107 protein-coding genes and 4 tRNA genes (1 of these 111 cut by a window edge) are annotated in these 115,343 nt (G+C 50.3%); 41 read left to right on the forward strand and 70 right to left on the reverse strand.

Features of this window, described 5'->3' with window-relative positions:
• From ACQY6Y_RS00790 to ACQY6Y_RS00815, 6 genes are all read right to left on the reverse strand, one after another.
• Positions 1 to 107, reverse strand: partial view of a UDP-glucose--hexose-1-phosphate uridylyltransferase gene (locus tag ACQY6Y_RS00790; protein ID WP_428378407.1) — the start only. 1,465 nt of this gene lie to the left of the window's left edge; 107 of the gene's 1,572 nt are visible here — the first part of the coding sequence; its start codon is at positions 105 to 107; its stop codon lies beyond the left edge, outside the window.
• Between the two features lie 99 nt (positions 108 to 206).
• Positions 207 to 2,399 (reverse strand): alpha-galactosidase, encoded by a 2,193-nt coding sequence (locus ACQY6Y_RS00795; protein WP_428378408.1) that lies wholly within the window; start codon positions 2,397 to 2,399, stop codon positions 207 to 209.
• A gap of 129 nt (positions 2,400 to 2,528) precedes the next feature.
• Complete coding sequence (locus ACQY6Y_RS00800; protein WP_428378409.1) at positions 2,529 to 3,377, reverse strand: carbohydrate ABC transporter permease; 849 nt, start codon at positions 3,375 to 3,377, stop codon at positions 2,529 to 2,531.
• On the reverse strand, positions 3,377 to 4,246 hold the full coding sequence (locus ACQY6Y_RS00805) for a carbohydrate ABC transporter permease (RefSeq protein WP_428378410.1): 870 nt from the start codon (positions 4,244 to 4,246) through the stop codon (positions 3,377 to 3,379). The genes ACQY6Y_RS00800 and ACQY6Y_RS00805 overlap by 1 nt, the downstream gene beginning before the upstream one ends.
• A gap of 12 nt (positions 4,247 to 4,258) precedes the next feature.
• Complete coding sequence (locus tag ACQY6Y_RS00810) at positions 4,259 to 5,578, reverse strand: ABC transporter substrate-binding protein (protein ID WP_428378411.1); 1,320 nt, start codon at positions 5,576 to 5,578, stop codon at positions 4,259 to 4,261.
• A gap of 21 nt (positions 5,579 to 5,599) precedes the next feature.
• The gene (locus tag ACQY6Y_RS00815; protein ID WP_428378412.1) at positions 5,600 to 6,709 is read right to left on the reverse strand and encodes an ABC transporter ATP-binding protein; all 1,110 of its coding nucleotides are present in this window, start codon (positions 6,707 to 6,709) and stop codon (positions 5,600 to 5,602) included.
• Positions 6,710 to 7,129: 420 nt separating this feature from the next.
• Between ACQY6Y_RS00815 and ACQY6Y_RS00820 the strand changes: the two genes are divergently transcribed.
• Complete coding sequence (locus tag ACQY6Y_RS00820; protein WP_428378413.1) at positions 7,130 to 7,984, forward strand: AraC family transcriptional regulator; 855 nt, start codon at positions 7,130 to 7,132, stop codon at positions 7,982 to 7,984.
• A gap of 22 nt (positions 7,985 to 8,006) precedes the next feature.
• On the opposite strand, the gene ACQY6Y_RS00825 is transcribed toward ACQY6Y_RS00820, so the two are convergent.
• From ACQY6Y_RS00825 to gdhA, 3 genes are all read right to left on the reverse strand, one after another.
• On the reverse strand, positions 8,007 to 9,905 hold the full coding sequence (locus tag ACQY6Y_RS00825) for an alpha-amylase family protein (RefSeq protein ID WP_428378414.1): 1,899 nt from the start codon (positions 9,903 to 9,905) through the stop codon (positions 8,007 to 8,009).
• A 175-nt stretch (positions 9,906 to 10,080) separates the two neighbouring features.
• Positions 10,081 to 10,341 (reverse strand): hypothetical protein, encoded by a 261-nt coding sequence (locus tag ACQY6Y_RS00830; protein ID WP_428378415.1) that lies wholly within the window; start codon positions 10,339 to 10,341, stop codon positions 10,081 to 10,083.
• A 195-nt stretch (positions 10,342 to 10,536) separates the two neighbouring features.
• The gene (gene gdhA / locus ACQY6Y_RS00835; RefSeq protein ID WP_428378416.1) at positions 10,537 to 11,892 is read right to left on the reverse strand and encodes an NADP-specific glutamate dehydrogenase; all 1,356 of its coding nucleotides are present in this window, start codon (positions 11,890 to 11,892) and stop codon (positions 10,537 to 10,539) included.
• A gap of 200 nt (positions 11,893 to 12,092) precedes the next feature.
• Between gdhA and ACQY6Y_RS00840 the strand changes: the two genes are divergently transcribed.
• Positions 12,093 to 12,169 (forward strand) — tRNA-Pro (locus ACQY6Y_RS00840).
• Positions 12,170 to 12,175: 6 nt separating this feature from the next.
• Positions 12,176 to 12,249 (forward strand) — tRNA-Gly (locus ACQY6Y_RS00845).
• A gap of 355 nt (positions 12,250 to 12,604) precedes the next feature.
• Here ACQY6Y_RS00845 and ACQY6Y_RS00850 read toward each other — a convergent pair.
• A complete protein-coding gene (locus tag ACQY6Y_RS00850) occupies positions 12,605 to 13,711 on the reverse strand; it encodes an IS110 family transposase (protein ID WP_417147477.1) in 1,107 nt (368 codons plus the stop codon).
• A gap of 169 nt (positions 13,712 to 13,880) precedes the next feature.
• Here ACQY6Y_RS00850 and ACQY6Y_RS00855 point away from each other — a divergent pair, with 169 nt between their 5' ends.
• The gene (locus ACQY6Y_RS00855) at positions 13,881 to 14,804 is read left to right on the forward strand and encodes a diacylglycerol/lipid kinase family protein (RefSeq protein ID WP_428378417.1); all 924 of its coding nucleotides are present in this window, start codon (positions 13,881 to 13,883) and stop codon (positions 14,802 to 14,804) included.
• Positions 14,805 to 14,879: 75 nt separating this feature from the next.
• Here ACQY6Y_RS00855 and ptsP read toward each other — a convergent pair whose 3' ends face one another.
• The 19 genes from ptsP to ACQY6Y_RS00950 form a co-directional block, all read right to left on the reverse strand.
• The gene (ptsP, locus tag ACQY6Y_RS00860) at positions 14,880 to 16,583 is read right to left on the reverse strand and encodes a phosphoenolpyruvate--protein phosphotransferase (RefSeq protein ID WP_428379929.1); all 1,704 of its coding nucleotides are present in this window, start codon (positions 16,581 to 16,583) and stop codon (positions 14,880 to 14,882) included.
• Positions 16,584 to 16,721: 138 nt separating this feature from the next.
• The gene (locus ACQY6Y_RS00865) at positions 16,722 to 17,711 is read right to left on the reverse strand and encodes a 1-phosphofructokinase family hexose kinase (RefSeq protein ID WP_428378418.1); all 990 of its coding nucleotides are present in this window, start codon (positions 17,709 to 17,711) and stop codon (positions 16,722 to 16,724) included.
• A 113-nt stretch (positions 17,712 to 17,824) separates the two neighbouring features.
• Positions 17,825 to 18,280 carry a PTS sugar transporter subunit IIA gene (locus ACQY6Y_RS00870; RefSeq protein WP_428378419.1) on the reverse strand — a complete coding sequence of 152 codons (456 nt, stop codon included), beginning with the start codon at positions 18,278 to 18,280 and terminating at the stop codon, positions 17,825 to 17,827.
• A gap of 274 nt (positions 18,281 to 18,554) precedes the next feature.
• Positions 18,555 to 18,631 (reverse strand) — tRNA-Arg (locus ACQY6Y_RS00875).
• 33 nt (positions 18,632 to 18,664) lie between these two features.
• Positions 18,665 to 19,636 carry a type I phosphomannose isomerase catalytic subunit gene (locus ACQY6Y_RS00880; RefSeq protein WP_428378420.1) on the reverse strand — a complete coding sequence of 324 codons (972 nt, stop codon included), beginning with the start codon at positions 19,634 to 19,636 and terminating at the stop codon, positions 18,665 to 18,667.
• Positions 19,637 to 19,640: 4 nt separating this feature from the next.
• Positions 19,641 to 20,261, reverse strand: coding sequence for an NUDIX domain-containing protein (locus ACQY6Y_RS00885; RefSeq protein ID WP_428378421.1), 621 nt, complete (start codon positions 20,259 to 20,261; stop codon positions 19,641 to 19,643).
• Positions 20,262 to 20,268: 7 nt separating this feature from the next.
• Positions 20,269 to 21,060 (reverse strand): HAD family hydrolase, encoded by a 792-nt coding sequence (locus tag ACQY6Y_RS00890; protein WP_428378422.1) that lies wholly within the window; start codon positions 21,058 to 21,060, stop codon positions 20,269 to 20,271.
• A 96-nt stretch (positions 21,061 to 21,156) separates the two neighbouring features.
• Positions 21,157 to 22,170, reverse strand: a complete 1,014-nt coding sequence (locus ACQY6Y_RS00895; protein ID WP_428378423.1) for a DNA/RNA non-specific endonuclease — start codon at positions 22,168 to 22,170, stop codon at positions 21,157 to 21,159.
• A gap of 99 nt (positions 22,171 to 22,269) precedes the next feature.
• Entirely contained in the window at positions 22,270 to 22,473 is a 204-nt protein-coding gene (locus ACQY6Y_RS00900; RefSeq protein WP_154434155.1) for a cold-shock protein, read from the reverse strand.
• A gap of 266 nt (positions 22,474 to 22,739) precedes the next feature.
• Positions 22,740 to 24,410, reverse strand: coding sequence for a formate--tetrahydrofolate ligase (locus tag ACQY6Y_RS00905; protein WP_428378424.1), 1,671 nt, complete (start codon positions 24,408 to 24,410; stop codon positions 22,740 to 22,742).
• 43 nt (positions 24,411 to 24,453) lie between these two features.
• On the reverse strand, positions 24,454 to 24,858 hold the full coding sequence (locus ACQY6Y_RS00910) for a hypothetical protein (RefSeq protein WP_428378425.1): 405 nt from the start codon (positions 24,856 to 24,858) through the stop codon (positions 24,454 to 24,456).
• Positions 24,859 to 24,877: 19 nt separating this feature from the next.
• Positions 24,878 to 25,933, reverse strand: a complete 1,056-nt coding sequence (gene ruvB, locus ACQY6Y_RS00915; RefSeq protein WP_428378426.1) for a Holliday junction branch migration DNA helicase RuvB — start codon at positions 25,931 to 25,933, stop codon at positions 24,878 to 24,880.
• Positions 25,933 to 26,565, reverse strand: coding sequence for a Holliday junction branch migration protein RuvA (gene ruvA, locus ACQY6Y_RS00920; protein WP_428378427.1), 633 nt, complete (start codon positions 26,563 to 26,565; stop codon positions 25,933 to 25,935). Before ruvA ends, ruvB begins: the two co-directional genes overlap by 1 nt.
• Positions 26,562 to 27,068 (reverse strand): crossover junction endodeoxyribonuclease RuvC, encoded by a 507-nt coding sequence (gene ruvC / locus ACQY6Y_RS00925; RefSeq protein ID WP_428379930.1) that lies wholly within the window; start codon positions 27,066 to 27,068, stop codon positions 26,562 to 26,564. The genes ruvA and ruvC overlap by 4 nt, the downstream gene beginning before the upstream one ends.
• Positions 27,069 to 27,130: 62 nt before the next feature.
• On the reverse strand, positions 27,131 to 28,969 hold the full coding sequence (locus ACQY6Y_RS00930) for a nitrilase-related carbon-nitrogen hydrolase (RefSeq protein ID WP_428378428.1): 1,839 nt from the start codon (positions 28,967 to 28,969) through the stop codon (positions 27,131 to 27,133).
• A 24-nt stretch (positions 28,970 to 28,993) separates the two neighbouring features.
• Positions 28,994 to 32,890 (reverse strand): DNA polymerase III subunit alpha, encoded by a 3,897-nt coding sequence (dnaE, locus tag ACQY6Y_RS00935; RefSeq protein WP_428378429.1) that lies wholly within the window; start codon positions 32,888 to 32,890, stop codon positions 28,994 to 28,996.
• Positions 32,891 to 32,964: 74 nt separating this feature from the next.
• A complete protein-coding gene (locus ACQY6Y_RS00940; protein WP_428378430.1) occupies positions 32,965 to 36,450 on the reverse strand; it encodes a UvrD-helicase domain-containing protein in 3,486 nt (1,161 codons plus the stop codon).
• Entirely contained in the window at positions 36,450 to 39,719 is a 3,270-nt protein-coding gene (locus ACQY6Y_RS00945; RefSeq protein ID WP_428378431.1) for a PD-(D/E)XK nuclease family protein, read from the reverse strand. The genes ACQY6Y_RS00940 and ACQY6Y_RS00945 overlap by 1 nt, the downstream gene beginning before the upstream one ends.
• 84 nt (positions 39,720 to 39,803) lie before the next feature.
• Positions 39,804 to 40,115 (reverse strand): YerC/YecD family TrpR-related protein, encoded by a 312-nt coding sequence (locus ACQY6Y_RS00950; protein ID WP_428378432.1) that lies wholly within the window; start codon positions 40,113 to 40,115, stop codon positions 39,804 to 39,806.
• Positions 40,116 to 40,265: 150 nt separating this feature from the next.
• On the opposite strand from ACQY6Y_RS00950, the gene ACQY6Y_RS00955 reads away from it, so the two are divergent.
• Complete coding sequence (locus ACQY6Y_RS00955; RefSeq protein WP_428378433.1) at positions 40,266 to 40,637, forward strand: phage holin family protein; 372 nt, start codon at positions 40,266 to 40,268, stop codon at positions 40,635 to 40,637.
• 30 nt (positions 40,638 to 40,667) lie between these two features.
• Here ACQY6Y_RS00955 and asnS read toward each other — a convergent pair whose 3' ends face one another.
• Positions 40,668 to 42,071 (reverse strand): asparagine--tRNA ligase, encoded by a 1,404-nt coding sequence (asnS, locus tag ACQY6Y_RS00960; protein ID WP_428378434.1) that lies wholly within the window; start codon positions 42,069 to 42,071, stop codon positions 40,668 to 40,670.
• 56 nt (positions 42,072 to 42,127) lie between these two features.
• Entirely contained in the window at positions 42,128 to 42,763 is a 636-nt protein-coding gene (locus ACQY6Y_RS00965) for a histidine phosphatase family protein (protein WP_428378435.1), read from the reverse strand.
• Between the two features lie 268 nt (positions 42,764 to 43,031).
• Here ACQY6Y_RS00965 and ACQY6Y_RS00970 point away from each other — a divergent pair, with 268 nt between their 5' ends.
• Entirely contained in the window at positions 43,032 to 43,400 is a 369-nt protein-coding gene (locus tag ACQY6Y_RS00970) for a DUF1508 domain-containing protein (protein WP_428378436.1), read from the forward strand.
• Between the two features lie 108 nt (positions 43,401 to 43,508).
• Here ACQY6Y_RS00970 and ACQY6Y_RS00975 read toward each other — a convergent pair whose 3' ends face one another.
• Genes ACQY6Y_RS00975 through ACQY6Y_RS01000 form a run of 6 tightly spaced genes read right to left on the reverse strand, consistent with a single transcriptional unit; the run spans position 43,509 to position 49,216 of the window.
• Entirely contained in the window at positions 43,509 to 43,892 is a 384-nt protein-coding gene (locus ACQY6Y_RS00975; protein WP_428378437.1) for a Rid family detoxifying hydrolase, read from the reverse strand.
• A gap of 24 nt (positions 43,893 to 43,916) precedes the next feature.
• Positions 43,917 to 45,428 carry an Asp-tRNA(Asn)/Glu-tRNA(Gln) amidotransferase subunit GatB gene (gene gatB / locus ACQY6Y_RS00980; RefSeq protein WP_428378438.1) on the reverse strand — a complete coding sequence of 504 codons (1,512 nt, stop codon included), beginning with the start codon at positions 45,426 to 45,428 and terminating at the stop codon, positions 43,917 to 43,919.
• The gene (gene gatA, locus ACQY6Y_RS00985) at positions 45,425 to 46,918 is read right to left on the reverse strand and encodes an Asp-tRNA(Asn)/Glu-tRNA(Gln) amidotransferase subunit GatA (RefSeq protein WP_428378439.1); all 1,494 of its coding nucleotides are present in this window, start codon (positions 46,916 to 46,918) and stop codon (positions 45,425 to 45,427) included. Before gatA ends, gatB begins: the two co-directional genes overlap by 4 nt.
• Entirely contained in the window at positions 46,918 to 47,235 is a 318-nt protein-coding gene (gene gatC, locus ACQY6Y_RS00990) for an Asp-tRNA(Asn)/Glu-tRNA(Gln) amidotransferase subunit GatC (RefSeq protein WP_428378440.1), read from the reverse strand. The genes gatA and gatC overlap by 1 nt, the downstream gene beginning before the upstream one ends.
• Positions 47,236 to 47,287: 52 nt before the next feature.
• The gene (locus ACQY6Y_RS00995) at positions 47,288 to 48,499 is read right to left on the reverse strand and encodes a sensor histidine kinase (protein WP_428378441.1); all 1,212 of its coding nucleotides are present in this window, start codon (positions 48,497 to 48,499) and stop codon (positions 47,288 to 47,290) included.
• A 12-nt stretch (positions 48,500 to 48,511) separates the two neighbouring features.
• Positions 48,512 to 49,216, reverse strand: coding sequence for a response regulator transcription factor (locus ACQY6Y_RS01000; RefSeq protein ID WP_428378442.1), 705 nt, complete (start codon positions 49,214 to 49,216; stop codon positions 48,512 to 48,514).
• A 166-nt stretch (positions 49,217 to 49,382) separates the two neighbouring features.
• On the opposite strand from ACQY6Y_RS01000, the gene ACQY6Y_RS01005 reads away from it, so the two are divergent.
• Complete coding sequence (locus ACQY6Y_RS01005) at positions 49,383 to 50,099, forward strand: M15 family metallopeptidase (protein ID WP_428378443.1); 717 nt, start codon at positions 49,383 to 49,385, stop codon at positions 50,097 to 50,099.
• Positions 50,100 to 50,241: 142 nt separating this feature from the next.
• Here the strand turns inward: ACQY6Y_RS01005 and ACQY6Y_RS01010 are convergent, their stop codons facing one another.
• The gene (locus tag ACQY6Y_RS01010) at positions 50,242 to 50,544 is read right to left on the reverse strand and encodes a Txe/YoeB family addiction module toxin (RefSeq protein ID WP_428378444.1); all 303 of its coding nucleotides are present in this window, start codon (positions 50,542 to 50,544) and stop codon (positions 50,242 to 50,244) included.
• Complete coding sequence (locus tag ACQY6Y_RS01015; protein WP_428378445.1) at positions 50,538 to 50,789, reverse strand: type II toxin-antitoxin system Phd/YefM family antitoxin; 252 nt, start codon at positions 50,787 to 50,789, stop codon at positions 50,538 to 50,540. The genes ACQY6Y_RS01010 and ACQY6Y_RS01015 overlap by 7 nt, the downstream gene beginning before the upstream one ends.
• A gap of 498 nt (positions 50,790 to 51,287) precedes the next feature.
• Here ACQY6Y_RS01015 and ACQY6Y_RS01020 point away from each other — a divergent pair, with 498 nt between their 5' ends.
• A complete protein-coding gene (locus ACQY6Y_RS01020; RefSeq protein WP_428378446.1) occupies positions 51,288 to 51,491 on the forward strand; it encodes a type II toxin-antitoxin system Phd/YefM family antitoxin in 204 nt (67 codons plus the stop codon).
• Positions 51,488 to 51,868: a type II toxin-antitoxin system death-on-curing family toxin gene (locus ACQY6Y_RS01025; protein WP_428378447.1), complete on the forward strand. Its 381-nt coding sequence runs from the start codon at positions 51,488 to 51,490 to the stop codon at positions 51,866 to 51,868. The genes ACQY6Y_RS01020 and ACQY6Y_RS01025 overlap by 4 nt, the downstream gene beginning before the upstream one ends.
• 87 nt (positions 51,869 to 51,955) lie before the next feature.
• Here ACQY6Y_RS01025 and ACQY6Y_RS01030 read toward each other — a convergent pair whose 3' ends face one another.
• The gene (locus ACQY6Y_RS01030; RefSeq protein WP_428378448.1) at positions 51,956 to 52,297 is read right to left on the reverse strand and encodes an HIRAN domain-containing protein; all 342 of its coding nucleotides are present in this window, start codon (positions 52,295 to 52,297) and stop codon (positions 51,956 to 51,958) included.
• A 310-nt stretch (positions 52,298 to 52,607) separates the two neighbouring features.
• Here ACQY6Y_RS01030 and ACQY6Y_RS01035 point away from each other — a divergent pair, with 310 nt between their 5' ends.
• The 7 genes from ACQY6Y_RS01035 (at position 52,608) to amrS (ending at position 59,074) form a co-directional block, all read left to right on the forward strand.
• The gene (locus ACQY6Y_RS01035; RefSeq protein WP_428378449.1) at positions 52,608 to 52,943 is read left to right on the forward strand and encodes a nucleotide pyrophosphohydrolase; all 336 of its coding nucleotides are present in this window, start codon (positions 52,608 to 52,610) and stop codon (positions 52,941 to 52,943) included.
• A gap of 1 nt (position 52,944) precedes the next feature.
• Complete coding sequence (locus ACQY6Y_RS01040) at positions 52,945 to 54,729, forward strand: DNA/RNA helicase domain-containing protein (RefSeq protein WP_428378450.1); 1,785 nt, start codon at positions 52,945 to 52,947, stop codon at positions 54,727 to 54,729.
• Positions 54,730 to 54,835: 106 nt separating this feature from the next.
• A complete protein-coding gene (locus ACQY6Y_RS01045) occupies positions 54,836 to 55,228 on the forward strand; it encodes a DUF6508 domain-containing protein (RefSeq protein WP_428379931.1) in 393 nt (130 codons plus the stop codon).
• Positions 55,229 to 55,284: 56 nt separating this feature from the next.
• Positions 55,285 to 55,671 (forward strand): hypothetical protein, encoded by a 387-nt coding sequence (locus ACQY6Y_RS01050; RefSeq protein ID WP_428378451.1) that lies wholly within the window; start codon positions 55,285 to 55,287, stop codon positions 55,669 to 55,671.
• 257 nt (positions 55,672 to 55,928) lie between these two features.
• Positions 55,929 to 56,603, forward strand: coding sequence for a DUF3800 domain-containing protein (locus ACQY6Y_RS01055; protein ID WP_428378452.1), 675 nt, complete (start codon positions 55,929 to 55,931; stop codon positions 56,601 to 56,603).
• A 99-nt stretch (positions 56,604 to 56,702) separates the two neighbouring features.
• On the forward strand, positions 56,703 to 58,175 hold the full coding sequence (gene amrA, locus ACQY6Y_RS01060; protein WP_428378453.1) for an AmmeMemoRadiSam system protein A: 1,473 nt from the start codon (positions 56,703 to 56,705) through the stop codon (positions 58,173 to 58,175).
• Complete coding sequence (gene amrS / locus ACQY6Y_RS01065) at positions 58,172 to 59,074, forward strand: AmmeMemoRadiSam system radical SAM enzyme (protein WP_428378455.1); 903 nt, start codon at positions 58,172 to 58,174, stop codon at positions 59,072 to 59,074. The genes amrA and amrS overlap by 4 nt, the downstream gene beginning before the upstream one ends.
• 56 nt (positions 59,075 to 59,130) lie before the next feature.
• On the opposite strand, the gene ACQY6Y_RS01070 is transcribed toward amrS, so the two are convergent.
• Positions 59,131 to 60,726, reverse strand: a complete 1,596-nt coding sequence (locus tag ACQY6Y_RS01070; RefSeq protein ID WP_428378456.1) for a hypothetical protein — start codon at positions 60,724 to 60,726, stop codon at positions 59,131 to 59,133.
• Positions 60,727 to 60,970: 244 nt separating this feature from the next.
• Between ACQY6Y_RS01070 and ACQY6Y_RS01075 the strand changes: the two genes are divergently transcribed.
• Both ACQY6Y_RS01075 and ACQY6Y_RS01080 read left to right on the forward strand, forming a co-directional pair.
• A complete protein-coding gene (locus ACQY6Y_RS01075; protein WP_428378457.1) occupies positions 60,971 to 62,329 on the forward strand; it encodes an alpha/beta hydrolase in 1,359 nt (452 codons plus the stop codon).
• Positions 62,330 to 62,428: 99 nt separating this feature from the next.
• Entirely contained in the window at positions 62,429 to 63,259 is an 831-nt protein-coding gene (locus ACQY6Y_RS01080; protein ID WP_428378458.1) for a Cof-type HAD-IIB family hydrolase, read from the forward strand.
• On the opposite strand, the gene ACQY6Y_RS01085 is transcribed toward ACQY6Y_RS01080, so the two are convergent.
• Positions 63,225 to 63,572, reverse strand: a complete 348-nt coding sequence (locus tag ACQY6Y_RS01085) for a hypothetical protein (RefSeq protein WP_428378459.1) — start codon at positions 63,570 to 63,572, stop codon at positions 63,225 to 63,227. The genes ACQY6Y_RS01080 and ACQY6Y_RS01085 overlap by 35 nt on opposite strands.
• Positions 63,573 to 63,695: 123 nt before the next feature.
• Here ACQY6Y_RS01085 and ACQY6Y_RS01090 point away from each other — a divergent pair, with 123 nt between their 5' ends.
• The 8 genes from ACQY6Y_RS01090 (at position 63,696) to ACQY6Y_RS01125 (ending at position 70,771) form a co-directional block, all read left to right on the forward strand.
• A complete protein-coding gene (locus ACQY6Y_RS01090) occupies positions 63,696 to 64,985 on the forward strand; it encodes a DNA repair protein (protein WP_428378460.1) in 1,290 nt (429 codons plus the stop codon).
• A complete protein-coding gene (locus ACQY6Y_RS01095) occupies positions 64,978 to 65,238 on the forward strand; it encodes a hypothetical protein (RefSeq protein ID WP_428378461.1) in 261 nt (86 codons plus the stop codon). Before ACQY6Y_RS01090 ends, ACQY6Y_RS01095 begins: the two co-directional genes overlap by 8 nt.
• A 139-nt stretch (positions 65,239 to 65,377) precedes the next feature.
• The gene (gene sufC / locus ACQY6Y_RS01100; protein ID WP_428378462.1) at positions 65,378 to 66,160 is read left to right on the forward strand and encodes a Fe-S cluster assembly ATPase SufC; all 783 of its coding nucleotides are present in this window, start codon (positions 65,378 to 65,380) and stop codon (positions 66,158 to 66,160) included.
• Positions 66,161 to 67,564 carry a Fe-S cluster assembly protein SufB gene (gene sufB, locus ACQY6Y_RS01105; RefSeq protein WP_428378463.1) on the forward strand — a complete coding sequence of 468 codons (1,404 nt, stop codon included), beginning with the start codon at positions 66,161 to 66,163 and terminating at the stop codon, positions 67,562 to 67,564. It begins immediately after the preceding gene.
• Positions 67,564 to 68,625, forward strand: coding sequence for a SufB/SufD family protein (locus tag ACQY6Y_RS01110; RefSeq protein WP_428378464.1), 1,062 nt, complete (start codon positions 67,564 to 67,566; stop codon positions 68,623 to 68,625). The genes sufB and ACQY6Y_RS01110 overlap by 1 nt, the downstream gene beginning before the upstream one ends.
• A 14-nt stretch (positions 68,626 to 68,639) precedes the next feature.
• Positions 68,640 to 69,881, forward strand: coding sequence for an aminotransferase class V-fold PLP-dependent enzyme (locus tag ACQY6Y_RS01115; protein ID WP_428378465.1), 1,242 nt, complete (start codon positions 68,640 to 68,642; stop codon positions 69,879 to 69,881).
• Positions 69,874 to 70,332 (forward strand): Fe-S cluster assembly sulfur transfer protein SufU, encoded by a 459-nt coding sequence (gene sufU, locus ACQY6Y_RS01120; protein WP_428378466.1) that lies wholly within the window; start codon positions 69,874 to 69,876, stop codon positions 70,330 to 70,332. Before ACQY6Y_RS01115 ends, sufU begins: the two co-directional genes overlap by 8 nt.
• A 13-nt stretch (positions 70,333 to 70,345) precedes the next feature.
• Complete coding sequence (locus tag ACQY6Y_RS01125; RefSeq protein WP_428379932.1) at positions 70,346 to 70,771, forward strand: RrF2 family transcriptional regulator; 426 nt, start codon at positions 70,346 to 70,348, stop codon at positions 70,769 to 70,771.
• 181 nt (positions 70,772 to 70,952) lie between these two features.
• On the opposite strand, the gene ACQY6Y_RS01130 is transcribed toward ACQY6Y_RS01125, so the two are convergent.
• Together ACQY6Y_RS01130 and fba are read right to left on the reverse strand one after the other, a co-directional pair.
• Positions 70,953 to 72,113 (reverse strand): coiled-coil domain-containing protein, encoded by a 1,161-nt coding sequence (locus tag ACQY6Y_RS01130; protein ID WP_428378467.1) that lies wholly within the window; start codon positions 72,111 to 72,113, stop codon positions 70,953 to 70,955.
• Between the two features lie 305 nt (positions 72,114 to 72,418).
• Entirely contained in the window at positions 72,419 to 73,291 is an 873-nt protein-coding gene (fba, locus tag ACQY6Y_RS01135; protein ID WP_428378468.1) for a class II fructose-1,6-bisphosphate aldolase, read from the reverse strand.
• A gap of 218 nt (positions 73,292 to 73,509) precedes the next feature.
• Here fba and ACQY6Y_RS01140 point away from each other — a divergent pair, with 218 nt between their 5' ends.
• Genes ACQY6Y_RS01140 through ACQY6Y_RS01150 form a run of 3 tightly spaced genes read left to right on the forward strand, consistent with a single transcriptional unit; the run spans position 73,510 to position 78,380 of the window.
• Entirely contained in the window at positions 73,510 to 77,328 is a 3,819-nt protein-coding gene (locus ACQY6Y_RS01140) for a phosphoribosylformylglycinamidine synthase (RefSeq protein ID WP_428378469.1), read from the forward strand.
• 52 nt (positions 77,329 to 77,380) lie between these two features.
• On the forward strand, positions 77,381 to 77,929 hold the full coding sequence (locus tag ACQY6Y_RS01145) for a nitroreductase family protein (protein WP_428378470.1): 549 nt from the start codon (positions 77,381 to 77,383) through the stop codon (positions 77,927 to 77,929).
• A 1-nt stretch (position 77,930) separates the two neighbouring features.
• On the forward strand, positions 77,931 to 78,380 hold the full coding sequence (locus ACQY6Y_RS01150; protein WP_428378471.1) for a 6-pyruvoyl trahydropterin synthase family protein: 450 nt from the start codon (positions 77,931 to 77,933) through the stop codon (positions 78,378 to 78,380).
• Positions 78,381 to 78,418: 38 nt separating this feature from the next.
• Here the strand turns inward: ACQY6Y_RS01150 and ACQY6Y_RS01155 are convergent, their stop codons facing one another.
• Positions 78,419 to 79,033 (reverse strand): flavin reductase family protein, encoded by a 615-nt coding sequence (locus ACQY6Y_RS01155; RefSeq protein ID WP_428378472.1) that lies wholly within the window; start codon positions 79,031 to 79,033, stop codon positions 78,419 to 78,421.
• 187 nt (positions 79,034 to 79,220) lie between these two features.
• Here ACQY6Y_RS01155 and ACQY6Y_RS01160 point away from each other — a divergent pair, with 187 nt between their 5' ends.
• Together ACQY6Y_RS01160 and ACQY6Y_RS01165 are read left to right on the forward strand one after the other, a co-directional pair.
• On the forward strand, positions 79,221 to 79,766 hold the full coding sequence (locus ACQY6Y_RS01160; RefSeq protein ID WP_428378473.1) for a hypothetical protein: 546 nt from the start codon (positions 79,221 to 79,223) through the stop codon (positions 79,764 to 79,766).
• An 80-nt stretch (positions 79,767 to 79,846) separates the two neighbouring features.
• Positions 79,847 to 80,455 (forward strand): hypothetical protein, encoded by a 609-nt coding sequence (locus tag ACQY6Y_RS01165; RefSeq protein ID WP_428378474.1) that lies wholly within the window; start codon positions 79,847 to 79,849, stop codon positions 80,453 to 80,455.
• 111 nt (positions 80,456 to 80,566) lie between these two features.
• On the opposite strand, the gene ACQY6Y_RS01170 is transcribed toward ACQY6Y_RS01165, so the two are convergent.
• Positions 80,567 to 81,625, reverse strand: coding sequence for a branched-chain amino acid aminotransferase (locus ACQY6Y_RS01170; RefSeq protein WP_428378475.1), 1,059 nt, complete (start codon positions 81,623 to 81,625; stop codon positions 80,567 to 80,569).
• A gap of 152 nt (positions 81,626 to 81,777) precedes the next feature.
• Here ACQY6Y_RS01170 and ACQY6Y_RS01175 point away from each other — a divergent pair, with 152 nt between their 5' ends.
• Together ACQY6Y_RS01175 and ACQY6Y_RS01180 are read left to right on the forward strand one after the other, a co-directional pair.
• Entirely contained in the window at positions 81,778 to 82,833 is a 1,056-nt protein-coding gene (locus tag ACQY6Y_RS01175) for a threonine aldolase family protein (protein WP_428378476.1), read from the forward strand.
• Positions 82,823 to 83,839, forward strand: coding sequence for a DMT family transporter (locus tag ACQY6Y_RS01180; RefSeq protein ID WP_428378477.1), 1,017 nt, complete (start codon positions 82,823 to 82,825; stop codon positions 83,837 to 83,839). The genes ACQY6Y_RS01175 and ACQY6Y_RS01180 overlap by 11 nt, the downstream gene beginning before the upstream one ends.
• On the opposite strand, the gene ACQY6Y_RS01185 is transcribed toward ACQY6Y_RS01180, so the two are convergent.
• The 20 genes from ACQY6Y_RS01185 to ACQY6Y_RS01280 all read right to left on the reverse strand — a co-directional run bounded on the left by ACQY6Y_RS01185 (position 83,815) and on the right by ACQY6Y_RS01280 (position 103,931).
• Entirely contained in the window at positions 83,815 to 84,459 is a 645-nt protein-coding gene (locus ACQY6Y_RS01185; RefSeq protein ID WP_428378478.1) for an HAD family hydrolase, read from the reverse strand. The genes ACQY6Y_RS01180 and ACQY6Y_RS01185 overlap by 25 nt on opposite strands.
• A gap of 140 nt (positions 84,460 to 84,599) precedes the next feature.
• On the reverse strand, positions 84,600 to 85,220 hold the full coding sequence (locus ACQY6Y_RS01190; RefSeq protein ID WP_428378479.1) for a DUF47 domain-containing protein: 621 nt from the start codon (positions 85,218 to 85,220) through the stop codon (positions 84,600 to 84,602).
• Positions 85,221 to 85,300: 80 nt separating this feature from the next.
• The gene (locus ACQY6Y_RS01195; RefSeq protein WP_428378480.1) at positions 85,301 to 86,350 is read right to left on the reverse strand and encodes an anion permease; all 1,050 of its coding nucleotides are present in this window, start codon (positions 86,348 to 86,350) and stop codon (positions 85,301 to 85,303) included.
• 199 nt (positions 86,351 to 86,549) lie between these two features.
• On the reverse strand, positions 86,550 to 87,740 hold the full coding sequence (locus ACQY6Y_RS01200; protein ID WP_428378481.1) for a helix-turn-helix domain-containing protein: 1,191 nt from the start codon (positions 87,738 to 87,740) through the stop codon (positions 86,550 to 86,552).
• 179 nt (positions 87,741 to 87,919) lie between these two features.
• Positions 87,920 to 87,995, reverse strand: a tRNA-Thr gene (locus ACQY6Y_RS01205).
• 120 nt (positions 87,996 to 88,115) lie between these two features.
• Positions 88,116 to 89,327, reverse strand: coding sequence for a purine-nucleoside phosphorylase (locus ACQY6Y_RS01210; RefSeq protein WP_428378482.1), 1,212 nt, complete (start codon positions 89,325 to 89,327; stop codon positions 88,116 to 88,118).
• 17 nt (positions 89,328 to 89,344) lie between these two features.
• Entirely contained in the window at positions 89,345 to 90,529 is a 1,185-nt protein-coding gene (locus tag ACQY6Y_RS01215; RefSeq protein WP_428378483.1) for a hypothetical protein, read from the reverse strand.
• Positions 90,530 to 90,656: 127 nt separating this feature from the next.
• Entirely contained in the window at positions 90,657 to 91,241 is a 585-nt protein-coding gene (locus tag ACQY6Y_RS01220; RefSeq protein WP_428378484.1) for a hypothetical protein, read from the reverse strand.
• A 21-nt stretch (positions 91,242 to 91,262) separates the two neighbouring features.
• Positions 91,263 to 92,039: an NYN domain-containing protein gene (locus ACQY6Y_RS01225; protein WP_428378485.1), complete on the reverse strand. Its 777-nt coding sequence runs from the start codon at positions 92,037 to 92,039 to the stop codon at positions 91,263 to 91,265.
• Positions 92,036 to 93,127 (reverse strand): NAD(P)-dependent oxidoreductase, encoded by a 1,092-nt coding sequence (locus ACQY6Y_RS01230; protein WP_428378486.1) that lies wholly within the window; start codon positions 93,125 to 93,127, stop codon positions 92,036 to 92,038. Before ACQY6Y_RS01230 ends, ACQY6Y_RS01225 begins: the two co-directional genes overlap by 4 nt.
• 33 nt (positions 93,128 to 93,160) lie before the next feature.
• Positions 93,161 to 94,108 carry a DegV family protein gene (locus ACQY6Y_RS01235; protein ID WP_428379933.1) on the reverse strand — a complete coding sequence of 316 codons (948 nt, stop codon included), beginning with the start codon at positions 94,106 to 94,108 and terminating at the stop codon, positions 93,161 to 93,163.
• Positions 94,109 to 94,226: 118 nt separating this feature from the next.
• Entirely contained in the window at positions 94,227 to 94,811 is a 585-nt protein-coding gene (gene hpf, locus ACQY6Y_RS01240) for a ribosome hibernation-promoting factor, HPF/YfiA family (protein ID WP_428378487.1), read from the reverse strand.
• Positions 94,812 to 94,974: 163 nt separating this feature from the next.
• A complete protein-coding gene (locus tag ACQY6Y_RS01245; RefSeq protein WP_428378488.1) occupies positions 94,975 to 95,982 on the reverse strand; it encodes a substrate-binding periplasmic protein in 1,008 nt (335 codons plus the stop codon).
• Between the two features lie 367 nt (positions 95,983 to 96,349).
• Positions 96,350 to 97,075, reverse strand: a complete 726-nt coding sequence (locus ACQY6Y_RS01250) for a ComF family protein (RefSeq protein WP_428378489.1) — start codon at positions 97,073 to 97,075, stop codon at positions 96,350 to 96,352.
• 53 nt (positions 97,076 to 97,128) lie between these two features.
• Complete coding sequence (locus ACQY6Y_RS01255; RefSeq protein ID WP_428378490.1) at positions 97,129 to 98,283, reverse strand: CPBP family intramembrane glutamic endopeptidase; 1,155 nt, start codon at positions 98,281 to 98,283, stop codon at positions 97,129 to 97,131.
• A gap of 9 nt (positions 98,284 to 98,292) precedes the next feature.
• Positions 98,293 to 99,339: a TatD family hydrolase gene (locus ACQY6Y_RS01260; protein WP_428378491.1), complete on the reverse strand. Its 1,047-nt coding sequence runs from the start codon at positions 99,337 to 99,339 to the stop codon at positions 98,293 to 98,295.
• The gene (gene rsmA, locus ACQY6Y_RS01265) at positions 99,340 to 100,200 is read right to left on the reverse strand and encodes a 16S rRNA (adenine(1518)-N(6)/adenine(1519)-N(6))-dimethyltransferase RsmA (RefSeq protein ID WP_428378492.1); all 861 of its coding nucleotides are present in this window, start codon (positions 100,198 to 100,200) and stop codon (positions 99,340 to 99,342) included.
• A gap of 4 nt (positions 100,201 to 100,204) precedes the next feature.
• Positions 100,205 to 101,815, reverse strand: a complete 1,611-nt coding sequence (gene metG / locus ACQY6Y_RS01270) for a methionine--tRNA ligase (RefSeq protein WP_428378493.1) — start codon at positions 101,813 to 101,815, stop codon at positions 100,205 to 100,207.
• Between the two features lie 100 nt (positions 101,816 to 101,915).
• Positions 101,916 to 102,791: a 16S rRNA (cytidine(1402)-2'-O)-methyltransferase gene (gene rsmI / locus ACQY6Y_RS01275; protein ID WP_428378494.1), complete on the reverse strand. Its 876-nt coding sequence runs from the start codon at positions 102,789 to 102,791 to the stop codon at positions 101,916 to 101,918.
• Between the two features lie 81 nt (positions 102,792 to 102,872).
• A complete protein-coding gene (locus ACQY6Y_RS01280; RefSeq protein WP_428378495.1) occupies positions 102,873 to 103,931 on the reverse strand; it encodes a glycoside hydrolase family 5 protein in 1,059 nt (352 codons plus the stop codon).
• A gap of 403 nt (positions 103,932 to 104,334) precedes the next feature.
• Between ACQY6Y_RS01280 and ACQY6Y_RS01285 the strand changes: the two genes are divergently transcribed.
• From ACQY6Y_RS01285 to ACQY6Y_RS01300, 4 genes are all read left to right on the forward strand, one after another.
• Positions 104,335 to 104,733, forward strand: coding sequence for a hypothetical protein (locus tag ACQY6Y_RS01285; protein ID WP_428378496.1), 399 nt, complete (start codon positions 104,335 to 104,337; stop codon positions 104,731 to 104,733).
• A 151-nt stretch (positions 104,734 to 104,884) separates the two neighbouring features.
• Positions 104,885 to 105,712 carry an amino acid ABC transporter substrate-binding protein gene (locus tag ACQY6Y_RS01290; protein WP_428378497.1) on the forward strand — a complete coding sequence of 276 codons (828 nt, stop codon included), beginning with the start codon at positions 104,885 to 104,887 and terminating at the stop codon, positions 105,710 to 105,712.
• Between the two features lie 69 nt (positions 105,713 to 105,781).
• Complete coding sequence (locus tag ACQY6Y_RS01295) at positions 105,782 to 106,435, forward strand: amino acid ABC transporter permease (protein WP_428378498.1); 654 nt, start codon at positions 105,782 to 105,784, stop codon at positions 106,433 to 106,435.
• A 14-nt stretch (positions 106,436 to 106,449) separates the two neighbouring features.
• Positions 106,450 to 107,238, forward strand: a complete 789-nt coding sequence (locus ACQY6Y_RS01300) for an amino acid ABC transporter ATP-binding protein (protein ID WP_428378499.1) — start codon at positions 106,450 to 106,452, stop codon at positions 107,236 to 107,238.
• A gap of 119 nt (positions 107,239 to 107,357) precedes the next feature.
• On the opposite strand, the gene ACQY6Y_RS01305 is transcribed toward ACQY6Y_RS01300, so the two are convergent.
• Positions 107,358 to 108,383, reverse strand: coding sequence for a hypothetical protein (locus tag ACQY6Y_RS01305; RefSeq protein ID WP_428378500.1), 1,026 nt, complete (start codon positions 108,381 to 108,383; stop codon positions 107,358 to 107,360).
• 177 nt (positions 108,384 to 108,560) lie between these two features.
• On the opposite strand from ACQY6Y_RS01305, the gene ACQY6Y_RS01310 reads away from it, so the two are divergent.
• Both ACQY6Y_RS01310 and ACQY6Y_RS01315 read left to right on the forward strand, forming a co-directional pair.
• Positions 108,561 to 109,061 carry a VanZ family protein gene (locus ACQY6Y_RS01310; RefSeq protein ID WP_428378501.1) on the forward strand — a complete coding sequence of 167 codons (501 nt, stop codon included), beginning with the start codon at positions 108,561 to 108,563 and terminating at the stop codon, positions 109,059 to 109,061.
• Entirely contained in the window at positions 109,054 to 109,590 is a 537-nt protein-coding gene (locus ACQY6Y_RS01315) for a cysteine hydrolase family protein (protein WP_428378503.1), read from the forward strand. The genes ACQY6Y_RS01310 and ACQY6Y_RS01315 overlap by 8 nt, the downstream gene beginning before the upstream one ends.
• A gap of 20 nt (positions 109,591 to 109,610) precedes the next feature.
• On the opposite strand, the gene ACQY6Y_RS01320 is transcribed toward ACQY6Y_RS01315, so the two are convergent.
• From ACQY6Y_RS01320 to ACQY6Y_RS01330, 3 genes are read right to left on the reverse strand one after another with little or no spacing between them, the layout of a single operon-like run.
• Positions 109,611 to 110,342 carry a TVP38/TMEM64 family protein gene (locus ACQY6Y_RS01320; protein WP_428378504.1) on the reverse strand — a complete coding sequence of 244 codons (732 nt, stop codon included), beginning with the start codon at positions 110,340 to 110,342 and terminating at the stop codon, positions 109,611 to 109,613.
• A gap of 48 nt (positions 110,343 to 110,390) precedes the next feature.
• Complete coding sequence (gene trhA, locus ACQY6Y_RS01325) at positions 110,391 to 111,074, reverse strand: PAQR family membrane homeostasis protein TrhA (RefSeq protein ID WP_428378505.1); 684 nt, start codon at positions 111,072 to 111,074, stop codon at positions 110,391 to 110,393.
• 29 nt (positions 111,075 to 111,103) lie between these two features.
• Positions 111,104 to 111,640 (reverse strand): pyridoxamine 5'-phosphate oxidase family protein, encoded by a 537-nt coding sequence (locus ACQY6Y_RS01330; RefSeq protein ID WP_428378506.1) that lies wholly within the window; start codon positions 111,638 to 111,640, stop codon positions 111,104 to 111,106.
• Between the two features lie 183 nt (positions 111,641 to 111,823).
• Here ACQY6Y_RS01330 and ACQY6Y_RS01335 point away from each other — a divergent pair, with 183 nt between their 5' ends.
• Together ACQY6Y_RS01335 and ACQY6Y_RS01340 are read left to right on the forward strand one after the other, a co-directional pair.
• Positions 111,824 to 113,554, forward strand: coding sequence for an ABC transporter ATP-binding protein (locus tag ACQY6Y_RS01335; RefSeq protein WP_428378507.1), 1,731 nt, complete (start codon positions 111,824 to 111,826; stop codon positions 113,552 to 113,554).
• Entirely contained in the window at positions 113,551 to 115,323 is a 1,773-nt protein-coding gene (locus tag ACQY6Y_RS01340) for an ABC transporter ATP-binding protein (protein ID WP_428378508.1), read from the forward strand. The genes ACQY6Y_RS01335 and ACQY6Y_RS01340 overlap by 4 nt, the downstream gene beginning before the upstream one ends.
• Positions 115,324 to 115,343: the final 20 nt, after the last annotated feature.

The raw sequence follows: 115,343 nt of genomic DNA on the forward strand, positions 1-115,343 counted from the left end.
TTTGAAGCAAACACTATATCTTCTTCGCCAATGAGTTGGCGATCGAGAGCATAGGCAACGAGAGCTGCTACACCATCCTCAGCATTGCGAAACCATGAAGCGTTCATCGCATCTCCGTCCTGCTGCTATAAAGCAACATGCTGTGCGCTTGTTTGAGTTCAACCAGGATCCACAGCAGGTTATATCAGCTGATTTTTTGCAGACCTTTATCCCTCTACTCGCTCGAAACGATAGAGATAGGATGCATACATTTCTGTATTAACCGGCAATGGCATTCCCATATCCATAAGGGCATTTGCGGGATACACCACTCCTGTGGTGAGCTCGCGATAGTTAGCCCCTGGAGTTAAACCGCGCAATGTTACGTAATTTGCTTGGGCATACCCTTCAACCTTAAGGACAACTGCCGTCATAATTGCCTCAGAACCATCCTCTAACACGTTCTCCCAGGCACACACATCATCATCCATAGGCGAAGAAAGTCGATAGAGCTCTCCTTCGCAAACTATGTTCTCTATTTCGTGATAAAGGCTGATCTGACGGCGAATATGATCGAAAGCACGACCAGGCAGCTCATTTAAATCTAGTTCGTATCCAAAACTACCGCCTGCCATGGCCACATGTCCGCGCGTCGTTAAGGGTACCGTACGATTATTTATCTCATTTGGACATGCAGATACATGTGCACCCATAACTGAAAGTGGGAACCCAAATGATGATCCATATTGAATTGTGAGGCGATTATCTGCGTCGGTATTATCGCTCGTCCAGATTTGAGGGGTGTAATACATCATGCCCGCATCATAACGGCCACCTCCGGCAGAGCACCCCTCAAACAGCACTTTGGGATAGCGCTTTATCAGACGTTCAAGCAGGTCATAGACACCAATCATATAGTCGTAGAGCACTTTGCCCTGATCAGTTGTTGTACGGGAATACGCATCGGTAATACAACGGTTGTAGTCCCACTTAACGTACTCAATATGCGCCTGATCAAGTATGCCGCAGAGTTGCTCAAACAAATTATCTCGCACGTCAGCTCGCGATAGATCAAGAACAAGCTGATCACGCCCAAGAGTAGGAGCTTTTCCAGGAAGTGCGAGGACCCAATCGGGATGAGCACGATACAAATCGCTGTCCTCGCTGATCATTTCAGGCTCTACCCAAATACCAAACTTAAGACCAAGATCATTTATCTGATCTGCAAGTTCCGCGAGTGATCTGCCGAGTTTTTTCTCATTAACACGCCAGTCGCCGAGCGAGCAAATATCGTTATCGCGCTCTGCAAACCAGCCATCGTCCATCACAAACAGCTCTATACCAAGATCAGCTGCTGTTTTGGCAAGATCCAGCAAGGAGTCGCCATTGAAATTAAAGTGCATTGCCTCCCAGCTATTTACAAGCACGGGACGGCGGCGATCGCGCCAATATCCCCGGCACACGCGCTTCCTGATGCATCGATGCATAATGTTAGATATACGCCCGATGCCCTCATGTGAATAGGCCATGATGACTTCTGGAGCAACCAAACGCTCGCCGGGATTGAGAGGATATGAGAAGCGGTCATCAGAAAGGCCCATCTGTACACGAACCTGGTTGTACTGATCGCGCTCCACCTCAGCTTCAAAACCACCGCTATAAACATAGTTCATTGCCCAAGCGCGCCCATTGAATTCAGTTGCAGCATGATCGCAAACAATCATAAATGGACTGTATTGATTCGATGACATGCCACGACGACTGCCCACTGAGAATGAACCATGTCCAATACGATGACGATCTGGCCTACGCTCCATTGCGTGTCTGCCATTAAATGTCATGACATCAAGATCGCCGTGAACAAAATCGAGACAAGCACTCTGTAAACGCTCAACGGTTACAGAAGCATTGCCCGCATTAGTAACAATGAGCGCACGTGTAATCACATCAAAATGTGGCAACACACCATAGAGCAGCTCAACCTCAAGCCCAAGTCGCTCGTCACGTAATTGAACAGAGAGAGACTGAGCCTCATCATCTTCCTCGCTGTAAACAGCTGGAAGTCCCGGAAGTGAGAACATGCCGTTTGAAATGGTATGACCTACATAGCGTAAGTCACAGCCAAATGCACCCTCAGCATCGCGCACAACAAGCAAAGGACTGCGCATATCGCCGCTCCCCTGGAAGGGGAATTCTTGAGGCAATACATCAAGCGAATAGGTGCGGTCATGCACATCATAAGGGCAACCACACATACCGCTGCGGTCTGCATACGTTACAAGATATGACATATCACCTGACGTACGAGCACCATAATAGAGATGTATCAGGTAACCGTAAGGATCAACCTTCATTTGATATGTCGTTGTATCGGTAGTAAGCGTGATGAGTTTCGTTGCGGAATTAAAATCAATCGGCATGAATCCAGGGCCTTTCCAAAGATAATTCAACAGCTAATGCCTTATAGAGAGGTGCTCCAATCGTGCCTCAGTGACTCGATTGGAGCGCAACTCAATATAAAGTTCCCCTCAGCACTGCTACAGTATTTGCTACTTCACAGCACCGTTGGTAACACCACCGATAATCTGCTTCTGAGCAAAGATGTAGAAGATAATCATCGGAAGCATAGCGAGCAGATAAGAAGCAAATGCAAGTGGATAGTCGGTACCAAATGCTGTCTGGAAGCTCATCTGTGCAAGCGGGAGCGTATATACACCCGAGCCGCCCATGATTACCAGCGGGGTCATAACATCATTCCATACAGCGAGTCCCGTAATGACTGCAACAGTAGCATGCATGGGCTTCATGATAGGAAAGATAATCTTCCAGAATGTTGTCCATGTAGAGGCGCCGTCCACACGGGCTGCTTCCTCAAGGGCAATGGGGATGTTCCTGAGATAACCCGTGTAAAGCATGATGTTCATAGGCATGTAGAACACGATATACAGAATCATGACACCCAGCATATTATCCAGATGAAGGATGGCTGTCTGCTTAACAAGCGGCATCATAAGAATTGCAAACGGAACATACATACCAGCGATAATGAAGAGATACGACCACTTAAAAGGTTTACGGTCCATATTGCGCCCAATAGCATAGGCGGCAAGAGAGTGCAGAAGAATCGAAACCACTACCGCAACGACCGTAATAAGCAGCGAGTTCAAAAATGAGCTGAAGAACTGCGTTTCCTTTATTGCCTCAAGAAAGTTTGCAAAATCCCAGTGAGCGGGCAGTGTAAAAATTTCGAGACCTGTTGGCATAGTCTCTGACACGGAAATACGTGCCGTCATATAAAGCGGAAAAACAATTACTACAATCGCGAGGAGAATCAGAGCGATGGTAATGGGCCAGTTAACCCGCTCTTTGACCTTAGCACCATATGCATCTTTAGCCATTAGAGCTGCTCCTCTCTACTGCTCAAGAAGTTCGTCTGAATGATGGAGATAACTGCAATAAGAATGAAGAAAATGACCGCGTTAGCGCACTGGAAGCCAAACTGTCCACCTGCAAGACCATTGTTATAGATAAGGAAAGAAATAGACTCTGTAGACTGAGACGGGCCACCAGATGTCATAGCAATGATCTGATCGAACACCATGAGCATGTCCTTCATCACTAACACCATATTTGTTGTGACGGCAGGCATAATAAGCGGCAACGTAATGTAGCGGAACTTGTTCCATCCGGTTGCACCATCAAGGCTGCCGGCCTCATAGACATCCTCAGGCACTGAAGAAAGACCCGTAATATAAATAATGGTCGTTTGAGCACAGCCCTGCCAAATCAATACAACTACGATTGCAATCCAAGCCAAACTCGGCGAAGCCAAGATTGATTCGGTTCCGGTAATTGCTGGGATAATCCATGTGAAGAGATAGCTGAAAACATAACCAACTACCAAGGCACCCAGAATCTTTGGAACGAAAAACATTCCGCGAAGAGCACTCTTAAACTTGATTTTGCTCGAAAGCGCAATAGCAAGCATAAGAGAAAACACATTCGTCAGAATTGTTGCAACAACTGCAACCTTAAAGGTGAAAAGGTAAGAATTGCCTACACGCGCATCACTGAAAAGATCGATGTAATTCTGAAGCCCTACTATTTCGTATGAACCAAAGCCCTTTGAGTTGGTAAAGCTGTAGAAAAAGCCTGTAAGCAGTGGAAATGTATTAAATGCGATAAATAGAATAAGCACCGGGATGAGGATGGCATAAAACGTTTTCATGCGTCCTGAGCCCACCTTGCTCTTACTAAGATTTGCCATAGCACTCCCCCCTTACTGCTGACTCTCGTACTCTTGTACTTTACGAATAACTTGGCGGTTATAACGCGTCCAATCCGAATCAAACTTCGATAGGAAGCGATCGATAATTTCGTCTTCAGATCCTTCGTTGTCCTGAAGCATTGTCTGAAGCTGAGCATCGACTGCCATAGCACTCTGATAGGAATGGTCCAGATAGTCGAGCACTCGGCCTTCATCCAAAAAGTCCTTGATGCCATCGAAGAGCGGATCAAGTTCGAAATCGCCCTCAATGCAGGGAATAGCACGCTGATCAGAAATATAGGTCTGCATATTATCCGGCTCAGAAAGGTAGCTTAGAACCTCATAAACCGCGTCTTTGTGCTTGCATGTCTCAGCAACGCACCACTGCAAGTCAACACCAGATACCACAATGCGATCATCTGGATTGTCGGCAGACGGCATTGCAAACATACCTACATTAATATCGGGATTTCCGGTAAGAATCTGTGGTACCGCAAAACTGCCGCAGGGGTACATAGCCGACTTGCCATTTGCAAACGATGTGCATGCATCGTTATAACTGGCTGCAAAAGGACCAGGCTCACCCGGAAGACACGTCTGGCTGTATTGAAGCAACTGACGCATGCGACGTGCAGGAGCACCATAATACTCAGCAAACGTTGCCTTACCAGCATTTACTTGGCGTGCAAGATCTGGTGGCACCATGTTTACGGTAATGGAATTCCATGGAGAGAGAATTGTCCAGGTATCCAGATAGCCCAGATAGAACGGAGCAACTTCTCCTTCAGCCTTTATCTGTTCACAGAGGCTGATCAATTCATCCCAGGTTACAGGGATCTGCCAGCCCTTTTCATTGAACATGTCGACGTTATAGAGGACACCAGCTGCATTAGCAACATATGGCACACCGTAGATGCCATCCATGGGAATGTAGGTCACACTCTTGAGAATATTGATGTAGGCCTCTTTAACGTCTGCCATTCCTGGATAATCAGACACATTTGCCAGGATATTTGAATCAACAAAACTGGCGTAGTCGGCATCTCCACCAATACCGATAACATCGGGATAATTCTCACGCACAAAGCGTGTTTTCATAATAGTGACAGCGTCTGCTGGACTATTAATTGTTAGCACAATGTCATCATGCGAAGCGTTAAAGTCAGCCATGATCTGATCGAAAATGGCTTTTGCCTCCTGCTTATAGCTCACAATCTCAACTTCGGTCTTGCCATCCGATCTCTCACTTGCACAGCCAGAGAACATGAGCGTTGCTGCACCAGCAGCAGTGAGCCCCAGGAGTGAACGCCGCGTAATGGGCTTATTCAGCATAACTTGGGTCTCCTTTCGGGCTTAATGAACAATGGCGAGCTCGGTCTCTTTATCGAATACATGAAGCTTGTTCACATCAAAAGCGACCTTAATCCGGCTGCCTGTACGAACAGGATTTGTTGCAGAGAGGTGCGCGGAGATAACGCCGCCGTCAACCTCGCCATAAATCATTGCCTCTGAACCGAGAAGCTCATAAACAGTTACAGACGCCTCAATCGACTCAGACAAAAACTTTTGCTCGGAATATTCGTGCTCTTCAACAACGTCTTCAGGACGGATTCCGGCAACAACAACTTTGCCAATATATGGCCTTAATGCAGCAGCCTTTGACTCAGGTACCGTAATGGTGTTTGAACCAAAGGTGAGCGTAATCTTTCCGGCGCGCTCGCCTACAGTGGCATCGACAAAGTTCATCTGAGGAGAACCAATAAAGCCTGCCACAAAAAGATTGCAAGGCTCGTTGTAGAGCTTCGAAGGTGTGTCCACCTGCTGCATGACGCCATCTTTCATAACAACGATACGAGTACCAAGCGTCATAGCTTCAGTTTGGTCGTGCGTTACATAAATAATGGTGGCGCCCAAACGATCGTGCAGTTTCGAGATCTCGGCACGCATCTGTACACGAAGCTTTGCATCAAGGTTTGAAAGTGGCTCATCCATGAGAAAGACTTTGGGGTTACGAGCAATTGCACGACCCATAGCTACACGTTGACGCTGACCACCTGAAAGCGCGGAGGGCTTACGGTCCAAGAGCTTTTCAAGGTCAAGAATTCGAGCAGTCTCATGCACAACCCTGTCAATTTCCTTGGAGTCGGCCTTGCGCAGACGCAGCGGAAACGCCATATTCTCATAGACAGTCATATGGGGGTACAGTGCATAATTCTGGAAGACCATAGCGATGTCGCGGTCCTTTGGCTCGACATCGTTCACAACCTTCCCGTCAATCTTGAGCGTGCCGGAAGTAATATCTTCAAGTCCGGCAATCATGCGCAGCGTTGTTGACTTACCGCAACCCGACGGTCCAACAAAAATAATGAATTCCTTGTCGGCAATTTCGAGGTTAAAATCCTTCACCCCCTCGTAGCCATTGGGATATTTCTTGCTCACATGTTCGAGCGTGAGTTCTGCCATCGAGCTTCCCCTTCCACGCAGGTATCAACAAGCTTTGTAGGCGCGACAAACAAAAGCATAACGTCTTGCATTGTAGAGTTATCATTTTTCTACTTTATCTTGCTTTTAGGTATATTTCCTATCTTTATTTACGTTTACACAGGTAGATGACTTATATTTTTAAAATTATTCTTAACTGTTTCGATAAACGGTTCATTTTTTAACGTAAATGGAATGTAAGAAGTAACTATAGGGTATCAATTCTTTTATGTCGTTTACCTCTATATTTATCGATAAAACTGAAAACCCTGTCAGCTTCACTCGTCTGAAATACTTTTATACCTTTATTATATCTATATACCTAATTTTTATATCTTTTTATATATTTTGTAGCATTTTGATATATAATTCTGTTGTCCAAAGAGAGAAGAAAGGATTGCTATGAGACCGCATGAGATTGAATACTCTGTATTTAGTGGAAGCTCATTTACCGACCTCATGCCCTATCAATATGGACGTGAGGTATGCAGGCCGTCGTATATGTATGGCCCCGCACGACGGTCTCACTACCTTTTTCATTACATCATTGAAGGCGAAGGCACCCTCACCTCAACGCTTGATGATGGAAAGCAGGTAAGTTTTCCCGTTCACGCCAATGAGGGTTTTCTTATTTTCCCAGGTCAGGTTACTACATACTCAGCAAGCTCACTCAATCCTTGGGAATACATTTGGGTTGAATTCGACGGAACGCATGTGCGTCGAGCACTTGAGCGCGTTGGACTTACAAAGTCATATCCAATTTACCGCTCGCAAGATCAGGCGCTTCGTGACCAGATGTATCAGACCATGCAGACTTTGCTCGACCGTCGTTCAGACTCAGACTTCTATTTGGTGGGAACAACCTATTATTTTTTCGATGCGCTTATTCGTTCAGCAGAGCCACATCGAGTCGATCATGCCAACCTTAGAAATAGTTTTTATATTGATACCGCTCTCACCTTTGTAGAAAACAATTACCAGCACGATATCTCAGTTGAAGATATTGCCCGTAGCTGCGGAATTAACCGCAGCTACTTTGGCAAGCTTTTCAAAGACGTTATGGGCATATCTCCTCAACAATATCTCATTCAATATCGTATGGAAAAAGCCTGTGACCTGCTCAAGCTTTCAGGCCTTTCCATTCATGAAGTTGGGGAAGCAGTAGGCTATCCGAACCAGTTACATTTCTCACGTGCATTTAAGAATGCCATGGGCATGTCTCCACGAACCTGGAGAAGTGAACATGTTACGCATTAATACAAAATCCAACACTGTATGCCTACATGATCCACCACGCAAAATCCCAGCTATCCAGTGAGAACGATGCAAACTTGCTTGTCTTCCCGTCGATAAGATTGGTGTAGGAGGCTTCCTGTGGCATCCACACCTTACGAGTCTCGTCAGAGAAGTTAAAGACTGCATAGAGCGTCTTTTTTCCGGCGTGTCGGGTAATCCATAGAATGGCGGGATCGCTATAGTCCACTATCGCAACGTCCGCATCTGCATCAAACACATCGTTTGAACGGCGAATTTCTTCAAGCTTTTGAATAGCCGTAAAAACGTGGTGCTGCACGGTATTTTTCTTATCAATATTCTTAACTAATTTCCAGTTAAAGGGGCTGCGATGAATATAACGTGAGTCGTCAGCCTTCTCGGGGTCATCCTTATACGTGTAATCGTTAACCTGGGCAACCTCGTCACCACTATAAATAATTGGCAAGCCGGATTGCGTAAGCAAGTAGGCATGAAGCATGATGTCTTTTCGAATAGCCGCCTGCATTGCTGCTTCGTTATTTTCAAAACCTGCAGCCTCGATACCGCACATAGAGGCAGTAGTACCGCAAAAACGTGCATCACCCGTTACAGGATCGGCGTTATACAGTTCTCCGCGACTCACACTGCCTTCGGTAAAGCCCTGAAAATAGTCATTGAGATAGCTTTTATGCGCCACTTCCTGCATTCCCCAATGAGAGAGTGTGGCGTAATCGAGTCCCCAGCCAATATCATCATGACACCGCAGATAATTGAGGAAGGTGTATTCACGAGGCAGTGAACATACTGTTTCCAGTTGGCTGCGTAAGAGACGCGTATCTCGGCATGCCACAGAACTCCAGGTTGTAGCCATAGTGGTTACGTTGTAGAGCATATGACACTCGGGCTTCTCAACGGTACCGAAGTAAGGCACTACCTCAACAGGAGCCATCACGACCTCGCCCAACAGTGCGATGCCAGGGCATACAACCTCTCCTATCATGCGCATCATGCGCACGATTGAATGCACCTGAGGGAGATTGCGACAGTTTGTTCCAAACTGCTTCCAAATGTAAGGCACCGCATCAAGACGGAAAATGTCTATACCCTGATTGGCTAAGTACAAAAAGTTGTACATCATCTCATTAAAAACGCGTGGATTTCGGTAGTTAAGATCCCACTGATACGGATAGAACTGCGTCATTACACACTGACGTAACTCAGGCAGATAGGTAAAATGCCCCGGAGCGGTTGTAGGAAAGACCTGTGGTACATCACGATAGTAACGATCAATAAGAGCTTGGTCATTCGTAAAGAAATAACGGCTCATGTATTCACCCTCACCTCTGCGAGCACGCTGTGCCCATTCATGCTCGTCTGAGGTGTGGTTCATAACAAAGTCCATACAAAGGCTTATGCCACGGCTATGGCACTTCTCAGCGAGATGTGAAAGATCGTCCATGGTGCCAAATTCAGGCTTTACACGTCGAAAATCTGAGACGGCATAACCACCATCTGAACGGCTCTTATCTTCTGGGGTGTCCAAGAAAGGCATAAGGTGGATGTAATTTACTCCGATTCGCTCTAAATAGCCTAGATGCCCCTCTATACCACGCAGAGTGCCAGCAAAGTTATCCACATACATTTGCATGCCAAGAAGATCGCTGTTGCGATACCATGCACGGCCTTCTCGCTCAGCATCAAGTTTGCGCAAAGCTTGTGGTCGTGCATCATAAAAGTATTTCATCTGATCTGTAAGCTCAGCAAACATTGAGCTGTTATCGTAAAGCTCCATGTAGAGCCAGCGCAGCTCATCATGATGGCGAGCAAGGCGGCTTGCAAAAAGCGCATCATCGCGCGCAGAAGACTTCTTTAGGGAAGCATGAGAGTTATGGGCTTGACCGGAAGATTGAGTATTCGACAGCATGTGTGCTCCTCATAGATACAAAACATAAGAACAGTGCAGAGAAACTCATCCTCTCTCTCCACCGCTCATAGAGAACATCATGCATATGTCTGTCGCTTGCTAAATTCTAACTATACGCATACACGCTGTCGAGATTTTTCCACAGCGCAACATAAAAGCAACTCGTAGCCTAAGGCTAGGCGATAAAAAACAGAATGATATTGCTTACAAGAGAGAGTACCGGAGCAAGCAAACAGAGAAAGATGCCGGTACCTGAACACACCATGCCAATTATGCATGTCGTATCACGACGATAGTCTGCTCGCTTCTCACGCCAGGCAAGAATAAAACCTATAGCGCCAATACCTGCACCAACAATCTGCAGCACAATAAATGGGCAGAACGCCACGAGAATCGAAATAGCTCCCAGCACAATCGATACGATATCGCGACGCATATAATCTCCCATCAATACAACACAGTTAGCCACTATCAGTGGCCGTTGGTACAAATTACTACAAAAGCATGGACGGTATTGGACGAGTTCTTTCTCTCTTCCGTGCATAGTATCGCTTGCACGAAAAAAGCTCAACGAAACGTCAACACCATCCATGCTTCTTCTTGTTTGAACTACTTCAAACGAAAAGGTTCTTTAGCACACACCCTGAGCCATCATGGCATCAGCAACCTTCAGGAAGCCAGCAATATTGGCACCCATTACGAAGTTGCCCTCATGGCCATACTCGCGTGCCGTGTTGTCCACATTGTGGAACATGCTGCGCATAAGGCTCTCAAGCTTGCCATCAACCTCTTCAAACGTCCAGGAAAGATGCTCGGCATTCTGGCTCATCTCAAGACCGGATACAAGCACACCGCCGGCATTTGCTGCCTTACCAGGCATGAAGGCAACACCATGCTCCATAAGGTAAGTGGTTGCATCAGGCGTAGTGGGCATGTTAGCGCCCTCGCCCACAACCTTGCAGCCATTTGCCACAAGCGCCTTAGCATCCTCAAGCAGAAGGGTATTCTCACGTGCACAGGGCAGTGCAACATCACAAGGAAGCTGCCATACACCGCGGCCGTCACCCTCATGCCACACAGCCTGCGGACGCTCATCGACATACATTGCAAGGCTTACACCTTGATCGTGTCCAGAGCGCTTCTTGTTGTAGATATGCTCAAGAACCTGATAGTCGATGCCCTCAGGATCCTCAACCCAGCCCTTAGTATCCGAGCATGCAATGGTCTTGCCACCAAGCTGAGCAACTTTCTGAATTGCATAGATAGCAACGTTGCCGGAGCCGTGAACAACAGCAGTCTTACCCTCGAAAGAAGTGCCAGAGCTCTTGAGGTACTCATCTACGAAGTAGACAAGGCCATAACCAGTTGCCTCGGTACGCGCAAGGGAACCACCATAGGTAAGGCCCTTACCGGTAAGAACGCCAGACCATTCATTGCGCAGACGCTTGTACTGGCCAAACATATAGCCAATCTCACGTCCTCCTACGCCAAGATCGCCTGCGGGTACGTCAGTATTGGGACCAATATGACGACAAAGCTCTGTCATAAACGACTGGCAGAATGCCATAATCTCGCGGTTGGACTTGCCCTTAGGATCGAAGTCAGAGCCTCCCTTGCCGCCACCCATTGGCAGTGTGGTAAGTGCATTCTTGAAGATCTGCTCAAAACCAAGGAACTTAAGCATGCCTACCGTAACGGTAGGATTGAAACGAAGGCCACCTTTGTAGGGACCAAGTGCCGAGTTGTACTCAACACGATAAGCACGGTTAACCTGGACCTTGCCCTCATCATCTACCCAAGGAACACGGAACATAATAATGCGCTCCGGCTCAACAATGCGCTCGAGAAGGCTTGCCTCCTCAAACTCAGGATGAGCATCAAGGGCAGGCTGGATCGTTTCAAGAACTTCTTGTGCGGCCTGGATAAACTCTGGCTGATCGGCATAACGCGTCTCAAGCTCAGCAAAAACACGCTCAGAGTAAGTCATATTCGCTCCAATCCACAGTAATAGCCACTTTTCAAAAAGTACCTCTATGAGGATACTCATTCGAAAAGAGCTTGAAAGGATGTGGCTTACTCAGCGTAACCTTATAGAACCAGTCACGAAACATATTGTACATAGTAAGGTGAAGATATTATTTTAACTTGTTAAAATCGTCATTCTCGCCTATACTTTTCCACTGCGATCGGGGCGTGGCGCAGCTTGGTAGCGCATCTGCTTTGGGAGCAGAGGGTCGCTGGTTCGAATCCAGTCGCCCCGACCATCGCATGCGGGTGTGGTTCAATGGTAGAACCTCAGCCTTCCAAGCTGATGACGCGGGTTCGATTCCCGTCACCCGCTCCATGAAAAGTCAGCCCGGTGGTATAGCCTCCGGGCTTTTTTAATATGAGCTGAACATTGTCAAGAGGCAAAACCGGCCCGCCCCCTCCGGAGCTATCGGAGGCGGCGGGCCTACCTATCTTCGCCCGGGACCGGCGCTACCTGAGGGCGTGTCTGTTCGACGCACGTCTGGCATTCTAATATCCGCGCATGGCCTCCTCGGCTGCGCATTTCGTTGCTACGGCTGGGGGCCTCGACCGAAGTCTGTTGGCGGGCGTGGCGGTGCCCCGCTGCCCATAAAAAAAGACTCGAGTGGCCTCCCAACGGCCTCGAACGGCAGCGGTCCTCGGGGTCGGAACCTGTCTTTCCCGGCGGGGTGCTACGCCACGGCCATCCTCGCTATAGCCCACACCCAGCACGCCATCTCCCGCGCCGTGGCGCAGTTGGCGACGACGGGCTTCTTCCCGGCCGCGGACATCGCCTCCCGGCGGTCTTGGAGCCTCCTGTTGCACTTCGCCGCGTGGCGCCTCACCGCCGGCGCGACCTCCTGGTCGGATGCGAGCGGCTTAGCCTCCCGCGACGACATCGGTACGTGCCAGGCCGCCTCGACGAGCGCCGAGCGCACGTGGGCGTTGCCCGCGCGCGTGATCCCTCCCCTCGACAACGTCTCGCCGCTCGAGTGCTCCGAGGGCGTGAGGCCGCACCACGACGCGAACTCGGGCGCCGTGCGGAACCTCGAGAAGTCGCCGGCCTCGCAGGCGAGCAGGAAGGCGGTGGCGACGTCGACGCCCTTCACGCACCTGAGGGCGTCGACGGCTGGCTTCCACCCCGGGCGTCCCGCGGACTCGGCGACCCTCCTCGCCAGCGCATCTCGCGCCTCCTGGCAGCGCCTCACGCAGTCGCGGTAGTGCTCGTAGGCTGCGGCGTCGTCTGCCTCGGCGAACTCGATCGCGTCGGCCCACCTCCAGTAGGCGCGCGTCCAGTTCCCCTTGCGCGCGCCGGTCGGCGTGGTCTCGTCGAAGACGTGCCCGTGGCGCAGCAGGAACTTGGACATCCGCTGCTTGGCGCGCTGGAGGTCGTCGCGGGCGTCGGCAAGGGCACGCGAAAGGTCGCGGGCGGCCTCGGTGCTCTCGTCGGGTACCCAGACCTCCACGACGTTACGAGTGGCGAGCAGGCGGGCCAGGAACTCGGCGTCGCGTCGGTCGGTCTTCCTGCCGCGGTCCGCGGCAGGCCGCTGCATCTTTGAGACAGCGCCGACGACGCAGTCCAGCCCGAGCGCGCGCAGCGTCCGGCACAGGTGGAAGCCGGTAACCCCAGACTCGTAGACCGCCCTGGGCTCCTCGAAGCTGAGTGCCCACTCGGCGATCGCTGCCGGGTCGTAGCCGAACGACGCGCGCTCGCACTCGCCGCTCATGGGATTTAGGGCGAAGGCCTTGATGCTGCGGGCGTGAACGTCGAGGCCGATAGCTGTGACATAATTGGACATGGTGCCCTCCTCCGTCGCATGTGGCGCGCGGCCACGGTTGGTGGTACGACCATTGTCGCCCGACCCACGGAACTGCGACAGGGGGAGGGCCCAATGTTCAGCTCATATCGTCTGTATGCAGTGAGAACATTAACATCGTATTGCTCTCCACGATCTGAAGAGGCTTATTGTGCTTCCTGAGCTTGGACGAATTCTTCTCATTGCCAACCCCGTTGCTCACAGTGGCCACGGTTTGGAAGGCGCGCAGCAGATGGAAGAACTGTTAAAACGCAATCTTCCCAATTCGCGTTTTACTGTTGTCCTTACACAAGCGCCTGGTGATGCCACAGCTCTCGCCGCAACTGCTACTGAGTTTGATACTGTTCTTGCACTTGGTGGAGATGGCGTTATTCATGAAGTAGTAAACGGATTGATGACGCTGCCAGCTGATCTGCGTCCACAGTTGGGCATTATTCCTCTTGGATCAGGAAATGATTACGCGCGTACGCTCAGCATGAGTAAGAACAATGTTGAGAAGGCGTTTTACCAACTGAAGAACGGATGCGTTCGCAATGTGGATGTTGGAAAGGTCAACGACAGCTACTTTATGCAGACGCTTTCATTTGGCCTGGATGCCGCAATAGCTTTGGATACAACTGAGCGGCGCGCTCGTAACTCTTCTCAAAAGGGAGAAGCGCTCTTTTTTACCTCAGGCCTCAAGATTCTTTCACACGCAGGAAAAAGTCTCACAAGCATTGCTCGATTTGATGATATGCCGCCACAACGTCTTGAGACGCTCATTTTTACTGTTCAACTAGGGCCAACCTATGGCGGCGGTTTTCGCATTTGTCCTGAGGCGGACATAACTGATGGCTACTTCGATGTATGCAGAAATGTAACTCGCCCGGCGCTGCCTCATATCCTTATGCTTTTCTTGCTTGCGCGCGCAGGACTTCATACTCATTCGAAAGTGCTTGAGTTTATGCGCGTGCGCACGATCTGTCTCGACTTTGATGAGGTTCCACCCTGCCAAGCCGATGGAGAAGAGCTGGTCAACACGCACTTTGAGATATCACTTATCCCGGATGCTTTACGCGTCATCTCAGCTCAGTAAATCGCTACAAAAAAGAGGCGCCGAAAAAATCGGTGCCTCTTAAAGCTCTTATAAAAAGCAGTGAAGCTTGCTGTCTTATCGAGCAGCAGCCTGAAGAGCAGCTTTTACTTCTGCTGCAGTCTTGAGGCTCATAACCTTCTCGGTAAGAGCATCTGCCTCTTCCTTGGTCCACTCGGAAATGATACGACGTGTGCGCAGGATAGAAGGTGCGGACACGGAGAACTCACCCAGACCGAAGGAGATAAGAACCGGAATGAGCAGAGGATCGGCAGCTGCTTCGCCGCACATGCCCACCATAATGCCGGCCTTATTGCCCTCAGTAATGATGCGCTTCAGCGAACGCAGGACTGCTGGCTGATATACCTCATAGAGGTAGCCAACGCGATCGTTGCCACGGTCGGCGCACATGGTGTAACCAATAAGGTCGTTGGTGCCAATGGAGAAGAAGTCGCACTCAGCAGCAAGATCGTCTGCAATCAGAGAAGCTGCAGGGGTCTCGATCATCGTACCAACTTCAATGTTCTCGTTATAAGCAACACCGCGAGCATCGAGGTCTGCCTTGCACTCTTCAACAAGCTCCTTAACCTGACGAATCTCATCAAGGTTGGTGACAAGAGGAACCATGATCTTAATGTCGCCGAAGGCGGAAGCACGAAGCAGTGCGGTCAGCTGTACCTTGTACTGCTCGGGGTTATTCAGGCAGTAGCGCACGGCACGATAACCCATGAAGGGGTTCTCTTCCTTCTGGAGGTTGAGATACGGGATCTCCTTATCGCCACCCACGTCGAGCGTACGAATGATAACCGGCTTATCCTTCATGCGAAGAGCGACCTTCTGATAAGCAGAGAACTGCTCATCCTCAGACGGAAGCTCCTTAGCATCCATGAAGAGGAACTCGGAGCGAAACAGGCCTACGCCCTCGCAGTCGTGCTCAGCAGCAACATTGGCATCATCGGGGTTACCAATGTTTGCAACCAGAAGCACCTGGTCGCCATCGGCGGTAACAGTGGGCTTGCCACGATAAGCCTCGAGAGCTGCCTTCTCCTCAGCATACTGTCGAGCCTGCGCACGATAGGTCTGAAGTTCGTCATCGGTTGGACGCACAACAACTTTACCGTTGGCGCCATCAACAACCACCATATCGCCTGTCTTAACAAGCGTGGTGACATCAGCAACAGACAGAACAGCAGGAATCTCGAGTGCACGAGCGATAATGGCGGAGTGAGAAGTACGACCACCTGTCTCGGTAACGATACCGGCAACATTGTCCTTGTCGATATCTGCTGTCATAGAAGGTGTCAGCTCGTGCACAACAACGATTGAGTTCTCAGGCAGCGTTGAAAGATCCACAACTTCCTTGCCGAGAAGATCGGCCAGAAGACCCGTCTTAACATCGGCAACGTCTGCAGCGCGCTCACGGAAGATCTCATCTTCCATGTTGGCAAACATGGTGTAGTAGGTGTCATAAGCCTCGGAAACGGCCTGCTCAGCGCACATACCAGCGTCAATTGAGGAGTTGACCATATCCTTGATGCCATCGTCCTCGGCAAACTCAATGTGAGCGGTCATGATCTCTGCGGATTCCTCACCCACAGTTACCTTCATACGCTCAATTTGAGCATTGGTCTGCTCAACAAACTTCTCAACCGCTGCGGCATAACGTGCCTTCTCAGCTTCCGCATCTTCCGGTTTGTGAGGAGTAAAGGAGAGATCAGGCTCTACCGCTACGCGGGCAACACCAATCCCGATGCCATCCGATGCGTTAACTCCTTCTAACATGAATCCTCCAATCATGGGGTCGCCCCTCCCGGGGCGGTGGGCCAACCGCGAGGCGGCCCGCTGCCTGAACGCACTTGCGTTTTGGTTTATGAAGATATATTAACGTGCTACCACTCGAATAGTACGGAAGGGACAGTATTACTCGGTAGGAGTTTTTTCAATACGGGTCTGCTTCGCGCGCTCGAGGGCTTCTGCAATCTCATCTGCATGCTTATCAAGCACTTTGCCAAGAGCAAGATAGAGCCTGTCAATAGTCTCACGCTTTGCCAAAGCCTTCGATGCTGCTGTTGCCGAACCACATGCGGAAGCAAAGTTAAGGGCCGTCTCATAATCATGGCCGCTATCCACCATAGCAAGGAAGCCAGCCACCATAGAATCGCCTGCACCCGTTGCATTTACCAAACGGCACGGCGGGCAAAGGGTAATATGCTCCTCGCCATTTTCGTCGAGCAAAGCCGAACCATGTTTGCCGCAAGACACGATGACATTAGCTGCCCCGCGCTCGTGAAGAATACGAGCATAGGGTAAGCACTCTTCAGGTGTCTCCGGATTCTCATTAAAGAGACGACCAACCTCATGGTTGTTTGGCTTAATCAAAAACGGCTTGGCAGGAAGTGCGCGAAGAAGCAGGGTACCGGGAGCATCTACAACAAAGCGAATACCGCGATTAGCAAGACGGTTCATGATCATGTCATAGGTGGTATCTGGCAGACTTGCTGGAATGGAACCCGTGAGCACAATTGTGTCGCCTTCGCCAATGAAGTTCATGCGCTCAAGCAACTCTTCGAGCTTGCGCTGCGGAATTTTGGGACCCATGCCATTAACAATGGACATAACAATGCCGTTAAGCTTCACATTGATGCGCGTATTGCCCTTATCAAGCATGACAAAGTTTGCGCTAACGCCGCGTTCCTGAAGCGTTTTGATGAGGTACTCACCGGTAAAACCACCGCAGATGCCAAGAGCAGTGTTAGCAACACCGAGCTCGTTCAGGATGCCCGCAATGTTGAGACCATTGCCGCCGACATAGATTTCTTCACTTGAAGAACGATTGGTGAAACCCATATCGAGCGTTAGAGGATGCATCACGTAATCGATAGCTGGGTTGAGCGTGACGGTATAAATCAACGCAGTCTCCTTCCATTGCGCTGTGGCGCTTATCCCAGTATGACGCGAACAATCATATATTCCGTCAACGACTCGCAAAGAACGAGCTATGGGAGAGAAAAATATGGTAACGCCTAGGCGTCCAAACCCGCACTTACAATCTTAGCAACATCGTCGACATCTTGAGCCTCTAACATCTCAGTTCGGAAGCTTTCTCGAACAATCATTGTTGCAACCTGAGCCAACAACTGAAGATGCGTTTGTGGATCGCTTGCTGGAGCAAGCAATGCAATAGCAACTCGAATAGGAGCACCATCTTGCGTGCCCTCCCAATCGAGGTCTGAGGCAAATTTTACGACAATAACGTTGCCGGAAGTAATGTCATCAGACTTGGCATGAGGGATAGCAAAGCCACCAATCATGCCAGTAGAGCCAGCATTCTCACGCTCTTTAAAAGAGGTTAAAACAGCCTGCTCATCGCTAGCAATTCCTAATTCAACGGCCTTTGAGGCAATGAAGGCAAGTGCTTCATCACGTGTGGTGGCAGGACAATCCAAAAAGACGTGGGATCTGTCGATGAAATCGCTCATTCTCTTTGCTTCCCTTCTTATTCACTCACTGTGTATGAGTGCTCTTTACACAGTAGTTTAAATTCGTGCACATAGTAGCATCATCAAGCAAATTACTAATGACAAAGTGAACTTTTATAACGAACAAAGGGCCGAGGTTCTACCTTAAGGTTCCTAGATAAATGTGACTTGAAAGCTTTCAAATTATGGTAACACCCTACAAAGACATCAGATGATTTGTTTTACATTATTAAATGAAAAAACGGATGCCACAAGGCATCCGTTTTGATAGACCTGGTGCGCTCGGAGGGACTCGAACCCTCAACCGGCGGATTAGAAGTCCGATACTCTATCCATTTGAGTTACGAGCGCGCACGGAGAAGATTCTAACACGTAGCTCACAACTTACATAGAAACAGGCAAATGCGAGCAAATGATTGTCGTGTCTCCATCTAAATCCAAGGGCCCAAAATGCGCAGGAACGATGAAATGATCGCCTTTACGCACGGGATGACCTGCAGCAGAACCCGATCCGGAAATAACGCTTACACATTCGAAAGGCCATGGTTCGTTGCGCCTGAGCGCACCATTCACCACAACCCTATCGACGGCATAGCACTCATTCTCCACGAGATGTGTGACACCATCTTTCTCTTCCTGTGTCACTTCACCCGAGGATGGAGCAGATGCGTCATAGTCGATAACATCCAGGCTCTTTTCGAGATGAAGCTCTCGTTTAGTACCATCATCTTGCACACGATCATAATCATAGACACGATACGTAATATCGCTTGATTGCTGAGTTTCCAAAATAAGTGTTCCCGCCTTAATGGCATGCACGGTACCGGGATTAATTTGGAAAAAGTCACCAGCATGAATGGGAATTTCGTTGAGCAGCTCAGACCAAGCGCCCTTATTTACAGACGCTTCAAACTCTTCACGAGAGCGAGCTTTTTGTCCAACAACAATGGTTGCCCCCTCTTCAGCAGCAAGTACATACCAGCATTCCGATTTTCCCAGCGATCCGTTCTCATGCTCTTTTGCATAGGCATCGTCTGGATGTACTTGAATGGAGAGATCCCCATCTGCATCAATGATCTTTATTAAGAGAGGAAAACGATCTCCGGGAGCACCTTCAAATAACTGTGGCTCATGCTCCCAAAGCTCTGAAAGATGTTTGCCTTTATATGCGCCTTCACGCACAACACAGTCGCCTGCAGGATGTGCAGAAATTGCCCAACACTCACCAACAGCTCCGTCGGGTATAGCATAGCCAAACTCTTTTTCGAGACGGCGGCCACCCCAGATCTTGTTATGAAACACGGGGTCCAAAAAGATTAAATCGTTTGTAGGATTGGAAGCTTGTAGTTCAGTCATACAATCACTTACTCCTCTCTGCTTCCAATGCAGCACTCAGTATGCCAAGAATTGTTTTCGAGTCCTGTATGACTCCAGCATGGATAGCTGCAAGGGCATCAGCAATGCTTACCCACACCACATCAACAAATTCCTCATCATCAAGATGGGCTTCACCTTCGACTACATCGTAGGCACGAAAAATGCGCGTCAGTTCATCAGAGCAGCCTATGACACCACGCGAAAGTATGACCGGTTCAATACGCCGGGCGATAAGACCGGTTTCCTCGCGTAATTCCCGTTGTGCACAAAGGACAGGATCCTCATCGGGGTCTAATTTACCTGCCGGAAGCTCTAAGGTCATACGGTCTACAGCAACGCGCCACTGGCGCACGAGACAAATCTTTTCATTGCGAACTACTACGACACAACACCCGCCACGATGACGCATAACTTCGCGCGAGGCATGTGTTCCATCGGGAAGCTCTACCTCAATCTGATCGACACCGAAAATCTTGCCTTGCCACACCCTGGATGATCCGCAGAGCTTCTCAACAAGAGAGGGGTCATCTGTGAGCAGTTTCTCTATACGCTCAACAGCAGCTTTATCAGAACTTGCATCATGCATACGCTCTATGAGATTCATTTCACTCCTAAAGCTGTGCAAGAACGCTCATAACGCCATATTCTTCATTTGAAGGACATTCGCGATTGGCGACAGCTTTTACCTCAGGAATGGCATTTGCCATAGCAACACCACAACCAGCCGCCTCAATCATCTCAATATCGTTCATATGATCGCCAAAAGCCATGGTCTCTTCCATAGGAATGCCCAGCTCTTTCGCCAACATAGCAAGACCCGTTGCCTTGCTCGCTCCATCAAGAGCAAAGTCGCAGGTATGAGCCGCTGTTAAGACTGGGCGAACACGCGGAGAAATATGTGCTACTTGCTCGGTGCTCTCCCATGGAGCAGGGTTCACGCAAGTGACCTTAACGATTGGAGCATCTCCCCAGGTATGAATATGCTTTGTCGGCATATCCATGCGCTCCCAGCTGGAGTAATACGTGCGCAGAAGTGCATCCTGTGCTGCTGTACCCTCATATCCCATCACAAAATTTGTTTCTGGAGAGGTAAAGTCAACCATTACATCAGGGATTGCACTACAAGCATCAAGGATTGCAAAGAGAATCTCGTCATCAAACGTTGTCCTGTGCAACATGCGATCGCCTAAGTACACCTCATGAGCATTACATCCGATAAAGCCAAGACTATCGGCAACAGGTGCAAACAGCTCACGAAGCTCGCTTACAAAGCGCCCCGATGCGGGAGCACAGACAATACCTTTCTCGGTGAGCCTACGAGCTTCATAAAAGAAGCCAGGCGGCAGCTGCTTATCGTTGGTAAAGAGTGTATTGTCGAGGTCGAAGGCAACAAGCTTGTACACAGAACGCCTCCTTGTCGTAGTAAAAACTAAACTTCAATCCTGTGATAAGAGTAGCCGTTCGAATGCTACTTGAAAGACTGCCTATTGATTTTTTAATTAAGGTTTACATCTCCCGCAGGGCTTATAGCCTTCGTCGATAAGGGCTTGGCGAGAACCCTCGTATGCTTCTTTGTTATTGTCAGCAATATCTTCTACCGACGGACATGTCGGATTATGGAAACGCATGGTGTTGGTGTTAAGCACATAGCTTTCTGTATCGTCCTCTACATCAGCAGCTTCTGAAGTCGCAGAGCTTTCATTGTTCGAGACTGTCGTCTCTGCATCAAAAGCAGCAGTCTCATCGCCTTCCGCATTGTCTCCAGTTGCATAGTCGATGCCAACGCCTGGCTCTACGTTGTAGCAAAACACATTAAACGAGATGCCCGCACCATCATCCTCAAGCGAATAAGCTTCGATTTGCACGCCTCTACATACAAGCTCATCACCCTCAAAAATGGGGGTAGCGCGATACAAAACATGATTTCCAGTTTGGTCTACATAGGAAGCAACTTCATCTTCATAGGGCAACATACCCTCAACATTCATCGAACGCGTTCCTGTAACAAGATTGCGCTCGTTGGCATTCTCTCCAGAGAGCTGCCAACCCACCAGATGGCATCGGTTATAGAGATATGAACCATCAACAAAATTATATTTTGAGGTCTGCCAACCCGAGGGTTTAATCATCCCAATGCTGCCGCGTTCCTCCCCTTCTTGAGGCATTGTTTCAGGCCCAACGCAAACCGTCACCGAACCACAGCGACCTAAATCATCGAGCTCAGAAAATGATTCAAATCCTTCATTATCACGAGCGTAGGAGAGCTCTTCATCAGAAAAGGAAGGCTTATCATCGTCTACCTCAACAGATGGCTGTCCAGTATAGGCAGGAACTTCCTCTGAGAGCAGCTGTGAAGAGGTGACATGTGATGATGATGCAGGTGTATCGCATGCAGTAAGCGTAAAGGTGGGCACTAAAGCCACAAGAAGCGCTAATACAAATATTGCATAACGTAGTGATTGAAAATGATGCGACATATGACGAGAGGTAACACGTTTAGACGTATGTGACATAGAGCCTCCTGTCCTCAATCGTGGAAGGCATCGTATCACAGTCATAAAAAAGGAGGACCCAAAAGGGCCCTCCTTCGTCCACGAAAAGTAGTGTTGAAGCTAGATCTTGCGGACGTTGGAAGCCTGGAGCTTGCCGTTCTGGCCGGTGGTGATATCAAACTCTACGGCCTGGCCCTCATCCAGAGTCTTGAAGCCGTCCATCTGAATCTCGGAGTAGTGGACGAACAGGTCGTCACCATCCTCGCGGGAGATGAACCCGTAGCCCTTATCCGGATTGAACCACTTTACAGTACCCTGAGCCATGACGTGCCTTTCTTTCTTTGTCCCACAGGACAAAATGAACCAATGCGCATACGCGCGATGCCGTGACCGCAGCGCAGTCACGCGCTCTAGTCTACCCCATGCTCAGGCGTCCATGTTCGAGAAATCCTGACAGTAAAGGAATGGCGCGCTTACCGAAAAGACGGTTGCGCGCCAAAGAAAATGACTACATCTTGTGCGCATAGAGCTTAAACACTCATGAAATTTGGCAAATATTCGCAGGTAAATACCGTATTTATGCATATACCTTAGAACAGGCCAGTAATGCGTCCTTGATCATCAACATCAATGTTTTCGGCAGCAGGATGGCGTGGCAATCCAGGCATGGTCATAATTGCACCTGTTAGGGCAACTACAAATCCCGCGCCTGCAGCAACATGCACATCGCGAACGGTAATGCGGAAATCTTCAGGCGCTCCCAGACGCTTTTGATCGTCGGTAAACGAATACTGAGTCTTAGCAATACAAACTGGTAGAGCCCCAAATCCATCTTGCTCTAGCTGGCGCATCTGACGTTGGGCGGCAGGAGTAAAGTCAACGCCTTCCGCATGGTAAACGCGCTGAGCCACAATTTCGATAGCCTCTTTAATTGGGGTATCCGTTGGATAAGAACATGAGAAATGCGCTGGCGTTGTATTGAGCAGACGAACAATTTCGTCAGCGAGTTCAAGACCACCCTCGCCACCTTTTGCCCATACCTCAGAAAGTGCCACATTCACACCGAGCTTTGCACACTCGGCACGTACCAAAGCAATTTCTTCCTCGGTATCTGAGGGGAACCTATTGATAGCGACAACCGTAGGCAGCCCAAACACATCTTGCATATTGGATACGTGGCGAAGCAAGTTGGGAAGACCCTGTGAAAGCGCTTCGAGATTCTCTGCGTTGAGTTCGTCTTTTGCGACACCACCGTTGTACTTAAGGCTTCGAATGGTAGCCACAACGACACAGGCATCCGGAGCGAGTCCACTCATACGGCACTTAATATCACAGAACTTCTCAGCGCCAAGATCGGCACCAAAGCCCGCTTCTGTAACAGCAATATCACCATAGTGCAACGCCATACGTGTTGCCATAACCGAGTTGCATCCATGCGCAATATTGGCGAAAGGTCCGCCGTGGACAAATGCAGGGGTGTGCTCAAGTGTTTGTACTAAGTTTGGCTTAAGAGCATCTTTGAGCAGCGCACACATAGCTCCTTCAGCTTTGATCTGTGCACAGGTAACAGGACGACGATCATAGGTATAACCAATAACAATACGGCCCAGGCGCTCTTTAAGATCGCGTATTGAAGTTGCAAGACATAGTACTGCCATTACCTCGGATGCAACGGTAATATCGTAGGAATCTTCGCGTGGAACCCCATTGGCAATACCGCCCAAACCGTCTACCACATGACGAAGTTGACGATCATTCATATCGACGCAGCGGTGCCAGGTAATACGCCTCGGGTCTATACCGAGCTCGTTGCCCTGCTTGATGTGGTTATCAATCATTGCCGCCAACAGATTGTTAGCAGCTCCAATAGCATGAAAGTCGCCGGTAAAATGCAGGTTGATATCTTCCATAGGCACAACCTGCGCATAGCCACCACCAGCAGCTCCACCTTTAATGCCAAATACTGGCCCTAACGATGGTTCACGCAAAGCCACAACTGTTTTATGTCCGCGCCTATTGAGTGCATCGGCAAGACCAATGGTGGTGGTAGTTTTTCCCTCGCCTGCCGGAGTAGGACTCATGGCTGTAACTAGTACAAGCTTGCCCTGAGTATTGGAAGGATTCTCAAGTGCCGCCAAATCTACCTTAGCTTTGTCGTGCCCATAAGGCACAAGATCATCGGAAGGTATGCCGAGCCGTGACGCAATCGTGCTGATATCTTCCACTTCTGCAGCTTGAGCAATCTCAATATCCGAAAGCATGTACCAGCTCCTCTCAATTGGGTGTGAGTCCTTTTCCCACACCTTACTTAGTAAGCGACTTCTGTATGTTTGAAATCTCGTCGAACCCTTCGGGCACTTCGGACAGATCCCATCCAAACGCTTGCGCCATCGCGCGCCCTTGAGCACGGCGAAGCTCAGCGAGTTCAGAATTAGAAGTTTGATCATACACATCGGCAAGTGCTGTTAATACATAAGCAGCATAACCCGCTAATGAATCGCCAATGCCCGAAAGACGCGTCATGGTAACCAATGAGTCAGGTGTGAGCGCAAGCGCACAGGAAGCATCGAGATCAAGTAGGCCGGCAAGCTCTTGCTCAACCTCATGCACCGAAGAAAGATCATCATGAAGAAAGGCCTTACGGAGGCACGGAACCACCGTAGAAACAAAATCCTCAAGGAGGGCGAGAATATAATCACGTTGGAGCACAGCTCCTCCTTTACGCTGCCTACTTATCTGGTGGCGGGGTTATGCCCAGATGCTCAAAAGCTGCCGCTGTTGCCTTTCTCCCCTGTGGCGTACGCACAATAAGCCCACGCTGAAGCAAATAGGGCTCATAGACATCTTCGATTGTAGACGTGTCCTCGCCAACTGCACTTGCAATAGTAGAGAGACCCACCGGTCTTCCCCGAAACGTTGTGGTAAGTGCACGTAAAATTCGCACATCCATCCAATCGAGGCCCAGCTCGTCAATCTCAAAGAATCCAAGCGCCTCGGCTGCAACTTCCCAGGTAATTTCACCATCAGCTCGAACCTGCGCATAGTCGCGCACACGTTTAAGAAGGCGGTTGGCAAGACGCGGCGTACCACGACTTCTGCTTGCTATTTCCGCTGCACCTTGTGCATCGATCTGTACATCTAAAATGCTCGCAGAACGCTCTACAATAGCCGCCAGCTCATCGACTGTGTAATAGTCGAGCCTGAAAGAAATGCCAAAGCGGTCGCGCAAAGGTCCTGTAAGAAGTGCTGTTCTCGTTGTAGCACCAACCAAGGTAAAACGTGGCAAATCCAGACGAATAGAACGTGCCGCGGGGCCTTTACCGATAACAATATCGAGCGCAAAGTCCTCCATCGCTGGATAGAGCACTTCTTCAATCGAACGATTAAGGCGATGAATCTCGTCAATAAAAAGAACGTCTCCCGCCTCTAGATTGGTGAGAATAGCTGCGAGATCGCCCGTTCGCTCAATTGCAGGGCCAGAGGTAGTATGGAGTTTAGCGCCCATCTCATTGGCAAGCACGGCTGCCAATGTGGTCTTACCCAAGCCTGGAGGGCCTGAAAAGAGAACATGGTCGAGAGGTTCATTGCGTGAACGAGCCGCTTCGATGAGCACACGCAAATTCTCGCGAACGCGCTCTTGTCCCACGTATTGAGAGAGAAGCTGAGGCCTGAGTGTTCGATCTACTTCAAGATCATCTGGCGTAAGCTCGCCGGTAACAGCACGTTTTGCCTCTGAAGGAGCATGTGACTCAAAGGGATCACGGAGAGGATCGGCTTGCCACATTAGATACCACCTCCGAGACGACGAAGTGCGTAGCTCAACAGTGATTCAGGTGTTGAGGCACCCGCTTTCTCATGTCCATCAAGTGCTGCCTCTGCTTCCTGCGGGCTAAAGCCCATCGATAGGAGCGCAGAAGTAACATCCGCTTCAATACTTGCTGAGGTAGTAGGAGCACTTGTAGTTGAAGATGCATTCTTTGAAAGCGAAAACAGGCCGCCAAGCTCTTCATCAGAAGCGAAGACGCCTTGAAGCTCAACAATGAGGCGGTTAGCAAGCTTCTTACCAACACCTGGAACGGTGGCCATACGTGTAGCGTCAGATGCTGCCACAATTGTTGCAAATGCAGAAGGGGTAAAGGTTGAGAGAACCGACAGCGCCAGCGATGGCCCCACGCCAGAAACAGCAATAAGTCGTTCAAACAAAGAACGCTCCTCCTTTGAGGCAAAGCCAAAAAATGAAATGGCGCTTTCCCTCACAACGAGACGCGTAAAGAGTGTTACACCAGCAGACCCTTCTCCGGGCAAGGCCGCCGCCGTCATGGATGAACAGCGCAGCTCATATCCAACCCCCTGGACATCGAGCACAATATGTGAGGGAGTAACCTCTGCAATGGTTCCTGTAAGCCGATCTATCATGCATGTACTCCCTTCGCAAGTGCACGGCTTGCAATATGCTGAGACCGCGCAACATGTGCGTGACAAACCGCCGCAGCTAAAGCGTCGGCACAGTGGTCGGGCTTAGGATCGTGATCAAGAGCAAGCAGCTCTCGAACCATAAAAGTAACCTGGTGTTTATCTGCTGATCCAGTGCCAACTACCGCCTGCTTTATCTGCATAGGAGTATATTCTCCTACTTCCACCCCAGCAGCGGCACAAGCAGCTATAGCCGCGCCGCGCGCATGAGCAGTCCAAATAGCAGACCGCGTGTTGGCGCCAAAATAAATACTTTCTACCGCCACCGCATCGGGTGTGTATTCACGAATGGCGAAGCCAATGCGATTGAGAATAAGACCCAGCCTGTAGTCGAGCTTATCCGAAGACGATGTGTGAATACAGTCGTACGCAAGGGCACGCGCAGCCGATCCGCGCGTTTCTATAACACCCCAGCCGGTATTAGCAAGGCCAGGGTCGATGCCCATAATAACCACGTACTACCCCCTCAACGCATTACTCGAACATTCGTTCCAGTATAGCATGGTAGTTAGTTATCGGAGAAGAGTCCTGTAGACCATCGCTTGTCTTCGCTTGCTGTCATGCCACCTTGGCTAAAGAGATCTCGAAGAAGCTCCATGACCTCTTCAACCTGGTTCTCCCCTTCTTTTGCCATCTGTGCAGGAGAGACAAATTCTGTAGCCGCATGCTCAAGACGCTCGCGCACACTTTCTGCCTGTTCATACTCAGCCTGGTCACGAATGTGGTCGCGCCAAGCAAAGGTGATAGGCCATGCAGCCTCGGCAAGAGTTTTGCTTGAGACAATAGGAATGAGTGGCATGTGCCTGCGGTACAACTCCATCTCGCGCAAACGGCTGCAAACAGCTTCGGCAAGTGTCGTATTGGATTCGTGCTCAGCAAGCTCAGACAGCGGCATGCTCTGCTCGATATAAAGGAGAAGCATGGCATCGAGAGCTCCAAGCCGAGCCTCTTTCGTAATGCCAGCTGTATCGAGGCCCGCAAGTGAGGGAACCTCATACGTCCCGACAACTGCCGGAGGAATAACTGAAGAGATGGTCATGCGATGCAGGGCGAGCGCAATAACATCCGTACGATAGACATCGCCAAGTGGAGCAATATCCGCATCCATGACCGACGCATTCGGCTCCAAAGCAAACAGGGTTTTATCTTGATCTCCCACAATGAAACAAGTCTTTTCATCACGCGAGAACATGCGAGTCCAAGCCTTGAGACGCAGATTAGCTACAAGCTCTGCACCTTCGGAAAAATCGATACCTTCTAAGCCCATATCGCGCAAAACACGTGTGATTTCTGACGCGGTAAGCTCACGCACATCGGCGCGAAGAGCACGAGCTTGTTCGCGAGCAGCTTTTAACACCTCAGGATCGCCAGTGTCCACGACAAGCGCATGGAGACGTGTGGGACCCACAGCATCAAGTGCCAAAGCTGCAACCACCGAGGAGCGTAAATCTCCTTTGAGTGCGACAAAAAGATCCGTCGCACATGCAGCCGTAAAATCACGCATCATGACAACGAGTGCTTCCCAGAGCAGTGCCATGCGATCGTAGCGTGGAAAAACACCAGGATGCGCCAACGGTCCTTCTGATGCAGTATTCACTTCTGCAACTTCAAAGGCTTCTTCAAAAGATGGAAGCGCAACCTCAAGCTCTCCCCAAGGGGCTACAACAAAACTTCCTCCAGCAAACACACGGTCGTCATAGCCACCAACACCGCCAACAGCCACTATCCATGCATTGAGATTTGAAGCATCGTGGATAAATGCACCGTTGGAAAGGGCCGGTGCTAAAGCGCTCTCTTCCTCATCGGTATTAAAGCAAGCAAGCGGCAGGTATAGAAGCACGTCAATATTCACGGGCGCGTGCATGAAACTGTCTATACTCTCCCGGTCAAATGCCACGCCAAAGTTCACGCCATCGAGCACAAACCCCAGCGGCATCTCAGGACTTTCCATAGACGCATCGGCTGAGAAGAGAGACTCGAGCGCGCGAGGATTCGAAGCTAAGGATTGTACCGATGCCATCACTGAAGCAAAACGCAACGGCATGATCTTGCCATCTTGAATGTAGATAATCTCGAGCATTGGAATAGGTCCTGCTTGGCTGAGCAGCGGGACCACCGCAGCACACGCAAGACGATCTGCAAGATCAGAAATGGCATTGGAAACATCGAGCAAAAACTCGTTGTTATCCCCAAGCCCCATCACATCTGCACCTACCAGAACGGGTGCTGGAAATACGATCAGCTGTGCTCCGCGGTCTGCCGCCATATGCGATTGAGCCACCATGCGCTCAATCGTTACGTCCAGCTGGCCAGCAACGGTAGAGATTTGGGCTAAAGCTATCTTCATGAACATATCCCCTCAGGAGCATCCTTAGGCAAGCACAACCTTGCCTTCGCGACCCACCAGATCATCAACTTCTGCACGAAGCACGGTATTATGCGCATCGACCTTGATAGGCAGTTCCATACGCATCGTCTCACCGCTGCCCATTTCCACACGCAGCTCCACGTGATCCAAACCGTGATATCGGTCAAAAATACCCGAAAGCTGATCAACAAATACACGTGAGAGACGACGAGCTGGCATAAGAACCTCAAGCACGGCAGGTTTATTGGTCTTCTCATTGAGCAACATGGGTTCTACCTGAATGGCAATCAGCTGCAGACCACGGTCCCCGCGCTCAAGCCTTCCCTGAATGCGAACAAACACATCGTCCACAGCGCCACCAGTATGTTCGTCGACTTCGCCCATCAATACCGACGCACACTTTTCATAGACCTTCGGGAAAGTTACGACAGTAACTTCGCCCTCCATATCCTCAAGGGTGACAATAGCCATGGGATCACCCTTTTTGGTGGAGCGCTTCTGAACAGATGAGACCATGCCCGCAATCCAAATAGGCTCGCCTTCCGGCACTCTATAACGAGAAGTAGCAGCACCTGTTGCAGGGTCGATTACCTCATCAGAAAGTTCAAGCTCACCCAAGCTGTAATCGCGCGCCTTGGTAAGGGCATATTCGTAGGGGCGCAGTGGATGGTCGGATACATAAATTCCGAGAACGTCCTTTTCGAGCGCCAACTTCATGTGTCGATCCCACTCCACACCATCTGGTTCTGGCACATCGGTATCAAAGCCCGAGCCCGCCACATCACCAAACATGTCAAACAGCGAGCTCTGACCAGCAGCCTTATCACGCTGGCGCTTTGCGGCAGTCTCAATAATGTTCTCGGGGTTGTCCTTGTCGATAAAATGCATGCACTGCATGCGGGTATACCCCGTCGAATCAAAGGCTCCTGCTTTGATAAGTGCTTCTACTACACGGCGATTAGCTTGAGAAGCATCGACTCGCTCGACAAAATCATGGAGGTTCTTGAAGGGTCCACCCTCTTCACGCTCAGCAATAATGGCGTCAGAAACACCTTCACCCACGCCGCGAATGCCTGCAAAGCCAAAGCGAATACCATCCTTGGTTGCCGTAAAGTCGCGGCCAGACTCGTTAATGTCAGGGGGCAAAATATCAATGCCTTCATGGCGACAGGCATTGACATAGTGAACGATTTTATCGGTCTTACCCATGTAGGACGTAAGCACCGAGGCCATATATTCGCGAGGATAATACGCTTTAAGCCATGCCGTCTGCATAACGAGAATGGCGTATCCTGCCGAGTGGCTCTTGTTAAATGCGTAGGATGCAAACTCGAGAACGTCATCCCAAATGCGCTGTGCTGTTTCACGCTCATAGCCATTTGCCACAGCACCATTCATCCAGTGGTCATAAGTGGTTTCGTCTTTACCGTCATCCCAGTGGAAGATCGTGGAGGTGAGAAGTTTAATCTTCTTCTTCGCCACCGGCTTACGAATACGTGAGTCCGATTCACCTGCAGAAAAACCACTCATGCGCACCGAGATCTGCATAACCTGCTCTTGGTACACAATCGTGCCGTAGGTTTCGTCCAGAATCTCGGAGAGACGATCGTCGTAAAACACAATCGGCTCTTTGCCGTTCATACGGTTGATATAGCTGGTAACCATACCAGCGCCCAAAGGACCAGGACGATAAAGAGCAATAAGAGCTACTACCTGACGGTATTCTTTTGGCTGCATGCTCTTAATAGTTGCCGTCATACCGCCTGACTCGATTTGGAATACGCCGGCAGTATGGCCGCGACCCATAAGCTCAAAAATCTTCGGGTCGTCAAATGGAATCTTATCGACATCAATATCTATTGACGTAGCACCTGGCCGCAAGGTTGCGCGCACAGCTTCGGGAGCTGCAGCAACATCGGCGGGCGTCGCATAATTCTCTCGAATGTTGCGCAGTGCTTTGGAAATAACGGTAAGGGTACGCAGACCCAAGAAGTCCATTTTAAGAAGGCCCATGTCAGCAACGGAATGGCCTTCATATTGGGTAATTTCTACGCCACCTTTGGTGTCGAGCTTAGTGGGCACATGGTCGTTAACGGGTGTGGGTGTAATAAGAACGGCGCACGCATGCACGCCCTCACCGCGTGTAAGACCTTCGATGGAAAGCGCTGCATCGATAATGCGACGATGGTCAGGCTCTTTTTCGTAGGTCTCCGCAAACTCCGGGCTGAACATATCTTCTTTGCCCGGCGTTTTATGCAGGGTTGGCCCAAGCGCAGCTTTTGGATCGTTGGAAACCATCTTAGAAAGGCGCTGGCCCATGTACACGGGATATCCCAGTACACGCGCGGCATCGTTGATGGCCTGCTTTGCCTTGATAGTGGAGTAGGTAATGACGTGGCAAACGCGCTCGGGGCCATACAGCTCGCGCACGTGCTGCACAACCTCGAGACGACGTTCATCGTCGAAGTCCATATCGATATCGGGCATCTCGGAACGCTGCGGAGACAAGAAACGTTCGAACATCAGACCGTTTTCAAGTGGGTCAAACGTCGTAATGTTCATCGCATATGCAACGATAGCGCCAGCAGCCGAACCACGGCCCGGTCCTACACCAATGCCGTTATCTTTTGCCCACTGTACATATTCCTGAACGATGAGGAAGTAATCGGCAAAGCCCTTCTCGCAGATAACTTTGTATTCATACTCAAAACGCTCAGAAACGTTGACACCACCGATAGTGCGCTCTCGCCAGTCGGGCCCATAGCGACGCGCAAGGCCCTTTTCGCACTCCTTGCGGAAGCGCATTTCAGAGGTTTCCCCCTCGTCAAGCAACGGGAATTTGGGCAAGTACATCTGAGACCAGTCGAGCTCAAACTCGCACTTTTTAGCAATCTCAAGCGTGTTGTCGCATGCCTCAGGACACCAATCAAACAGCTCACGCATTTCAGCTTCGGTTTTCATGTAGAACTCCGAGCCTGTCATACGTTTGCGATTCTCATCATCAATGTGTGAGGCCGTACCAATACAGCTCACCAAGTCCTGAGTAGCAGCATCTTCACGTGTGAGATAGTGAATATCGTTGGTTGCCACCACTTTGATTCCGAGTTTGCTGGCAAGCTTTACCAAATACTCAGAGAGCGAACGATCACTCCAACCGTTCCACTCAGGCGGCTGCAGGCCGTGATCCTGAATCTCGATATAGAAATCGTCCCCAAAAATCTCTTGGAAGGTACGAGCCCATTTCTCAGCTTCTTCGGGATTGCCATTGCGGATGTTCCACGGAATAATGCCCTGAACACATGCACTCTGGCAGATAAGACCCTCATGATACTCACGCAGCATGTCGAGCGTGGTACGCGGACGATAGTAAAACTCTTCGTTTGCAGCCTTCGACATCATCTTCATGAGATTGACGTAGCCCGTCTCATTCTTGGCAAGCAAAATGAGATGGAACCTCAGCTGCGGAGATTTCTTTTCGTGGTATTCATCCGTAATGAAGTAGGTCTCGCAGCCGAAAATTGGTTTAATCAATGGCTCTGGACGGCACGCATCCACATCACTCAGATCGTGATTTTGGTTCCATGCGGCAACATCGCGTTCCCATTGCGCATGTGCGCGATCATGAATTGGAGCATCCTCAGCATCAGGAGATGGCTCCTCAAGCTCCCAGCCCTTCTGAAAACACTCACGATCGTGTCGCCACTGCTTTGCATCGGCAGCGCCATCGTTGTATTTGCGACATTCGAGGTCGAAGTTAGGAATGCCAAACAAATAGCCATGATCGGTAAGTGCAATGGCTGGCATGTTCTCATCAACAGCGCGTTTGACCATATCAGGAATACGCGTTGCCGCATCGAGTACCGAGAAATCCGAGTGGTTATGTAGATGTACGAAGGCCATACGATAAATCTCCGTTACCTCGTAGAACAGTTCTTAAAACCATACGATGCTATCGTTTGAGGATAGCCGAAGGCTCATGCGTCAAACGAATATCGAACAACGAGTGGCTGGGTAGCGTCAAGTTCATCCGCACGTTCCACACACACAAACGCTGCCTCCACATGGCTATAGCCCTTTTGCAAGAGCACCTGTGCATAAAACTCCGCCTGCATAGCATGGCGTTTTTGCACCTCAGAGGTGGTAAGACCAGCATCGCCTGTCTTGTAGTCAACCACCAAAGCGCAAGAAGTATCCGGATTTGTACAAAGCAGGTCGATTGCTCCTTCAAGATACTTACCATAGGGAGACGACACGCGTAAGAAGAAAGGAACTTCTGCGCGCACATGCGGCCATGACAGAGCTTCTGCCCTCAAAGAAGAGCTCTCCCAGCGCTGTAAAGCTGCCCGTAGGCGCTCTGCTGCTCGCTTAGAAAGATTCCATCTACGAATCTGCGAGGCAATGCGCTTCTCGTTAACGTGCCCACCGCTTTCCACCATAGCTTGAGCCAGCTCATGAAAGGCAGATCCCAAGTTAGTTGCACGATCTTCATCAGCAGCTTCGGCAGCATCCATATCATCGGGACGCTGACTGCTCTGTGCAGCAGACCTGGAACTTATCGGTTGGGGTTCAAGTGCAGCGTGCACACTTGAGTAACTGAAAACACCTTCTCGCATACGCCATGGATGAGCAGGCTGTAGCGGCATATCCATCTCATATAGGGCACACGAAAGAGCTGTCTTGTTATTGTCCTGAACCGAGGAGTCCATGCGAACAATTGCCTCAATGTCTTCGGGTAGTGTTCCATCAAGCTCAGCAAAACTATCTGCTGAATCTGCCACGAGATGTGTATCACCCTTTGGACCCTCTGAACGAACTACCACACACCGCAAGCGTGCCGGTTCGCTACCACCATACGCAACTTTACGCACACCAGGCTGTTCTTCCCACTGGCCATCACATAAGGCATCGAGAACATCCGATGCGAGAGGCAAAGAAACCCCTCGAGAACTTGAAGCACCCGCAACACCTAAGACCAGCGCTTCTCGGGCACGGGTGAGGGCAACATATAAAAGACGTGCACTTTCCTGTGCCTCGCCCTCTTTGTCGTCATTCTGGGCAGCCAGATATTTCACCGTAAGCGCTAAGGCAAGTGACCGATCGGCGCTTTCTTCAAATGCCGCAGGGTCTATCTCAAGCTTGGAGGAAAGCTCGCGCGGACGCAGAATAAATTCATGCGATTGGTTATCAAAAGCTATCTGACGTTCTGGTCGAGGAGCACCCCAACATTCCGACACCGCACAGACATTAAATTCCAAACCTTTGGAAGCGTGAATCGTCATAACGCGCACCGTGCCAGCGCCCTCTCCCCCTTCATCACCCGCCAAAGAAGCAGGGGGAACCTTGGTTGCCTCGAGCCACCGATCAAATTCTGTGGCAGCCCGAGCAGGTCCTAAGCCCATCTCAAGCGTGAGGTCACGCACGTATCGAATAGCAGCTAATACATTTGCCGCGCGCGCCCTCCCTTCAGTTCCAGCAGCCTCCAAACGAGAAAGCCAGCCAGAATTGAGCACAATATCTAAGAGCACATCGGCAACCGAGCGTGAGCGAACATCTTGCAATGCCTGAGTGAGAACTTCATGTGCTCGCACAAGACGCTTGGATGGCGTGTGATTATGGAAGAAACTCATCTCTTCCATACCGCGGTCGATAGGCCGTTTAGCAGGTGTATCAACCGTATCTTGTTCCTTGGTTCCCAACTCACAAAAGTCCTCTGCATCAAGACAAAAGACTTCACTTGCAAGTGAAGGAAAAAGACCTGACTGTGTATCAGAAGGATTTGCAAGTGCATGCAGCAGTGCTTGTATAACCTTTACTTCAGGAGCGCGCGTAAAGGTAGAACCACCAGTTACCACACACTCCATACCACGTGAACGGATGGCATCGATATAGAGATCTGCGTTGGTGGTAACGCCGAGCAAAAGCGCCATGTTTCCTGGCCGTTCACCCGCATCGCGCAACTTCGCAAGAGCGTCGGCTATTTGAGCTGCTAATACTGCTGTTTGCTGACGACGAGGCAAGCCAGATACCCCTGGACCACCACATACTTCTACTTGAATACGCGGCAGCGATGGCGCGCGGTATGCATCTTTACGAGCTGGATTGGCATCGAGATGCATGAACCCCTCAAGCAAAGGATTGGTTTTGCCACCGCAGACCCGCTCAACAAAAGCCAACACATCGGCATGACTTCGGTAGTTCACATCCAGACGAACATGCCCTTCTTCATGAATCTGCCTGCCATGAGAGCGAAACACCTCGACATCCGCACCGCGAAAACGATAGATTGACTGCTGTGCGTCACCTACGGTACAAAGATGAGCAGCATCTTTACCCGCAAGCAGAGAGATAAGCCCCAGCTGCATCTCGTCGGTATCCTGAAACTCATCGACCATCACAAGACGAAAACGCCCTGCAAGCGCCTGCTGAATATCGCTATTTTCTCGAACCGCTTTATATGCCAGACGCACCAAGTCATTATTGTCGAGCCAGCCGCCAGCATGTTTGAGCTCTTTGTAACGTCTATCAAGATGCCGCGCAAGCTCAAGAACGGCATTACCAAAAGGAGCAGCTTGCGCAAACGAAGCTTCTGCACAGACAAGAGCAAGGCTCTGTTTTGCCGCACGCACCTGTTCTTTTATAGCCCCCGCCGCATTGGGAAGCTTTAGAGAGGTTAGTACATCGAGAAGATCTTGGGGATTATGCACAAAGGCACGGATATTGTTTTTGACACTTCGCACAACTTCAAGGGCCGGCACTACTTTGGCAGACGCTGCCTGGGTGAGCTTTTGTGCTCCAAGCTCTTCCATGCAAAACCCAAGGTCGTGAATGCATTCAAGCAGCACCGATTCATGAGCCTGGGCAGGAGTGACGTCGGCCAAACCCTCTGGAAGCGTATCGGCAATATGCACCAGTTTTTGAGCAAGGCCCATAGCTCCGCTATAGGAACCGCCTTGCATACGAATACCGAGCTCAAACTCGTCAAAGAGTGGACGGAACGACGGATCGGTACGAACCTCACGCATGACCTCATCAAGAGCCTGATCAAACAAAGCCTCTTGTCTATGAGAAGAAAGCACTTCAAATTGAGGATCAAGGTCAAGGGAGAGCGCATACCGCATTAAAATGCGGCGGCACATGGCATGAATAGTCGAGATCCAAGCATCATCAACGGAAAGTGCAGCTTCATACATTCCGACCCGGCGCAGCGTAGAGCGAACACGCTCTTTAATTTCACGCGCTGCTGCCTCAGTAAAGGTAATGACAAGCACTTGATCGAGACTATCTAAATAAGGCTTTCCATCAGGACCCGATCCAGGGGCAAGCGCCCAAGCGATTCTCTGGGTGAGCGTAAAGGTTTTTCCAGATCCAGCGCCTGCCTCTACAAACAGAGGCTTATCAAGTGTTTGTGCAATACGCCGCTGAGCATCGTTCATACTCGAAAGATCAATAGTGGCAGCCATCAAGAAAGCCTCCTTTCGCAGTTAAGAACAGGACAGAACTGACAAGCTGCAGCATCCAGTGGTGCAGCTTCAATATCTCCAGCAAGCAAACGCTCTATCTTGGCTGCAATGGCTTCTTCACAGGCATCGAGAAGAGCTTCGAATCCACAGGTATCCATCTGTCCAAAAGAGTTGGCACGCGGGACAGCAACATGTTCCGTACGTGAACGACTGAGTTGATTATCACCAAACACGCGCTCGATGAGGTTCTCGTCCACAGCACCTGCAAGGGCATGGGTGCCTTTTGTACAAAGATAGAGTGCACCGCGCACGTTAAGATCTGGAAACGCACGTCGTATTACCTGTGCATACATGAGCGCCTGAACACGTCGCGGAAGCGTAAATATCTCTTGGGCGCCCGAGCTAAACACGTCGTGCTCAGCATTAAAGCGGTTGGGAGCCTTATGTTTATAGTCGATTACCATTGCCTGTCCATGGCAATCGATATCGATGCGGTCCACCGTACCAATAATACGAACACCCGCATAGCTCACTTCATTTTCGCCTCGACCAAACCCCCACTCAAAATAGCGAGGTTCAAAACCTTCAAACAACCCTGCCTCATACTTCAGCAGCGAAGTTAAATCACGTCGAAGCGCCTCTATGCGACCCTGCTCTTCTGCAGTATGCGCTACGAGCGCCTGACGAAGCGGATGACGCCCACGCTCCAAGAGATACTGATGATCCAGATGTGCAGTAAACACACGAGAGAGAATTGTCTGAGCCTGCTCGACCGTTTCCTCATCACTCAATGCAGAGCCAGGAAATCTCAGCTCTGGGTTAGTTTGGGCTTGCTCGATAAGGGCAGAGACAAGCTCGGTGTAGTTGTCACGATGAGCTATATCTGCATCAAAAAACGCAGCTTCCGCTAGCTGATCAAGGCTCTTCTCTCCTCTTGCTTGTTCTACTGCACGGGCAAGAAGCTCGCGATGCGTTACCTCCAAAACCCGGTGGGCGAACGTGCCTATTTCGGCCCCGGTAAAGCCTGCATCGCTATCGCGCAGCCTCAACCGACGCAAGCTAAACCATTTATAAGGACATTCAAGATAGGTTTCTATCTGAGAGGCCGATAAAACAGGGGTGCTCTCAGTCGATCCTTCAGGTGGTGGAGACACACACAGACGCTCTTCCGCCTCCAGCTGTCCTGCCGGAGCAACATGTTCTGTTGCTACAACGCTCGGCTGTTTTCCTGTCTTATAAGCATTCTCAGCAAGTGATATTTCGGAGCGAACCTGGATATTCTCAGCACCAAATACCTGCATCAATTCCTCTGGCTGCGCGCTTGTCTCAACACCATAGCAAGCAAGAAGCTCTCCCAAAAGAACTGATGGATAGCACTCCCGGCCATCTGCCGAGAAGAGCTTGCGCTCCCAAACAAAGGTAGAGCGTGGAACTGCAATAAGCGACGCAAACCGAGCACGTGCTCCGTCCAACGTGTTTGAGGACACATCAACGCCGTATAACTTGGCAAGCTCTGTTTGTTCATTCTCAGGCGTAGTTACCGGTTGCTCCGTCGAAGTCTGACCAAGCAAAACCAAAGCATCCACTGATGCTGGCGCAAGTCGAGCTGCCTCCTCTGGCCTCATTATCCGGACGACCGCAGCAGCTTTCTCATTGGTAAACGCAAGACGCAGCGGGATACGCACATATTGCAAAACCTGGAGAGCATCTTCAACCAAAACCACTAAATCCGATGCGGAAAACTCATCGGCACAAGCATGGTCGAGCAGCACATCCTGCCAAGCTTTGAGCGAGCGGGCAACAGAAAGCACACTGGTAAGCACTGCTGAAACTTCCGGAGCATGAGGCGACTGGTTAAGCGCTCCCGTTACAAAGGGCGCAAGCAACTTCGAAGCTGCAGATCCAAGTCTTCCACGCAGCAGTTCTCTGGTGGCAGCAGCAGTTTCTCGCGAGGTATCTTTCTCGGACAAGAGCGTATCAAGCACCGCTTGAGGCGTTAGCAATCGATTGGCTCGCCACCGGGTATCTATCCGCCATGCTTGATCCTCAGATACTTGTGAGATGCAACTCATCAGATAGTCAGAGAGATCGCGCGGCGGCCACCAAGACATATCGGCAAGGTGCACGTGTTTCGTGGTGGTGTCCGGCAACTCTTCCGTTGCTGGCCACGTCTTAGCCAGCGCTGCGAGATGAGCAACACCGGTTGCAAATTCAATAAACGCTCTGCCAGCCTCCGTTTGCATAAACGGTTGAGAAAAGCGCGCTTGCACGGCAAGGCCAGCAGTTTGCATGCGTGGAGCTATCGCATTCCAAGCGCCGAGTGGATCCGGTGTAGCCAGAACAATCTCATGGAGTCCCTCACCAACCAGCGAGACCATTTCATGGGTAACAAGTGCGGGTTCAGCGCTTGGCCCTGCTGCCAGCAGCCCCCGAACTGCACCTGTTGGACACAGAGGCACGTCACCAGGTTGATAAAGTCGCTGCAAAAGCTGCGTAAGCTCATCGTGACGCTCTGGAGCTGGAGAGCGCAACTCTGAAACACGCTCTTCAACCGAAACATTAAGCGCTGCTGCCCATTGTTTGAGATCAGCGATAAGTGTACGAACAGCAGCGTATGCCGGCCCATCACCAAGGTGCGCTACAAAAACAACCTCGCCAGTTTGCGCAAGACGACAAAACAGTTCTCGTTCGCCATAAGAGAGCTCTGTAAAGCCCGCACAGACAAGCGTGTCCTTATCGCCAGAATCCGTAGCCAGCACCTCGGGCAAGATGGTCATGAGTTCGCTTGCTTCTATACGGCTATGTTCGGCAAGCATGTGGGCGTAGGTAGCCAACAGGGCAACCGTAGATGCCTCTGCTGGGACAACTCCTCTAGGATTGGAAGTGCCTACAAAGGCAGGTAACCCCTCTCGTGCAAGCTGCACCAAGAGCTCTACCGTCCCTTCAATATGGTCAGACGCCCCTTGTAAAACATTTTTCTTTTTCAGAACAGCACGTATGAGCAACCGCCGCTCTTCTTGGGAGACAACAAAGCGCCCATCTCCCCAAACGCCCCAGCGCTCCTCTGCCCAAGACTGAGGTGTATCAACCCGCACACCCAGATCAAGCTTATCGCTTTCGGCAAGTGCCTGTTGTGCGCTCAGTGCCTGATCAAACGAAGGAACAAGAAGTGTTGCATGGCCTCGAGATGCCAGCTGTTCGTGCAAACAGACTTCAACCTCTGGTCCAACGAGCCGCTCGGTTTGGGTGGTAACAATGGTGAGTGACATGTTCTTCCTTCACTCGGCACTTTTTTACATGGTTGCCTTAGATATGGCATCCTACCGCACGAAGCGGACATTATATTGTTATCGCTATTCAGAGCATGCTTGAGAAGACTGCGTTCTCTCGAGAACCAATCTATATCCACCAACCGACCCATTAAGACATTTAGATACGCGGCTCACGGTAGTTGAAGATGCACCGGTATGTTCTGAAACAGCAAGGTAAGACTCGCCATTATCCAGACGACGTGCCACCTCAAGACGCTGTGCAAAGTCTTCAATTTCTCTCACCGTACAGAGATCCAACAGGAGTGCACGCGTCTCATCGACACTGGAGAGTGAGGTCAACGCCTCGAGGAGCCTCTCCACTTCTGGTGTGGCAAACAGCTCATCGGCGTCCATCGTTTCCTCCCTCTCAAACAAAAACCTCGTGTGCGATAGTACCCCAAGAACTTTACTCCATTAAAGTCAGGAGATACATAAGAGACTTTATTTCGCTCGAAATGGGTACAAACCGACCAACAAAAGCCATTTCAGACTTTGGAGATTCCAATGCGTTTTATCCTCACGTGGCTCACCACTGCAATTGCCGTATCCGTTGCCATTTGGATAGTGCCTGGTATTGGCGTTATTGGCGATATCTATGTTTCAACGCTTTCCACAGCACTTGCACTCGCATTTCTCAATGCTCTTATCAAACCAGTTGTGCAATTTTTTGCGTTGCCTATTACCTGTCTTACCCTCGGGCTTTTTTCCTTGGTGATAAACGCCTCCATGCTCGAGCTTGCAAGCTATCTTTCGCGTGCCATTTTTAACTCGGGCATCTACATTATGTCGTTTGGCTCAGCATTAGTGGGAGCCATCATCATCTCTATTGTTACTGCTCTGCTCGGTATTGTGTTTGATACCTCCGACGAGCAATAACGTGATGGCTCCCCACCAACAGCTAAAACATTAAAACTCAGCGCTACCCACGGTGCGAGGATGCGGCAGTACGTCGCGAATGTTATCCATGCCAGTGAGATACATCACTAAACGCTCAAAGCCCAAGCCGAAGCCAGCGTGCTTGCAGCTACCATAGCGGCGCAGATCGAGGTAAGGCTTGTACTGCTCGGCATCCATGCCAAGTTCGCTCATGCGGCGCTCCAAAACATCCAGACGCTCTTCGCGCTGAGAACCGCCAACAATCTCGCCAACACCCGGAACAAGGCAGTCTGCCGCGGCTACCGTCTTGCCATCATCGTTGAGACGCATATAGAACGCCTTGATCTCAGCCGGATAGTCCGTAACAAATGTCGGGCGACCAAAGTGCTCCTCGGCAAGATAGCGCTCATGCTCCGTCTGCAAGTCGCAGCCCCAAGAAACTGGATATTCGAAGTGATGTCCATCTTCAACGGCCTTCTGGAGAATATCGATAGCCTCGGTATAGCTCACTCGTGCAAAGTCGGACGTAGCGACATGGTTCAGGCGCTCCAAAAGGCCTTTATCAACAAACTTGTTGAAGAACTCCATCTCGTCGGGACAATGCTCCATAACATAAGTAATCACATATTTGAGCATGGCTTCTGCGCAGTCCATATCACCCGCAAGGTCGCAGAATGCCATCTCGGGCTCAACCATCCAAAACTCCGCTGCATGGCGGCGTGTGTTGGAATTTTCTGCGCGGAACGTGGGGCCAAAGGTATAGACATCACCAAACGACATGGCGAAATTCTCTGCCTGAAGCTGGCCGGAAACCGTGAGATAAGCAGGATGTCCGAAGAAGTCTTGGCTCCAATCTACCGCGCCCATATCCGTAAGCGGGGTATTGATAGGATCGAGCGTGGTTACGCGAAACATCTCGCCCGCGCCTTCAGCATCTGAGGTGGTAATAATCGGGGTATTCACATACACAAAGCCGCGCTCTTGGAAAAATGAATGGATAGCAAATGCGGCCACCGAACGCACGCGAAAGACCGCGCGGAACAGATTGGTTCGTGGACGTAAATGCTGCTGAGTGCGAAGGAACTCGCGTGTGGCACGCTTTTTCTGCATGGGGTAATCCGGTGCAGACATGCCTTCGATCACAATTGTTGTTGCCTGCAGCTCAAAGGGCTGGGGACGCTCAGGCGTGAGCACAACGGTACCCTCCACGCGAAGCGAAGCGCCCACACCAGAGGCTGCAACCTCCTCATAGTTGCTCAACTGATCGCGGTTCATAACAACCTGAAGATCTTTAAAGCAGCTACCATCATTTAAGGTAACAAAGCCAAAGTTCTTCATATCGCGGACCGAGCGAACCCAGCCGCAGCAGCTCACAACGGCATCTCCGTATGAAGCAGGATCAGCAAATATCGATGCGATAGTCGTGCGCTCCATAATGCGCCCTCCTTATCGAAACCTTCAAAACTGTTAGATAGTACCGCGCGGATATATTAGAAGAGCCAGACCGTACGAGGACGCTCACGAAGATGCTCAATTGGCCCATCATCTAGAGCAATAAGTTCTTCCGGTGTAAAGACGCCATTCTCATAGGAATAACGAATGGCCGAGGCGCGCGGCGGCAACACACCAGGAGCTAAATCAAACTTACTTCTCTCGCGCCACACATCATAAAACGTAAGGCCAGAAGAACCATGGGAAACAGCCAATACTGTTTCGTGATCAGGACGCTCCATAATATCGGTGAGGGTAGATACCATGCGCTCACGCACTTGATCGGTCGATTCGCCACCAAACGTAACGAGAAAATCGCCAAAGGGCTCAGTCACATTGGCGCAAATGGTACAAGACTCCCCTTCGAGGATGCCAAAGTGATATTCCAGCAATCCATCCACGCGCTCGTATGGCATTTGATTACGTGTTACCAATTCAAGGGTTTGAGCAGTACGTCCCGCCGTTGAGCAATATGCATGATCAAATGAAATGCCATGCTCAGCGAAGTAATCTCCCATACGCTCGCACTGTGCACGGCCAAATGCTGCCAGACGAGAATCGCACCAACCCTGAATTTTTTGGCGCTCGTTAAAAACAGTTGTCCCATGGCGCATAAGGTAAAGCGTCCGTGCCATTGCGCAGCCTCTCTCTTCGTAGATACCAATCGACATATATCGTGACAATGCCAGAGAAATGATAGGTGAGGAACGCGAGCTACCGACAACATTTTTATAAAAAGCAGCAAAAGAGAAGAACTTCGACGAGTGGACCGATTTTTCGGTATGGAGTAATACCACCGGATAAACCGCTACCGTTCACGGACATGAAGCTATGAAAGGGCTCGTCACGTCTAACATTGCTCAATATCTAGCAAAAGGCGAAGAAGAATAGGCGGTGATCTGTATGGGCCAATACGTGATTATCGAAAATGGCGGTCGTTATTGTTACAACCTTTGCGCAAGCAATGGACATGTACTTGTTAACTCGATTGTTTTTCCGTCTCGCGATGAATGTCTCAAGAGCATTGATGAGATGCGCGATACTGCCTCAACAGCAGGTGTTGAAGATAGTACTGAAGATGCTTTTGATCGTATTCCTTCGCCAAAGTATCGCATCTACGAAACCATGGATGGAAAGTATTTCTTCCGTTTCATTACGTCAATGGCAGGCGATGTGGCACGCTCGCACGAGTATCCCCAGAAAGAAAGCCTGCTCAGGCGCATCGAACGCATGAGAAGCGAGTGTGATTCCTCCCTTGCCCACGAAGAGTAACGCTCGGCAGGATTAGGGTTTTAAAAAAGGTATATCACCAGATAAGTATTAAGGGCTGTATCAAGCATTTTGCTGATACAGCCCTTTTGCAACCTCTATAACGGCAAACTATGCGCGATAAGCAACTGCCTTGATCTCTACGAGAGCGCCAGCTGGCAGTGCCGCCACCTGGAAACACGCACGAGCCGGAAAGGGTTCAGAGAAGAACGTGGCATAAATCTCGTTCATGGCTGTAAAGTCGGCCATGTCAGCGAGAAACACTGTTGTCTCTGCAACATCCGCCATCGTTGCATCTGCAGCTTCCAACACATTGCGCAGGTTGGTAAGACTCTGGCTTGTTTGCGAAGCAATGTCAGTGCCTGCATACTCCCCGGTTGCAGGATCAATACCCAGCATGCCAGACACATGCACAGCATTGCCTGCAATGATGCCGGAAGAATATGGTCCCAATGCGGCAGGAGCTTTGTCAGTAACAATTGCTTTAAGTGCCATGTGTATCTCCCCCTCAGTAATTGTTTATGCTTCAAGCTTCTCGGAAAGCATCTTATTAAAGGCCTTGGGATTGCCGGTACCCTTAGCAGCTTTCATGCACTGGCCCACGAGATAGCCCAGCACCTTCTTGTTGCCATCGTGGTATTGCTGGACCTGATCAACACAGCGTCCAAGCACCTCGTCAACAATTGCTGCAAGAGCATCGGTATCGGTGGATTGACGCATACCATGAGCATCTACATATGCTGCTGGATCCTCGCCGCTTTCCTGTACAGCGTCGAGAACCTCACGAGCTTGTGCAAACGTAATAGCATCTTCAGCTAGCAAGCTTGCAATAGAGCCAATTTGGTTGGCAGAAAGCGTCTCATAGCTGGGAACGAGGTTCACCATAACCTTAGCAACCGTCTCAGCCACTTTATCGCCCGCAACCTGAACAGCAGCCTCAAACTCTGCAGAACGCGTTGGATCACCAGCAATTAGCGCAGCATCAGAACGCTTAATGCCGTAGGTAGCGATATAGCGGTCGCGCTTCGCATCGGGAAGCTCAGGAATACGCGCCTGGCAATGATCGATAAATTCATCGGTAAGATCAAACGGAGCAAGGTCGGGGTCTGGGAAGAGTCGATAGTCATCCGCAGTCTCTTTTACGCGCATAACCACCGTACGCTTGTGTGAGGGCTCCCAGTGACGAGTCTCCTGATATACAATGCCGCCCTCTTCAAGCACCTCTGCCTGACGACAAATCTCATATTCAAGAGCATCGTGCAAACTCTTGAAAGAGTTGATGTTTTTCATCTCGGTCTTGGTGCCCAGACGCGTTTCACCACGGCGACGCAAGGAAATGTTGCCATCGCATCGCATAGAGCCATTTTCAAGCGAGCAGTCCGAGATACCGAGCGTAAGGAACGTCTCCCGAAGTTTTTCCATAAACAGGCGAGCTTCTTCTGGGGTGCGCAAATCAGGCTCGGTAACAAGCTCAATCAGCGGTGTGCCGCAGCGGTTGTAATCCACCAAGGATTCAGTTGCTGCAGTAATACGACCTTCTTCGCCACCAACATGCACCATCTTGGCAGCATCCTCTTCCATGTGGATGCGAAGAATACGAATGGGAGCTGTGTAGGAACCGTCGCTGTTCTTTTCGACGCCAGTATTATCAGGGCGCTCTTTTGCACCTTCGCCAGATACTTCAAGATCGAGATGGCCATGCATACAAAACGCAACGGGACCCTGCGTTGTTTGGAAGTTTTTGGCCATGTCCGGGTAGAAGTAATGTTTGCGATAGAACATTGAGTGACGCTGAATCTCGCAGTTCGTGGCAAGACCAGCCATCACAATCGACTCAATAGCCTTCTCATTAGGAACCGGCAGAGCTCCCGGCATACCTAAACAGACAGGACACACGTTGGTGTTAGGTGGATCGTCGTGCGAAAGCTTGCAGTCACAAAACATTTTTGTTTCGAGCGTGGTGAGCTCGGTATGCACCTCAAGACCAATAACGGCTTCCCAGTCTTTTAAAACCTCGGCGAGCTTTTTCATTGAAGCTCACCTCCCCTTCCAACAAAGGCCGGCGCAACAGGAGAAGCTCCCACACTGCGCTCCAGAGCACGTGCAAAGGTGAGAAGTGAACGATCTTTAAAAGCAGGGCCTTGCAACTGAGCAGAAACAGGCAATCCGGAATCTGCGCCAAGTCCCATTGGGACAGAAATACCACCGTTTCCTGCAATGTTGCTCGAGATGGTAAACATGTCCGAGGCGTACATCTGGGTGGGATCAGAAATCTCACCAAAGCGGAACGCCGTACGCGGGCTCGCCGGCATAAGGATAACGTCGCATTGTTCGTAGGCACGACGATAGTCTTCTGTAATGAGTGTGCGCACCTGTTGTGCACGATAGTAATACTGCTCGTACACACCGGAAGACAAAAGATACGCACCGAGCATCTGGCGGCGTTTTGCCTCTTCGCCAAAGCCACGAGCACGCGAGAGCGAGGTTTGCTCAGCAAGGGTTGAACAATCGGGCTCCTGATAGCCGTAACGCACGCCATCAAATCGTGCCAAGTTCGAGAAGGCCTCGCACGGTGCAATAACGTAATACGCCGCAATAGCGGATGCTACATGTGGCAGCTCAACCTCTACAAGCTCGGCGCCCTGATCAGTAAACGCACGAGCAGCCGCATCAACTGCTGCACGCTCTTCTTTGCTCAGACCCTCTGCCTCCATGAGCGCTGGAACAATTCCTACGCGATGTCCTGCAATGGAATCTTCCAGATGCTCGAGGAAATCTACCGGGCAATCCTGGGAGGTGGAATCGAACGGATCGCGTCCGGGGGCCACTAAGGCATTCATAGCTAAGGCCACGTCTTCAACACTGCGACCAAACGGTCCAACCTGGTCGAGCGAAGAACCAAAGGCAACCACGCCATAGCGCGAAACGGCGCCATAGGTAGGCTTCATACCAACAACACCGCACAATGAAGCTGGCTGACGAATGGATCCGCCCGTGTCAGAGCCCAGCGAGATGGTCACCTCTCCCGCAGCTACCGAAGCAGCAGAACCGCCGGAAGAGCCACCGGGCACGCGCTCGAGATCCCAAGGATTGTGTGTTGGATGGAATGCAGAAGTTTCTGTGGAAGATCCGAACGCAAATTCATCCATGTTGGCCTTACCAACAGGCGTTGCACCAGCATCCAACATGCGCTGAACACACGTTGCCGTAAACGTGGACTCGTAGTTTTCGAGCATACGAGAAGCACAGGTGGTACGCGTTCCAATGAGATGCATATTGTCCTTAAAAGCAACCGGAACGCCTGCTAAAGGACCAAGCTCTTTGCCTTCTGCACGCGCCTTATCGGTTGCTTTGGCAGCCTCAAGCGCCAAGTCTGCAGAGACCTGCAAAAATGCCTGCACTTCCCCATCGCGCTGTTCAATAGCATCAAGTGCAGCCTGAGCTACCTCAACAGCAGAAAAATCACCAGCTGCAACACCGGCCGCAATATCACGGGCAGAAAGCGTGTCAAGAGAAGCCATTATCGATCGCCTCCCTCATCACCCAAAATAGAGGGAACACGGAAATACCGATCGGATGTAGCACCGGCGTTGGAAAGCGCCGTATCGATATCGAGCGCGCGGCCCGATGCGTTTGGCTCATCTCCGCCCATAACATTGGAGAGATCTCCAATGGGGTGGAAGGTTGGATCTACCTGATCCAGATTGAACGTCCGAATAGGCTCGAGCAGATCAACTGCATCATTCATATAGGCAGTCATCTCATCGAGCTCTTCGTCAGTTAGGGCAATACGCGCGTATTCTGCAATACCCGCAACATCTTCTTTAGACAGCGCCATTGAACCTCCTGGTTTATGTCAACCACTGTTGATCATCAAAGTCTTTTCCGCGCTATTTTACGGCATCAAGCATAACGACTCTGTTACAGCATGAAGGCAGAATGACCGTAAACGTAGTTACACCACATGTACTCTCCGCGTTAATAGTGCCGCCATGTGCTTCGACAATCTCTTTTGCGATAGCAAGTCCTAGGCCTGCACCTTTGCCGCTGCGCGCTCCGTCCTCTCGATAGAACTTATCGAAAATGCGCGCCAGGTGCGCCTGCGATATCTCTTTGCCGGTATCTTTTACTACAAGTTTAAGATCTTCATCATGTGAGCTGGCACACAGAGAAACACATGAGCTTGGCATGGCATATGCCACCGCATTCTTGAGCAAATTTCCCAACACGCGCGCCATTTTCTCAGGGTCGATAAAAGCCGTAAGTTGTGCAGGAGCATGCACCTCAAGCGTTACATGTCGCGTCGACGCGGCAGGATAGAGTTCATCTGCCACCTGTTCAAGCAATATCTTTACGTCTATTGTCTCTCGTTCAAGAGAAATAGCTCCGAGGTTATAGCGCGTGATTTCAAAGAATTCATCCATCATGACATCGAGGCGTTGAGCCTTTTCGAGACCCACCTGTGCATAGTGCTCACGTCGCTCAACTGGCAGTGTAGGCTCTTCGGCAAGCAGGGCTAGATACCCAATGATTGAAGTAAGCGGTGTTTTGATGTCATGGGCAAGGTATGCGACCAGCTCATTTTTGCGCGTCTCGGCATAGATGGCTGCTTGTTCACGGGCACGGTCACGTTCTGCCAATCGCTCAAACACTTGGCGAGCATGCTTGAATTCATCAGGCAAAATGGGATCTTTGCCCGCTGCAATCTGTTCGAGAGCTGCCGTGAGATCATCTACGCCATGAGCGGCACGACAAACACACCAAATTGACGTAGCTGTAAGTCCTAGTACATAGCAACCCCACAGCGCGGGCCCGGTAATAATGTTCACTACATGATAGTAGTCGGAAAGATCTCGAAAGCGACACATCCCGTCCACCATCATGCCTTCTTGCAAGCCCAGCATTCGGTAGACGACCGCCTGGTCTTCAGGGACATCCATCCAAAAAGAGGTTAGGTCTGCTATCCACTCCGAAATGCTTGGCCAGAGATAGATACGTGCAAGCGCTACAAGCAGTGCAAAAAGGGCGGTATAACCCACAAGTATGCCAAGCGATTTTACGATAAGACGTCGTCTATACATGATTCCTTGTATAGTATGCATGAGCAGTTCTTTCTACGTGCCATACGGAGCGATTTTGTAACCCACACCCCAGACTGTCTCAATAAAGACCTGGTCAGAATCGAGTTTCGATAGTTTCGTGCGAAGATGTCGAATATGCACCATGACCGAATTTGCGCTTGAAGCAAGAAATTGTTCGCCCCACACTTTTTCATAGAGCTCGCTTGTAGCTACCGGCTTGCCGTGCGCCTCAAGCAAAAGCGCCAGAACATCAAATTCTTTGGGCGTGAGTGTGAGCTCTGTCCCATGGAGAGAAGCTCGATGTGTTGTGCGGTTAATTTCGATACCACGGCATGCAAGCACATCTTCTCGCACTGGCGTTGCTGCATACGATGCACGTCTGAGACAGGACTTTACGCGCGCCACCAACTCACGTGGCAAAAATGGCTTGGTGATATAGTCGTCCGCACCGCTCATAAGGCCAAGCACCTTATCAGCTTCCTCCCCTTTTGCCGAGAGAAAAATCACCGGCACATGGGAATGTTTACGAATCTGATAGCACAGTTCAAAACCATCGATCCCCGGCATCATGACGTCGAGCATAACCAGATCAACTGGAGTTTGTTCAAAAAGCGCCAACGCGTGGGTGGCATCAGTACAAGGCACGATATGCATGCCCACACCTGCAAGCGTTTCACCCACAAGCTCTACAATCGCCGGATCGTCGTCGACCACCAATATGTTATATACAGCCTCCATAACGAACAGATTGTATCGAGGGTAACTCCGCCTACCAATTTGCATTTTCAAGACATAAGGAATTAATAAGGTTTACTGAGAAAAACGCAAGGTTTTGCCATGGGAATCGTAATGCGCCTGCTGCCTATTGTGAGGCGGTCATACAGCGCGACCGATTGGGGTTCTCATGGCACAATTTCATACTCCCGCGCACACAACACGCAACCGCTTCTGGCCATTACTCGTGCTTATGTGCGCTGTATTTGGCGTAGCAATGTGGTTCACGCTCCAGGGCATAGCACAATTACCAGGTGTTTATTCAACTCAGAACGCAGGTAATGAGCAGAGTGCTCACCAGGGCAGCGAACCTTGGAATCTTCTCCTCGTGAATGATTCTCATCCGCTCCCCCAATCGTTTTCGATTAATACTACCGAGATGCCTGGCGGAGAGCGTGTGGACACGCGCATTGCTGAGCCACTTTCGGAGTTGTTTGACGCCTGTAAGGAAGCAGGTTATTCACCCTTTGTACGCTCTGGATTTAGAACACGTGCACAACAAGAAGCTATTCTCAAGAGCAGAATTGAAGACTATAAAGCTGAGGGAATGGATGCAAAAGACGCTCGTCAAGCTGCCCTTGATTGGGTAGCAGAACCAGGAACAAGCGAGCATGAACTGGGACTCGCTGTTGATATTAATGACAAGAATAATGACCAGAATATGTACGACTGGCTTGCCGAGCACGCGCATGAGTATGGCTTTATTCAGCGCTATCCATCGGAGAAGTCATCTGTTACTGGCATTTCTCATGAACCTTGGCATTATCGGTATGTAGGTGTTGAGGCAGCTACAGCTATGTGGAAGCAGGGCATTACACTAGAAGAGTATTTGGAGGAACAGGGTTAGAAAGTCCAGATGAGAAACTTAAGCGCCTTAACACTTGTAACGCTTCAATTTTAAAAGCATTCGAAACCTGAGACATTCTATCAATTACCTTATGAATTGCATTAAGCACAGATTTGGGAAACAGCACAGAGGCAAGCTTGCATCAAAGCTTTTCGTAGTACGTCCACATACGGATAACTTTGACCGTTCCCTCGTAAAACATGTCACCATATTCCACCGGAGTGGGATCTATGGAGTAGACAAACCGATGTTGAATGCTCATTCGTCGGGAATAAAGCCCACTTAAACTGCCTACCAGCGCCTCATAAGCTGGCGGATAACCAAAAGGATCCAGTTTTACCACTTCGATGAGATGCTTGGCTTTACCATCTAAACCCGCAGCTTTAAGACGCTTAACATCTTTTACAGCTTGTTTAGTAAACACCACATGCCACACTGTTACCACTCCAAGGCAGACTCATCTACGCATTCATCAAGTGGTTCGTCTCGACCGGCCACAAGAGACTCCGCTAAACCAGGGACACTCATCAGATAAAGCGTTTCTTCAATAGCTGCCCATTCATCCTCACCTACCAGCACAGCACCCTTGCCCTTAGAGTTGGTAATGGCAATAGGAGTACAGTTCTCGTTTGTTTGGGCAATAATGTTGTAAATATCTTTTCTTAAAGCAGTTACGCTAATTGAAGTCACGGTTGGCCTCCCCCCATGGTGTAACATGATTTACTATAACGTACGCTTTAACGTACGTCAATTGGACTAACATCACAGGAGAGAAATCTCAGCCAGTCCCAACAAGTTTTCTGAAAAGTGCTTTATGACGTAATGAGGCAATCACATTTACCTGACGACCATCATGCCAAGAAAGGTCCTCAGATCTAGAGAAGAGCTCGATGCAATCTTTTCCGAAACAAAACTTGAGCTTGTCTTTCTTCGGCTGAATGATAGTACCCTCGCCGATTAACTTGGCAATAGCTGCTCATCCTCTCTTAAGTCTTCAGAGGACATACGGCTTGATCAGAACATGATGTGACAGCGCAACTCCCGCCTACGCAGATACGACTATGTGGGAACAGGGCATTACGCTGGAAGAGTATTTGGAGGAACAGGGCTGATAGTCAAATGTCTATCAATTTATTATAGCTAACTGCTCTATAATCTAGTCATAATTATGACCAGATTGGAGAACATATGGCTATTACGATGGGTTTGGCAGAAGCAAAGGCAAACTTTTCTCGCGTTACAAGTGAAGTAAATAGAACAGGAAAGCCGGTGACTATTCTTAAGAACAATAAGCCGTGGGTAGTTATTGCACCGGTTCAACATGATGCTGTAGACGTTGCAATTGATTTTATGGATGAATATTCTGATGTCTTCTCTGAGCTTGCAAAATGAGCTGGTCTGGCTTTTCAAAGGATGAAGTCCTGGCAATTCATGATGCTTCACTCAAAAAGTTTGGAGGCTTATCCGGCATAAGAGATTTAGGTCTCTTAGATTCCGCACTTGCACAACCATTTCAAACATTTGATGGTGTTGAACTTTACCCTAGTGATGTTGAAAAAGCAGCTCGATATGCTTACGGAATCTGCAAAAACCACCCTTTTATAGATGGCAATAAACGAACTGCAACTGCTTGTATGGCAACATTTCTCCGCATGAAAGGCTACACGTTCAAACCTGATCCAAATGATCTCTTAGAGATTATGATGAAACTTGCAGCTGGACTACTGTCATACAACGAACTCATCAGTTGGATTAAAAACCAGCTTTAAGAAATACTTTTTGGGTGTTTAGCAACAAGGATATAGGCAAAACCTCATCGGGAATGATTAGCACCTTAGAACCAGCGAGCTTACTTGTTACTCAATTCCTGTTTTTCGTGCGTCTGTAACGAAAATACCCACGCGGACTTGTTTCCATGGTGCAACGCGATGATCCACCTGCAAAATACGGGCTTCAAATGCGCTTGCATGACCATAGAAGCACATAACTGACAGCGTAGCATTAAGATCCGACGGCACATATCCAAGCTTCGTACTTTGATAATACAGAGCCACAGCTTCCGGATCGTGTGGGTTATCCGGTTCTGCCACAAGCTCAAGCGCAACACCAGGTTTGAGAGCACCGATAAGCAGCGCTCCGTCCCAGTACTGGAATCCTGCAATATTAAATGACATTATTTGTCGCGATGGCTCATACATAGCTACCTCCTTCGTAAGATCTTGTCGGTAGCATACAAGGGGCATCGGACAATAATTTATTCCTCTTCTCATTTGACAGCTCAATTGGAGATACGCCCACAACGGAGTTTTCTCGCCTGTCTGTTTTGATGAGATCTATTTCGCTCTGGGCATGCCATGTGTAGTAGTCGATGCTGCGCTGATTCTGTCCGCCATCGTAATCCGACCGTCAGCATTATTATTAATGCAACATTATTTATCAAACATAAGATATTCCACTACGATGCATATGAACGAATAGGAATAGAAAGGGCTAGTCGTGGGGGAAATAATGGATGCATCACAAAAAGTAAGAACCTTTTGTGATGCAAGAAATTGGCGCAAATTTCATAATCCAAAGGAGCTGTCTATAGGGCTTGTTACCGAATCATCCGAGCTTCTCGAACTATTTCGTTTTCAATCTTCTGAACAAATGGATGCTATGCTGGATGACACACAAACAAGACAGCATATTGGTGATGAACTTGCAGATATCTTCTTCTTTCTTCTTCGTTTTGCCGATTTATATAACTTTGATCTAAATGAAGCTCTTGAGTGCAAACTTAGGAAAAATGAAGCTCGATATCCCCTTGAAACTTCCTACGGTTCAAACAAAAAGGCCAATTGATATGGAAACACTTATCGAAAGCAATCTATTTACTCTTACACGCTACCCTTTTCCATTGCCATCAGAAACATCTACTTCCGATAAAGGCGCTAATAAGGCCATACAAATGCCGCTTCATACTCGAAGTTGGCCAGTCTTATATATTCTCAGTAATGAGAGGGCTAACAGCGTCTACATCGGTGAAACTACGAATTATCGTCGACGTATGGGAGAACACAAGGGCAGTGCTGACAAAGATTTCGATAAGACATTATTAATTGATAGCCCCACATTCAACCAATCAACAACGTTCGATTATGAACGTCGACTCATCGAGCTATTTATTGCTGATAAAAAGTATCACGTGACTAATAAAAACAATGGTCACTATGCTTTCAATTATTATCAGAGAGCGCAATACCGCCAAGATTTTAGAAAACTTTGGGAAGATTTGCGTCGAACTAAATACGCTAACCATCCAATTGAAGAAATTGAAAACACTGATCTCTACAAGTATTCTCCCTTTAAAGGCCTTACAGAAGATCAGTACGAGGCAATAGAACACATTTTGAAGCGTATAAAAAATGATCCGGGTAAGAGTTGTACTTTCATTAACGGTTTACCTGGAACTGGGAAATCCATACTGGCAATAACGCTGCTGTTTAAACTACGCACCGACCCTGAATACGAAAACTTAAAGGTTGCTTTAGTCTGTTATATGGATGATCTCCGTACAACTTATCGTACTGTCGCGCGTTCAGTCGAGGGACTCAAGCCCGGCGATATTATCGGACCATCCGATGTTGCAAATAAGGGACCTTACGATGTGTTGCTCGTAGATGAAGCTCATCGTATGACAACCTCTAAAGGTGTTCAAAGCGTTCCTGCCTATCGAGCGACTTGTGACAAACTGGGACTTAGCCATGAAGCCTCCCAGTGGGACTGGATGGTCAAAGCATCTAATACAACGATCTTCTTTTTTGACCCTAAACAAAGAGTTAGAGCCACAGGCCTAGGAATTCAGCAACGTGAGGCACTGCTAGAGAAACTCTCTAAGCAGAACATACAGACTGATACTCTTTATCTCTCAACGCAAATGCGTGTTCAAGGCGGCGATGAATACTTAGATTTTGTTTATGACATCCTAAATGCAGGTCCAACAGCAGTTTCCATTGCTAAACATTTTGATGAGCTCTTCTCTCCATACCCTTATAGTCACAATCAAACACAGCGCGATTTATCAGACAGTATTCCTCTCTATGAGTTTGCCATTATTGACTCTTTTCATGACTTCTGCAGTTTGCAAGAAGAGAAGGAACGTGAATGTGGACTTTCACGTATGGCAGCTGGATATGCATGGAAGTGGGCAACTAAACATGATCCCACAGCTTTTGATATTGAAATTGAAGGAATAAAAAAGCGCTGGAATAGCAAGGGAAAAGGCAATTGGGTCAACTCTCCTGAGGCTGTAAATGAAGTTGGTTCCATTCATACAGTTCAGGGGTTTGATTTAAATTATGGCTTCATCATTATTGGAGATGATATCCAATATGACGTAAACAATGACTGTCTTAAAGCAGATAAACGATCATCAAAAGATACGGGAGCAAAACGAACTTCTACTGACACTACACTAAGAGAAGTAATTACAAATGCTTACTATGTGCTATTAACTCGAGGTGTGAGGGGTACTTTCCTCTATATCTGCAATCCAAAGGTTAAGCAATATTTCCAAAGATTCGTTCCGACCATCTCACAAATCAACGGAGAGTTTCATGTAGTTCGTAAAGCAGACTATCAAAGTTAACAATTACAGAAGATGCTTATAAAACCTGTAATTCATTCCTTTGTAAGTAAAAAATTATTAATCGGAATCCTTCATGTACGAGTCTTTGACATAATTCATACCGTTCATTGAAAAGGCAGATACCTACGGTGAGTGGTTTATTGATCGCAAACACGCTGGTACTGCCGATGACCCGTGGCAGATGCCTTTTGTTAACTACAGCAATGTGGTTAACGCCTTTAGAAGTGCTCTTGGTACTTTTGTTGATAAACATCCCAACATGCAACTAACAAGTTATGGCGAGATTCTCGAGGAGAGTGGCATTTCCTGGGGATTTGAGCCTATGGAAGACGTAGATGTTTCTAACTTCAGCGGTAGAACCGTTATGGCTTTGCTCGTCGGTGCTGTGCGCGCGGAACGTTTCTGCGATGGAGCACTTTTACATTTTTTTGAAAATAGCTGTATCACACGTTGGTTGCAAAGGCTTGAAGAGAGAGACGGCGTCAGTAGCGATCATTAATTATTGCTCAGCCCCTACACGCTTCACAAATGGTTAGAAGAATGAGGTAGGTACCCATGAGCTTGGGTTTCGGAGGAGTTGCGCGTCTTGTTCTAAGTGACGAGAAGAGCGCTCTTTATCTATACAAATGTGAAAACTTGAATAAGCCGGACAATAATCCACTCGAAGATGGTGAGATCTATATAGAGCTAGAACCAATTTTTTCTGCATACGTTCCCAAACGCACCAAACGCTACCCCGAAGGCATACCAATTCATTTTCCGGAGAACATCGATCTCGATGAGCTGTTCGCTAAAGGATCTCTAGCAGTTAAAAACTGCTCGAATGTGTCATTTACCGATGCACGCGGGATTGACAGACAAGCAATAACACTCATATGGGAAATAGCTCTTGAGATTCAACTGTCAGGCAGTTTTCCGCCCAAAATAGGTTATTTCAAATAGGTTTATACAACGCGAAATCATATAACCTGTCCCTTCAAGCATTAAAGTCTGCCGAATGAATACAGCATTTTGAGGTATGGCATCTTCAGGTATGTAAACTGTATCTCCACTCTCTATATATAGAACGTGTGTTCTATTCATGATACAATTGATTTATCGCTTCGGCTCGTGGTATAAAAAAGATGGGTTTCCACATAAGGAGATCCGTCAAGAGCCGGGGGATCCCCCCGGCTTAATTGTTTTTTGGAGGCCCATACATGAACGAGCTCTCCGTTTTCGTTGATGAATCTGGCAACTTTGGATGGGATTCTGACTACTACATTCTCACACTTGTATTCCATGATCAGTCGAATAGGCTTTCTGAGGCTATCTCTTATTATGAACACGCTTTGCTGGATCGAGAGCTTCCTAATATTCCATTTCATTACGTTCCTCTAACCCATGGCAATGGGCCATACGCTCAAATCGATATCAAAGACCGTTCAAGGCTGTTACAGAACTTCGCAACACTCACCTGGCATATTCCATTCAGGTACACAACCTTTATATATCGGAAAAAAGAATTCGAAGATAAAAGACGTCTTGAACAGAAAATGCGACGCGATCTCTTACTGTTTCTTTTTGACCATCTTGAGGCGCTTATACACTACGATTCGATCAAACTGTACTACGACGATGGGCAACGACTAATCACTCGTGTCTTACATGCTGCCTTTGAATATGCTCTCGACAAACAGGTCGTTGTTTATCGTAATGCACATCCAGAGGATTATCGTTTGTTCCAACTTGCAGACTTCGTCTGCGGCATAGAACATAGTGCATGCAAATACGAAAGAAATAAAGAAAGCAACACGGACAGGATATTTCTTGGAACCGCACGTGACTTCAAAAAGAATTACCTAAGAAAGCTCAGACGTAAGTTGCTGTGCTAAGACAACCCAATAACCAAGACGCAAATCACCAAACAAAAAGGGGTAAATTACTGGTCAAAGAGGGTGAAAACCACCCAGCCAATATATCGGAGGCGCGCTATGTCCATTGTTGCTGCATATGCTGTTCCTCATCCCCCACTCATTGTGTCCGCTATCGGCGGCGGACGCGAGCAAGAAATATCACATACCATAGCTGCCTACCAAGAGGTTGCGCGTCGCATTGCAAAAGCCACGCCTGACACGCTTGTTATCTCAAGTCCCCACACAGAGATGTATCTGGACTACCTCCACATTGCTGGCGGCACCCGTGCGCAGGGAACATTTGCACAGTTCGGTGCCTCTCACGAAGGCAGCTCCGTAACATACGACTGCGAGTTCGTGCACGATCTTTGTCAGCTTGCTCAAACCGAACAACTCCCCGCTGGTACAGCAGGCGAGCGCGATCCCTCCCTCGATTGGGGTGTACTCGTACCCTTACATTTCATCCAAGCAGCCTGGGAAGAAGTTCATCCCGGCACTGTTACCCACCTCCATGGGTTGCCACAGCTTCCCTGCAAAGTTGTTCGCATGGGTCTATCTGGTCTTTCTCCAGAAGATCACTACCGCATGGGTATACTTGTGCAACAAGTTGCCCAGAAGCTCGGACGGCGCGTTGTCTATGTTGCCTCGGGCGATCTTTCCCACAAACTTGCAGCGGACGGCCCTTATGGCTTTGCACCCGAAGGTCCTCTGTTCGACGATCTTGCATGCGATGTATTCCGCACAGGAGACTTTCTCAAGCTTCTTACCGCAGACCCCAGCATGTGTGAGCGTGCGGCAGAATGTGGACTGCGCTCTTTTCAGATAATGGCCGGCGCTTTGGATCGCACACCCATTGTCGCTGAATTGCTCTCGCATGAAGGGCCTTTCGGAGTGGGCTACGGCGTCGCTGCTTTTACACCCACAGGTCCTACCGGCAGCGATGCATCACGCGCTTTTGAAGATCAGTACCTTACATGGCATACAAAAGAGATGCAGCATCTTCGTCATAGCGAAAGTCCCCTCGTGCAGCTCGCCCGCTTTACACTCGAACGATATGTACGAGAAGGAAAACACACAAATCCTCAGCGCGATCTGCCCGAAGATCTTCTCAACAGCCTTCCGGATGAGCTCTTTCATACGCGTGCCGGAGCATTTGTCTCGCTGAAAAAGCATGGTCAGCTCCGAGGTTGTATTGGAACCATTTTGCCCACGCGCGGCAACCTCGCAGAAGAAATTTGCGCCAACGCGGTATCTGCTGGCACCCACGACCCGCGTTTCTCAGCGGTAGAAACATCCGAGCTTGATGAGCTTGTCTACGATGTGGATGTGCTTTCCACCCCCGAACGCATATCTTCGCCCGATGAGCTAGATCCTGCTCGCTATGGCGTTATCGTGAGCACACTGGACGGCCGACGCGGACTGCTCCTCCCCGATCTCGACGGCGTAAACACGGTGGATGAGCAATTGTCCATTGCCGCGCGAAAAGGCGGCATCGATCTTGCAGATAGCAACATTCAGCTTGAACGTTTTACCGTTACGAGGTATGTATGAGCATGACAAAGCCAACCGCCTCCAACAAGAAGGCAGTCTGCCCGGTTTGCCCCCATCACTGCAAACTAGCGCTTGGTGAGACAGGCCGCTGTCATGCACGAGAGAACCGCGGCGGCAAAGTTGTGGCCACGAATTACGGACGAATAACGTCGCTTGCACTCGATCCTATCGAGAAGAAGCCACTGGCTCGTTTTATGCCAGGGTCGCTAGTGCTTTCTGTAGGTTCATATGGTTGCAATTTATCGTGTCCGTTTTGCCAGAACTTTGAAATTTCCCAGGCTCGTAGCCAAGAAGTTGCATGGCGTGATATCTCGCCAGACGACCTTGTTGCTCTGGCCTGTCAGCTCCGTGATAAGAACCCGCAGGTCGCAGGCATTGCCTATACCTATAACGAGCCGCTTGTAAGCTGGGAATATGTACGCGATTGTGCTACGCTCGCACACAACAAAGGCCTTGTAAACGTGCTTGTTTCAAATGGTTTGGCAGAGCCAGCAATTATAAATGAGCTCTCTTCTTTTATTGATGCAGCAAATATAGACCTCAAGGGGTTTCACCCTGAGTTTTATCGCATGTGTGGCGGTGGGTCTGAGGCACTTGCCTGCGTCAAGAATACTATCCAGCAACTCTCCGCAGAAACACAATGCCACCTTGAGGTGACAACGCTCGTCATACCCGAAGAGAACGATTCAGACGGAGAAATAAAACGCATAGCCCAGTGGCTCTCTCAGCTCGATTGCGGCAATGGGAATCGCGGTGCAACAGAGCTTGTTTACCACGTCACTCGATTTTTCCCACAGTGGCACATGACGGATCGGCCACCCACACCGGTTGCCAGGGTCTATCATCTAGCAGATGTTGCACGACAATATCTTGAACATGTGTATACGGGTAACTGCTAGGAACGCATCTTTCTAGGAACGCATCTTTCAGTTTGCTTACTCTGAAGCAAAACTATCTATCCACGTTCACCAATTCCGAGGCGCTTCCGCATAAACGAGCAGAGCGCTTTCTCAATGCGAAACCATCCAACAACGCCAAGCAAAACAAAGTAGGGTGCGAATAAGAAGAGATAGCGCGCACGCGCCTCAAAAATCATAAGGAACAGCGCGAGCATAAGAAGTGCCAAACGCATGATCTTTTCCGTCGAAGATACTCCATTAAGAGGCACACACGCACAGCCAATAAGCACCACAAGCCAAAGCATTTGACAAAGTAACTCGTATGACAAACCCGAGTTAATTGAAGCTCCCTTTTCACCAATGCCATACCACGCTTTTATTGCGCTATTATTGCCCAGCTGGTGACGATAAAACCTGCCCTCATGCTCCCAAGCAAAGGTACCATCGGAAAAGTTGGTAAGAGTTTTCCGCGTTGCCAACTTGGCAGTACCAACAGGACCCATTTCCTCTATTCGGCGCAACCATTCCTTGATGTTTGCTGCTGTTCGCTCTTTTGGATCAGTAAATGAGTTGGTGTAGTTCACGTCATCACCGTTGAACCCACCCATAGATTCAGGATTTGCTCCCATCATGAGAAAGTGAGCAACACTTTTAGCCTTAGTTGTATCAGCTCCTATTTGTTGTTCGCGATATGTTGTTATGCTTGAACAGGCCACCCAACCAATAACAAAAGCCATACATCCACAAAGAAGTACCTGGAAAAGCCGACTATGCAGCACAGCTTGCGCCTTGTTATGTAACTTTTCTTTTTGAAGCCAAGCATGCGCTGAAGCTACAAATCGCGGCAATGCAAGGATACAGCAAGCAAGCAACGTAAAGATAGCCGTTGGTTTTATTGCATATCCAAGTGCAGACAACAATCCAACAAGCACTGCAGCGAGTCTTTTATCTCGAATGCAAGTAATGGAGAACAAAACGAGCGCTGGACAAAGCATCCCATAGGTGTCTGTATACGGTACAAAAATCCAAGCATTGAGACCCAAATAAAGGGATGCCAATACATCAAAAGCCAAAGCGATACGCTCGCCAAACACATGACGAGCGGCAAATGTACATGCGACGATCGAGATAGTTACACACAAACACCCGCCAAGGACAAGCGCCATATAAGTGGTAATTCCCAGAGCAGATCCCACAGCAGCCACTACGGAAAAAATAACGTTGATCATCGTGTTATTAGGGTTATTCGATAAATAATCCTGCAAATATGAAAGAGAATCAGGATTTAGACGATCATGCACTATTGCAACAGAGGCAACATCCCAGCTGGTTTCAAACAAACCACCCTTTACAAGAAACATTTGCACACAGAGCAGTAAAACGCCGCCGCCAAGCACAAGCGGAACAAAGAATTTGCCAGTTATTGCAGGGTACTTTCGTGTAATCATCAAGGTAACAAGTGGCAAAGCAAGACCCAGGATAAGTACACCAGGTAACAAAAGTGGCTGGGCATCCACCAGATATGTTTTGACATACCCGTAGTGCACAAAGGGCGCAACAACAACCACTAAAAACAAAATGAAGCGAAGTGCCCAAATGGGGAGCCGCTCAAATAAAAAATCAAACACCACACGGCCGCGACACTTTGCCATCATTAAGCCTTCCTTTTTCCAACGCTCGTTTTAATTGAAGCATGTTTTGGTGAAGTTCATTTTCACATGAGTTTATCACCCTCCTTCTCACCCATATTCATCCACTGACGGCAAAGTGGACTAGAAAGGGCACGCATTCATCTAGAATCATTTTCCGTAAGACTCTGAACGTACGTCTTTCCGTTGGCAATTCAGTGGCTCAGCTCGCTCGGGCCACTAACGCAATACAGTTAAGGAGCAACTCATGGCAGCGCAAGACAACGAGATCACTAGTCGTCGTATCACTGTCTTTCCGCAAGAACCCGACCGCACTGGAAAACACGCAGAAGTGGTTGATGCCTCACCTCTTATCTATCTCGTGCTTGGCGGCATTAGTTTGCTCCTGGCATCTGCCATTGGCTTTTTCCCGATGCACAACGCAGCAGCAGGCATTTTGTTTTTAGGAATATTTCTTATAGCGTTCGTTTCTCTCGTCTTGCTCGGAAGATACTGGGCCCTCAGACTCTTTTCAAAATCGCAGCGCGTGCCCGATCCGGCACAGCATGCCAAACCGCTTGCTTCAGATGCTTCAGAAGATGAGAAGATCGCGGCTCACATTGCAGCCATGGGCTCCTTTCTCGCCAACCCTCAGGACGCATGCCGTTGCGACCATGTTGGTGCATTAGAGGATGCATGGGCCTCAACCATAGAGGCCAACCGCCAAAACGAGGTTGATGCCACCTGGAAATGGCTTCTTGAATGCCCCGACTATGAGGAGATAAACGCAACTTCTGACGATGATCTCATGTTGGTAGGCCATATTCTTCGCGCCAACCCAACCTCAAAGAACTGGCTCATCTTTGCACATGATTACGATGGTACCTGGCTTGAAGGCATGCTCTATGCACGTCATTGGGCAGAGTGGGGCTTCAATTTACTCTTTATCGAGCAGCGAGCCTGCGGAGCAAGCGAAGGCCACCTCATGGGTGCTGGCTGGAAAGAGCGCCGCGACATCGTCGCCTGGGCCCATGCACTTATCGAAACTGAAGGCAGCGATATTCGCATTGTTTTGGCCGGACATGCCATGGGCGCAGCTGCCATTGCCGGCGCTGTAGGTGAAGCCGATTTGCCCGAGCAGGTTTTTGTCGGCGTATGCGATAGTGCCTATACCGACATTTGGAACGTACTGATTCCGCTTCTTCGGGTCGACGGGGCTTTAGTACATCCCACCCTTGATGTCACGAGTCTTGTTTTGCGTAATATGAAAGAGGGCACCAACCTGCTTTCCGTTCGCCCTCTTAATGGCGTTAAGCGCTCCCGCGTTCCTTTGCTCTTCTTACATGGCGAACGCGACGTGGCTATCCCACCGTATATGGCGCTTGACTTCAACTTTGAAGCTGCAGGTGCTGCCTCAGGAGAAAATCATCAGCTGGTAACGTTTCCTCATGCAGGACATCTGCTGTGCTCACTCTCCGATCCGGAGCTGTACTTCTCAACCATTCATGATTTTGTCATGCCCTACGTGGATGGCCTCCGTATTGCTGAGTACATCGAGCCGGTGCTTGAGCGCGAACCCATTCTTGGTGGACGCATTCCCGATGCTGATAATCCCATCCTCAAATAGCGTCAGAGCATCTGTAAATCCTGCTCACTATAAACAGAGACTCCCGAAGACCTATAAAATGCTGTGTATACAGAGCGCACTATAGAGACGAGGAGTCGTATGTATCGGTTTGTTGCCAGTGATATGGATGAGACATTCCTCAATCACAACCACAGCATTCCCGAGGCAAATATACAGGCGGTGTATCGCCTTAAAGAGCTGGGAGTATCGTTTGTCCCCTGCTCTGGTCGCCCATACGACTCAGTCGTAGGAAGTCTCGAACCCATTCGCGATTGTTTGGATTACGTTATTTCTTATAACGGTGCCTGTATCAATCGCATTGGCGAGAATGACCCCATACAAGCGCATGGCATGCCTTTTAACACCATTCAAACACTTTTCAAACACGGTGTGGAAATTGGCATTGGTATGCACGTGTACCAAATGGATGGTCGTGTGTGGTGTTGGCAACTCGACGATTCTGAGCTTCATCGCATCGATGGCCTCATGAACATTGCCTTACTTTCTTCTCCAAGTATCGATTTTCTTGAAGATGTTCCTATGGCCAAGATTCTCTACTACAGCCCCAGCGACGAGCGCCTTCACGCCGAGGCTGCCGCTATGGCAAACATGCTCCCCGTCAATGTTGCCACCACGTTCTCTTCCGGCCGTTATCTTGAGTTTGTACGTTCAGACATTGATAAGGGCACCGGCATTGCCGATTTAGCGCACATGCTGCACATCTCACTTGATGATGTAATTGCTTGCGGGGATGCACCAAACGATGATGCCATGATTCAGACGGCTGGCGTAGGTGTTGTAGTGAGCAATGCCGATCCACAAACAGCTGCCCTTGCTTCGTATCGAGCACAAGCAAGCTGTGATGATGGTGTGCTTGCCGAGGTGCTCAAGCGTTTTATTGAGCCGCAGCATCACTCGAACCAGGCTTAACCTGGTCATAGGCGTGCACCCACCAAATAAGCCGCTCGCCCTCCCCTAAAGCTGGCACGGGTTCTCTGCGCTCAAGATAAAGGTCTGTTTCGTGGCGGCCAAGGCGCACGCGATACCGTGCAGTTTGACACCCGTGTACGAGAGTTCCAAATGAGCCTGCCTCAAGTACCTCATCAATAGGAAAGCTGCGCCCATCACGCCACACAACACAGACAGGATCTATCGATCCATCGCGGCCAAAACGAGCCACAACGTCAACATACTCACGGTGGACACGCCGCCGCTCCCCTTGTGATGTCGTTACATAATCCATAGCGGTATTATCGTACGTGTGTTCTTATTTTCCTAATGGGATTGCTATGGAGTATTTCTTTTTTGTCCGACCCTCAGTATATCCTCAATACAGAACATTTGTTCTCATGAGGAAGGATTGATCATGGCTGAGCACACCTATCTCTGTATCGATCTCAAAAGTTTTTATGCAAGCGTTGAGTGCGCAGATCGCCAGCTTGATCCTTTCACTACCGACCTTGTTGTGGCAGATCCAGAACGGAGTATAAATACTATCTGTCTCGCCATTACCCCAAGCATGAAAGCAAAAGGTGTCCATAACCGCTGTCGCATACGAGATATTCCTAAAGACATGGCCTACATCACCGCCGTACCACGCATGCATCGCTACATGGAGGTTTCTGCAGAGATTTATCGCACATACCTTTCCTTTGTATGTTCTGAGGACATCTGGCCGTATTCGATTGATGAATGCTTTATAGACGCAACACCATATTTACGCCTCTACCATGTTGATATACATACCTTCGCTCGCCAGGTTATTGCCGCTGTACGCACTAAAACAGGTATTGCTGCTACAGCGGGCATTGGTCCAAATATGTTTTTGGCCAAGGTTGCCCTCGATATTTGCGCCAAACATGCAGACGACGGCATAGGCATCCTTGATGAAGAGAGTTTTCGGCGCGAAATATGGTTCCATCACCCCATTACCGATATTTGGAGTATTGGTTCAGGCACAGCACGTCGGCTTGCCCAGCGCCATATCTATGACCTGGCAGGAATATGCGCAGAACGTCCTGAAATCATTCGATCCATGTTTGGCAAAAATGGAGAATACCTGCTCGATCACGCCTGGGGTCTTGAACCTGTCACCATCGCCGATTGTCGAAACTACACACCTCAAGCCCACTCTCTTTCCAATGGACAAGTTTTTATGCGCGATTACACGTTCGAAGAAGCCCGGACGGTTGTACGCGAAATGGTTTTTGGTAGCTGCATGAATCTTGCCGAACAGCTGCTTGCCTGTGACACAGTGGGCCTCTGGATAGGCTATTCACGCAGCCTTTTGCGATCAGGGGATGTGCAAAATACTGCGCCCTCTATGCACGCGGGCGGACAGCATTACCTAGGCTGCATTACCGCGTCCGAACGACGCATTTCTCAAGCGCTTATGGAAATCTTTGATACGCAGGTTTCTCCAACAGCGCCCATCAGACGCATCAACATTGCACTCATGGGTGTTGTACCCGCCCACCAAGCCATGCCAACCCTGTTTGACGATGTGGAACAAGACGAACGAGAAGCGCGTCTTGCGCAAGCGGCCGTTCGTGTGCGTCAGCGTTTTGGCCCCAATGCACTTTTGCGTGGCACAAGTCTTAAGCCCGGTGCCAACGCCTATGAGCGCAACTTGCAGATTGGAGGCCATCGTGCATAATGCCAACGCTTTTATCAACCTGCCATCACTCGATACATGGGAAAACTTACAGCCCTTAGAACGCGAACGTCGCGAAGGCATTCTGAGAAATATAAGCATTCGCATGTCTGAGTATGGTCCACACCGTGCCATAGCATCGCCAAAACGAGGACGTCTCTTCATGCCGTTTGCCGCCCTTACTGGTTATGAAAGCATGATCGAGCACGTGGAGCATGACGTAAATCAAACAGCAGATAATCACAGCGAACCCTAGTTATGCATGTTTAGAGCTTATGGGTATCCTCAGAGATGCATTCTAAATCCCCACCTGTTAGTATGATTTAGATGATTGAAAGACGGATATAGGGTATGAATAACCTTGCCCTACAAGCCGAACGAGATAAGGAGTCGCTATGGCACAACCCCTGCTCAGCGTGAATCAACTCACTGCGGGGACTGAAGACACCACTATTCTGCACGGCATAGATCTCGCCGTTGCAGCAGGTGAGACCCATGTTTTAATGGGCCCGAATGGTGCAGGTAAATCCACCCTTGGTCACGTTATTATGGGCGACCCACAATATAAAGTCACCTCTGGCACCATCTCTTTTGATGGAGAAGATATTACAGAAGCCACTCCCGATAAGCGCTCGGTAGCTGGCATCTTCCTCTCCTATCAGGCTCCCGTCGAGATTCCTGGTGTGCCTCTGATGAGTTTTTTGCGCACTATCTGTGATAAGCGCCCCGAACTCAAAATGAAAACAAAGCAGTTCCGCGCTCGTGTGCGTGAACTTGCTGATCAGCTGGATATGGATGCCTCTTATCTCGATCGTGAGCTTAACGTGGGCTTCTCCGGCGGCGAGAAGAAAAAAGTAGAAATGCTTCAGCTTTTGCTGCTGCAGCCAAAGCTCGCCATTCTTGATGAGACAGACTCAGGCCTGGACGTTGACGCACTTTCAATTGTCTCTCGAGGCATTCAAGCTTATCGCGAGCAGTGCAATGGCTCGCTGTTGGTAATTACGCACAACACTCGTATTCTCGAGCGCCTCGATGTGAATCGTGTTCACGTTATGGTCAAGGGACACCTCGTTGCTGAAGGTGGCCCTGAGCTTATTGGCGATATCGATACCAATGGCTTTGAGCGCTTTGAATCCAGCATCCCCACAGATACGGCCAATGCAGGGAGTGTGGCGTAAATGGCCGAACAGGTAAAAGACATTGATAGGAGTCTTTACGACTTCACAAAGCCTGAGGATGGCTACGAGCGTTATGCCGATGGACTTACGCCCGAAATTGTTGAATCAATTTCGCGTAAGAAGGATGAGCCCGATTGGATGCTCGATCTTCGCATGCGTTCATTGGAGATTTACCAGTCCATGGAGATGGCTCCGAACTGGGGTCCTTCCATTGATGGGCTGGACATGGACCACATCTCTACGTATGTAGCCCCCAAAACTAAACAAGCTTCCAACTGGGAAGATGTTCCAGAAGAGATTAAAGATACGTTTGAGCGTCTGGGTATCCCCAAAGCTGAACGTGCTTATCTTGCTGGCGTGGGAGCTCAGTACGACTCCGAGCTCGTATATCACAACATGCAAGATACAGCCGCACAGATGGGTGTTGTCTACTCAGGCATTGAAGAAGCGTTACATGGCGAGTACGCCGATCTTATCCGCGAGCACTTCATGCGCCTCGTTCCTCCTACCGATCATAAGTTTGCTGCACTGCATGGCGCCGTGTGGTCGGGCGGATCATTTGTATATGTTCCGGCTGGTGTGGACGTAGAGTTTCCCCTTCAGAGCTACTTCCGTTTGAATGCCGCCGGTGCTGGTCAGTTTGAGCACACGCTCATTATTGTGGAGCCCGGAGCTAACCTGCACTTTATCGAGGGTTGCTCCGCTCCTAAGTACAACGTGGCCAACCTTCATGCTGGCTGTGTAGAGCTTTTTGTCGGCAAGGGTGCACGTCTGCGCTATTCCACCATTGAGAACTGGTCAAAGAATATGTACAACCTCAACACCAAACGAGCTCGTGTTGAGGAAGATGGTGTTATGGAATGGGTATCGGGCAGCTTTGGCAGCCATGTGTCATACCTTTATCCAACCACCTATCTTTCGGGTGCCCGTTCCACCTGCGAATTTACTGGTATTACCTTTGCGGGCGCAACGCAAAATCTCGATACAGGATGCAAAGTCATTCTCGCAGCACCAGACACCACCTGCTCGGTTTCGACAAAGTCTCTTTCTAAGGACGGCGGCATCTCCACGTTCCGCAGCTCAATCGTTGTAACCGCCAAGGCAGAACATGCAAAGGCATCGGTAAGCTGTCAGTCACTCATGCTCGACGATATTTCGCGATCTGACACTATTCCTGCTATGGATGTACGCTGCCCCAGCGCTTCGGTGGGCCACGAGGCAACCATCGGACGCATCTCCGACGATACGATCATGTATCTCATGAGCCGCGGTGCTACAGAAGCAGAGGCCCGCACGATGGTCGTAAACGGCTTTGCCAACCCCATATCCAAGGAACTGCCACTTGAGTATGCCGTGGAGATGAACAATCTCATCAAGCTCGAAATGGAAGGAGCGATCGGCTAATGAGCGAAACGATGCTCCGCCACGTAAATGTGCCTCCCGCACAGACGTGGAACTATCTCAAAATTAACGACATTACTCTTACAGCTCCCGAGCCACCTGCTAAAGGCACGGCAGCAGCTTCTCAGCTTGCCGATATAGAAATGGGTTCAGGCACCGAAGCCACCGCTTGGGCCGATGCTGCCACTCCTGAGCGTCGTCTCGTTTATGTTGAGCCCGACACCTCAGAAACGGTACGCATCTTTGTTGACGATGAGCATCCATTGCTCGCTACCGACATTGTGGTAGGAGCAGGTGGATCTGTTCGCATAGCTGTTACCGAGGCGCTTACCGCTTCCAACGCAAGCTCCCAGCTCGCCTCCTCATGTCTGCGCATTCATGCCGAGCATGATGCCCGCGTCGAGCTTATTACTGTTGTTGCTGGTACGGCTCAGCCTCAGTTTCTCGATAACGTAGGTATTCGCTTGGATGAGCGCGCCTACCTTGAGTCTCGTCAATACGCTCTTACCGCATCAACCACCGCTCTTGGCTTGGCCGTCGATCTCGCTGGCAACCATGCGCGCGCTGATATGCGCCTCAGATATCTGGTACGTTCAGAAGAAATGCTGGATGTGAATTATCTGGCTCGTATGCACGGATCCGACTCCCGTTGCGACATTTCCATCTCTGGCGTACTTGAAAACGGTGCGAAAAAAACGGTGCGTGACACCATTGACTTAGCACACGGTGGCAAGCGTGCACGCGGTCGTGAGGACGAGACGGTTCTACTTGCAGGCGATCACGTGGTCAATAAGAGCCTGCCCGTCATTCTCTGCGATGAAGACGATGTGGCTGGCGATCACGGTGCCACTATTGGTTCTCTCTCACAGGAGCAGCTCTCCTATCTCGCCGATCGCGGTCTTGTGCCAGCAGAAGCAACTGCACTCTTCTCACGCGCTGTTGCTGACGATGCACATGCACACGCCGATAGCGCGACACGCAAGATCATTCGTGCAGCTGCACAACTGATTTGGAATGCCGATGTCGCTCAAGAGCTGCAGTGTGCAGAAGAAGATATGGATTAAGAAGGGCAACTACGGTGAGTACTACAAGCGACATTGCCACTAACCCTTATCGAGCAGATTTTCCTCTGCTCGCAAACAATCCTACCCTTGCGTTTCTCGACAGCGCTGCCACAGCGCAGCGTCCAACATGCGTGTTAGACAAGCAGCGAGCGTTTTATGAGACGATGAACGCCAATCCTTTGCGCGGTCTTTATCGCCTCTCTGTTAATGCAACCGAAGCCATAGAGAAGGTACGCGCGCAAATTATGCAGCTTACCCACGCCGGCGATGAGTATTGTGTTGTGTTTTGTCGCAATACCAGCGAGGCGCTCAATCTGGTTGCAAAGTCTTACGCTCCTTTGGTGCTTGGTCCTGGCGATGAAGTGGCAATAACTATCATGGAGCATCACTCCAACCTCATCCCTTGGCAGCAAGTATGTCGTGAGACTGGCGCAAAGCTGGTATATCTCTATCCCGATCATGCAGGCATGATCTCCGAGGATGAAATAGCACGTAAAATCACTTCTCGAACAAAGATTGTTTCCTGCGCTCATGTTTCCAATGTTATGGGTTGTGAGCTGCCGGTGCGCAAACTTGCCGATGCAGCACACGCTGTTGGTGCTGTTATGGTTGTGGATGCTGCTCAATCTCTCCCCCATATGCCGCTTGATATCAATACGCTTGGAGCAGACTTTTTGGCATTTTCCGCTCATAAGGCATTGGGCCCCATGGGTGTTGGCGTTCTGTTAGGACGTCGAGAATTGCTCGATCAAATGCCGCCTATGCTCACTGGTGGAGAGATGATCGATTCTGTAACTGAGCAAGATGCTACCTGGGCTCCTTTGCCAGAAAAGTTTGAAGCTGGCACGCAGGACGCAGCAGGCATTTACGGGGCCGGAGTAGGTCTTGATTACCTCACCCAAACGGTTGGGTATGACACAGTTCAGCAACGCGAAGCAGCACTTGTAGCCTATGCAATGCAGGAGCTTTCCCAGTTTTCTGACATTGATATTATCGGCAGCCCAGATGCCTCCAAGCATCATGGCGTGGTGAGCTTTAACTTGAAAGGTGTACATCCACACGATGTTGCAAGCATTCTCGACATGTCTGATGTAGCCATTCGAGCAGGACATCACTGCGCTCAGCCATTGCTTACCTGGCTTGGTGTAGAGAACTTGGCGTGCTGCCGAGCAAGCTTTGCATTTTATAACGATAAAAACGATGTTGATCGGTTCATTGAGGCACTCGATCAAGTCCGGAGGATCTTTAATGGCTGAAGGCAATATCTACTCACAAGCGCTCATGGATCATGTAGCGCATCCTGACTACAACTATGAACTTGATGATGCCACCTGTTCTCATGAGGGTATCAACCCCTCATGTGGTGATGACTTAACACTTCATATTCGTTTGGATGATCAAGGTCGAATTGAGGAGGCTTCCTGGACTGGAACAGGTTGCGCTATCTCCAAGGCTTCGGCCGATATGATGAGCGACCTTGTCGAAGGACGCACTATCGAAGATGCGCGCGATGCGTGTGCACTTTTTGGTCGCATGATTCGCGGCGAAGAGACCGATGCGGCCGCCCTTGAAGAACTCGGTGAAGCAAGCTGCCTAGAATCTATTTCTCATATGCCTGCACGAGTTAAATGTGCTGAGCTTGCATGGCGCACGCTCGACGAAATGCTCACCAACAGAGAAGGGATGGCACCCGAAGGGGGCGAGTAATGTGTCCAGTGGAATGTTTACAACAAAAGGACGCTATGCCCTTCGTGTTATGGCTGATCTCGCTGTCCATGATGGCTGGGTCTCCCTTGGTGAAGTTTCCAAACGTCAAGGGATTTCCCGCAAGTATCTGGAGCAAGTAGCCTCTTCTCTACTCAAAGCCGGCTACATAGAAGGCAGACGTGGAAAAGGAGGCGGCTATCGCCTCACGCGATCCCCTGAAGAATATACCTTGGGAGAGATTCTGAGAGCTGCAGAAGAAGGTACACTTGCACCGGTAAGCTGTTTGGATTGCAGCACCGGCGAACTTTGTCCACGCGCTGACGAATGTGCCACCATGCCCGTATGGCGCGATCTCGGTGCCCTCACGAGCTCATATCTTGATGGGAAACATCTCTCAGATATTTTGGAGCAAGACCATCAGATCGATATGTCTCACTAACCAAACACGCTCACATATCTCTTGTACTGGGATGACCGCTATGGTCATCCCATTTTTTATCGATACGAGTGCCACTGAGAAGTGTGCTCTAGCACCTACAACAAACCTTACAGCCCTAATAAAAAACGGTGCACCCGAAGATGCACCGTTTGCTTCCAACAATCTGTTGATGAGCAAAGACTTACGATGGCGAGCCTGCCAAAGCGAAGTCATATACAGAACCAAAGGTAATGCCCTGCGAAGGACTCATAGCCTCAATGGTCTGGCCGCCACCAATGCAAATGCCTACATGACCACTGCGCCATACGATATCGCCAGCCACTGCCTGTGAAGCAGGTTTATTGCAGTAAGCAGCCTGTGCACCAGAGCTGTGCGGAATCGAAATACCAGCGCATGCATAGCAGTACATGGTAAGACCAGAGCAGTCAAACGTACGGCTACCGGGGTTATAGGCACCGTAAACATAGTTGCCGCCAACCATGCTATAGGCCGCAGACACAATGGTGTTGCGCTGTGAAGACGAGAGGCCACCGCTCGAAACGGAGCCGCCGCCACCGCCTCCGCCGCTTACGGAGCCGCCACCGCCACCAGTGGAGCCGCCACCGGTAGAACCACCGCCGCTGTTGTCGGGCACGTAGTAGTTACCACCGTTCTGCTCAGCCTCCTGCTGAGCTTGCTGAGCCTGGCGCTGTGCCTCTGCCTCAGCAGCTGCCTGCTCTGCAGCCAATGCTTCCTGCACCTGGCTGTCGAGACTATTGACATAGCTCTCAGCCTCAGAAGCCTCAGCCTCAAGCGTTGCCTGCTGTTGCTCCTGCTGCTCCACGAGAGCCTCTTGCTCAGTCTTCTGCTGCTCGAGCTGAGACTGCTTGTCAGCAAGCTCTTGTTTCACTTGCTTTACCTCATTAATGGCAGCCTCATCGCTCTCAGTAACCTTCTGAGCGTAGTAAATGTTATTGGTGAGCTCATCAAAGCTTGAAGACTGCAACACAATCTCAAGCAGAGAAACGCCACCGCTCTTGTAATTGGCGGCTACGCGCTCAGCAAGGACATCCTGAGCCTCCTGAAGCTCAGCTTCCTTGTCTTTAATTTCCTGCTCGGTCTGCTCAATCTGCTTCTTTGTTTCCTCAAGCTGATACTTCGTATCATTCAAAGCTTCTGAAGCTTCAGCTGCCTGAGATTCAAGCTCAGAGAGACGTGCGCGGGCATCGTCAAGTTGAGCTTGCAATTCTGAAGAAGAGGGTTCCGCATAAGCGGGAACAGGAATGGACAAACCAACCGTTGTAATAGAAAGCGACGCGGCGAGCGCCGCGGCGAGCGCCTTATGCACCGTCTTTCGAGTCATAGGGCCCCTTTCAATAATTGGGTACGGTTAAGCAGCGGGCCTGCTGCCGAAAAGACAATTACCTATAATAGCCATTCGGACGATTCGGTTCGACCCTTTCGGCCTTAAAGTCTTCTTCAGCGGTGTGTCATTGTACGTAAACTAAACAAATCTCCTGCTTAACGCCGTACTCAACAATGTGAAAAATGTCCGATTTTCTGAGCACACGCATTACTTCAACCATTCATCACAAATGAAAATGCCAAAACAAAAAGCCTCCCGCCACTGAGTGACGGGAGGCTTCGCGCTTCATGTATTACTGAAACTTAGTTCCAGCCCTTACCATCGGAGCCAAACTCAATCATGAGCTCCTTGGTGCGCTCAACAATAGCCTCGCGACCAGGCTTGAGGAGCTTACGAGGATCGTAGCCCTTGCCCTTCTGGTCGGCACCAGACTCAATGTATTCACGCGTTGCCTGAGCGAAGACAACCTGGAGGTCGGTGTTGACGTTAATCTTGGAGATACCAAGCTCAATGGCCTTCTTGATCTGGTCTACCGGAATGCCGGTGCCACCATGAAGTACGAGTGGCAGATCGCCGGTGAGAGCCTTGATCTCGCCCAAACGGTCGAAGGAAAGACCGGCCCAGTTATCGGGATACAGGCCGTGAATATTACCAATACCGCAAGCAAGGAAGTCTACGCCCAGATCGGCAATGGCCTTGCACTGCTCAGGATCTGCAAGCTCGCCAGTGGAGGCAACGCCATCCTCTACACCACCGATGCCACCAACCTCAGCCTCAATGGAAAGGCCCTTGTTGTGTGCGATCTTTACGAGCTCGGCCGTACGATCAAGGTTTGTCTGGAAATCCTTCTCGTGTGAGCCGTCATACATAATGGAAGTGAAGCCAGCCTCGATGCACTTGAAGCACTCCTCATAGGAGCCGTGGTCAAGGTGAAGGGCAACAGGAACTGTGATGTTCTTATCCTCTACGAGCTGGTGAACAATCTGAGAAACGATCTTGAAGCTTGTTTGCCACTTCGCAGCGCCACCAGTGCACTGAATAATGAGCGGAGACTGGAGCTCTTCAGCAGCATCCAGAATGGAGCTCGCCCATTCAAGGTTATTGGTATTGAAGGCGCCAATAGCGTAATGGCCTTTTTCTGCGCTTTGCAGCATGGCAGTTGCGTTAACCAACATGTGAGAACCTCCGTATCGTTGGCACATGCATACCTACTGAGGCAATAATAGCCTTTTATGACCCCTCATACCCTCATGAGAAGCCAATGGATTTCGTCTTAACCATGACAATCGGCAAGCGAGATACAAATGCCTCGCATGCCACGGCATAATAAGCACGTCATAATAGAAAATCGTACGGTGTCCAAGAAACCCCGGGATTCAGGAGGGCAAAGCAGATGGTCCTACGCATCTATGTTGAGAAAAAACCTGGCTTTGATGTGGAGGCTCGTCAGCTCCTTGCTGAGCTGCGCAGCGTTGTAACAGAAGGACTTCCTGCCGATATGGCGTTACGCACCATTAACGTCTACGACGTTGAAGGTATTTCAGAAGAGCTGTTTGAAAAATGTATCCCGCTCGTATTCTCGGAGCCGCAGGTTGATACCGCTTCTCGCGAGCTTCCCCTTGAAGGTGTCGTACTCGGCGCCCCCGGAAGTGATGAAGGAATCGTGAAGACGCCTGAAAACCTTCGCGTGTTTGCTGTGGAACCACTCCCCGGCCAGTTTGATCAGCGTGCCGATTCAGCAGCAGAATGCGTTCAGCTTATTTCACAAGGTGAACGCCCACGTGTACGCTACGCAAAGATCTACGCCCTCACCGGCGATATTTCTGACGAAGTGCTCGAAGCTGTCAAACACTACGTCATCAACCCAGTAGAGGCACGCGAGGCTTCACTTGCTCTGCGCGACACCCTTGCGTCCGATATTGCAGATCCTGCACCTGTTGAGGTGCTCGATGGCTTTTTGGAGCTCGATGAGAAAGGTCTCAAGAACCTCATTGATTCGCTCGGTCTTGCAATGGATTTTGCCGACATTGCATTCTGCCAGGAGCATTTCCGCAAGGAAGGCCGCAACCCAACCATTACCGAAATTCGCGTCATTGATACCTACTGGTCAGATCACTGCCGCCACACCACATTTGGCACTGTTCTTGACGACATCACCATCGATGATGCTGTAGTTCAGCAGGCCTTTGATCGCTACATGGCCATGCGCCATGAGCTCGGTCGCGATGAGCGTCCCGTTACCCTTATGGACATGGGTACGATCGGTGCAAAATACCTCAAGCACACCGGTAAGCTCACTGGTCTGGATGAGTCTGAAGAGATTAACGCCTGCACCGTAAAGGTCACGGTGGATGTGGATGGAGAAGATCAAGACTGGCTTTTCCTCTTCAAAAACGAGACGCACAACCACCCAACAGAAATCGAACCTTTTGGTGGAGCAGCAACCTGCATTGGTGGCGCCATCCGCGACCCGCTTTCAGGCCGCAGTTATGTGTATCAAGCCATGCGCGTTACCGGTGCAGCCGATCCAACCGTTCCGGTTTCTCAAACACTTCCCGGTAAGCTTCCCCAGCGAAAGCTTGTTACCACTGCCGCCGCTGGTTACTCAAGCTACGGCAACCAAATTGGTCTTGCCACCGGACAGGTCTCTGAGCTCTATCACCCTGGCTATGTAGCCAAGCGCATGGAAGTTGGCGCAGTTGTCGGCGCCACCCCAGCAAATCATGTGCGTCGCGAAGAGCCTGCACCTGGCGATAAGATCATTCTTCTTGGTGGTCGTACGGGACGCGATGGCATTGGCGGCGCCACCGGTTCTTCCAAAGCTCACAACACAGAATCCATCGAGAAAGATGGTGCAGAGGTCCAAAAGGGTAACGCCCCTATGGAGCGCAAGCTGCAGCGCCTGTTCCGCCGTGGCGATGCGTGCCGTCTCATTAAGCGCTGCAACGACTTTGGTGCAGGTGGCGTATCAGTAGCTGTAGGCGAGCTTGCAGATGGTCTTCTCATCAATCTCGATAAGGTGACAAAGAAATATGAAGGCCTCGATGGCACCGAGCTTGCTATCTCCGAAAGCCAGGAGCGCATGGCTGTAGCAGTAGCTGCCTCTGACGTAGATGAATTCATGAGCTATGCTCACGAAGAGAACCTTGAAGCAACGGTAATTGCCGAGGTTACGTCTGAGAAGCGCGTGCGCATGACATGGCGCGACGACGTTATTGTTGATCTGTCACGCGAATTCCTCGCATCCAACGGTGCTCCTAAGCATCAGACAGTCCATATCCTTCCCAGGCAGACCTGGCAGCCAGCTTGGCAAGGAACCAATCTTTTAGAGCGCATGGAGGCGCTTGTCTCCGACTTGAATGTTGCATCCAACAAAGGCCTTTCCGAGCGCTTTGACTCCACCATTGGCGCCGCGACAGTGCTCATGCCCTTTGGTGGCAAAACACAGCTCACGCCCTCTCAGGCCATGGTTGCCAAGTTCCCTGTGGATGGTGAAACTACCACCGTCTCTGGCATGGCGTGGGGCTTCAACCCCTACCTTATGAGCGAAGACCAATTTGCAGGTGCCTATCTTTCCGTTGTAGAAAGCATCGCTAAGCTGGTGGCCACCGGCTTCTCGCACACAGATGCCTACCTCTCATTCCAAGAGTATTTCGAGCGTCTGCGCGATGTGCCCGAGCGCTGGGGTAAGCCCGCTGCAGCAGTACTCGGTGCGCTTATGGCGCAGGCAGATCTTGGCGTTGGCGCTATTGGTGGCAAGGACTCTATGTCCGGATCTTTTGAAGACCTCGATGTACCACCCACGCTCGTCTCATTTGCCGTTGCCACCGGATCGCTTAACCAGATTGTCTCCCCTGAATTCAAGGCTGCCGGTCATCGAGTTATCTGCGTTGCTCCTGCTCACTATGGCAAGGATTGGCGTCCTGACGTCAATGGGCTTCTCGACACCTTTAGTCTGGTTGAACAGCTTGTAAGAGATGGCGCCGCATGCGCTATTTCCACTCCTGGCTATGGCGGAACAGCAGAAGCTCTGTTCAAGATGGCACTTGGCAATCGCATTGGTCTTACGCTTGACACTCACGTGTCCATCGACAACCTGTTTGCTCCTGCTTACGGCAGCTTCATCATTGAGCTTGCTGACGAAGCAGCTCTTCCCGAATCAACTGACACGGTCCTTGTCCAAGAGCTTGGCCAGACAGGAGCTGACTACACCCTTTCCACGGGCGAAGAAACCGTTGATCTTGCACACCTGCAGGAGATATGGGAAGGCGCACTTGAGGGCGTATTCCCCTACAGAAGCGCCGGCGATAAGAGCGCCGAGAGCACACCGGTTGCACCTATCACCTACAACTGTGCCACCGAAGAGCGCATTCAAACTGTCTATGACGGAGCAACCTTTGCACATCCGCGCGTTATTATCCCTGTCTTCCCTGGCAATAACTGCGAATACGACAGTGCACGTGCCTTCCGCCAGGCGGGCGCTCTAGTAGATACCTTTGTGATCAATAACCTTTCACCTCAAGCGGTAGCTGAAAGCACCCGTGAGCTGGCCCGCCGCATTCGTGAAAGCCAGATCGTTATGATCCCTGGTGGTTTCTCAGGCGGCGATGAGCCTGAAGGCTCGGCTAAGTTCATCACTTCATTTTTCCGTGCCCCTGAGGTAACCGAGGCTGTTCGCGATCTGTTGCAAAACCGCGATGGCCTTATGCTCGGCATTTGCAATGGCTTCCAGGCACTCGTAAAGCTCGGACTCGTGCCTTACGGCGATATTGTTGATGCCACACCCAACGCCCCAACACTCACGTTTAATACCATCGGACGGCACCAGAGCCGTTTGGTACGTACGCGCGTAGCAAGCGATCTTTCTCCATGGCTGTCCGCATGCAAGACCGGCGAAATATATACCGTTATATATACCGTTGCTATTTCGCACGGCGAGGGTCGCTTTGTTGCAAACGACCAGGTATGCGCAGAGCTACAAGCCGGCGGACAAATTGCCACGCAATATGTTGACGAGGCTGGCAATCCCAGTATGGATCTCTCAGTTAATCCGAACGGCTCAATCCTTGCCATCGAAGGCATTACAAGCCCCGACGGTCGTGTCTTTGGCAAGATGGGCCATGTGGAGCGCCGCGGACAAGATCTCTATCAAAACGTTCCTGGTGAGAAATACATGCCTATCTTTGAAAGCGGTGTCGCCTACTTCTCGTAACGTTTCAACATGTGGCTGGTAGTACTTAACACTTAGTTTGGAGGGAGTCGAAATGAGTTTTCTTGAGTTAGCACAAGCGCGTTACTCTGAGCGTCACTTCGCGTCTACACCTCTTGAACCTGAGAAGCTCGAGTACATCTTGGAGGCTGGCCGCCTCGCTCCCACTGCAGAAAACTACCAGCCACAGCGCATTTTGGTTGTGCAAAGCCCGGAAGGGCTTAAACGCATCGATGCTTGCACGAAGTGCCGCTTTGGTGCACCTTGCGTCCTTATATTGGCCTACGATCTAAAAGCCTCTGCACACAATCCAGATGTTGTGGACTATGGCATTGTTGATACGTCAATCGTGGGTACGCAAATCTCACTTGCTGCAGAAGATGTAGGCATAAAGAGCTGTTGGGTGGGACTTATCGATCCACCCGAGCTGCGCAGGCAATTCTCAATCCCTGCAAGCTATCGCATTGTCGCAGTTATGCCACTCGGGTATCCCAGCGATAAAAGTCGCCCTTCATACCTGCATCGGCGTCGCAAGCCCCTTGAAGAAACAGTCTTCTTTGAGCAGTATCCCCAACCAGCCTCACAGCCCGAAACGGAGGAATAGCTTGTACGGATTACAGGCCGAGGCGCATTTTGACAGCGCGCACTTTCTTACAAACTACCATGGCAAATGTGAAAATCTGCATGGCCATCGCTGGCGCATAGTTGCCACCATCACCACCGAAAACCTCGCCGATGGTTTGGCAGACAATGGCACTTCGCGCGATATGGTGTTGGATTTTGGCGCCTTTAAGCGTCTGGTTGCCGAAATCGCCGACGAGCTCGATCATACCTTTTTGGTTGAGGAAGGCTCCCTTGCCCCTTCAACGATTGCAGCTCTTGAAGCTGAAGGGTTTTCACTCACGATTCTCCCCTTCCGCACCACCGCCGAGAATCTCGCTCGTTGGATATTTGAACGACTCGTTGAGCGCAGCTTGCCAGTCTCGCAGGTTGAGGTAGATGAGACCCCCAATAACCGTGCTTTCTACAGCCGCTCCCCTGAGGCTGCCAGCTAAACCATAAGGGCTTATCTGCTCCATCCGCTGGCTCAGGTTTACTTTGATCGACGTCCGCTCCTTTGGCTTTTTGCCGAGCGGGCGTTTTTCTCTTTGCGCACACTGTAGCCAAAGGTGCCGAGCTTCTCCCCTAACGCGTAATACTCGCCATGGGAATAGGCGGTAAGATCTGCACGCGCCAAATCGAGTTTTCCTGAAGTATCGAGAAGAGCATCGTCAACCTGCACAGCAGTAATCTCAGCCAAAAACAAGTCGTGGCTTCCCAACTTCTCGATCTTGGTAACTTTGCATTCGAGGTTGACGGGAGACTCTGCAATAAGGGGCGCATAGCTCAGAGTTGCTGCCAGCTCTGGCGTAAGCTTCATTTCCTGCCACTTATCCACCTCAGCACCAGAACGCACGCCACACCAGTCGCAGGCATATTGAAGCTTGCGAGAGGTTAGATTGATAACAAATTCGCGAGAATCACAGAGCAATGCATGGCTAAAACGCCGCGGCATTACCGAGATGGAAACCATGGGTGGATTGGAGCATACCGTTCCTGCCCAAGCAACCGTGATGATGTTTGATCTACCGTCTCGATCGGCAGTGCTCACCATGACTGCTGGCACTGGATAAAGCATGTTTCCACCACGCCAAACGGTTTTTGCCATTATCAACCTTTCTTCTTTGTCTCACATAGCTCAACTCTACCGAAGTTTTTATAAAAACCAAACTATCTGTCGAAATCTATTCAGGCATTACTCCTTGGTAAAGGGTCTTTCAGGTCTCGCGTCAAGAGCAAAAATAGCCTAGAGTAATACCCTATGGATACGAAACTGAAGGGAGCTCAATCCGGCCATGGCCCAGAACTCACGATTCAAAATTAGTCACCTTGTTGGCGTTCTTCTCGCTGCAATCGCCCTTGTCGGCACTGTTATTTGGCTTGTTGCCCGTATGGGTATGGATCTCAATATGGCAGCAGCCACCGTTACCATAGGCCTCGCCCTTATTGGCCTGTGCTTTTATTGGCTGCAAAGGCAGCTGGATCACAACAGGCGCACCAACGATCGCACACTCGTTGTTGAGCCTATTCTTGAGACATACCGTACAACTCACAACAAAAAGCGCCTGCTGCGCGAGTATGACGAGTGGGCTAAGGGCAGCCACGACTACGAAGTTCAAGACCAGTTCCTTATGGATGTTATTACCCTGCTGGTAAAAGATGGGCATAATTTTGAGGCCAGAATGCGTCTCGATGAGCTTGATGATCTCGCTTTTACCGATGAGCAGGCGGCAGAGGCACGCCGATTCCGCCAGGTTGTGGAAGAGCGTATTCGTATTAACAAAGAACGCGCCGCTCGAGAGAAAAACGACGACTCCTCATCTGAAAAGAGCGAGAAGTAGGTTATTTTTCTATCTGCACGTTTTTTCAGGATTGTATAAATCGGTACTAAATGGCGTCCTTTATGCCAGAAGGGACTTTTATGGCCAAGCGTAAAGACGGGTCCATGCTTCCTAAAATTGCACAGGTAATCTTGATTATTACTTGTTGCGCAGCCGCTCTTCTTTTGCAGAACTGGTTCATGTCGGACTTGCATTTTCATCCGCTCCTTGCGGGCGGTGCTACCGTTGTGGTTGTTTTGGCCTTTGCTGGCATTAGCTATATAGCACTGCGCCTCACGCATAAGGCTAATCAAAAGGACGATGCCCGTACCATCGATCCCATTCTCAATGCCTACGAAGAATCCGACTCCAAGCGTCAGCTTGCTCGGGATTACGACGAGTGGGCAGCGGGCGAACATACAAAGATCGTCCGTGTACAGATGCTCGAACGTATGGCTATGGCTCTTGCACGCCATGGACATGCTTTTGAGGCGCGCATGCGCGCGGATCAGCTCGAAGAACTTGCCTCAACTGATGCTGAACATGCTTCGGTCGAGAAATTCCGCGAAGTCCTAGAGAAAGCCATCTCTGAGATGCGTGCCGAGAAGACCGACGATACCGCTGATGAAGCGTCATCAGATCATGCAACAACATCTGATGAGAGCGACTCAAACAAGGATTCAGACAACGACTCAGATGTGACCGAGTAACAGGCGTAATTGCGCTTTGCCTACAAACTTTTGCACGCATGATAAAAGCACAGCAGTCAAAAACTGCTGTGCTTTGTTGTGACGTTCTGAAAAGCTGACCAGGATGCGCTCTTAGCAGACCTTTACGACCCAGCCGTAGCGATCCTCAATCTCGCCATCCTGAATACCGGTTAAGGTCTCACGGAGCTTAGCCATGACAGGTCCCACGTGCTCCATACCGCCTTCACCAAAGATAATTTCGGTGTCGCCATTTACAACCTTGCCAACAGGGCTAATAACGGCTGCGGTGCCGCACATGCCGCACTCAACAAACTCTCCGGAGGCAACCTCCTCGAACGTAACAGGACGCTCAACAACCGTCATGCCCAGCATGTCACGTGCAACCTGGACAAGGCTACGGCGAGTAATCGAAGGAAGAATGGAGTTTGTTGCAGACTGTGGCACTACAATTGTGCCTTCCTTATCAACAAACATAAAGTTCGCGCCACCGGACTCTTCGACATAGGTATGAGTCTGGGGATCGAGGAACATATTGTCAGCAAAGCCCTCTTTGTGGGCCTCAACGCTTGGATACAGGCTCATGGCGTAGTTAAGGCCGGCCTTAATAGCACCGGTGCCATGCGGAGCAGCACGGTCATACTCAGGAACCTTAACAGCAACCGGCTTAACACCACCAGAGTAATAGGGGCCTACAGGTGTAACAAGAATACGGAACTCATATGCATCGGCTGGAGAAACGCCAATAACCTCACCTGTAGCAACCATGAAGGGGCGCACATACAGCGTAGCTCCCGATCCAAAAGGCGGCACCCATGCCTCGTTTGCCTTAACTACTGTTTTAACAGCCTCGACAAACTTATCCTCTGGGAACGGCGGCATAACAATGCGACGGGCAGAGTCGGCCATACGGCTTGCATTAAGATCGGGACGGAAGCAAACAATGTCACCAGACTTGGTGGTGTACGCCTTAAGACCCTCAAATACCTCCTGGCAGTAATGGAAGATGCCAGCGCACTCAGAGAGTGTAAGTGTGTGATCTGACGTAAGGTGTCCTTCACCCCAAGCACCATCACGATATTCGCATACATAGCTGTAGTCGGTAGGTTGATACGCAAAACCGAGGCTACCCCAGTCGATATCCTTCTTTTCCATTACGTGCTTCCTTTCCACGTTTTTCTTCCATCCGACTTGGTGGTCCGTCAGAAAGTGTACTACTGACAAAGACTTTGTACGTCAATTTGAAGAGATGTGAAACAAGTCTGATAAGAGTCTGAGACAATCTTTTGGTACGTTCTCTTTCTAACACGTGAGATTGGAACTATATGCGCATGTTTATGAATGATTACTCTGAGGGTGCAGCTCCGGCTCTTTTGGATGCACTTGTCGATACGAACTATGAGCAGACGGTAGGCTACACCGAGGGCGATCCTCATACTGAGCATGCTCGCGAACTTATCCGTACGGCAGTTGGACGCAATGATGTGTCCGTTGAATTTTGCATAGGTGGTACGTCAGCAAATCTCGTGTGCGTATCGGGCATGCTGCGCGACTACGAAGGTGTTATCTGCACGAAAGATGGTCATATCAATGTGCATGAGACAGGAGCAATTGCTGCTTGCGGTCGCACCGTTCTTCCCACCGATGATGCTGATGGTTTTTTGAGTCCTGAAGCGGCGGAGCGTGTATGGCGTTTTCAAACTTCCACCGGTCGACATATGACACGCCCTGCACTGATCTATATCAGCAATACAACAGAGTTTGGTGGTGTCTGGACGCGCGACCGCTTGGATGCCATATGTGATTGGGCTCATGGGCATGATTTGAAGGTGTATCTCGATGGGGCGCGTCTTGGCAGTGCCCTTACTGCCTCTAACAACGATATTACCCTTCCCTATCTTGCACAAAAGGTTGATGCCTTCAGCATTGGAGGCACAAAAAACGGCATGCTCTTTGGCGAGGCAGTTGTCATCGCCGACAAGCAGCTTGCGCTAGACTTCCCCTACCTGGTAAAAGAACGAGGCGGACTCTTGGCAAAAGGCCGCTTGCTTGGCGTTCAGTTTGAGACCGCCTTTGCGGGTGGCGCAGCCAACACGCCTGATGAGGCGCTGTATTGGCAGTTGGCAAGAAATGCAAACGTATGCGCCAATCATCTGCGCTCAGGCATGATTGAGGCTGGATACACCCCTTATGGCGATTCCACTTCCAATCAACAGTTTTTTATTGTTTCCCCGGATAAAGCTGAACAGTTTGAGAAATCGAGCGGGTGCGAGGTTTTTCTGACACTCGAAGACGGGCAAAAAGTAATTCGCTTTGTCTGTTCTTGGGCAACCAAACTTAACGATGTAGATGAACTTCTGGAGTATGCTCGTGAGCTCTAATACACACCCAAACAAGGCAGCTGAAATCACGTCTCAGCCGCTTAACAAGCCCTTTGTTCTTGTCATACTCGCAAGCCTCTCCTGCATTCTCTGGGGAAGCGCCTTGCCAGTTATTCGCTTGGGATACCAGATTCTCTCCATTTCCTCAAACGACACTGGTTCTCTTCTTCTGTTTGCCGGTTCGAGGTTCTTTTTGGCTGGTCTTGCCGTAACCCTTGTGCATGCTCTGGTGAACCCTGCGGCACGCCGACTGCCTAGCCGTAAGGAGATGGGCCTTGCAGCCGAGCTCTCGTTCTTTCAAACATTTGGACAGTATGTATGCACCTATATTGGAACCGCGCATGCAACAGGTGTTAGCAGTTCGCTGTTACAAGGGGTAAGCGTTTTTGTCGCACTCCTTGTTTCTTCTCTTATTTTTCGCATGGAACAACTCACTGCGCGCAAAGCTCTGGGTTGCATCGTAGGCTTTGCAGGAGTGGCACTTTCTGCAGGCGATATTGCGTCTGCAGGCTTTTCTTTTGAGGGTGAGGGCATGATTGTGCTTGCCACCGTTATGGCAGCCATGTCAACGGTTTTAATGGCCCGCCACTCCCAAGGTCATTCACCTGTTATGCTCTGCGGATGGCAGTTCATGATCGGTGGCGTTGGACTCTTCGTTGTAGGTCTTGCTCTTGGCGGACATGTTGGTTTTGCTGAGCATCCCGCAGGTCTTCTCGTGCTTGCCTGGCTTGTTATGGTGTCAGCTGTTGCATATGGCGTTTGGAGTATGTTGCTTCGCGATAATGACGTTTCGCATGTCGCCATATTTGAGTTTGAAATTCCCGTATTTGGCGTTTTGATTTCACTTCTGTTGCTCGGCCCAGAGGGCACAACGGTGGGTTTTGCCACCGTTGCATCCCTTTTGCTTGTTGCAGCAGGTATCTACATTGTGGAACGCAGCCCCTTAGAAAAGCGGAGCACCGAAGAGGGCGAGCCAGCATGTCAGATAAGTGAAAGCTCCTCGTAGGAAGCAAACGTTTCATCTGCAGCACTTACATCCTGCACAACCGATCCGCCTGTAAAAGCTATGGTGTGCATACCAGCTGCTTTACCAGCAGCAATACCAGTTGGTGAATCTTCAACAACGATGCACTCCTCCGGTTTTAGACCCAAAAATCCGAGTGCAGTGAGGTATGGATCGGGTGCAGGCTTTCCTACAAGATCCATGTCGCCGCCAACAAAGGCATCAAAATGGGATGTTATGCCAAAGCGATTGCAGGCATACACAATCTCATATGTATCAGTCGTAGAAACAAGAGCAAGACGAATGCCGTGGGCAACCAAGTCGTCCAAAACCTTTTTTGCACCAGGAACAAGCCCTTGGAGCCGCTCTTTATAGATAACATCGTTCCGTTGACGACGCGCCTCAAACTCTGGATAGGTAATTTCTACGCCATGGCGGGCAAACATCGCCGGCACCGACTCTAATCCTGTTGTGCCAATAAGCGAACGAAGGTCCTGTTCATCAAGCCTAATGCCATACTGCGCTGCAACAGCTTGATCGAGCTCAAAGCCAAGTATTTCCGTATCCGCAAGAGTTCCGTCAAAATCAAAAAGTACACCCTTGAGATTTTCGGGACGGGCCATGCCACACCTCCGTGGTCGCACCAAGCACCTATAAAAAATGGACAAGCTCCTTAATTCTGTATCTCAATTGGTATCAGAATTAAAGGAACTTGTCCATATTAGACAGGCGGATTGCACTGCCGCAACGTATAAACGTGGATTTAAGCGCTCTTCATAACAACCGAACGAACGACACCAGCGGACTTATCACAAGCATCGAGGCAAAGCTCCATGCGGTCAAAAAGACGCAGCCAAGTAACGCTGGTGCGGCCATTCTCCTCATCGCGGAACAGGCGCCTTAAAGCGGTTGAATAAACGATGTCGCCTTCATCCTCAATGCTTGAGATCATGATGGCCTTGTCCATAACCGTTCGATCGCTCTTGAAGTTGGGAAGTCTATCAATCATGTCATACACTTCGCCAACACAACGAACGGTGAGCTCAGCAAGCTGTGGAGCCTCTTCACGGGTGTCTGAAATGTTGAACAAGTCGAGACGAACAACAACACCGTTCATCATGTCGACGATGTCGTCGAGCGCAAGAGCCAAATCAGAGATATCCTCACGCTCAAAAGGCGTAATGAACGAGGTATAGAGGTTCTCCATAATGCGCTTTACTTTTTCATCGCATTCGGTCTCATACACCTTCATCTGAGGAATACGTGCGATAGACTCTGGGAATTCGCAGATGATGTCCTTGTATTCATCGGCGGCCTCAACAATCTTGCTGGCAAGGTCGCGCAGCATGGTGTAGAAGTGATCTTCTTTCTTAATACGTGCCATAGGAGCTCCTTTACTTGGCGCTAGCCGGTTGGCGCGAAAGCAATCTTGTCAAAAGCGCGCCATACCTCCAGACCCGAGCGTTAAAACAGTACGAGAAATACCTTTGCCAGCACAAAACCGATAATGCCGCAGCCTGGGAAGGTAAATACCCAGGTAAATACCATTTCCTTTGCTACCTGCCAGCGAACAGAGCGAATGTTCTTTGCTGCTCCTGCGCCCATAATAGCTGCTGTCTTGGTATGGGTGGTCGATACAGGAAGTCCTGTCAGGGTAGCGATAAGCAGGCTTGCGCTCGCAGAAAGAGAAGCTGCAAATCCCTGGTACTTCTCGAGATTTGCCATTTCCATACCAACTTTTTTGATAATGCGTTTGCCACCTACAGCAGTGCCCAACGCCATCGTGGCAGCACAAAGAACTTCAATCCACAGAGGGAATCCCTGGACATCACTGATGTTTGCCCCTACGGAAAGCACGATAGCAAGCATTGCGGTAGACATGAACTTCTGACCATCTTGTGCGCCATGCATCAAGGCAACAAAAGCCGAGCCCAGAACCTGAAGGCCGCCAAAAGCATTGTCAGCACGACGACGATCAACATTACGACAAAGGCGTTGGATGAGCTTGGTGATACCCCAGCCAGCTCCAAATCCCAAGACTGTGGAAAGAATAAGGCCATAAATAACCTTTATCCACTCTGCCCCATTCACGCCATCAAAGCCACCCTGCACAGCAAGGGCAGCACCGGTAAGGCCAGCGATAAGCGCGTGGCTTTCACTGGTAGGAATACCAAACAACCAAGCACCAATGCCCCAGGCCACGATACCCACTGTTGCCGCAGCGAGTGCAATAAGTGCTGCATGCGAATCTCCACCAAAGTCAACCATGCCAGAGATGGTGTCGGCAACGGCTGTGGAGATGAGCGACATGAGTACAAGACCCACGAAGTTGCAGACTACGCTCATTGCAATTGCTGCATTGATACCAATGGAACGAGTACCAACCGACTCTGCAATTGCATTTGCAGCGTCGGTAGCGCCGTTAACGAAAATCGTGCCCAGAACCAGCACGATTACCACGGCTAGAAAGGGGTTCGAGGCAAGGGTCTCAAGAAAGAGCGAGAAACTAACCACATGTCTCCTTTCAGACACTTACTGCCTAGATGACATTTTAGTTGAGTTTTAGCTTTGTAAGCTCCACGTTAAGAGTTTTGTTAGGGAAATGTTTGCTTCTGCTTGCCCGCCGCCTTTTGTCCTGCAAATGTCCGGCTATGGTATCGGAACAGATGGTAGAGACATAGCACTACAATTGCTGCAAAATCTTCGAGTACCGTCAATACGAATTCGTATCCGAAAGATGGGCAATCATCTCGACAATCTCTTGATAGCGCGGATCGTCACCCGCAAGTTTGCGCCACTCGGAGGATAACAACCGCTCGACAAGCGTCTGACGCATAAGCGCGGCAATGTCGTTCGTCTGATGGACTTTGTGCTCAGCCCAGGCCTCACCAACTCGGGAGGAATCAAAGTTGTCAGCTATGTAGTCCCAAAACGGAGACTCAGACGGACTCGGAGCCGTCTGAGTCTCAATCACAGTATCAACCACACGCACAAGAGCTTTAAGTGCTTCGTCCTTCTCACCCGCGCGGCGTAAAGCTTCGGAGAGCTCGAGGGATATCGTAGCCGAGAAGAATGGGTTTACCGCATCCATATCCAGAGCCTCGAAGACAGTCTGTGCAGCTGAACCAGCAGCTCGCGCGAACGCTACATCGTCCCGCATCCCCATCTCCTGCATGAGTGACGAGAGCACGAAGTGCGTAGCTCTCAGACGTTCCATCTGAAGAAGTTTAAGAGCATCATCGTAGCGTCCAAGCTTGCGATAGGCAGAAGCAAGGAGCATCGTCGGGGCGCTTGCATCCTGTCGTCGCACGAGTGGCTCCAAGACCGAAGCAGTCTCATCGAAGCGGCCTGCCTGAAAGAGTACTGTGGCCCTCTGTTGCTGTGCAAGAAAGAGCGTCGATGGATCCGTTGCCGTTTCGAGTACATGTTCGATAAGGACGAGTGCCTCGTCTGTGAGTGTATCCGCATCAGGCATGTTGCGACGAGCGCTGTCCTGCTCAGGTACCGGCGTGAAAGACGTTGTCATACCCGCACCCCACACCGTGAGCAGCGACGCGAGCATAAGCAATAGATTCATATCGGAGTAGTGTTCGGTGGCGAGCATGCGTAGACGTTCGTGTGCAGCAACAAGATCCTGCTCGGCCAATGCACACACCTCGACGTAGAGTGTGGCAGACTCTTCCTCAGTAAGCTCGTTTCGCCAGTCGAAAAGCTCATCTAAGGTAAGTGAGAAGTACGCAGCGATGCGAGGCAGTAGGCTCACATCCGGCAAGCTCTGCTCGAGCTCCCACTTTGAGACGGCAGCCTTTGAAACACTCAGGTGGGCGGCGAGCTCCTCTTGCGTGACACCTCTGCGACGGCGCTCTCGTGCAATGGTACGACCGATGCTAATGGTTGTGTCCATGATGCTCCTCTGATGCTGTAATCGGCTGGTAGTCCCAGTATGAAGTCGAACTGGAGTGGAATCAAAGGAGCGCTAGTTGACGTTTCTCATATACAGTCAACTGGCATTCGATGTTTTATTTACCTTTACACTAAAGAAAAAAGGTCAGCAGCCACACGACCACTGACCTGCAAATTTACTGGAGCCAGCTACCAGACTCGAACTGGTGGCCCCCGCTTTACGAGAGCGGTGCTCTACCGACTGAGCTAAGCTGGCGCGGTTAACAACTATACGGGGGTTGCCACGTTTTTTCAAGCAAAAGCTCAAAGCTCTTATATGCGCATAAAAAGAGCATTATCGATAGCAACGTCCCTGCGGCAAAGCGCCGTATAGAAACTACAGCGCTTTAAGGACTCCCCTTACCAGACGTTCAAAGTCATCTGCATGAAGCTCGGCTTCGGCCAGCACGCTTTCGTGGGTAACCGTTGGGTCGCCCGCAGCATTTGCCGCAAGGGTCAGACCCAGGACCTGCATACCCAAAGCATGAGCCATGATAACTTCGCATACCGTAGACATGCCCACATAAGACACGCCCATAGCACGGAGCGCCGCAACCTCAGCAGGTGTCTCGAAGCTAGGTCCTAAGAGACCAGCGTACACACCCTCCTGAACCGAAATGCCCAAGTCATCTGCCACATTGTGTGCAAGAGCACGCAAATAAGGTGTATAGGCATCCGTCATGCCCACGAAAGGCGTTTCAAGATCGCGAAGGTTCTCTTCCTTCGCAAGAGGATTCGCACCCGTAAGATTGATGTGATCCGTAAGAATACCAAGGCCCTTACTCGCCATGCCCTCAACCGCGCCAGTTGCACAAGCAAACATAATGCTGCGGCAACCCAAACGATATGCATGGCGCACAAGCGCCGTCACTTCATAGGCGGAGTAGCCCTGATACAGATGAATACGACCTGGATATACCACCACCGGTACACCATCTACCGTACCTATCGTAGCTTCAAAGCTATGACCAGCAACAGGTGTGGCATCTGTTGGGAAATCCTCGATATCGCGATAAGCAATGCGACGAACCGGATGGACAAGTCCAGCAAGATGGCCCAATCCACTGCCCAGCACAATGGCAACCGGATGCTCAACGGACGGCTTACACTTGATAACTTCGTCCTCGCTCACCACACACACTCCCTCATCCTTCAGCAGACGTGTAAATACACCATCTCCTGGAATCAAAGTTTTACTGTATGTTCCATCGTAAACGCATCCGACACCACAAGAAGGGCTCTTTGCCTTCAAGACGGCCAGCGGAGCAGAACTTGCAAGCGCACCAGATTTATGTACGCGATCCAAACTCAACTCTGCACCACGCTGAAACGCATCGGTCACATCAGTTCCATCCTGCAAATACACGCCATTATCACGCTGTTCAGCAGGCGGCCGAGGAATAGGAAGCCCAGAGGCGGTCTCCGGACAAACGCGGCAAACCTCAACTCCAGGCTTTTGAGCAAATTCAACAACGGTAGGACATGGCTTAGCCTTGCCGTTATACCGGCAAGCAACACCTAGCAAACAATTGCTCACAATAACGCGCATGCCCTGCCCTTTCGAACCTAAGCAGTCAGTGTCGAAACATCAATGGTTGCGTTCGACAAGCAGCCGTTATAGAAGTCTGTCCAAGCACTGGTGGACTGTGAGTACTCTTCTACATACTGCTGATAAGCCGTGTAGTAGGCTGTAAGCGCCTGATTATAGGTGGCAGAATCAGCACTAAACTGCTCGCTGCCCAAGGCGCTATAGAAGGGGCCGTCGGTGCGTGCCCATGTGTTTGCATCGGCATCCCATTCATCACCAAGCAAGCCTACGATATATGCTCCGTAGGTGGCGTTGGGAGTATCTTCCTGTCCCTCTTCAGGCTCTTCCGGTGCAGTAGGAGCAGTAATGCTCGTCTCAGTGACTACAGAATCGTATAGCTTACGGGTACCTGCAGCCTCAGTAAGAACTTCTTTGACTGAAGCCTCATCCATGCCATATTGCTCGGCAATTTGTGCGTAATCGCTGGTTCCCAAATACTCTTCGGCATACGCCTGGACGTCTGCATCGCTCACCGTAATGCCAGCTTTTTCAACCTCTGCCTGCAAAACCTTATTGCGAGCAGCAGAAATAGCACCCTCAGCAGAAGGCATATTATATGTGCCATCATCGTTTTTCATAGCATCAAGCGTAGAGGTTGCCTCAATAGCCTCCTGAGCAGTGATGTCATATGTCTTACCCTCATAGCTCATCGTGGCAACAACGGTATTGAGCTCATTTTCTGAAAGAGTTGTGCGTCCCTGAGCAGAGATGCCTCCCAACAGAAAATGACCAACAAGTACGCCAACAAGTATGCAGGCAACAGCAATGGCAGCGATGCTCCACTTTGGCAGTGATATTTCTTGAGTAAGGGGTTTATCGGCAGTTGTTGAAGCCTTTTGCTGCTGAGCACGCTGTTCACGGTGGCGCACGGAGCGCTTGGCTTTGCGCTGCTCAACAGTCATATGTTCGGTTTCTACTTCGTCGGCATTGTCAGCCTCAGATACCTCCTCTGAGGCATCCTCAGAATCTGAGGCTTCGGCCTCGTCTTCTTCGACGTGGGCGGTATCGGCTTCACCCTCATTTTCAGCAGCCTCTTCGTCAGATCCAGTCGCATCAACGTCTTGATGCTCTTTTACTTCCTCATCAAGGCTCTCATCATGCTCTGATTCTGTATGCTCAAGCTCTTCAGGCTCGAGATTATGCTTCTCAGTATCTTCAGCCATAGGTTAGCTAACCTTCCGTCGAATCCATCTCAGTCGGCACAGACACCGACTGATTCAGAGTACCATCCACAGGACTCTACCCAGCTTGTCCATAGAAGAGACATGGTTCTTTCAGCAAACTTAAAATTTACTTCACAGAATTTTTAGCCTTGATGGCTTCGATAATGTCGTTCGACCTTGTTTGAATGTATCCACGACTCGACTTTGCATCAAACGAAACTCGATCCGCCACCGCCTTGCTCACCGAGTCAGAGATATTGCCACTTGCAAACTCATAAAGGCTCTGGAGCATATCACGGTACTCGGGATCGCCGTGATAGCACTGAATAGCCTCATCGAGCAACGGCCATACCTCTTCAGAACGCTCGGGCGAACGAGCGCCAAGCTTGGCTAAAAATCTGAATGCTGCAAGACGAACCGTTGATGAATCCTCATCAAAGAGTGACGCCTCAGCCTCTTCAGCTGCAGGGGCAACCTTGCCAGGCGCCACTTCAACAAGTTCCGTTAACGTGTCGAGCACTTCCCAACGAGTCTGTGCCTCTGGACGATACAGCGCATCCACAAGCTCTGTTGCATACGGTTCAACCACCGAATGGTCTTCACGGGCAATGATGGCAAGCTCGTGAGCTGCCTCCTGCCTCGCACGCCTACGAGGGCCAGAAAGAGCCTCTACGAGTGCTTCTACCTTTACTTTGCTTAAGCCACCAGCCATGTGCCAACCTTTCCTTCTAGCCTATTCGCAGAACCCGTCCACAACAAACGTTCCGCTCTTTTGGTCGCGATGAATTTTGATAAAACCATAGGAACTTGCTTCATTGAGAAGTGCCGTAAAGTTGCGGTATCCATAAGAGCGCTCAGAGAACTGTGGGCGCTTACGACGCATCATATTTTTAAGAAGCGAAGCCTGTACATACGATCCGCTCTCTCCAAGCACCGTTTCGATTGTCTCGAAGAGGAGCTGATAGCATTCGTGCTTTTCGCGCGGCACCTTTGTCGAATAATCAGGAATTCCACCAGGAGTAACGATATCTTCGTAGAAGATAAACTCGTCGCAATTCTCTGCAAGAAGGGTGCTGGTAGATTCGCGCATACCCACACCAATTACCATCTTGCCGAATTCCTTGAGCTTAGAAACGAGCGGCGAAAAATCGGAGTCTCCCGACAAAATGGCAAAGGTGTCAATGTGCTCTTTGGTGAAACACATCTCCATAGCATCCACTGCAAGGCGAATATCAGCAGAATTCTTGCCCGTATAGGCGCGATCGGGAATTTCGATAAGTTCAACCCCCAGCTCATGCAGAGGGGTAAGCGCACTGTCAAAACGCTGCCAATCGCAGTAGGCCCGCTTAGATACAATGCGTCCCTTATCCACCAGGCGCTCAAGAATACGTTTCACATCGGGTGCTGGACCAGGCTCTTGATGACCATTACGCTTGCGCCTGCCCGTACCAAGAGCAAGGTTTTCATAGTCGATAAGAACCGCCATGGAGCCTTGCGTAGCTTCACTCATGAGCGAGCCTCATCATGGTGATGGCAGCAGCCGTCCTCACCGTGGCCGTGGCCATGTCCATGACAGCAACCACCCTCGCCATGGCCGTGATCATGACCATGCCCATGGCAGCATCCCTCACCATGCTCATGATCGTGATGATGACAGCACTCGTGCTCTTCTTCCTCATCTTCATCAAGCGCATGCCAATCGAGTCCTGCTGCAACAGCATCGCCCTCTTCGGCATACAGAAGAGCAATAGCCTGAGTACCGAGACGCGAGCCGCCAATCTCGCAGAGAAGATCATAAAGCGTGTAGGCAGTATCCGTGCCAGGAAGTGTTATCTCAAGGTCCTCTGCCTGCGTCAATGCAAGGGTAAGGTCCTTGCGCATATGCTCATTTAAAAAGCCTGGGCGCCAATCCTTTGCAACTGCCTTGGGTGCAAGGTCGGTAATGGCACGAGAAGAGCCCATGCCCGAGCCAACCATCTCAAGCATACGATCAACATCAATGCCGCCCTGCTCAGCCAGAGCAACTGCATCAGCCATGCCCACCATGCAGGAAGCGAGTGAAACCTGGTTGCAGAGCTTGGCCGTCTGACCAGCACCGGGCGCATCAAAATAGAAGATACGCGAAGAGAACGTCGATAAGAGCTCAGCTACAGGAGCAGCATCTTTTTCGGTAATGCCGCAGATAAGCGTCAGGGTACCTGCCTGAGCACCGGCCTCGCCACCTGTAACAGGACAGTCGAAGGCATGCTTATCGAGCACCTCAGCTGCATCATGAATATCGCGAGCGAGTGACGGAGATGACGTTGTGAGATCGATGAGCCATGCGCCACGCGGAGCAGCTTCAATGATGCCGCCGCCAGCAAGATATACATCCTCAACATCGGATGGATAGCCCAGCATGGTAAAGATAACATCGGCCTCAGCGGCTGCCTCAGCGGGCGTTTCTGCATAAGTAGCACCACGATCTACCAGAGGCTGTGCCTTCTCCTTGGTGCGGTTATGCACTACAAGCTCATAGCCTGCATCAAGAATATGACCAGCAATGGGTGCTCCCATAATGCCTGTTCCAATAAAGGCAACCTTTTGGATCTTTGCCATAAAGAAAATTCCTTTCCAAAAATACGTAGATAATTATTTCTCTTTTCCAGAACCGCGAACTTTACGTGCAATTCTGTCGGTGATTGACATCTTCTCACGTCGATCTTTTGCCCAAAAACCAAAGCCAACCATACCTGGGCCTGTATGGCTCCCAATAACAGGAGAAATTGAACTGCGGATAACAACGAGGTCTTCGCAACCCGGCTCTTTTCTCGCGGCAGCCTCAAGCCAATCGCCATCTTTTTCAGCATCGGCAGTGACAATTGCTACGGGAAGCGATGTGTCATGTGAATAGTTCTCACGGAACTCAGCAAGTATTGCTTTGAGTGCCTTGCGACGACCGCGACAAACACCGCGCAGTGTAAGTGAGCCGTTCAGATCATAAGAGAGCTCCGGCTTTACATCGAGCTTGCCGCCAATCTGAGCCGCTGCTGGCGGAATGCGCCCACCCGCCGCAAGTGCATCGAAGTTATCAAGCGTGAAGTATCCCTGAATAAAATAGCGGGCATCCTTTGCCCATTCGTAGAGCTCTGCTGCAGACAACCCATTGTTCAGTTGACGAACTGCCTCGATAGCAAAAAGTTCAGCAGTTGCCGAAGGCAAAAGATTATCCATAACATAGAGCTCAAAATCGGGATGCTCCGAGCGCACCATTTCAGCCGCTTGTTCAGCACATGAGATGGAAGACGAAAGGCCAGCTGTCAGGCCAAAATAAATTGCCGGAATCCCACGCTCATAAGCTTTTGAGAAAACTTCGTAATAACGGCCAGGACTCACTGCAGAAGTGCTCACCTGCGCACCTTTGCGCATTTTCTCGTAAAACTCATGAGGTGTTTGACTCTGCCAAAGATCGTCAAGGTATTCTTTCCCATCCACCACATAGGGGAAATGAATCACCTCAATACCGAGGCGCTCAGCTACCGAGGGAGCAAAATCGGCACATGAATCAAAAATGAGCGTGCAGGTTTTATTTGCGAGCATCTCGCACGTATGCGACTGCTCTTCCTGGGACGGGGCGTCACTTGCACCTAGACCACAGGCGGGGGCCGCCGAAGCAGCCCCCGTCACGGATGCATCCGTGGATTCTATCTTTTTTGCCTTACTCATCGGGTTCCTCAATCTTGGGCTTAATAATGCCGTATCCACCATTCTTACGGCGATAGACAACATTCGTAAGTCCTGTTGTAGCATTCATGAAGACATAGAAGTCATGCCCGATAAGATCAATCTGAACAAGCGCTTCTTCCTCTGTCATAGGCGTGAGATCGATGTACTTCTCACGAACAAGCTCATCGTCTTCATCCTCAGAAGGCTCGATCAGGCTAGCCAAATCTGCAGAAGATGCTTCTTCAACACGCTGAGCAGAACGACGCTGGCGACGATCGACCACCCGTGTCTTGAACTTGCGGAGCTGACGCGTAACCTTATCTGCTGCTTCATCAATAAGCGCATACATATCGGTGCCGGAAGTAACCACACGCACTACGCGATCGCGGATAAAAACGGTTACCTCAACCGACTTGCGTTCGGAATTGGAAGGGTTTTTGTCCACACGTAAAACGACGTCACACGTCATAGGCTGGATATCAAAGACCTTAAGTGCATCGCCGATCTTCTCATCCACACGATCCTTCAGGGCGTCGCTCACGGTAACCTTGCGACCAGAGACCTTAATATCAACCATAGATGCCCCCTTACGCTTACCTGAAGATGCTTCCCTTGGAAAGGGATGCTTAAATCTTATGAGACTGATACCCAATCTTTCGCCTGCAAGTATGGATGAATCCGTAGGATGCACGACTCTTCGGGGCGATGCTCATAACGCCGTCCGAACGGTCCGAGTACCGCTACTCAAGCGTAGCGGCGTTAGAGCCAGCCGTCGAACCATCCATTGGCGTGGAATCGTTCTCGAAGGTCTCACCAGAATCTGTTGACATATCACCTTCACCAGTTGTGCTTTCGTTGATGCTGGCATGGTTGTTTTCACTTATAACCACACCAGAGACAACGGTATCGGATGTGAGATCAGGCAGCGTGCCTACCCACCGAACACGTGCAAGGCTGGTAATACCACTTTCTGACATGGTTTGCATAGCGCTGGACACAGCTTGTGCCAGCTCGGTATTGCTCTGTAAAACAGCAACACCACGGGTGACCGGCACGTCCAAATTGCCTGCAAAGGTTATGTCCCCATAGGAAACAGCCAGATATGCCCCTGAGTAAGCATCGCACAGTACGTAGTCGAGTGTTCCCGCCTCAAGAGCGTTAAATGCCTCGTTAAGATTGGAATAGGTACGTGCGGTTACGGAAAGGTTGGAGTTCTCCAAAACGCCCTGCGAAACAGAGCCCTCTTGGACACCAACTGTTTTACCGTTCACGTCATCAAGGGTTACGGTTCCGGCTTCACCACGATGGAAAAGTGCCACGGAACTCTGAGAAGAGGAGCCTACAACCGTAGCGTCGGCAATATCGCCATCTTCAGCTTCAAATATCACATCGCAGGTAGTGCCCAAGGCAGTTTCAGGATCGTCAATCGACACAAAGCGAACCTGCAAGCCAAGTTGCTGTGCCAGCGCGCTGGCAAGATCAACATCCATGCCAGAGAGCGTAGAATCATCACCCAAAATAAAGTATGGAGCATTAACAGTGCTAGTATCCACACCTACTGTGAGCGTTCCCTCTTGCACAAGCGCATCGCCAGAAACGACAGGCGTTAGACTCTCAGCAGCCTCGCGTGAAGCCTCTTCAACACCGGGAGAAGAAGCAAACGGGCCACAGCCTGTTAAGGCAAGCACACAAGCAACCGAGGTTGCCAATACAACAAGGGTCTGTCGAACGCGTCTAAAACAACCCATAAAGAGACGTCCCATCCCATAAGGGGTACCCTTTGGTGCCCCGCCTTAAATCTACCTATCTTTCTACCAGCTGACCTGGTCTTTGACCCCACACTCGCGCACTGGAACTTTCGCTTGCGACACCGCAATGCCACGCACTACTAACTCTCTCGTCCGCGAGGCCCCATGCCTCTTAAGTCGTACGGACGGTGCGTCTTACTTCTAGGACGAGCCATGATCGCTCGGGCGCGCACGTCCGAACTTACGTGGATCCCTTTGGCCTCGTCTGCCATGGACTTGGACAGCACGTTTACCATCCGCAACCACAGACCTGGTGAAAGACGTGGTTATTATACCAGCATTGTTCCGTATCCTCATATCCTCCGAACTACCACACCCGAGCAAAACCACAGCCTGTTACTGAGGCAGCTCCAGCTGCAAGCAGTGCGTGGGCACACGCATGCATACTCGCTCCTGTTGTAACCACATCATCAACCAGAAGAAGGTTCATGCCTAACACATTTCCTACCACTGAAACGGCATGTTTGAGGTTTTGAGCTCGATCTTCTGCTCCCAAATGGCGTTGATCTTTCCCCTTTGACCGCAGCAAAACATCTGCCAGGGGCACCTCCAGCATATGGGATAGCAATGTCGCCACAAGCTCCATATGGTCAAAGCCTCGACGCGCATAGGCACGCTCAGTAGCAGGAACAAAACAGATGGCATCCGGCGAAGGTAAACAGGTGTGTGCGGCTGCACGAGCAGGAGCAGGAAGTGCTGCGACTATACAAGCTTCATCCCATGCAGTTGCCATTGCACTTGCAAGCACCGCAGCGAGACGTTGTTCTCCTTCATCTTTAAATGCATGTATTACCGAACGGGTAAGACCTTCATATGAGGTAGCACACACGATGCCTTTTAACTCATCCCACGAACTATCACACGCGGTACATACAAGCGCTCCATGCGGTGCTCCACAGACAGGACAAGCGCTGAGTTGAGAAATCCATGGCAGCTGTGCTCGGCAGTGTGCACATAACACTTCTCCCGGCAGCTCACATCCCGCACACAGCGTTGGCCAAAGCACTTCTTTTATCTGAGATGTAAAACCCATACGACCCCTCCACGCCTGAGCGCAGAGGGGTCGTCTGTCAGTATATCAAGAAACTAGCCTTGCCATCCTTTGGGCGGTGGTGGTGCATCCGGAGAACGCCTTGCATACCAAGCGGCAGACCCCGGTTCTGCTTCTTGTGTTGAGACTAAGTCAGAGGTATTCGGCACCGATTGAGGCACAACTTGTGAATCGAATTGTGTCGTCTGAGACGAGCCGTTCTGTACAACATCAACCTGGGAAACACCGCCCGTTGAAACTGCTCCATAAGTCTCATGCACTCCAGCCTCTGGCATTTGCTCAGAGGCAAGCCAACCACAGGTAGGAGCCGATTTTGCTATGCGCATTATTGCGGTTATCACCGTAGGGATTTGTATAACGATCATTACCACATAAAAGGCAACAAGCGCCCAACCAGTAGAACTTGTATCCACATATGAAATTTCAAATGGATCTTCAAAAACACCGCTTGAGCCCATAAGAGCAAAGTCCCAAAAAGCATGGGCAAAAACTCCTGGCCAAATATTGCCCGTAGAAACCGCTAAGCCACAGAAGAAAATACCAAGCATGCCGGATTGAAGAAACTTGAGCACAAGCTGAGACAAAACCATAGGCGAAAGCGCTTCGCTAAACGAGACATGGGCAATACCAAATATTGCACTGGCGATAAAAACAGCCCCGAAGACACCTGCTTTGTTTTTGCCCATACGAGGAAGCAAGCAGCCGAGCAGCACGCCACGGAAGATACCTTCCTCATAAATGCCAACCATAATGCAGAGAAAGAACACCTTTATCAGCACTATTGGCCAGTCTGCAGTGGGGGCTACATCTGATGCTAAATTCCCCACAAGGGTATAGACCACCAGCAGAAGCGCAAGGATAACAAAGTACAGCGATCCTTTGAGACCATTGAGAAACTCTGCAACACGACACTTAAATGGCTTTGAGCCTCCCAAGAGAAACAGCACTATAACGGTATAGACCACAAGGAAGAACTCCACCAGGAGAGTAAGCCAGTCTAAGCCAAGCGCATCTGTAGATCCCAGCGCCAACACCGAGACGAGCGCGATAACAAAAGCAACGGGGAATTGCACAAGATAACTACCGATAAAAGCAAGAAATCCCAACGGCAAGCAATGTTTACGATAGGGTTTGATGTGAGGTTTTTCTGGGCTTGAGGGCAAAACCTGCTCTACGGTTTCTGAGTCCATGGGCACCTCCTAGCTACGCCCGATACCAAAAAATGAACAGGCGTTTTTCCACACTGACGTATATGTATCCTGTTTTGTTTCACCTAAACGTTCAGAGCGCACCTGGGCAATGCACGCAGTATTACATGCAACCATGGCTGGCTCGCACGTTTGTCCTCGAAGAGGCACCGGCGCCATATAGGGACTATCCGTCTCACTCAGCAGCAACTCCTGAGGACAAGCTGCCACAGCATCACGAATCTCATCGGAAGAAGCAAACGTAGCAGCCCCACCAAATGCCATATGACAACCCAGCTGAGAAAATGTATTCACGATTGAGGGGTTCTCGGTAAAGCAATGCAAATCGCATCCAGCCTGCGGCATACCCTGCGCTTCAAGTACCTCAGCAACGAGAGCGTGAGCAGCGCGTTTATCATCTTCTTTTGCATTGCGCACATGCAGCTCTACCGGGAGATTGTGCTCACAGGCAATATGCAGCTGCTGCTCAAAAGCCTTGCGCTGTACGTCAGCATCCAAACTGTTATACGGCCCAAAGTCGATGCCAATCTCTCCCACCCCAACGCAGCGCGGGCTCTTGAGTAAAACCTCAAGCTCGCGCAGGGCATTCCTATCGAGATCGGCGGCGCCATACGGGTGAGCACCCGCCACAATATAGATGGAATCGAGAAGATTGGGCACGTCAGGCCAGCCAGCAAAAACAGGAGGTTCAAGTCCTCTCTGAGCACACGCATCTAACAGGTTAGCCGCTGTATCAATCACACCATCAAGCCACGAAAGCACCTCTTGAGCTGTTGCCCAGCGACCGCGCGACAAATCATCCACCGGATCTATAGGCACAACAAGCAGACGAACGCCCGTGAGTGCCGCGCGACAAATGGCACACGCTGCATCCATACCGTGAGAAGAAGTGAGATGCCCATGCGTATCTGCCAGAGGCGCAAGCGCAACTGGCACAGGAACAATCTCACCTTTCTTGTTATGAAAGAGAGCATTGTCTGGTGCAACAGGCATATCCAGAGTGGGTGTAAATTCATATGAAGCCTTGCTGCGCGACACTTAAGACACTCCCCCACAGTCTTTCAGTACCTGCGTAAGCTCAACAAACTCCTCAGGAGAGCATGTCTCGGCTCGACGTCGAGGATCAAACGCAAGCTTTGAAAAAGCCTCGTCTAGAGCCTCGGCAGCAAACCCCGATGACATCATTGAGTTACGAATGGTCTTGCGACGCTGCGCAAACGCCGCATCTATTACACGTGCACAAGCTTGCAGCTCCTCAGGCGTAAGAGAAGGCGCCAGTGGCGCACGCTCTATACGCACCACCGCAGATTCCACGTGAGGAGGAGGCATAAAATTATGTGCTCCCACCGCAAAACGCCCTGTTACCTTGCCATATAGTGCCAGCTTGGCCGTATAGGCACCGTAGGTTTTTGTGCCAGGACGTGCACAGATACGATCGGCAACTTCAGACTGAACCATCACCACACAGCGCTTAAGCGATGGAATGGTTTGCATATACGCCAAGATAAGGGTTGCTGCCACGTTATACGGCAAATTGGAAACAAACGCCTCAGGTGCATCGGCCAAAGCCGTCACATCTATGCGCAGAGCATCGCCCATAATGTAGGTAAACGATGGGTGTGCCGCAGCAATTGAGGACAGAACAGGCTCCAGCGTTTGATCCATCTCTATAGAGGTAACCCTGCCTGCATCGGCAAGAAGGGCCAAGGTGAGTGTACCTATCCCAGGCCCCACTTCTATAACGTGCTCATCATGAGAAAGCGCAGCAAGATCCATGATCTTCTCGATAACCGCATTGGAGATCAAGAAGTTTTGACCCAAACGATGCTTGGTGGCAAGTCCATATGCCTCAAGGGTTGCGCGTGTGGCACTAGGGTTTGCCAGAGGAGAACCTGTCATATCGTTAGCGCTTCTCAGTTGCCAAGCGCGGGAACAGAGCCTCGCCTTTTGTTACCGCAACACCCGATGCGAGACCACCCCACACACATTGGGCAGCAAGATCTTCTGTATCCACTTCCTGCTCCAGTGACATGCGACGCAAAACCTCAGCAGAGGTGGTCGGCATAAAGGGAGCAAGCAGGTGTGCAGAAATACGAATCGACTCAAGCAGACTTGAGATAATTTCTACAAGTTCGCCAGCACGCTCGGGATCTTTTGCCACCGCCCAAGGTGCAGAATCCTCAATGTAGTGGTTAGCGGCATGGATAAGTTCCATTACCACATCTTTAGCGCCTGCATAGTCAAAGGCCTCCATGCGCTCGGCGTAGCGAGCATACATACCCTCAGCAACGCGCTTGAGCACGCCGTCCTTCTCTGCCCAATCCTCTGGCAAAACCGGCGTCTTGCCATCAAAGTATTTAGCGCTCATATTGAGAGAGCGACTGACGAGATTGCCCCAGCTGTTGGCCAGATCGGCATTGTAAACCTGCTCCATGCGCTCAAAAGAAATTGCTGAGTCTTCGCCATGCGTAACGTCGATCATGAAGTAATAGCGATAGCCTTCAACACCCAGAAGATCGATAACATCCTGGGGCGCAATGGCATTGCCACGCGATTTGCTCATCTTCTCAGCCTTGCCCGTCTCAGCATTACGCACGGTAAGGAAGCCGTGGACAAACACGCTCTCGGGAAGAGCTTCTTGAATGGCCATAAGCATGGCAGGCCAGATAACACAGTGGAAGCGGATGATGTCTTTACCCACCACATGGCACTGTGCAGGCCAACGATAAGCAAACTCTTTACGAGAAGCTTCGTCATCACAGCTATAGCCCACCGCAGTCATATAGTTGAGCAGGGCATCAAACCACACGTAGGTGACGTGTCCATCATCAAAAGGAACTGGAATACCCCAGTCAAACGTTGTACGGCTGACCGACAAATCCTGCAGGCCACCCGAAACAAAGCTACGCACCTCGTTCATACGGAAAGTGGGCTGCACAAACTCAGGATGCTCTTCATAGAGCTTGAGCAAACGATCTTGGAAGGCAGAGAGCTTAAAGAACCAGGATTCTTCCTGCACACGCTCAAGCGGACGACCACAGTCGGGGCAGAGATGCTCACCCTTGGTGCCACGCTCTTCATCTGCCTTCTCTACCTGTGTCTCGGTAAAGTAGGTCTCCTCAGGAACACAATACCAACCATCATAGGAGCCCTTGTAGAGGTAACCAGACTCACGCATACGCTCCCAAAGATACTGAACGGCATGATGCTGACGTGCCTCTGTAGTGCGAATAAAGTCATCATTCGAAATCTCGAGGGTATCCCATAGATTGGTGAAAAGCGGTGCCTGGGAGTCACACCATTCCTGCGGAGTCATGTCATGGGTGGCTGCTGCCTCCGCGACCTTCTCGCCATGCTCATCCATGCCCGTGAGGAACTTCACATCGTAGCCAGCGGCACGGCGGAAACGTGCCTGCACATCAGCGAGAATAGTGCAGTACGCTGTGCCGAGATGAGGCGCAGCATTGACATAGTAAATGGGCGTAGTAATGAAATACGACGGCTTATCTGCCATAGGAAGCTCCTCTGAGGTACGAATCTTGCTCTGCGACGCACAAACACAGTCGCAGGGGCCATTGTACCGCAGCAAGGGCCTCTTTTATGACCCAGACAAACTAGCCTGCCGAAACGGAAACAATTCGATCGTAAACTTCCCCGCGTGGCATAGAAAAAGTCTTAGCCAGCCGCTTAGCAAGTGCTGTTTTAGACTCCCCTGCTGCAAGGCCTTGAGCTATCGCTTCCTCCAGTGTTGGAGCAACCTGACCTTGTTCTGCTAAAAACGCTCGTACACGGTTTTTGCTCTCATCCTCTGTGGGAGCAGCGATAACAATAACGCACTCACCGCGCACCTCTCCACGCGCTGCAATGGTCTGTGCCAACGAAGGAGCTACATCACGCACCACTTCCTCATGCAGCTTTGTGAGTTCGCGTACAAGCGCAACACGGCGTTCGGGCATAACAGCCGCAATATTCGAAAGCGTTGCTGCTACACGTCGAGGCGATTCATATATCACCAATGCGCCTGGAATAAATGCGAGCTCAGTAAGGCGTTGGCATTGCTCTTTTTCTCGCCGCGGCAAGAAACCTTCGAAGTAAAAATGTTCCATAGCGAGTCCAGAGGCAACAAGTGCGCAGGTAACTGCACTTGGCCCAGGAATCACCTCGACACGAAGCCCTGCGTCGAGCGCCGCATCTACCAAGCGCTGTCCCGGATCGGAAACACCTGGCATACCAGCATCCGAGACGAATGAGATATGCTCGCCTCTTTCAAGCCGCTCAAGAACTTCGTTTACACGAGAAGCAATAACGTTTTCATCACAGCGAACGAGCGTTGTATGAATCTCAAGGTGTGCTAAGAGGCGCCCGGTAACACGCGTATCCTCGCAGAGAATAACGTCAGATGCTGCGAGCGTCTCTGCCACGCGAGTAGAAATGTCCGAAAGATTACCTATAGGCGTACCCACCATTGAAAGTAATCCCTGACTCTGCACAGACGTACACCCCTTCGTTTGATAGGTCTCGCGCTCACGTAAAGTATTCATAGCGCTGTTTTCTCGAACGGTGAAACAGTGTTAGTCAAGCATGTCCCGCTCAAAGCTGGCAAGCGCAAGACGTGCGTCCCAATCGGAGAGGTGTCCTGCTGTTTTCCAAGTTTGGAAGAACCAAGCTGGACAATCCTCCATAAGACGCAGCTGCTCGGCTACGTAGACTCGTTCAAGCGCCAGGCTACCTTCTGCTGTAATAGTCTTATCAAAGATGGGCAGTGCAGCCGACCACTCTCCTACCATCACTGGCAAACCACTCTTACGAGCCTCGTCTAGCTCACGCTTGCTTTCCTCTAACAAGAGACGAACGCCACCCGGACCCGTTGCAGCGGTTTGTTCGGCAAAGCGATAGAGATGCGTATCGAGCCACACATTTTCATAGCGCTGGTGCGCCATAAACCGTCGCCAAGAATGGGCAGAATCGGCATCAGAAAAGACAATAACCGGCCGTGTTCCTGCGGCACTGCGGATGGCTTCATAGGCATCACGATAGAAATTGCGCAGGTGTGGGAGCGGCAAGCCCGGCTCAATTGAAAGACCACGACGGCGCTGAATGACTACTTCATCTAAAGGTTCGATACCAAAAAATGGACTTCTGTCGGCATAACGACGTGCTAGACCTGCAACAACTTGCAACAGAGCCTCTCGACGCGCCGGCGTAAAATCAACCTGCATCCGAAGACCATCGCTCGTGATGGTTGCACCCGGCGCAAGTGCTATATCGAGCAAGATGCTCATCTCAGCTGCCTCGGCCCAATCAAATGCGCGGTCGACATAATCTAAGCAGCCACGATGTGTGCCAGGAAGCGGTCCGCGTTCACCGAATACAAACCAAGGTACCGCAAGTCTTACAGCGTTATAACCACGCTCTGACATGTGAAGAAAATCATCTTCAGTGATAAACGTATCGAGGTGATGGAGGATAACTTCCTCATACCGCTTGCGTCCGAGCTTATCTGCGAGAGATATAAGATCAAGCGAGCCAGTAGCGGCAAATAATTCCGGAGTAACCCATGGTTCTGGCAAAAGCCACCCGGCAAGATTGACGCCATGAAGGGTTGATCCATCGGTGGCTTGCCTCGTCATGAGTACTCCTTATTTCAAACAGTTCTTACTATCTCTACGTTCGAAAGTACTTCGACTCTATGCCTGTCTTACCATCAAACCCATTAAAGAAAAGGTGGCGACCAAAGCAATTGCGTTCCGAGATACATGATAATACCGTCGCCCACGATACAAGCCGCACTTAAACCAAACGAAATCCGCTCATCCCGAGCGGCGCGAATCATATCGAGAATTTCAAGAACTATCAGCGCAACACAGAGGACCCTACAAGTCCCTTTAAGAATCATTGGGACCACAAGCCCCATCCTTCCAATACTATGAACCAATAAACAACATAAGCTCTATTCGGGTAATAATACTGCATTGAGAAGAACTTTAATCGATTCTCAAGAGACTCTATGAGGGGTTTAGAGAAAGGATTGCTATGTCCTCCACATGTAAATCCGTAAAAATTATCTGTCTCATCCTGTTGTTGCTGAGCATCATCGCTGTTGGTTTTGGCATTTATTTCGCTGTAAACTCATCAGCCACGCCTGACGGCACCATCCCACTCTCTGGACAAACTTTTGGCATCATTCTTGTCATTGCGGGCATCCTCACATTTGCAGCAGGTGTTTCGGGGGCTCGCGGTGCCAATAATCCAACACGCCTGGGCCGTTTTGTTGGTTTTGGTTCTGTTGTTGCCATACTCAATTTGGTGGGAGCCGTACTCGCTGTTATGTCCGAACAACTCATTTGGCTGAATGTCATTCTCTGTCTGTTAGTTGGAGCTGGTGTTATCCTCGCTTCGCGCGCTCGAAATGAAGCGAAAGATCGCATTTAACCGCCACATACATCACTGAGATATACCGAAGGGCCGTCTAAGGTCTTGCATTGAATACTTTAGTAGGATAAAGTGCCACGTGCAGAGACATACGTTGTCCGAATCCTTATGTCTCGCCCTATGCCAATCACGTCCAGCGAAAGGACATACTATGCAGACAAGGCGCTCTTTCCTTCTTTCTTTTGCTGCCGCAAGCGGCACCGCCGCTCTTGCACTTGCTGGCTGCAATCAACAGCAGGCAAGTTCTGATGGCGGCACCGATCCAGAGACACTCTCTGAGTTCGTCGTTGGTCTCGACCAGGCCTACCCTCCTTACGGTTTCATTGGTGACGATGGCCAGATTACCGGCTTCGATATTGAGCTTGCTCAAGAAGTCTGCAACCGCAATGGTTGGGAAATGAAAGCCGAGCCGATCGACTGGGATGCTAAAGATACTCTGCTTAACTCCGGTACCATTACCTGCATTTGGAACGGCTTTACACAGGAAGGCCGCGAGGACGATTACACCTTCTCAGAGCCCTACATGCTCAATGGCCAAGTGATTGTAGTAAAGGCAGATTCAGGCATTACGTCCTTTGATGACCTTGCTGGCAAAACAGTAGTTACTCAAACCGATTCTGCCGCTGAGGATGTCCTTGAAGGCGACCAGGCGGAATTGGCTGCCACGTTCGCCTCACTCGATACAATTGGCGATTACAACACAGCCTTCATGCAGCTTGAGAGCGGTGCAGTTAACGCTGTTGCCTGCGACCTCTCTATTGCCGAGTATCAAATGGCTGCTAACCCCGATGCCTATGTACAGCTTCCCGACATGCTTTCTGAGGAGCACTACGCCGTAGGCTTCAAAAAGGGCGATCAGGCATTGGCTGACACCGTCACCAATACGCTCCGCGAGATGAACTCCGACGGTTTTGTTGAGGAGCTTTGCCAGAAGTACGCCGAGTATGGCATCTCCTACGATAACTGGGTTCTTAAGTAAGACATAAAACGTAGTATCGTGCGACCCCCGGACCATTTGTTGCGGGGGTCGTTTGCATGAGGGGGCCGGATGGATTTCTCCACAATGGTGGGAATGCTCTTCGAAGGCTTTGGAACCACCTTACAAATCTTTCTTTTTACGCTCATTGGCGCAATTCCGCTGGGAATTCCCATTGCCCTTGCCCGTATGAGCCGCTTTAAGCCTTTGTCGCTGTTGGCTCGGGCATACATCTCTATCCTGCGTGGTACGCCGCTGATGTTGCAAATGTTTGCCATCTACTTTGCGCCGTATTACGTATTTGGCATCCAGCTCACACCCGACTCGAAATGGTATGCCACAATCGCAGCTTTTATCATTAACTACGCTGCCTATTTTGCTGAGATCTATCGCTCTGGCATTCAGTCCATCCCACGCGGTCAATATGAAGCGGCTGAAGTTTTGGGGTATTCTCGCGCACAAACCTTTGTGCGTATCGTGCTTCCACAGGTCATAAAGCGTATTCTTCCCTCTATGGGCAACGAGATTATTACCCTCGTAAAAGACACTTCACTGGCATTTGCCATTGGCGTTGCCGAAATGTTCTCAACCGCTCGCGCACTTGTTGCCAGCCAAGTGAACATGCTGCCCTTTGCCATTTCAGCTGTGTTTTACTGGGTCTTTAACTTTATTGTCGAACTGCTCATTGGCTTTGCCGAAAAGCGCCTCGACTACTATCACGACTAAGTGAGGAAGAGCACATGAGCAACTCAACAGAAAACGCCACACTTCCCGTTTTTTCCATGCAACATGTTGAAAAATCATTCGGGGATAACCACGTCTTACGCGACATTTCACTCGAAGTTACCCCTGGCGAGGTCGTTGCTATTATCGGCCCATCTGGCGGTGGAAAGTCAACGTTGTTGCGATGCGCAACAACGCTCGAGAAAATTGACGCGGGCTCTCTGCGCTATGGCGACCTCACCGTGGCAGAAACAAACGACGCAGGCCAGGTACAGTATGCTCACGGAGAGCAACTGCGCAAAGCAAAGTCACGCTTCGGCTTGGTATTTCAGAGCTACAACCTGTTTCCTCATATGAGTGTTTTACGCAACATCATGGACGCTCCTCTTGTGGTTCAGCATCGTCCACGCGCTGAAGTGGAAGAGACGGCACATGCTCTCATTAAGAAAATGGGCCTTGTGGGAAATGAGAATAAGGTACCTTGTCAGCTTTCGGGCGGTCAGCAACAACGCGCAAGCATTGCCCGCGCTCTTGCTATGGGTCCGGATATTCTCTTCTTTGACGAACCGACAAGTGCTCTAGACCCCGAGCTTACCGGCGAAGTGCTGAAGGTTCTTAAGCAGCTTGCCGCCGAGCAAACAACCATGATTATCGTGACCCACGAGATGGCGTTTGCACATGATGTGGCCACTCGCGTTGTCTTTGTTGATGAGGGCACTATTGTGGAGCAGGGAACGCCCCAAGAAGTTATGGATAGGCCTCTGCAGGTACGCACGAAAGAGTTTCTCTCCCGCTATAGCGGCTAGTATGCGTCACGTTGCAATAGCAAAAAGCCTCCCATTTCTGGACATGGTGCGTCCGAAAATGGGAGGCTTTCTCATGTCGATCGATCTATGATTCGATCAACCTGCGTTTGAACGAGAGACTACATCTCCACTTCAACGCCGATACCTTGCGCCTGAGCTGCAGCAACAATCCGTGCAGCCGTCACCAGATCCTCGGCCGCAACGCCGACTGTTTTAAATACGGTGATCTCAGATGCTGAGGTGCGCCCCTTGGTATACCCTAACGAAATCTCGCCTATCTCACACAAGTCATCTGGAGCTAATAAGCCCTGCTCCAGCGCATCGATTATCTCACCGTCTTCGGACAGCACCGCGTCGCGCGAATCCAATGCACAGACCGCTGCATCGGCGAATAAGGCTCCCGGCAATTCATGCATTTCAGGCGTGTACGAACCCACACCATTAACATGCACACCAGGTTTAAGCCAATCAACTTCCAAAACAGGGTCTACAGCAGTCGTAACCGCCGTAATAACGTCGGCATTCTCAACACAAGCCTTCACCGAATCGCATGCAACAAGCGTTGCTCCATAGGTCTCACCGAGAGACTCTTGTAAAGCATCAACTAATGCCGCTGCCGCTCCAGGACGAGCGTCGGCCACGCGTACCTCTTCTAAATCTCTTGCGGCGAGCAGCGCTTCTAGCTGACAAGCTGCTTGTCCACCAGCGCCGATAAGTGCTCCAATGCGGGCATCTTCACGGGCAAGCAGTTTTGTTGCAATGCCCGATGCAGCAGCCGTACGCAGCTGTGTGAGATAGGTGCCGTTTAGGAGTGCCGAGGCCACACCAGTTGTTGGGTCTAACAACAACATGGTCGCTGGAATGGTAGGCAGTCCGCGCGCACGGTTGCTTTCAAAAAAGCCCAGCACCTTCACACCGAGTGCAGCATCAGTATCTGTTTTGCCATCCTCTGCTGTCCCTTTCTGAGCGGGTACATATCCTGGCATTGAAATGAGCTGCCCTGACACATCTGACAACTCTGCCACCGTACGCAAAGGAACCACTGCCACTTGTTTGCTCACAGCCCGGAATGCTTCATCGGCTGCATCAATTGCATCTGCCATAGAAAAACACGCCCGCATATCGCGCTCTGAAAGAATTAACATCTGTTTCTCCTTTCTTTAGGTAGTGTCATCTTAAAAGGGTCTTTCTGGTCACCGACCCTTAGCAAAGGTTTTGCAACCGAGCCGCCCCGCACTTGCAACACAATTGGAACGAACAGGCACGTTTCACACCGTTTCGCGTGCGCTTCATACACAAATTTCCTTGCTACAATCACTCCTATGGCTAACACATCTCATACAACCACCCATCAGTCGTCTGTCCACTATAAGAAGCGTGTGGCTCTCGTGCTCTCTTGGTTGCTTGTCGTAGGTATTGCAGCGATGATCTTTTTTATGAGTTCGCGCAACGCCAACGAGCTTAACCACGAGACTGGGGTTGTATCTGCCATTAAAACTTGGCTTATGCAACAAGCCAGCATGTTTTTTGGTCATCCGGTTGATGTCTCGCCCATCGGACATTTCACCGAGTTCTGTCTCTTGGGAGCAGCTCTTATCAATGCACTGCGGTGGCATATGCCTTTCCAACAAAGTGTTGGAGCTGCAATCATCTTGGGAAGCCTTTATGGCATAACCGATGAAATACATCAGCTTTTTGTTCCTGGCCGTTCTTGTGACCCCGCCGACTGGCTTGTCGATACAATAGCGACAATAGTGGGTGCGCTCATTATTTCTCTCTTTGTGAGACAAAGACTTGAGAGAAAAGGAAAGACTCATGGCTAACGATTATCTTGTCATCATCGATATGCAAAACGACTTTGTTGATGGATCACTTGGAACACCTGAGGCATGCGCCATTGCGCCGGCTGTTATCGAAAAAGCGCGCATCTTCGATGGCACTGTCGTATTTACGCTGGATACGCATGGAAGCAATTATGCCTCTACACAGGAAGGTCAGCACCTGCCTGTTACCCACTGCATTAAGGGAACCGCCGGTTGGCACCTTATCCCCGAGCTCGAAGAAGTGCGTCAGGCACGCAATGCCCGTGTGTTTGAAAAGCCCACGTTTGGCTCAACGGAACTCGCGCAATGGCTGGTTGAGCGCAATCAAGAAGACCCTATCACTTCTCTTGAATTTATCGGCGTTTGTACTGATATTTGCGTAGTGAGCAATGCGCTTATGGTTAAAGCTTTCCTGCCGGAAGTTCCGGTCCGTGTGGACGCTTCATGCTGTGCGGGTGTTACACCGCAGGCACATGATGCAGCCCTTGCCACTATGAGCAGCTGCCAAGTAGAGATAATAAACGGCTGAAGCGGTTTTCTTCGGAAAGACTAGTTTTTCTTGTCCTCGTCCGTGTTGGCATGATGGGCTTCGAAGCGCTTATAAACAATACCGCCGATAATCGCCAAAAGCGCAGCGATAACAATGGCGATAATTGCCACGCGCACATTGCCATCGCCCACCGCAGATGCCGCAATGGTGGATGTCATAATTGAAGGCAGCCTGCCAAACGTTGCAAGAGCGATCATAACGGGGAAGCTGATACGGGTCAGTCCTGCGAAATAGGTTAGCCAGTCTTTGGGCGTTCCCGGAATCAAAAAGATGATAAGCATGAGCCCTTCGAGCTTACGAGAATTCCTAAGCCACGAATAACGCTCCAGTTGGGAACGGTCGAAGAACAACCCGACAATAGACCAGCCCCACCGCTTTACTGCCAAAAAGACAATGCTTGATGCAATAGCCGTAGCAATCATGCACAGCAGGGTGCCTTCCCAAAAACCAAAGGCATAGCCAAAGGCAAGTTCAACAGGTTCGCCCGGTAAAAAGGCGAGAAAAATCTGGAGCGCATTAATACCCATGAGTGCCAGGCGACTTAAAACTGGATGCTCATCAACAAGTGCTCTTACAGCACCAGGATCGGAAACCCAGGCAATAAGACCTGGAACATATTTCCAGCAGAAAAGAGCAATGACTACCGCTAAGGCAATAGCCACACCAATGACAATATGCCGACGACGATGAAGTTCCGCGTCAGAAATGGTATCCATATCGTTGTCTGCCATGCCAACTCCTTATGACGCCCCTAGGGCAGCCTTTTGCTTGGAACAAAACTACAGGACAAATAAGAGCACCGCAAGAAACTGGCATACGCTTCCAGCCAACACCCACAGATGCCAAACGCTATGCATATAGCGCACATGCTTTAAGAGATAAAAGACGGTTCCCACCGTATAGCAAAGTCCTCCAGCAACCAGAAGTGCTAAACAACCTGGTTGTAAGGTTGTTAAAAGCTGTGGAAGACGAAAAACAACGAGCCACCCCATGACCAAATAAATAGTGATGGTTACCCAGCGAGGTTGTCGCTCGCGCAGAAACACCTCAACTCCAATGCCAATAAGGGCAAAGAGCCAAACGGCAATCATGAGAGGAACGCCACCTTGATTGAGCAAGGGCCCCAGCGTGAATGGAGTGTAGCTGCCTGCAATAAGAAGAAAGATGCAGCTATGGTCCAGCGTTCGTAAAACACGCTTGGCGGGGGGATACATAATTGCGTGGTAAAGCGTACTCATGGTGTATTCAAGCACGAGCGTCATGCCAAAAATAACAGCGGCAACAATATGTTCTGGCGGCCCACCGTCGATAACAGCTTTTACGATCAACAGCACTAAGCCAGCAACAGAAAGCACCGCTCCAAACCCATGTGATACGGCATTGGCTATTTCCTCACCAACGGTGTAGTCAGGAAGGCTGGTTCCATGGCTTTGCTCTTCTTTTATCTGGGGCTGAGTCTGCATGTCACAAGAATCCATTGTTTGTATTGATACTATGCTGTTCTTTTTGGAACGAGCTCAATAGCCTGTTTACCCGAAAGCGCCTCAATGGTGAACTCAAGCACCAATACACTATTTAAAGACCGATTAATCTCTTCGGAAGTTTCTTGAGCATGACCCGGCCAATAACGTTCAACAAGTGCCATAAGTGAGCTGCGAATATGCTCTGGATCGTCCACTACTCGAATATGGCCTAACGCAATAACGCTCCTAAAATACGTGGTAAGGCTCTCGGGAACCACCTTATCTGCATCTATCACGCAAAACGAAGCTGCAGCACCTTCAGGTCCAACAGCACGAATAAGCTCAAGTTTATGACCTGCTGAAGCGCAATGAAAGATAAGCGTATTATCACGGCGCGCATGACTCAAAGGTACCTGGTAAGGACACCCAAGCTCGCTATCTGTAAGAGCAAGCACACCTGAGGTTGTACGATCAAGCACTTCGAGGCACTCATCTTGAGAAAGCGCCTGACGAGACCTGCGCATCTTGGGAAGATTCCACTTCGTTTTCTGTTCCTCGGCGCTCATGAAAACCCCTTTACTTACGCTTATTACTATTGCTTGTTACCCCATAATGAAAAAAGCTACATCCCAACCATAAAGCCTAAACATATTATTCATAGAATAAGACACACACCAATACATTCGCATGCATAGCAAATCTGCAAAACAGTTCTCTGCGCTATACGTAGCCCTGTAATAAGGAGAAACATGTTCAAGCTCAGGCGATATCTCCGAGGACATTACCTCGAATGCATCCTCGCGCCTGCATTTAAAGGCCTTGAGGCCATTCTGCAGCTGTTTGTGCCGCTCATTATGGCTCAAGTTATCGATGTGGGAATTGCACACCACGATGCATCTTATGTGCTCCTTCACGGAGCAGCTCTCGTGGCTTTAGGACTTTTCTGTTATGTGGTCTCGGTTATTGCGCAGTATCTTTCGTCGCGTTTAGCCGCAAGCTGGGGCACTGCTCTTCGTAATGATCTCTACCAGCACATCATGTCGCTCTCGCGTCAAGATATTGAAGCCTTAGGAAGGTCGAGCTTAGTTACGCGCCTCATCAACGACTCCCAACAAGCGCAAGACGGCCTCAACATGTTTTTCCGCCTGATCTTACGAACACCATTCGTGCTGGTCGGCACAGTAGTCTCAGCCCATTTAGTAGATGGATTTGAAGGCGCCACACTCATGGTGGCGATTATCCTTTCAGTTATTGTCGTCCTTTCAATCATGCGTGTAACAACACGCTTGTATCGGCGCGTGCAAGCTCGCCTTGACCACGTACAACTCAAAACCGCAGAAAACCTGGAAGGTGTACGTGTTCTTCGTGCTTTCTGTCGCGAGGATGATGAGAAAAACACTTTCTCTCAGGCAGCGGTGCGTGTACGCAACTTACAGACAAAGAGTGCCAACATCGCTTCTCTGGTAAATCCCCTTACCTATACGCTGGTTAACTGTGGCCTCGTTGCCATTCTGTGGGTTGGCGGCATACGCATTAATGCTGGTTCTCTCTCGCAAGGACAGCTTGTTGCCCTGGTGAGCTACGTAACACAAGCTCTTGTAGAGCTGCTCAAGCTTACTAACCTCATCACCATGCTCGCACGCGCTCAGGCATGCGCCGGACGTATAAACGAAGTGTTCGCCGTTACCCCCTCGCTTGAGGATGGCACCGATCAGGCAAAACTTGCACCGAACGCTCCTGTGCTCGAGCTGCATGATGTTTCATTTGCCTACCCCGGGGCTGCTGGCAAAGCGCTGAGTCATATCGACCTCACCGCACAAGCTGGTGAGGTTATAGGTGTTATTGGCGGAACTGGCTCAGGCAAATCAACCCTCGCCAGTCTTATCATGCGCTTTTATGACGCAACCGAAGGTTCGGTGTATGTGGGCGGCAAAGACGTTCGTACGATTGAACGCAAAAGCCTTAGACGGAGCGTGGGTCTTGTTGAGCAAAACCCGTCACTCTTCTCTGGCACGATTGCCTCCAACCTGCGCTGGGGCAACCAAAAGGCTTCTGAAGAGGATCTTATGGAAGCAGTTGCTACCGCTCAGGCATCCGACGTCATTAATTCACGCGTCGAGAAGCTCGATGCCACTGTTGAACAATTTGGACGCAACTTCTCCGGCGGTCAACGGCAGCGCCTTGCCATTGCGCGTACGGTTGTCCGCCGACCTGCCATTCTTATTCTTGACGATGCAGCCTCGGCACTCGACTTTGCCACCGATGCAGCACTGCGCCGATCAATTGCACATGACCTCCACGACACCTGCACGATCATCATTTCTCAGCGCGTTTCTGCTGTGCGTTCTGCCGACAAGATCATGGTTCTAGATGGCGGATGTGTTGTAGGTATGGGAACTCACGATGAGCTGAAGCGAACCTGCGATGTTTACCGCGAGATCTGCGAATCACAGCTTGTTGATGAGGAGGGATCGCGATGAGCACACTCAAAGCAACAGCTGGTACCCGTCGAACGCAATCCAAAACGGTTCGGCGCCTGTTACGCCTCGTCGCAACTTATCGGCTGCGTCTTGTAGCTGTAGCATTCCTTGTGGTGCTTACTGTTGTGGGCACGCTTACGCTTCCCGTTTTGGCAGGCCATGCGGTTGACTGTGCAATTGGCCCCAATGAAGTTAACTTTGTAGAGCTTGCACATACCGTACTGGCAATGCTCGCAACGATTGTTGGTACCTCAATAAGCCAGTGGGCACTCTACGTAGTTTCTAATCGCATTGCCTACGACGCGGTATACGACTTGCGCACACAAGCCTTTAACCACCTCCAGGAACTGCCCCTCTCTTATATCGATTCACACGAACATGGTGATCTGGCAAGCCGCATCGTAACTGATGCAGAGCAAGTGGCAGCTGGTTTGCTCATGGGTTTCCAACAGTTCCCCACGGGCATTCTCACCATTTTGATAACACTTATCTTTATGTTTGCGCTGAATGTACAGATCGCCATTGTCGTAGCTTTGCTCACTCCCCTTTCTGTATGGGGAGCGCAGTTTATTTCTTCTCACAGCTCACGGCATTTCTCTGGCCTCGTACACTATCGTGGCAAGCTCACGGCTATGGCGGAAGAAACCATCGGAGGCATTTCAACGGTAGAGACTTTTACCATGGGAGACAAGCTTTCCGAGGAGTTCTCCGATGTCGATAAGAAGCTTGGTGAAGAGAGCTTCCGTGCTGTCTTTTTCTCGTCTCTTGCAAACCCAACCATGAGATTCGCAAACGCATTGGTATACGCAGCCATCGGCATATTTGGCGCGTTTGTAGTTATCTCTGGAGGCATTACTGTTGGTGGGCTCACCACCTTCTTGGGATATGCCGATCAGTACGCCAAGCCGTTTAATGACATCACAGGCGTAGTTACCGAGCTTCAGAACTCGATTGCGTGCGCCAGACGTTTGTTCTCCCTCATTGATGAGGACGCTCAAATTCCAGAGCCTTCAAATGCACAGGCGCTTTCTAAGGTGGAAGGCAATGTCAAGCTCGACCATGTGGGCTTCTCTTACGATGGCAAAACGTCAGTACTTACCGACGTGGATCTGTCAGTTCGTCCTGGTCAGCGTATTGCTCTTGTCGGCAAGACCGGATGTGGCAAGACCACCCTCATGAACTTACTCATGCGTTTTTATGACGTTTCAAAAGGTGCTATCTGCATTGACGGTGTGGATGTGCGCGAGTTAACGCGAGCGAGTTTGCGCATGAGCTGGGGCATGGTGCTGCAAGATACCTGGATTCGTCATGCCACCGTACGCGACAATATTGCACTGGGAAAGCCAGACGCCACCGATGAGGAGGTGCGCGCTGCTGCTAAAGAGGCTTACGCCGATGGTTTTATCCAGCGCCTGCCCGAAGGCTACAACACCGTACTCGATGGAAATACATCCTTGTCTGCTGGTCAGCGTCAGCTGCTCTGTATTGCACGCGTTATGCTCGCGCAACCCCAGATGCTTATTCTGGACGAGGCAACCTCTAACATCGATACCCGTACTGAGTTGCTGGTGCAGCGCGCGTTTGACCGTCTTATGGAGGGGCGCACAAGCTTTGTTGTAGCACACCGCCTCTCCACTGTTCGTGATGCCGATCTTATCTGCGTTATGGAGAATGGCACCATACGAGAACGCGGCACCCATGATGAGTTGCTCCGGGCGGGCGGTCTGTACACCACCATTTATCAATCGCAGTTTGCTCCGAGCGAGTAGCTGCCGTACTTTGCTGCAAC

Origin of the sequence: Olsenella sp. Marseille-QA0557, from assembly GCF_965119725.1 — a bacterium.
GTDB classification, from domain to species: Bacteria; Actinomycetota; Coriobacteriia; order Coriobacteriales; family Atopobiaceae; genus Coprovicinus; species Coprovicinus avistercoris.

What these genes read in the sequence shown, in the direction of transcription:
- ACQY6Y_RS01285 (WP_428378496.1), top strand. Translation starts at nt 104,335, where the DNA reads ATGTCCTCCACATGTAAATCCGTAAAAATTATCTGTCTCATCCTGTTG.
- ACQY6Y_RS01340 (WP_428378508.1), top strand. Translation starts at nt 113,551, where the DNA reads ATGAGCACACTCAAAGCAACAGCTGGTACCCGTCGAACGCAATCCAAA.
- dnaE (WP_428378429.1), bottom strand. Translation starts at nt 32,890, where the DNA reads ATGGCCTTCGTACATCTACATAACCACTCGGATTTCTCGGTACTCGAT.
- gatC (WP_428378440.1), bottom strand. Translation starts at nt 47,235, where the DNA reads ATGGCGCTGTCTAAAGAAGATGTTGCGGGTATTGCAGAATACGCGCGT.
- sufB (WP_428378463.1), top strand. Translation starts at nt 66,161, where the DNA reads ATGGCCGAACAGGTAAAAGACATTGATAGGAGTCTTTACGACTTCACA.
- ACQY6Y_RS01315 (WP_428378503.1), top strand. Translation starts at nt 109,054, where the DNA reads ATGGCTAACGATTATCTTGTCATCATCGATATGCAAAACGACTTTGTT.
- gdhA (WP_428378416.1), bottom strand. Translation starts at nt 11,892, where the DNA reads ATGACTTACTCTGAGCGTGTTTTTGCTGAGCTTGAGACGCGTTATGCC.
- ACQY6Y_RS01320 (WP_428378504.1), bottom strand. Translation starts at nt 110,342, where the DNA reads ATGGCAGACAACGATATGGATACCATTTCTGACGCGGAACTTCATCGT.
- hpf (WP_428378487.1), bottom strand. Translation starts at nt 94,811, where the DNA reads ATGGTTGATATTAAGGTCTCTGGTCGCAAGGTTACCGTGAGCGACGCC.
- ACQY6Y_RS01215 (WP_428378483.1), bottom strand. Translation starts at nt 90,529, where the DNA reads ATGGCTGAAGATACTGAGAAGCATAATCTCGAGCCTGAAGAGCTTGAG.
- ACQY6Y_RS00955 (WP_428378433.1), top strand. Translation starts at nt 40,266, where the DNA reads ATGCGTTTTATCCTCACGTGGCTCACCACTGCAATTGCCGTATCCGTT.
- metG (WP_428378493.1), bottom strand. Translation starts at nt 101,815, where the DNA reads ATGGCAGATAAGCCGTCGTATTTCATTACTACGCCCATTTACTATGTC.
- ruvA (WP_428378427.1), bottom strand. Translation starts at nt 26,565, where the DNA reads ATGATAGATCGGCTTACAGGAACCATTGCAGAGGTTACTCCCTCACAT.
- ACQY6Y_RS01330 (WP_428378506.1), bottom strand. Translation starts at nt 111,640, where the DNA reads ATGAGCGCCGAGGAACAGAAAACGAAGTGGAATCTTCCCAAGATGCGC.
- ACQY6Y_RS01025 (WP_428378447.1), top strand. Translation starts at nt 51,488, where the DNA reads ATGAGCTGGTCTGGCTTTTCAAAGGATGAAGTCCTGGCAATTCATGAT.
- asnS (WP_428378434.1), bottom strand. Translation starts at nt 42,071, where the DNA reads ATGGAGCGCACGACTATCGCATCGATATTTGCTGATCCTGCTTCATAC.
- ACQY6Y_RS01175 (WP_428378476.1), top strand. Translation starts at nt 81,778, where the DNA reads ATGCGCATGTTTATGAATGATTACTCTGAGGGTGCAGCTCCGGCTCTT.
- ACQY6Y_RS00930 (WP_428378428.1), bottom strand. Translation starts at nt 28,969, where the DNA reads ATGAAGATAGCTTTAGCCCAAATCTCTACCGTTGCTGGCCAGCTGGAC.
- ACQY6Y_RS00885 (WP_428378421.1), bottom strand. Translation starts at nt 20,261, where the DNA reads ATGAATCTCATAGAGCGTATGCATGATGCAAGTTCTGATAAAGCTGCT.
- ACQY6Y_RS00800 (WP_428378409.1), bottom strand. Translation starts at nt 3,377, where the DNA reads ATGGCTAAAGATGCATATGGTGCTAAGGTCAAAGAGCGGGTTAACTGG.
- ACQY6Y_RS01070 (WP_428378456.1), bottom strand. Translation starts at nt 60,726, where the DNA reads ATGGCAAAGTGTCGCGGCCGTGTGGTGTTTGATTTTTTATTTGAGCGG.
- ACQY6Y_RS00995 (WP_428378441.1), bottom strand. Translation starts at nt 48,499, where the DNA reads ATGCATACTATACAAGGAATCATGTATAGACGACGTCTTATCGTAAAA.
- ACQY6Y_RS00820 (WP_428378413.1), top strand. Translation starts at nt 7,130, where the DNA reads ATGAGACCGCATGAGATTGAATACTCTGTATTTAGTGGAAGCTCATTT.
- ACQY6Y_RS01125 (WP_428379932.1), top strand. Translation starts at nt 70,346, where the DNA reads ATGTTTACAACAAAAGGACGCTATGCCCTTCGTGTTATGGCTGATCTC.
- ACQY6Y_RS01050 (WP_428378451.1), top strand. Translation starts at nt 55,285, where the DNA reads ATGAGCTTGGGTTTCGGAGGAGTTGCGCGTCTTGTTCTAAGTGACGAG.
- ACQY6Y_RS01000 (WP_428378442.1), bottom strand. Translation starts at nt 49,216, where the DNA reads ATGGAGGCTGTATATAACATATTGGTGGTCGACGACGATCCGGCGATT.
- ACQY6Y_RS01075 (WP_428378457.1), top strand. Translation starts at nt 60,971, where the DNA reads ATGGCAGCGCAAGACAACGAGATCACTAGTCGTCGTATCACTGTCTTT.
- ACQY6Y_RS00950 (WP_428378432.1), bottom strand. Translation starts at nt 40,115, where the DNA reads ATGGACGCCGATGAGCTGTTTGCCACACCAGAAGTGGAGAGGCTCCTC.
- ACQY6Y_RS00850 (WP_417147477.1), bottom strand. Translation starts at nt 13,711, where the DNA reads ATGTCCAATTATGTCACAGCTATCGGCCTCGACGTTCACGCCCGCAGC.
- ACQY6Y_RS01160 (WP_428378473.1), top strand. Translation starts at nt 79,221, where the DNA reads ATGGCCCAGAACTCACGATTCAAAATTAGTCACCTTGTTGGCGTTCTT.
- ACQY6Y_RS00805 (WP_428378410.1), bottom strand. Translation starts at nt 4,246, where the DNA reads ATGGCAAATCTTAGTAAGAGCAAGGTGGGCTCAGGACGCATGAAAACG.
- ACQY6Y_RS00815 (WP_428378412.1), bottom strand. Translation starts at nt 6,709, where the DNA reads ATGGCAGAACTCACGCTCGAACATGTGAGCAAGAAATATCCCAATGGC.
- ACQY6Y_RS01005 (WP_428378443.1), top strand. Translation starts at nt 49,383, where the DNA reads ATGGCACAATTTCATACTCCCGCGCACACAACACGCAACCGCTTCTGG.
- ACQY6Y_RS00940 (WP_428378430.1), bottom strand. Translation starts at nt 36,450, where the DNA reads ATGGCTGCCACTATTGATCTTTCGAGTATGAACGATGCTCAGCGGCGT.
- gatA (WP_428378439.1), bottom strand. Translation starts at nt 46,918, where the DNA reads ATGGCTTCTCTTGACACGCTTTCTGCCCGTGATATTGCGGCCGGTGTT.
- ACQY6Y_RS00880 (WP_428378420.1), bottom strand. Translation starts at nt 19,636, where the DNA reads ATGACTGAACTACAAGCTTCCAATCCTACAAACGATTTAATCTTTTTG.
- ACQY6Y_RS01335 (WP_428378507.1), top strand. Translation starts at nt 111,824, where the DNA reads ATGTTCAAGCTCAGGCGATATCTCCGAGGACATTACCTCGAATGCATC.
- sufU (WP_428378466.1), top strand. Translation starts at nt 69,874, where the DNA reads ATGGCTGAAGGCAATATCTACTCACAAGCGCTCATGGATCATGTAGCG.
- ACQY6Y_RS01080 (WP_428378458.1), top strand. Translation starts at nt 62,429, where the DNA reads ATGTATCGGTTTGTTGCCAGTGATATGGATGAGACATTCCTCAATCAC.
- ACQY6Y_RS01210 (WP_428378482.1), bottom strand. Translation starts at nt 89,327, where the DNA reads ATGCGCGTTATTGTGAGCAATTGTTTGCTAGGTGTTGCTTGCCGGTAT.
- fba (WP_428378468.1), bottom strand. Translation starts at nt 73,291, where the DNA reads ATGTTGGTTAACGCAACTGCCATGCTGCAAAGCGCAGAAAAAGGCCAT.
- ACQY6Y_RS01295 (WP_428378498.1), top strand. Translation starts at nt 105,782, where the DNA reads ATGGATTTCTCCACAATGGTGGGAATGCTCTTCGAAGGCTTTGGAACC.
- ACQY6Y_RS01030 (WP_428378448.1), bottom strand. Translation starts at nt 52,297, where the DNA reads ATGTATGAGCCATCGCGACAAATAATGTCATTTAATATTGCAGGATTC.
- ACQY6Y_RS00795 (WP_428378408.1), bottom strand. Translation starts at nt 2,399, where the DNA reads ATGCCGATTGATTTTAATTCCGCAACGAAACTCATCACGCTTACTACC.
- ACQY6Y_RS01190 (WP_428378479.1), bottom strand. Translation starts at nt 85,220, where the DNA reads ATGGCACGTATTAAGAAAGAAGATCACTTCTACACCATGCTGCGCGAC.
- amrS (WP_428378455.1), top strand. Translation starts at nt 58,172, where the DNA reads ATGAGCATGACAAAGCCAACCGCCTCCAACAAGAAGGCAGTCTGCCCG.
- ACQY6Y_RS01220 (WP_428378484.1), bottom strand. Translation starts at nt 91,241, where the DNA reads ATGGCTGGTGGCTTAAGCAAAGTAAAGGTAGAAGCACTCGTAGAGGCT.
- ACQY6Y_RS01250 (WP_428378489.1), bottom strand. Translation starts at nt 97,075, where the DNA reads ATGGGTTTTACATCTCAGATAAAAGAAGTGCTTTGGCCAACGCTGTGT.
- ACQY6Y_RS01110 (WP_428378464.1), top strand. Translation starts at nt 67,564, where the DNA reads ATGAGCGAAACGATGCTCCGCCACGTAAATGTGCCTCCCGCACAGACG.
- ACQY6Y_RS00900 (WP_154434155.1), bottom strand. Translation starts at nt 22,473, where the DNA reads ATGGCTCAGGGTACTGTAAAGTGGTTCAATCCGGATAAGGGCTACGGG.
- ACQY6Y_RS00895 (WP_428378423.1), bottom strand. Translation starts at nt 22,170, where the DNA reads ATGTCACATACGTCTAAACGTGTTACCTCTCGTCATATGTCGCATCAT.
- ACQY6Y_RS01305 (WP_428378500.1), bottom strand. Translation starts at nt 108,383, where the DNA reads ATGTTAATTCTTTCAGAGCGCGATATGCGGGCGTGTTTTTCTATGGCA.
- ACQY6Y_RS01230 (WP_428378486.1), bottom strand. Translation starts at nt 93,127, where the DNA reads ATGGCAAAGATCCAAAAGGTTGCCTTTATTGGAACAGGCATTATGGGA.
- sufC (WP_428378462.1), top strand. Translation starts at nt 65,378, where the DNA reads ATGGCACAACCCCTGCTCAGCGTGAATCAACTCACTGCGGGGACTGAA.
- ptsP (WP_428379929.1), bottom strand. Translation starts at nt 16,583, where the DNA reads ATGTTAGAAGGAGTTAACGCATCGGATGGCATCGGGATTGGTGTTGCC.
- ACQY6Y_RS01200 (WP_428378481.1), bottom strand. Translation starts at nt 87,740, where the DNA reads ATGGACACAACCATTAGCATCGGTCGTACCATTGCACGAGAGCGCCGT.
- gatB (WP_428378438.1), bottom strand. Translation starts at nt 45,428, where the DNA reads ATGAAAAAGCTCGCCGAGGTTTTAAAAGACTGGGAAGCCGTTATTGGT.
- ACQY6Y_RS01290 (WP_428378497.1), top strand. Translation starts at nt 104,885, where the DNA reads ATGCAGACAAGGCGCTCTTTCCTTCTTTCTTTTGCTGCCGCAAGCGGC.
- ACQY6Y_RS01035 (WP_428378449.1), top strand. Translation starts at nt 52,608, where the DNA reads ATGGATGCATCACAAAAAGTAAGAACCTTTTGTGATGCAAGAAATTGG.
- ACQY6Y_RS01130 (WP_428378467.1), bottom strand. Translation starts at nt 72,113, where the DNA reads ATGACTCGAAAGACGGTGCATAAGGCGCTCGCCGCGGCGCTCGCCGCG.
- ruvB (WP_428378426.1), bottom strand. Translation starts at nt 25,933, where the DNA reads ATGTGGCAAGCCGATCCTCTCCGTGATCCCTTTGAGTCACATGCTCCT.
- ACQY6Y_RS01140 (WP_428378469.1), top strand. Translation starts at nt 73,510, where the DNA reads ATGGTCCTACGCATCTATGTTGAGAAAAAACCTGGCTTTGATGTGGAG.
- ACQY6Y_RS01310 (WP_428378501.1), top strand. Translation starts at nt 108,561, where the DNA reads ATGGCTAACACATCTCATACAACCACCCATCAGTCGTCTGTCCACTAT.
- ruvC (WP_428379930.1), bottom strand. Translation starts at nt 27,068, where the DNA reads ATGGGCATCGACCCTGGCCTTGCTAATACCGGCTGGGGTGTTATAGAA.
- ACQY6Y_RS01085 (WP_428378459.1), bottom strand. Translation starts at nt 63,572, where the DNA reads ATGGATTATGTAACGACATCACAAGGGGAGCGGCGGCGTGTCCACCGT.
- rsmA (WP_428378492.1), bottom strand. Translation starts at nt 100,200, where the DNA reads ATGACAGGTTCTCCTCTGGCAAACCCTAGTGCCACACGCGCAACCCTT.
- ACQY6Y_RS01225 (WP_428378485.1), bottom strand. Translation starts at nt 92,039, where the DNA reads ATGAGTGAAGCTACGCAAGGCTCCATGGCGGTTCTTATCGACTATGAA.
- ACQY6Y_RS01255 (WP_428378490.1), bottom strand. Translation starts at nt 98,283, where the DNA reads ATGGACTCAGAAACCGTAGAGCAGGTTTTGCCCTCAAGCCCAGAAAAA.
- ACQY6Y_RS01055 (WP_428378452.1), top strand. Translation starts at nt 55,929, where the DNA reads ATGAACGAGCTCTCCGTTTTCGTTGATGAATCTGGCAACTTTGGATGG.
- ACQY6Y_RS00905 (WP_428378424.1), bottom strand. Translation starts at nt 24,410, where the DNA reads ATGCTTTCGGATATTGAGATTGCTCAAGCTGCAGAAGTGGAAGATATC.
- trhA (WP_428378505.1), bottom strand. Translation starts at nt 111,074, where the DNA reads ATGCAGACTCAGCCCCAGATAAAAGAAGAGCAAAGCCATGGAACCAGC.
- ACQY6Y_RS01020 (WP_428378446.1), top strand. Translation starts at nt 51,288, where the DNA reads ATGGCTATTACGATGGGTTTGGCAGAAGCAAAGGCAAACTTTTCTCGC.
- ACQY6Y_RS00870 (WP_428378419.1), bottom strand. Translation starts at nt 18,280, where the DNA reads ATGAGCGATTTCATCGACAGATCCCACGTCTTTTTGGATTGTCCTGCC.
- amrA (WP_428378453.1), top strand. Translation starts at nt 56,703, where the DNA reads ATGTCCATTGTTGCTGCATATGCTGTTCCTCATCCCCCACTCATTGTG.
- ACQY6Y_RS00970 (WP_428378436.1), top strand. Translation starts at nt 43,032, where the DNA reads ATGGGCCAATACGTGATTATCGAAAATGGCGGTCGTTATTGTTACAAC.
- ACQY6Y_RS00975 (WP_428378437.1), bottom strand. Translation starts at nt 43,892, where the DNA reads ATGGCACTTAAAGCAATTGTTACTGACAAAGCTCCTGCCGCATTGGGA.
- ACQY6Y_RS01245 (WP_428378488.1), bottom strand. Translation starts at nt 95,982, where the DNA reads ATGGGTTGTTTTAGACGCGTTCGACAGACCCTTGTTGTATTGGCAACC.
- ACQY6Y_RS00830 (WP_428378415.1), bottom strand. Translation starts at nt 10,341, where the DNA reads ATGCGTCGCGATATCGTATCGATTGTGCTGGGAGCTATTTCGATTCTC.
- ACQY6Y_RS00810 (WP_428378411.1), bottom strand. Translation starts at nt 5,578, where the DNA reads ATGCTGAATAAGCCCATTACGCGGCGTTCACTCCTGGGGCTCACTGCT.
- ACQY6Y_RS01165 (WP_428378474.1), top strand. Translation starts at nt 79,847, where the DNA reads ATGGCCAAGCGTAAAGACGGGTCCATGCTTCCTAAAATTGCACAGGTA.
- ACQY6Y_RS01155 (WP_428378472.1), bottom strand. Translation starts at nt 79,033, where the DNA reads ATGGCAAAAACCGTTTGGCGTGGTGGAAACATGCTTTATCCAGTGCCA.
- ACQY6Y_RS01040 (WP_428378450.1), top strand. Translation starts at nt 52,945, where the DNA reads ATGGAAACACTTATCGAAAGCAATCTATTTACTCTTACACGCTACCCT.
- ACQY6Y_RS00825 (WP_428378414.1), bottom strand. Translation starts at nt 9,905, where the DNA reads ATGCTGTCGAATACTCAATCTTCCGGTCAAGCCCATAACTCTCATGCT.
- ACQY6Y_RS01145 (WP_428378470.1), top strand. Translation starts at nt 77,381, where the DNA reads ATGAGTTTTCTTGAGTTAGCACAAGCGCGTTACTCTGAGCGTCACTTC.
- ACQY6Y_RS00945 (WP_428378431.1), bottom strand. Translation starts at nt 39,719, where the DNA reads ATGTCACTCACCATTGTTACCACCCAAACCGAGCGGCTCGTTGGACCA.
- ACQY6Y_RS01185 (WP_428378478.1), bottom strand. Translation starts at nt 84,459, where the DNA reads ATGGCCCGTCCCGAAAATCTCAAGGGTGTACTTTTTGATTTTGACGGA.
- ACQY6Y_RS01300 (WP_428378499.1), top strand. Translation starts at nt 106,450, where the DNA reads ATGAGCAACTCAACAGAAAACGCCACACTTCCCGTTTTTTCCATGCAA.
- ACQY6Y_RS01235 (WP_428379933.1), bottom strand. Translation starts at nt 94,108, where the DNA reads ATGCTCGCAAATAAAACCTGCACGCTCATTTTTGATTCATGTGCCGAT.
- ACQY6Y_RS01280 (WP_428378495.1), bottom strand. Translation starts at nt 103,931, where the DNA reads ATGACGAGGCAAGCCACCGATGGATCAACCCTTCATGGCGTCAATCTT.
- ACQY6Y_RS01090 (WP_428378460.1), top strand. Translation starts at nt 63,696, where the DNA reads ATGGCTGAGCACACCTATCTCTGTATCGATCTCAAAAGTTTTTATGCA.
- ACQY6Y_RS00965 (WP_428378435.1), bottom strand. Translation starts at nt 42,763, where the DNA reads ATGGCACGGACGCTTTACCTTATGCGCCATGGGACAACTGTTTTTAAC.